Source organism: Enterobacter sp. DVT3837, assembly GCF_056238685.1.
On sequence record NZ_JBWDLA010000003.1, the window covers coordinates 167,208 to 271,180 of the forward strand.

Genomic DNA, 103,973 nt, shown 5'->3' on the forward strand with positions numbered 1-103,973 from the left:
TCCTATATTGAACCCAGCGACCACCGCAGGGAGAAGGGGCACATGACTTGTTTGTCCGTCCGGTCTCGGCATAAGGAGCGAGCCATGAGCAAAGAGACTCTGTCACTGGCAACCCGTTACGCGGGCAACTCCTCTGTGATTTCGGAAATGCAGACAGCGCTGGACGTAATGCCGCTGGTGACGGAAGCCGTTCAGAGCGTGTGCGAACGGGTTGAATGTGAGCCCACTGAATTTCTGGACGCGATGGCGCTTGTAAAACGTTTCCTGCTGGCAAAACAAGATGAACTCCGTGCGGAAAGCGTTTCAATCCGCAAGCAGCTGGGTGAGATGGGGGAATAATGATGATTAAGTCTACTATCAGCAACGATGCGCTTCGCACCCGTATTCAGGCGCTGCGTAAAACCAGTGCAAACACCCTTGTCAGCACGGCGAAATTCGACGCTGATGCGCTGGAGGACCTCCTGCGCCTGCGTACCGCAGTGAAGCTGAGACGAGTACACGTGGTCCAGAGTGGCACCTGCGACTGCGAGGAGCCCTGTGAATGCATGCCCGGGCTGTATGTAACCGTCGACTCCGGCGTGGGTCACGGCCAGGCGGTCTGGACTTACCGGGACGACGGAAAATCCGGTCTGGCGTACTGGTGCGAATTTATGGGACTCGCTCCATTCTGGGCCGAAGACCAGATGCATGCCGCCGAACTGCTTCGCGAGAAACTGGCCCCTGACCCGACGGTTTCAACAGCGACATGACACGGCTGCACTCTCCCCCTGGGAGCCGCACTACGCGGCTCTGTTTGACCGAGAACACTATGACCGATAACAATGAAAAGCACGTTAACGCGATCCATATGAAGGGCAACGATAACGCGAAAAAAGATGAGGCCGACAAAGCAACGGCACTGGTCCAGATGCGTATGACCCCGGAGAAAAAATCACGCTATGTCCGTGAGGCGAAGCGTAATGGCCTGACTATCTCGGCATGGATTCAGCGTCATATGGATCAGGTATGTGATGAGTCAGACGTAAACTATCTAAAGAAAAAGGCTGGCGAGCAATAGGCGACAGTCCACCAGCAGCAGCGAAAAGTTACTTTCCCGGTTGCCTGAAAAGGACCGCATACTGCAAACACAAGGTGTGAACATCACACCCCCGCCCCGGCGGCTCCGGGCAAAGGAGTATCCAATGAAACTTTCCCGCCAGACCACGAACGACACTGCTGTAATCGAAGGTACCCGCAGCCACTTCTGGGGTCGCTCGCTCTACTTCATCATTGAGAATGCGCCCAGGGCACACCTCGTCGCTATTGATGAATTGCTGGATGCAGCGGGTTGGGAAAGCGATCACTGTCCAAACTACGAAGATGACGATGCGTTTGGGCATGCCGGTTACAGCTGCGGGTACATGATTGAGATCGATGACGTGGCACGCTTCAGGGCTGACTATAAGCGCCTCAAAAAGCAGATTGCCGCCCATATCGCCGCCCAGCGTAAAGCCGCAGCCAAACAGACGGCATGAATTTTAATGCAAGCGTTGAGCCTGCATCTAAAAGGAACTGTGCAATGACCGAACAACTATCGGATGAAAAACTGCACCAGCTGGAAGGTGCTGCCGCAAATTACCGTACGACATACCAGGCGCACCTCGCTAATCCACTGGATGGCTCCGCAGTACAGGACTGGGATGAAGCGACCCGTCAACTAATGGCGGTCATCAATTACGATGAAGCCAATATTATCGCGCACCTACTGGCTCGCCGGGATGCAGATCTTGCCAGGCATGAAAGCGACATGACCCGGGCTATCGCAGCTTGGCAGACGGCATCCGTGAAGCTGTCCGAGCAGGCCAGCCAGCAACCAGAATTCCACCTCCGCCGTGTTGGTGGGGACGAGGAGCTCTATGCCCCTTGTGGAAAAGATTATCCACGGGGAAGAGCGTACTACGTTAAGCCGGTAGTGAGCCTGGTTACCGTAAATTGTCCGCCCTGCGACCAATGCTTTGATTCTGCCGACGCCGCAACGGCCTACCGGGATGAGCAGTGGAGACATGTGCTGAGTGAAGCTGGTGTGCTGGTTACGCCGGGGGAGACAGCCCCGGTTCAGCCCACTGAAGACAAGCCGCTTTCCAAATAGTGCGATTGAAAATGAAAACGAAGATGAAACAGCCCAAATCTGCACTTCAGAATGCGATGAAGGGCGAAGAGCCTGCGAGCGTACAAATTCAGATGCGTGCCACTGTAACAAGAAAAGAACGCTATAAGGCGCAGGCAATTCAGGAGGATCTGAATTTAACCGAATGGATGGCGAATCATCTGGACGCCGTCTGTGACGCCGCCGAAGGAAAGGCATCCGTCAGCATCTTTTCCCCGGTTGTACCGGAGAAGATCCCAGACAGCGTCTACCAGGTCATCTATCAGGAATGCGGCGGGTTCGTGGACTGCGATGCGAATGCCCAGACGATCTGGAATGCCTGCCGCCAGGCCATTCTGAAAAACGTGAAAGACTGAATACCCGGCGTCATTTTACCGGATGCAGCAAGGACAAACATGACCATAATTGAACGCCGTGCAGAGATGCGCCAGACGGCCATTAAAGCTCTGCTGGATGCTGAAGAAGCACTGACCGCACTGGCTATGTCCTATGAGCTACAGCCCAATGAGAAGACCAGTGCATGTCATCCACAAACCAGTACTCTCTCCACGACCAGCCAGGTTCGGAAATTGCGGCGGGTCCTCGAAAAATTGAGGCGTTGAGAATTAAACAGGACGCAGGAGGAGGTACCCAGTGCGAGCCGCAGCCGTTCTGGGGAGAATTTTAATCCGACGGTATTCCACTGAGACTGTTGAATGCCTTGGGTAATTGAGTGGCGGTCTGCCACCGAACGGAAGGAAAAAAGGGTTTCCCCGACCGGAGAAACCCTTTTCTAAAGGTGCTATTGGCTTGCTGGCCACATCTGAATCGAGGGGGGTTACCCCCCCTCTTTCAGCTACTTACCGGATTCGTAGTCCATCACAGCCGACACTTCCCGCGTACCGTCTTTCAGCCGCAGTTCGCAGAGCGAATTGCGCGTAAGCCAGGTGAATATCAACAGCGTAAGACATACTATCAATACGCACAAAACAACGGGTTGGTTCGGCAGTTTCATGGCTTCTTCTCCTTGCATTTTTGCAGGTAAGAGGCTAACCTTTAATGTGACTAGCATCAGGGGCCTCGGGTTAATTTGAAAAAATTACTCGGGGCTTTCTGCTTTTTACCACAGTCAAACAGTGATTCTGCTGGCTGGGGCAAAAGCCTCCAGCACCGAAGCCATTATACCACCCAGCCCCCTTCAAACGAACAGGTCGACCGCCTAAATATTTAATAAGTAAGTATTTCAGGTTTTGCTGCCTCGCAGGCCGTAACAGCGGACGGCTGACGTAATCGCTGACGAAACAGACGGATGCAAATCTCTACACTCAACGCCGCCAGCCCGTCCGGTCCCCCGCTTCTTTCCGGCTGTAATCAGTCAGTCTTCGAACCCGCGATCAGTGACAAACGGTGAGCACGAACACAACTGTGCATTAGGCTATCCGGGTAATGGGCGATTTTCTCCAGTTTCTCATCGAGGCGGGTATACGTCAGTCGCCTGATTTTCGTTAGTTCCTCGTGAAGCCAGCGTTTGATAAAGGGATTGCTGGAAAGCAGCACCAAATCGGAGTCCTCCACTTCATCAAAAAGCCAGACGGGTTTTGCCGGAGTAAGACGATAGAGCCAGGGACGCGAATAGTCCCCCGTCGCAATCAGGAACCAGACAACAATGCCAAGTGCGAGCTCCATGACCAGCATCAGGGTAAACTGAATATCCCGGACGTCAGGCTCTCCGGTAAAGCTCATCAGTCGGTCGCCAGTTGCCACACGCTGGATAATACATACCAGCATCAGCAGAGCAAGCAAAAGCCCCATGAGCAGCCCGCCATTCACCTCAAAAGTAGCTTTCTGGACGCGATCAGGCGGTACCTGTCTACGGTAGCGGCCGACCACTTCGCCGATCAGTTCCCTGATGGCCATGCGTTCTTCATCGACCGTTGTTGCGGTATATCCGGACGGGTCCGATTCAGTTTGGTTCATGTACCCTCTCCTCACTCTGAAAATTAATGGTCACAGACACGCTGATCATACCCGGTGAACGGGAGCTAGTTTGCGGGTTAAGGGCTCGAAAAAAACGGGATTAAAGAGGGAAATGACAGCAGGAAGGTGGGATGCAATGAGCTGTTTTGTTTCCCTACAGTTAAGTGGGGGGGGGAAACTGCCATCACCGGAATACGCTGAGAACGGAACGGGCCAAACCGATAAGATGGACGGGCGCTATTTTGATTCCAATATTCGGGATTTTTCTTCCCGCGTCGCCAAACGGGCACTTCCGGAACGGTCGCGGATGAGTAGCGGCTTATCTTTTTTCCAGCTACTTATCGCCGTTTCCCCGAACCGACGCGGCGCATTGCGGTTCCAGCTGGCGATAACGTGGTTATCGTAAACCTCCTGAATAACGACAGAATGAAGAGTTACTGTCTTAATGGTGGTATTGCCCATTTTGGTTCGGAAGAGTGACCAAACGGTCATCCCCGCCTCCAACTGACTGAGTTTCATCTTTGCTCCGGTGATATCGGGGAAGTCGACGTGGTGACGTATTTAATCATAATCACTCACAGCGGATAATGCCGCCAGGTAACAGGGTACTGTCAGCCCAGGCATGAGCAGTCCTTACGGCTATCGTGATTCGGCCAGTGTGCGGGTAATAGTCGCACGCTGACGCTGACGCTCAGCCTTACGCTGGCTGCGGCGGTAAAGCGGTTTCGCAGCAGCATAACGGCAATCCTCCGGGTAGTACCAGCAGCAGCCACAGGGCTCAGGCTGCGGTTTTCCGGCAAGTCCAAATGGTTTCATAATGTCACCTTTAAATGGAAATATTGTTCAGTTCCCGGCCTTCAGACACGGGTTCATTAATGAAGCGGCGTTGCATAAACAGGTACAGATAACCCTCTGTCGAGAACATACAAAGATTCTCAGTAATACAGGCATCGAGATATTCTGTGTCGCTCTGGAGTCGTTTAATGACGCTCATCTGGTTAGCCGCCGACTGAATCAGCGGATATCCATTAACAGCACGATGAATACCTGAGCGGAATAACGAACGAGCCTTTCCAATCTTTTCCCGGGCAGCGGTCATTTCCATCTCGATAACCGACTGTCGCGCAAGATTAATAGCATCGCCGGATAATTCCGCAAAGCTGACCAGAGACTTATTCATCTAAAACTCCTTTCAGAAATGTGAGCTCATTATATCAATACGGCCTCTGGCCCAAATAACCCGTGGTGAAATATTTTGACGAATATCTGAAAAGTGAAAATGGCAACCGGGAAAAGGACGGGTTTTATTTTAAGTGTGCCGATGACGTCTGACAGGGGAATTAAATTTGACGGTCTTTGATTTAAAAAAAGGTAGAAGGAGGTCACCTGGACACCTCCTTCTCCGGCGCTCAGTTTGAGAATACGTTAACGCTGTAGCGTCTACCGAGCACCTCGGCAGTGGTATCCACAATTTTCTGAATATCATCGGTAATCGCGGGTTTACTGAATGCGACAGTATGCAGTTCGCCAGCTTGTTCCGCCGTCGCGCCATCATGAAAGCGGCTGGCATCGTACAGCTGGACCCGGAGCGTCCGGGTGTGATCAACATGGGGCAATGTTCTTCTCCTGTTCAGCCAGTCGCCATAAGCGTTAATAATCACTTTCTTCCGGTTGCGGCTGAGTGACAAACTGGTACTTTACTCCATTAGGGACACCAACGGCTTTTGCTACGGATTCACACAGCAGCGACAGGTCATTCAGCGTCATCGGATATTCGATGTCGACTGAATATAGGGCCCCGGCATTCTCGGCGTCTTCGATGTTTTTAAACTGGGCGCTGAAAATGGCGACGGTAGAAATTTCAATGTTGTGCATGAGTCAGTCCTTATGAAAAAAAAGCCACCGAAAGGTGGCTGAGTAAAAGTTACTGCGCCTGGCTGGCCTTGTCCGCATTTTTGGTGTAACCAACTCGGGCAATGACGACGGCAATTGCAAGGAGAGCAGCGAGACCGCCGTAGAATACAGATCGGGAAACATCGGCGAACATATCGCTCAAGTTATCAACGCCGAGGAGAAATACACAGATAATGACGATAAAGCGAACTGGTTTGCTATAAAACAATTTCATCAGTAGCTATCCTTCTGGGGTGAAATGACAACAGCATTACACCACATCAGATACCGTTTTTTTTTCGCTAACGGGCCTATTTTGACCAGAAAAAAATAGCGCCTCAGGGTTGGCAATGGCGAGGTTCTTTTCGAGGTACCTGTGGTCATCCCGTCCTGATATCAGAGAGAAAAACGGTTCCAATTGAAAAATTTAGTCGCGTTCGATGGACCTCAGGAGATCACTCCCAGTGGCGCTCAGCTTGACCTGATAATAACTTCCCGGTAAAGGCCGCTGGGACGGATTAACCAGCTCAACCAACCCAAGCCGAAAGAGGACCGGGGTGCTACGGCATCGCACATCATCCGATGCCCCCCTATACATCCGGCATTCCCGGGCCCGACGAAATTCACCGCAGATCTCATACTTCGTTCCGCTTGCCAGACGATGCAACACATAGATTTGGGCCTGTGTAAGCGGGGAAATAGGTCGCTTTGTGTCAGCCATAATACTCCTTTTAAGGTGGGTCTGTTCGGCTGGCTGAAAGATCAGGGACAGACCATGTTAGACCGATACAGCCTGTGACTCGTTTATCCATTCACCAGCGTTATTTTTGTAGGGGATACTTTGAGACTAAAAGCCTTAAGTTTCTTTTCGATTGCGAGTTCAAACCACTCAAGCGGTACAGTAACTGTACTATCATCTCCTCCCATAATCTGATCAGACTCATAATTCCAATCTTCATCAAGCGACGGATTCATTCCACGGGCATAGATAGCTGTATCTCGGGAGACAGGACTTCCATCCAGAGAAGCATTGGTAATCAGACAGACGCCATGGCCTTTTACCAGAGTAATCTGAGGGGTCAGACGGGTCTGAACCATATGCTTTGGCGATGGCCAGAAAACTTCCCCTGCCAGGCAAGCTTCTTTTTCCGTCTTACCAGCTTCGTTAAGAGGCACCCCCCCCGGATAATTTGTTGGCTCAAAAAGCTGATCAACGGTTGCAAGGAATTGCTCCGCTGACTGGATTTCTTTAAGCAGTTTTTTTACCCCTGAAATCTCGAATGTTAATCTGCTCATCTGATTATTCTCCGCAATCCGGCGCTAGCATCAAATGCTTGGTTGCCAAGAGCAGCTCTTTGACGTCAGCAGGAGAAACCTCCCCATTGCCTTCGACAGCGTCCTGTAAACGCTGACGCGTCGCCTGAATCGTATCAGACGACAGAGATGCAAGTTTGCTCAATACCGCGTTAGCTTTTTCCACTGCGGGATACAGGGCTTCTGAGGTGGTATTGTCTACATCATTATCGAAGACCAGCTCAGACTCCATATTAATATTGTCTTCAAGCCAGCTAGAAAGAATATCAAGAAAAGACATGACTTTATTAATCTGCATTTTTTTGCCCTCGGTTGGTGTAAACCCAATATAACAAACCGACTCTCCCGGCTAATAACCCAAAGAGCAAAAAAATAGATAAATTAGATAGGACAGAATTTAGTTTAAAAAGGTGTAAAGACAGACCCGCTATAAATAAACTCAGCACTGAAGGAAAAAACCTTCCATATCGGAAGGCTTATGGTGCATCAGGTAAAAACTACTGCTGCTTCTGGAACGCGACGAACGTCGCGAAAACAGCTATCAACACTGCCATGAAGTAAACCAGGTATGAGCCGGATTGCCAGATATTTACGCCGAAAAAAGAAAGTAACTTTCCGTCCGGGATAATAGAAAAAGCCAGGTTCCATAATCCGGTCAGTACAACCTGAGCGATAATCATTTTTCCCAGCGCACCCAGTTCCTGAGTTGCATACATTGCAGCCATTACAAATGTCAGAACTACCACAAGGAGAGCAGACAAAGCCACAACCGAAATGCTCAGTCCGACGGACGTAAATATAATGGCTTCTTTAAAAGCCAGACCTGTAAACCCCCAGATCAGAATGACTAAAATGAAAAACAACAGGATAAATTTCATTAAAATTGCGTCCCTCTTTCAGTGGTAGAATCTGGCTACGATGTCAAAGGCCAGCCTACCACTCGCAGAATGTATAACATGAGGTTAAATACAAATCCGTTCACAGGCCCGTTTCAGTGTTTCTTTGGTATGACATTGTGTGGCCTGATTTAACTGTGTCCGGATATGCTGCTCATCATGGCCGTCAGCAATAAAGAGTTTGATTTTACTTTCAAGACGGCTCATTGCTTCGTACAATTTCGCTTCTTTATTGTTCTTCATGAAGCGAAGAACGTAATCCGCAATAATATGCACAGGCGGTGTTTTGATTTCACGGGAGCGATTGCTGGTCATGATTCTTTCCAATTTTTTGTATTGAAAATACCGTTATACGGTGCCACCACATTTAAGCCAACCTTTTCCGGTTGTATAAGAAATGCGACCGTCCTTAATTAGCGATTGCAAACGGCGGTCAAGAATCCGCAATGGTTGCGGATTGCTTTCCCTAGCAGCAATCCTGTGACACTCTGCTTTGATTTCTCCGGCAAATAATGTCGCGAACGGCTTAGGAACCGGGGTTAGAACTTCGATGAGTGCCTTGTCCAGCGCCAGATATTCATCCATGTTTATGTCCTTACACATAATAAACTAACTATGATTTAACTAATTATACCGAATCGGGGTACGAACCGAATAACCTACAGGTTGGAAAATCAACTTCCCCGGTATATCCATTGAGAGTCTGTCAGCCTGTGCAACGACATCAGGCTGATCGCCACTCACCCGCTAATAACAATGGCCTGCTCCGGTTGTGGCTGGCGATCCCCCCGCAGTGCCTCAGACTCCCTGAGACGGGCTGATGGCATCGTCATTGCCTTAAACCCCTCTTCCCGCGTACGCACCAGCATCCCCCACGAATAGGTTTCACAGACATCGTTCTCTAAATTGGGTTCGGTCGACAGCAGGGACTCCATCTTCGGTTCGATGTGTACCGGCGCAATGTTTTTATAGACAGGGTGAACACGATACTCTTCAGACGCCTGTGCCCGGTAGCTCCCTTGCGCCAGCAGCACGTCATGGGAAACCAGGTCATATTCCGTATCTTCGACAAAGGTCTTCAGGGTGTGCGTTATTTTGCCGTATCCTTCAATATTCCAGACGGAGACCATCGTAAACTCTTCTAACGCTCGGGGAATTTTGACCAGAAATCCATTCAATGCCTTGCGACCCTTCAGCATACCCACCAGGTATTGCTTGTTCGGATAAGGGCGCATCGCAACCAGGTCATTTCCTGTCAGGTGAAGCGACAGTTCCGTGACGCTCACGGAATCCAGCGTGCAGAGATTTCCCATCGGATGCAGGATTTTAGGTACCAGGTGTAAAAACATCGTCATTATCCTCGTTTATTATGGTTTCAATTATTTCGGTGTCGCTTGATACATTTCGAACCAGAAGACAATCGGCTTCTCCGTGACTTCAATTAATCCAAATCGCTCTGCGGTCCTGAAGTTGACGCTGTATGCCCTGGCGCGTTCTACCTGGCGGCTTATTTCTTTCCGCATTCCTTCAACACTCAATGCACCTTTAAAGAGATTGCAGGGGGCGCAAGCCGGAAAAAGATTTTCGATTGCATGCAGTTCAGGATGCATGACCTTACCGGTACTTCGAGCCTGGTGTGTCACTCGACTTCCAGCGGGGGCTCTGACCATTTCAAAATCCCGCCTCACCGGTTCAACATGATCGGCATGCCAGCCTTTTTCCGGCAGAGTACAGCCGCAATAGGCACACCGACCACCAAATTTCAAACGCAGTTCGGCTCGTTGCTCTTTGGATATTTTATTTTTGGGCTTTGAAAATCGCCCATCATCAGATTTAACCTTCGGGAGGAGTTCTGAAAAATTGGGTAATTCGATTACTGAGCCTTTGTTATTTAGAACTTTCACCGGACCTCCCAACCATATTAAGACGGTTTTTTATTAAATTTCCTGAATTAGTTTTCGGATTTTAATCAGGTGTGGTCGGCTTAATTTACATAGCTGTTCGGTCGCGGCATCCAGAGTGGGGAATACATGGGCCTCATTAATATCCACTGTCCAGTATTTCGCCTTCCCTTCCCCCAGATCAGATTCAAAATAATTTCGCTTTACTCCGACCTGCTTTGGTCTTCCATTTATCCTGATAATCTCGTGCCGCTCATCGAAGATAAAACCATCACCGACTAACGTCAGAAGAACAAAAGGACCTTCGGGTTTTTCCGTACCCAGCGAACTCACCTCATTATTCATGCGACTTCCCCAGCAATGCGCTCAAAATTGATTACCCACACCCACGGGTTGGCCTGCCAACTGTCTTCTCCATAGGTGTCTTTCCAAAGGCTGCGGAAGCCAAGAAAATGCTTATCGCCAATAACACAACATTCGGTTGGGGCTCCTTCAGCTTTCGCATCCTCTTCGCTGATGCTGTTTAACCGCTCTACTCGCAAATCGGTGATTTCCAGTACTATACGGCTGGCCCAGCGAGGCATATGGATAGAAGGTGTCCACGCACCTTCGAACTTCATATTTTCTGTACGGGGCTTCCAGTCGGCCTCATCAGGGATCGACCACAGCCCATAATCCCCCGAACGCTGTTCACAGCTCGCACGGTAAATGCGGGCTGCTTCAGATCTGTCCATCACAATGTTGTCATTCCAGTCCACCGCGCACGCATCTTCATTCCCGAGCAAGGAAAACGCTTCACGTACAGTAATACGGTCGCCAACTACACCGTACGGACAGGCGCGAAGCGCCGAATTTGGCTGAGTTCCTGTTGGAAGCCACCAGTCATGCGTATGCCCACGATGTCGCGGTGTTTGCGCAGGCCTTACCGACCATTCAGGTGAACTGTACTGAGGCTCTATAATCCGCCGCGTCTGTGTTTTCTGGTTTGCCAGAATTGCCCTGACTATTTCATCTTTAAAAAGCATTCCACGTGTCTTCACTGTGGTTTCTCCTTTCACACATGGTTCACACATTGAGAAGCCTATCCATCTTTATTCGCCCATCCCTGGAAACGACAGTCGTTACACGGTCGCGGGACTCTACATCCCTTCCTGAAAACGTGGTGTACACACCCCGAATTAATCTTCATCCGCTTCCACTACCGGCTCGGTCGTAATTTCATATTTCACGCAACCAGGTGCATCCAACGCTTTCGCGACAGACTCACACAGCAATGACAAATCATTCAGGGTCATCGGATATTCAACTTCCAGGCTGTAAAGTGCATTGGCGCTGGAGGCAGTGGCCTTGTCAGCGTGGCAGGCATTAAAAATGAAAACGGTATTTTTTTCTTGAATAGTCATAGTGCAATCCTCTGGATAATTAGCCCTGTTTTCAGGACGGTTTTCGATTAAAATTATCTATTCTTTTTTATTACTTACTGAAATCTGTTGAACAGGTTCTGACTGATCATTTTCTCCGACCGGTGTTTTGTCGACAAATGACCATTCTTGTTTGGGTTCTTTATATAAAGCACTAGCCTCAGTATTCATCCATGATTCAAAAGCAACATAAGTCATGCCTTCCTCACTAACGCGGGCCTTAAAAACCTCCCAAGCTTGCAGATCAAGCGGCTGGTACTCTTTCAGCGACTGGTCAAGCCATCCCTTCCAGATTTCCTTACGATGTTTAAAATGAGGTATAGCCAGGTATGCATAACTACCCGCAACACAAATTAAATACAGGAAGCCGCTCCATAGAGAGGAATTGAAAAAAATCTGACCAGGGAAAATACATGCCACTATGGCAATAATTAATAGCAGGTGTTCCTTACCAGTGGGCTTATTAAATTCCCAGTTGATTGAAATGCCCCTTATCTTCCTTAAGTTCCTTTTTTTATCCTCTTTATCGGTCATATATCAGTCCCTAATAGTTTTAAAATGGATGTTGTTAGTCTGATGAAAAAAGTTACTTTTCAAACCCGCACCGTAACGGACTTCACCCCTGCGAGCATTACACCACACACATTTCATCTATTTTTCCGTTAACGGGGCTATTTTCACGCTTTTTTAGGTCTGTCTGATTGTGCTAATTGCCTCACGCCAGCAGGCGGACCAGACGATTCAGCAGAGGCCTTAACAGTGCCGCAGTACTCTCCCGGCAATCATCCACATGCCGGAATCCCGTCTTTTTCGAAGACTGGGGACCGGACAGCATCCTCAGCGCCCAAATAACCTCCCGTAAGGTTTCGTCGTACTCCTGGGAAATACACCTGGCTAACGTCGTCAGAAAGCGTTTTCTGACAGCCCGGTAATACAACCGTTCCTCCGGTTGCATTGATTGAGGCTTAATCCGCAGGTTACAGAGAGTCAGTACAGCGTCGAGCAGACCGGCTTTCAGTTCGTCACCCGTCCGGGCCAGATGTTGCTGGCGTTCGTTCTCCAGTTGCGTCGTGATCCATGCCCCAAGAGGCGTTCGGTTGTGGGTGTGCAGCGCCACACAGGCCGCAACACAGCACCAGAAGCGCAGTTTCTGCCGCTGCCCCCGCAGTTTACGGGCAACGAGCAGGCGGTAATCGCAGTCGGTCAGGATCTTGAAACGGTGGCTGACGAGCAGGGACGGCAGCGGCGTCTGGTCGTTAATGCCAAGACGTGAAAAGGCCTGCCCGCGTTGAGCGAGGCGGTGGTACACCGCACCTTTCCCCCGGGAAATTCGGACGGCGCCGTATCTAAGCAGGTACTGTGCCGCCGCCACGGGGGTAAACTCACCGTCAGACACACGCTGGCGTAATCCGTCATATTCATGCCAGATAATCCAGGACGCAGTGTCTTCATCGACCGTCAGCTCATCCTCTTCTTCGAATGCAACGATGTTCAGGCTTTCCCCGCTGCTCAGCAGGCTGCGGGAAGCACGGTCATCCTCCCGACCGTCAAAATAGGCCATTTCGGCAGACGGATCAGACAGCCCGTCAAATGACGTCCCGATACGGCCTTCCGGCAACTTCATCCAGCGTGGTGCTGGCATCGGCGTGCGGGGTACGGGTTGCATAGCTGGCTCATCGTCGAGCAGATCCAGTGCCCCCCCTTCCCACACCTGGCGGTAAAGTTCGATGGCGCGAAATGGTCGCGGGTTAAAGCAATGCAGTGACCAGAGAAAGTCGATATGCAGCACGTTGGCTTCCTGCACCAGTCGAAACTGCGGCTCCGCCATGCGGCGGTTATGCGCCGTATCTTCGACCTCGCCAGAAAGTAACTTTTCCCGCACCGCTGCGGCCCGCTGGGCCTCCACGTAATCGAGGCTGCAACAGATATGGAACAGTCGTTCGGTCAGGGACGACGAGAAAACATTGGGCTGAAGACGCACATACCCGCCCTCAAACACTTTGCGGCCGATATAATCCCGAAGGCTCCAGTCGTACTGGATTTTGGTCAGGAAACGCTGAAGGCGGTTTAGACCAGCCTGGTAGCCGTACTTCTCAGGATCAGTGCGGAGTAAGGTTTCCATCGAGTGGTCAATGCCGACGGCGCAGCATAGCGAGCATCCATAGCGAGCGCCGCAGGCAGAAGACCGGGCCGTGTATTTCTCCGGCGTCCAGATACATTCCCCGGTCGCGTCTTTGTAAAGCGTGGCGAGGCTGAAGTTGTCCGGCAAAAAGCTTGGCAGCGGAAATCGCGCCAGCGAACCACAGGCCATCAGAAATGACCAGATATCCTGTGTCCGCCACTCTTTCACCGGGTACAGTTCGCCGCCGAGCTCCGTGAGCGAGACGCTGTCCGACTGCCCGCCCATTCTGAGGATGTTGCCTGCCCGACGGGCGCTCTCATCATCGCGGGAACCCAGCATCAGGCACACTTTGTTGCGGACGGAAGCTGGTGCATTTTTTAAATAACGGGCTTTGGCCTGGCGCAGTGGAGAGCGTTTGAGATCTGTAGAGCATTGACGCGTATTGGAATTTGTCCAGGTCGGAAGTCCGCGCCCGGTCAGAATGCGTCCGACCCAGCTCTGGGTCATGGACGGGTGGGCCACCAGGACGGTCACGGGCAGTTGCTGTTCGGCAATAAAGGCTCGGAGCTGGCTGAGAACCTGCGTGGACTGATGATGCATCTCAGGGTTTTCAATCAGGGTGTTGGAGATCTGAATGAAGTGGTGCTGGCTGACGTTCGACCCGTTCCGTACGGCACGGATCAGGGCCATGAGGAACAGGTGCAGTAGCGAGTGGGAGTCTTTCCCGCCGCTGTAGCCGACGCACATGGTCCAGCCTTCGGTAATCGCATGATAAATGGCACTGGTTGCCGTCGTCACGCGCGATGCGAGACTGACCGGCTCACCGGCATCGGTATAATTCAGATCCGCATCGGTCTTCAGTGTTTGCCAGACATCGCCCCATTTATCCTGCGTCAGAATGGCAGCGTTAGCCGCCTCAGAAAATTGAATTTCTGAGGGTAATTCAAGGAATGTTTCTTTTATTTCGATATACATATTATTTCCTGAATTTTGGCTTTCGCTGCATTATCGCGTTATTTATTAAACCCATCTAATATCTTCAGTGCAATATGTGAAGATAAAATTAGTTAAATTGGAATTATGCCAATTTAACTAAATAGCACTGAATAAATAGAATTACGCGGCAATAAATATATTATCTTTACCACGCTCTCACGAATACTGCTGGGTAATTAAAACCGTCGTATTTGATTCCAGCTCTGCCAACGGAATTCTGGGGGTATTGAGCATCATGTCATCACCGCAATGGCGGGGTACAGCCGTCAGTTGAAATGATTCTTTCATGACCCGGATGGAAGTTGTTTCCGTGCGAGAGGACGGCATGACGTCCCGGAGCATGGTTTCCTGCCCGTTACTGTCACTTTCAATAAATGCAGCCTTCGCCATGAGTTCCTCAATGTCCTCTTCCGATGTTTCGGACCAGAGGCAGTCATAGAAGAAAAACTCTGCAACGTACAAATCATTCTCTTTCACGTATGCCGCCAGTTCACGGATACGCTGAGCCAGCGATGTATCAATGGAAAAGAAGACGCTTTGCGGGACTTCACTCGCAAATTCATTGATGCAGCTAGCGGACGCAATCAAAAGTTTATTGAACATTTCAGCTCTCCATGCCACCGGCTGTCCCGGTGGCAATCTAGGGTTATCAGGCAGTCACGGGGCACAATACGTCCAGCGAAGGCAGCAATTTGCTCAGGCTGTCGTACACGACGGGCGTCAGTTCGGTGACGCTGTGAAGCGCCATGCTGGTGTTGTCTTCTTCGCTGAGAATGATGACTCCATCCTCATCAGGATCGTCAGAAGTACTCTCGTCCGAGGCCAGGCGGTGGCGTGCAACGTCATAAGGCGATTCAGACGCTTTGCAGCTCATCAGATAGCATTCTGTGTATGTGTTTTCGTGGTTATACTGGTTCACTTTCACCAACGCATACTGAACACCGGCATCATGGGCTTCGTTCATCAGGCGGGAAAAATTAAAGCCTTCCTCATAGTGGTGTGTATCTTTAGTCACCACGATTGTCGCACCGCCGAACTCGTTTTCGCGTGGTCGGTCGCAGACGAAAGCGGCATTGATTGTGACCATTTCAGGCAGGTTAAACACCGACAACACGGCAGTTGTTACCGCGATTGCGTGGTCGAGGTTAATGCTTTCATCATGGCTGATTGCCAGACCGCTACCGGTGATTTCCGCTTTGAGTTCCAGCTCGTAATTGTCTTCTGGTGACTCCGGCTGACCAAAAGTCGGCTCAAACGGATCGCACTCCGGGTGGTTCTGAATAATACCCAGGACCAGCAGTTCAGTGAGGGAACACTCTGAAGCAGGTTTAGACAGCAGGTGATCACCTTCCGACACATCCGTGTCCGTAACATACGCAATCGCGTCCAGAGCCATCTGAGCCTGTTCCTGTGAACAGAGAATTGTGAAGGATGCCTGAGTGTAATTATTTGCCATTGCATAACTCCTTATTTAATTAAGTGTGATTGCTGTCTGTGAATAGATAATATCAAAACAGATACCCGCACCTAATAACCCGAAATGAAATATTTTCGAAGTTTTTATAGAGAAGACAGGCGCCATACTTATTAATCCAGCCATTATTTAGAGGGCGGCATTAAGTAATTATGCGGAAAAAATAAAAAACCGCCACAAGGGCGGCATTTATTAAATGGGAAAGATTCAGTTATAAGGTATGTGTCAGGGCGGAAACAATGATCCGGTCTGGTAACAGTGATTGAAGGGACGCCGACGAAATGACAAGTGCCTTTTCAATGTGTGCCTCTCCGTCGGCGATATGTCGCCGGAATGCCGCTTCTGCTTCACCGGAGGAGTCGGCTTCAACCAGCATCACTTCTTCCTCATCATCAAACATCATGCGGCCTGAGATAATATACAGTCGGCTTAAGTCCGGGGGATTTACAGCGTTGCCCTGTTTGTTAATCATCATTTTTCTCCGTCTGCAATTTTTAAATTTGTCAGTTCTGCTACGGGTAAAATACACCATCAGCCCTGTAAACCCGGACAGGTATCAACGTAGCTCATCGGTTTGCCAATCGCGGCGCTTAGGCGAAGGATTTCGCCGATGGAGACGTACCGCAGCATTTCAGAACGCCCGTGTTTCTGGTATTCATCCACCGACATGGTGCGCCAGTCCTTGTGCGGTGTGTTTTTGCACAACTGCCAGTTGTCGACAGTGGTCGGGCGACGCAGGACATACACACCCAGCGAAGGCGTGAGGCCTAAGCCAAATGACTGCTGCACCACAATACGCACTTCAGAGCCGTCGGGGCGTTTCAGTGTCTGAGTAATTTTAGTGATGAGCTGTTCGGATTCCATACTATTAACCTCGACCGTCAGTTGGGTTGCTGTAGGGATATTTTAGCAAAGTCGGTTCACTGGCTAATAAGTACAAAGCGAATTTTTTAAAAATAGAGGAATAAAACAGGAAGAGAACAAATCTGGAAACAGCAAAATCACATTATCCGATTGCAATTCATTTCACATTTGACATATTCGGAATTAAGTACGCAACGAACCTGCATCGTCTGGTATAAAAGTATATTTCAAATATTCAGGTTATTATCTGAAGTAAAATACTCTCTGCCCCGGTTGCAATACCAGACGGAACACAAGACGTTATGAAGAGCCTGTCCCGGTTCAAAAGCTGCGGCTAATTTTTTCTGACCCACTTAACGAGAATGCCAGCCAGAGTCGCAGTCAGCATCAATGCCCATACTGAAGAAATAAAGTTAAGCAATGGAATACGCTCAGAATAATCACAGGTACTGGATGGGTCACTGGCAAATTTACAGATAAATTCGGGATCAAGCCCCCAGTAAACGAAAGAAAATAACACAACGAGCGATACACTGATTTTAAAGATTTTTTCGCTTGTCATCATTTATCATCTCAATCCAGGAGGTTATATAAACCTGAAACTATTTCAGCCGTGTGTCGAACTAGTAAGGAATTTTCTGGACGGTTTTCATCAGATCAAAAATCGCCGGATGAGCCGGATTTAAAAGGTAGTTAAACTCCACCGGAGATAATGCACTGGGAATACGCAGGGCAACAGAAGAGCCACTTTCAGCCCAGTTATCGCCATACAGGGCAAGTTCTGCGGGCGCATCTTCACTTGCCCAGCCCGGCGGCAGCAGGTTCAAGTCAAAGGCCTGGATCTGGTCATCCGGGACATCAATGCTCAGCAGCGTGTAAGCGTCCAGAAGCTGCGGGGCATTGATATGCACCAGCGTCTCCAGCATGGTCAGAGAGGCCGTCTCGGACAGATAGACAAGTGCTGTGCCGACACTGTTCCAGCGGCCTCCCGCTTCTTTCGCACCTAATCCCGACCATGCAGTCGTAATATAGCGGGTCTTGGTCATCCGATACAGGATCACGAATAGACTCCGTGTTCAATACGGGTGATCAGGCGCATCACTTCGAGTGCGCCGGTTTCCGAAGAGACAACATCTGCCGGAGTCTTCCAGCTCAAGCCACGGTTTGGCTCGTTCATCCATTTCTGTGCTGCCTCTTTGTCGCCTTCGAACAGCTCTACAGCCCGTTCAATGACGCGAATAATACGCACCAGACGTTCGCTCTGATCCGCAGTGAAACGGGCTTTTACGCTGCGATTGAAGGTGGTGTTCGGAATGCCGGACATTTTGCGCAGTTCCGACGGCGTGATGTTCGCCCATTCAGAAATGGAATGAGCGACTTTACCTTCCAGTCCGTGGCTAATTTTGTCCATCAGCGCAATGCCGTCATTATCCAGACCCACCACCTGCCATAAGCCGTGCGGGTTCATTTTGGATAAATCTGGAGAAAAAACTTTCATAGTCATAACCGACCCTCCCATTTGGTATGTCAATTATACCATATGGGTGACTACTGGCAATATTTTCACCTTTCTCATAACGTCAGTTCGTCACCCGGCTGACTCTGGCATGGGCATTGCCCTGAATGTTCCAGTACAGCCCAGCCGGAAGCTCTGCGGCCCAGGTTGCCCCCCGTTCCGACATTTGTTCGGGCGTTTCCAGCCATCCACGCGGAATAGTACCGGTGGTGTCACCGATAACCCGCGAGACGCAGGCGGCAACGCGGACGCCGCCGGGGACATCACAGCCGGATTCAACGATGTGCATCACTTCCATTAATGCGCCGTACGCTTCAACACGGTCGCCCTTTTGCAGTTCAATGGGGGAAACCTGTTCAGTCAAATTCTTCATGCTCACACTCCCTTCAGTGATTAAAATTGTCGCCGTCGTTTTTAAGGCATCCGGGAGAAGAATCCTGGTGGCCATTACGCCGGTATGTTGCTGAATCATTTTCTGTCAGCGCCGTCGCCGCAGGACATCCCCGCTGGCGTCACTTCCGGCTGCTGGCCAGGCTAAACCGCCCAGCTCATCCCCCTTCCCGCAGTTCATCACGGTAAAGGGCAACCAGGTCATCGAGTATCGGGCTGCTCTGGTATCCCGGCATTTCTGTAAACAGGCTGCGCGAGATCCCGAGCCATTCCATTATTTTGTCCGTTGCATACCAACGTCTGCCGAGCCGCTCAGCGGCAACCGGTACTTTGTGCAGACCGGCAAATGGCTCAACTACCAGATCACCAGGCCTGGTGAGGAACTCGATCAGGAATGCGGCGAGTCGAGTGGGTGACGTTGCACCGTGCAGCGGAAACCCCAGTTCGCGGGCGATGCGATGGCAGAGCCGCGTATCCGGGCAGGCATTGCCAAACATAAGCGTATTTTTGGGGATAGTCCCTTCTGTCTTATTGCCGAAGGCGCCATTTTTAAGCTGGTAAGCGCCATCCCCGTAAAATGTAGTGCGGTTTTCGCCGCCGGACGCCTGCAATTTCTGATGCTGCTCTGAATGAGGCTGGAGAACGCGCATGTTGTTCGAACGAACCTTTTGCGCGTCATTAGTAAACCACAGCACCGGCTCGTAAGACGAACAGAGCTGAACACGCTGTTTACACGCCCAGTGAGTCGGCGACGGGGGTTTCGCTCGGTTCACCCAGTTCAGTCTGTCCATCAGCTCAAGACCCAGCTTATCGCACAGCGCCAGTGTCAGTCTTTCCAGATACAGAGAGCGCGATGGCCTGCCTGGATTAAAGCTGTCCTGCGTCACATTGAGCGCCACGCTGCCCCCCGGCACGAGCTGCTTCACGATAGGCTCAAGAATCCGCAGCAGCCAGTCAATATACGCCTGCTCACCGCGTCCGCCGCCGTGCCCGTAATTTCGGGCATTACGCAGCAGGAACGGGGGCGACGTAAGGCAGAGATGGATTTGCTCATTGATGTTGCTGAAGAACGCGTACGCATTCCCGAAGACCGATGCCCCGAGCGAAGTTGAGAAGCCAACGACACACAGTTTGTCCCAGGACTCATGCAGCTTCTTGTCATTTTTGAAGGCATAGCGCCAGACGCCCCGCTTTTCCGGGACACGCTCGATCACCCCGGCCTGCCGCAGCGTCTGCTGATACCAGCGAACCTGATGCTTGACGCCGCTGGTTCGCATTTTGTCCGAGCCGAACGCCTTCATTTTCTGTAGTTCTGCATCCGACATCCCCGTTTCGCGTTGTACCTCGCGATACAGCTCTTCGTTCGTTAACGGGGTGTCTGACGCGGCATAGATCCGCGCAATCAAATCGCTGTTAAGGTTGCTCATCAGCCATCCTTGAAAAACGGACCAGGGCGGCTTCACACTGCTCTTTACCCCACGAGTCCTGCCAGTCGCACAGGTGGAGATATTTGCGTTCGAGTGCTTCCATTTCATCGAGATTTGAACTCGATAATCCCGCCCAGACGTCGTGCCAGCACACATCGTAAGTAACGCCTGCCGGTGGGCAGTATTCCAGAGCATCCGCATGGATGATTTCAACACGGGGATCGTGGGCAAAGGCCTCGGCAACCAGGTTAATCACATCCTGCGACTTCTCAATGACAGTCACGTTGTTAACTTCCGGCTTCTGAAGAATGGCGTGCAGCACCATCCCCAGCCCCAGTCCGTTGATCAGGACGTGCCCTGTCGCTCGCTTTATGAACTCCTGACAGAGTTGGATTTCGTATGGCAAATTGGTCATCACCACATTTCTGCCATTTGAAAGGCGGCGATAGTTACCGGGCTGTAAAACCGCGTCGATATCCTCCGTAGCGGCACGGAGGAAAAGGCTAACCGCCTTATCTTTGGAGATTTCGAAGCTGTCCAGTGTCCAGGCACCGGATGTTCCATCTTTAACAGGTAAATTAGAAAAGCAACTCTTCATCAGTCATCCTTAAAATGGATTCAGTTCAACGTAAGTGGGCGCAGGAAGACGGTGAAGCAGGTCACTTCCCTTTCTGCATCAGGGACTCCAGTGACGATTCCAGCGCCGCGAAACGAATCAGGGCAGCTTCACACTGCTCTTTACCCCACGAGTCCTGCCAGTCGCACAGGTGGAGATATTTGCGTTCGAGCGCTTCCATTTCATCAAGATTTGATCTCGAAAAATCTGGCCAGATATCATGCCAGCACACATTGAAGGTAACGCCTGCCGGTGGGCAGTATTCCAGAGCATCCGCAAGGATAATTTCAACGCGGGGATCGTGAGCAAATGCTTTGGAAACCAGGTTCATCACATCCTGAGACTTCTCAATGACGGTCACGTGGGTCACGTCAGGCTTCTGAAGAATGGCGTGCAGCACCATTCCCAGCCCCAGTCCGTTAATCAGGATGCGTCCAGTTGCTCGCTCAATGAAAGCTTCACAGGTACGGATCTCCATCGGCGTATTGGACATCACCACTTCGTTATCACAGGACAAACGCCGGTAGACGCCTGCCGGGATATATTCATCCTGATCCTTTGTATATTCGGCGCGAAGCTTCAGGGTCTGCGCTTTTTCTGGCGTAATCACAAAGGAGTCCAGCGTCCAGTTACCGGATTTCCCGTTTTTCACCGGCAGCTCAGCAAATTTACTTTTCATACTGATAACCTTAATTTCGAATCATTCTGTTGCCGGGAAATTACCACATAACCCTCGGGCTGGGCAGGCAAGATCGCGTTACAACGGACGGCGGCTGACGCAACCGTCCACGGGTTCACAGGTAACGAAGTAGGATCTCCGCATCCTCCGGTGGCAGCTGTTGGCAGCTCTTCACTTGATAGAAGAATTCCCCGCCAAGATCATACACTCCGCCGTCTTCAAAACTCAGTGCTTCGACCTCGTCGCGACACTCATTCAGTAATGCCGTCTGGCTGGCGTTTGCCTCAGTATCGCTGGCGACAAGCTTCACGCTGGAATGCTCATACTCGCCATTCCGGCATACAATTTTGACAATGAAGTTTTTTTCAGGCATCTGCGCCTCCCGGCTGGTTAGGGGTTTATTCAGCGTTGCCCCGGCGTCCGGGGCAAGACTCAATCAACCCTTGATGAAACTCTGGCCGAAAGAAGGATTGGCTTTAAACTGGTGCTCCTTTATGATTTTTTTCATCATCTGAGAGCATTTCTTGATCGATTTGGTGCTGGCATCCGTGACTTCAGCCATCTTGCGGATAAAGCGATTCACCTGATACTGCGCCTCAGCATCTTGGCTGAGGGCTTCACTGTGGATGCGGTCTTCATGCTGCGCAATCAACAGCACATAGCAGCGGAGACCTGTGGCGGTGCTCACGCGCTGGCTGATCGTGATTTCCGCCGAGCGGGTAGACTGGACGACAGAGAGAGAGACTCTCGATAATTCGCCGTCCCGGAAAATAGCCGGAGTAAGACCATTAATATCCTCGCGGGAATAATTCAGAGAGTCCAGAATGGAAAATAAATCACAGGTGGTAAAATCGAATTCCTGAATGCTCATATCGCCTCCGACGCTTCATTATTTGTTGGCATTGCCTGTAGATATATAATACCAGGTTGGGTTCAAAACCTAATAACCCGGAAGAGAATATTTTGAAGAAAATCTCAGGCATCCATGCCGTGAATTAAGCTGGCACTATTCTGAAATAATATCACCAAGGCTGGTGGTAAATTCTCTTTTGACGGATTCAGTAAACGGCACTCGCTCAATATATTTATAATTCGTGGCATAGGTGTTGGTGTCTAAAGTCCGGGAGATCTCATCATCAATCGGGTCTTCAAACATATCAATGCGCACATCGATATGCTGCGTGCCTTCTGCGGTAGGATGTGACAGGCTGCACGACACTTCGATATAGCGATCTTTCTGCTCCGCGACAAACGTCCAGAAACCTGCATTAAAGTCGGTTGATGCACCGTGACGTTTAAATACAACATCAGATACGGAATAACCGACAGCATTAAGAAGGGAAATGAAATTAAGCTGACTGGAAATGATATCTAATTTATTCATGATGTCTCCTGTTGGTATGTGGCAATTATACCAGGACGCGCTCGACGGCTAATAACCTGCGGCAAAATTTTTCCGAATAGTTGATGATGTGATTGATAGCTTTAAAAATTAGGAGGATTGTTTATAAGAAGGAATATAACCAGAGGATTTGAAATTTAATACACCATGCCGACTGACCACGTCTAATTTTTCAAAAGTTACTTTTCCCGGCTGCCCTGATCCCACGTCGCTAAGACCCGGTATACTCAGGCATTCTGCCCGGAAGGCAATTGGCTTCGGTGATCGGGTATTAAAATAGGGCCAGTCTGTTTTTCTGCGAGTTTCGCGCTCTGTTGATGGCGTGAAATCACCTTTTCCGGATGCCCTCCCTGGCTGTCCGGTGCGCTGGCGCTACGCCCAGCGGTATGGGGTAAAATAGGTCTCGTTAACTTCAAGAAATTCGGTCAGGGAATTCATCGCTCTCGTGTCGTATGCAGTCACAATAAAACGGTAACCGTCCACCGTTTCGATGTAACTGATCCCCCGTGGCGTGCTGCTGGCATTCACCACTTCCGCCGTCATCATAAACTGGCCTTGCGGGAATTCCTGTGACAGGTAGATAAATCCGGTGGTTGCTGATGACGGGGTGGCATTCATCAGCACACCGTTAAATTGCTGGCCGTGTCGCGCCGGGATCAATGTGCTGTCCGCCGTCGCCTGATTCAGCAGCTGCCGGATCAGGGTTTCCTCTTTATATGAGCTGTAAGCGCGGACATCGTCTTCAGCCCCGGAGCGTGAGCAAACACCTACATGTGCAAGCCGCCGGTATTCGTTACGCATGTAGGCATGACAGGATGCACCCGCTCGCCCCTGAAGGGTGACACCAAAATCTTCACACAGCATCAGAACCTGGCGCAGATTGTTGTCATATACCGTCGCAGTAAGGGCCAGGTTATAACTGACGAATGTCAGCTCAAAAACCCGTGTATGCATGTCACTAACGTGTGCCTCCATCCGGATCAGCGGCTTTTCAGTCAGCGGATATGGAGTGCCGTTCACGCAGTACGGGGTAACGCCGCTAAAACACTCGCCGATCACGCTAGCAATGACTACGTCGGCGTCAATGACAGCCGGTGCCGGGACATAGATCTGAAACTGTCCTTCCGTGCCAGATTGGGTAAGGACGGGGAACAAACGCGGGGAATTAAGCTGCTCAAGGTCAGCATTGATCAGTTCTGTCCAGCTGGGTTTCCCGGTGGGTGCATCGAGGCGCAGGCCCAGGTTATCGCAGAAGTCGACGATCTGCCGGGAGTGTTCCACCATCACTGCCCCGGAGAGAGTCAGACCGTGCGTCGTCATCTTCAGCTCACTCGTCCGTGTCTGGGTATTCTGGGACCAGGGCTGTAAAGAAAGTGTCGTCCGGCTTAGTGAAGGTATAATTGTTTCATTCAGTGGGTCGATCAGTTGGCAATGCGCATTCAGCCGGGGGACAAGGGCATCAAATATGAAGCTTGCCTGTTGTTTAGTGCTGGCCTGAATATAAAACATCGCATCCGTGCCTGCATCCCTGGATAAAATACCGAAAAGTTTCATTTTTTACCTTAATGGATTAGCGATTTATAATCATGCGCCGACAGGTGAACGTTATGTACGCCATCATTCCACACAAAGAATAACCGATATTTTGAATTAACTCGAATGGAAGAGTACCGGTTTGCGGTCATCCTTAAGCGTTCGTAACGCAAACTACTTGATAACAATTCGCGTTCGTTTTTTACATTATTTAACGTTTTCAGTCTGCATGAAATCGCATTTAACAGATCAGCAGGAATACCTGCTGTGGACTTTCCATTACGGAAAAAGCTTTCCAGCCGTCTGTCTTTAAATGAATGGATCATATCTTCCTCCGTAATGGAATGAGTAAAATTAAATAAGAATTATAAAAGCCTGAAGCTGATTTATTAAATCCCGAGAATTCTGGCTGCGACCGTTAGTTGTTTATCACTTAATGGATATTTCCGTGATAACGTCGATTTCAGACTGTTCAGAAAGCTGTTCTCCCCGTCTTGCTGTGTGATGGCGTCAACCAGTTCCTGATTGCTCTTACACCACAGATTGAACGCGGAAGTCTTTGATTGTACAGCACGCTGACGCACTACTGCCTGAGCTGCTGAAATCTTGCGTGCCGCTTCCGGGTATGTGCGATATAACGCGGAAAGGGTGTAACATGTACGGGTTGTGACCAGGCTATAGCCCGTACCATTACATGCCATGCAGCGGCTCCTATAAAAGTGTTTACGCTCACCACGGCCTTTGCATTTATTGCAAGTGACCCGATAAATATATTCCCCGGTGCCTTTTACTGAATCAATACACTGAATCTTAGCGTTGTCGATTTCAATTCCGCTCTGGTCAAAGTATTTATCCATTTTTGATTCCTCAGGTTTGGTCTGAAGTAATCATGACAGATTGGTCTCGCTGGCTAATAACCTGAATGAAAGATTTTTAAAAATAATTTTGCAGCACTGCTAAAGGCAGTTTATATATGCAGGATTCAATTTTACTGAGAAATATTTTCGGAATTATCTGTTTACAAATACCAAAAAAAAACCAATGAGGTCTTAATTACATCCTTAATGGGCATGGTTATTTTACATCCTTATGAGTAGCAATGCTTATGTGTTAATTTAAAAACACCATATGCGTCTAAGGAACTTCCTATCCGCCTTCATGAAGCTTTTTTCCGGTTACCAGTAAGGGCCATATGACTGGCAAATATTCCGCTCGCGGTATACCGAAGTTCCGAGAGGATGGCGAAACGGCAGAATGCTACAGTAAAGGAGAAATGTTAGCTATAAAACGGTGGCACAGGGTCGGGATACTCGCGGGCTGAAATGGCAGATTCAGTTTGTCTTCCGGCTGTAGCGTCCCTTCCCCACTCACAAGACCCATCTTAACCGAAGGTGTCGCAGCCTTTCTCCCAGACGCTCGACGATTCCTGGGTTTAAGGTCACGAAACAATGGTCATGCACACCGGCTTTCAACTGGCACAAATGTGATTACGAAACACTCGTTAATGCCCTCCCGGTAAGCCTTTAGAAAAGTTACTTTTCTGAGATTAAAATGGACTATTTTAATTATAGTTTGGATATGAATTTTTAAAAAAATAAATGCCTTCAACTTATTTGGAAAATAAGCCGGAATGTTAGAGTGTTCTCATTCAAAAAAGAGGAGAACCAACCATGCCAAAATGTCTATTACCTGCCGAGCTTGCGGAAATTGTCTGTGGATTACTGGTGCAACCCACATTAATGAATGAATTAAAAACACCGGAGTCGCATAAAGCATTTATGCAGGATATCGCTGAGCTGGTGGCGAAACATTGCGGAGGAGAGATTGACGGTGTGATCATGCCGGTGGATCGCGATGAATCAAGCCAGGCCGATTATCTGACCTCTCCGGATGTAACCCCTTATCTCGTCGTATCTCCCGGCGCGGACATGCACTCCCTCACCGATAATGTCTGGCGTCACCATGCCCGAGATGGCTGGCTTGACCATATCAAAGGCAGCGACGAAGAAAGCCCTGATGAATTGCCGACGCATAAAGAGTGCTCAGTTCGCCGCTACGCCCTCCAGCGGATGCTCCTTCAGACACAAACCAACCATGCTAATCTTCCCTCGCAGGTGGTACGAATGCGTGATTACTGCAACCTCGACGACGAACAGCCCGGGTCTTCAGCAGAGTTTATCGTTACTATGGCGCTCGGCGGTCATGCCCAGCTGGCAGTACAGGATGTGGAATCACGCCTGGTAATGGCCCTGACGTTGTTAATTGAAAATGGTGTTCCCTCGGTCCATGTAAACGCGGGTGACACTGATCCTTCAGTTCTGCACGTCCAGGCTGCTCACGGCGGCATGGTCCTTTCAACTGACTCCCTGAATCATGAATTCGGTATTTCGCCGCCTGACAGGTATACCAACGGTCGCCCTGGCTTATTAGTTAAAGCAGCCTCCTGATTCATTAATTACAAATTTGTCCTTTTTTAATTCCATTGTTCGCTCTTTGTTTAAAGGGCGAATATATTTTTAAAAAACTTCACGCCGGGTTATTAGCCAGCAAACCGAAACTGTTAGAATTAACACATCAGATGAAAGGATGACTATCATGGCTAAATTAATTTCAACTCGTGAACTGGCAACAATTATTACTGCATTACTGGTAAAACCGGAATTATTGGGCGAGCTGGATTCTCCAGAAAAACATCGCGCACTGATGGAGGATCTGGGGCGTGTTGTGGCAGAGCATTGCGGCGGCAATGTCACGGAAATCGCATTGCCGGAAACCGATGGTACGGCAGTTGATGAAGCTTTGCTGGATGGCCAGCCTGTCCGCTATCTGGAAACAAAAGAAAGCTCCCCATATCTCATCGTACACCCTGACGACTCACTACCGTCTCTGACGCATAACGTTTGGATGCACGCTGATCCTGATGGCTGGGAAGAACATTTCGATGGCGAGGACAATCCCCTGATGGAGGAGTTGAGCCAGCAGTTCCGCCAGCAGGTGTATGCGCTTCTGACGCCGGAATCGCAGGCAACGCCTTCAGAGATTATCCGGACGTTACAGGACTGGCAACTGGGTGAAACCCAGCTGCCAGAAGAAGACTGTCAGTCCTATCAGGTGAAGGTGTTGTTAGAAGAGAAAAACATTCAGTGTGAAGTGGTGAATGAATCCGGCACGACTTGTTTCGGCCTCATTTTTGAGATCGATCGGGGTGTACCGACGCTGCACATCGACACGGGCAGTGATTCACTGCTGCATATTCACGCGGCACATGACGGCCTTGTTCTGACACCAGATGCGCCGAACCACGGATTTGAAGATGCTCCAGTAGACCGCTTTTCTTATAACAGCCCGTCCCTGTTGGTGCCAGGGGTGTAACCTGGCAAACAACACAGCGGTATTTTGGCCCCGAGTGAAATAATTCAGGACAGGAGTCAGGCAGATGGGCGATGTTGCCACACTACCACCGAAAATTAACGATGGCGTACTTCGACGCTGGAATGCTCAGCGCGGGCAACGAAATGGCCGAGGCGGAAGGTATAAGCGCCTTCCGTCACAAAGCAACCTAAGTAACTGGGTTGTAAGACGTCTGATTGAAGAAATCATAATGGAGGACCGACGAAGAGCAGCATCAGGTTGAGCAGTATGTTGATCAAGTTACCACTACTGGCGCAGGAGAAGTGGAAGGTATGACCCGCGTCCCGGTAGTTCCCACGATGGAACAGCTAATTGCAGGCCGGAAGCAGATAACTTCGGCCACTGGAAAAATGTCTCGATTAATGAGCCAGCGTCTTGCAGATGTTTACCGTGCAATGGTCGCAACTGCAAAGGGGGAGTGAGATGCGTGAATTACTTGGAAAGACAGGGGCAGAACATCAAGCCTCCGTAATGTATCAAACGTTTGGACACCTCGATGCGAAGCCAGGCGAAAAGCATAAAGGTCACTTCGTTTTTATCAACGGTCAGCACGGCGATCTGTGTGTTGTGCATAGTGAATTTTCATCCTTTGACGAAGGTCCTGGCTATTTCAGTGACCGTGCCGATTTCATCTGGGAATTGGTTAAAGACGGAGGACCCTGCTCTAAGGTCGGCATCTACCGGTTTGACGGCGAATACTCGCTTCCTAAACGCCGGAACGGGAAAAGGTTTTCGGGAAGCGTGACGTGCCTTCAATCATTCTAATTTCGTAGTGCATGAGCACCGACAGGTTATCAGTAAAACGGGGAGCGCCACAGTTCGCGTGCAACCTTCCCTATCCATCAACTCGAATGAGTACATAATAATGACGAACGCTGACGCATCTAACGTTAAGACCAGTCCAGAATTACCAACTCTCGAACGTGTCTATGCTCTGCTCAAGGACAACTATAAACCCGCAAGATTTGCTGATCGGGATGGGGAAATCTGGGGGCATGAGTATTCATGGAATCTGGCAAAATCAAGCCTGCAAGACCTGGAGAAGTACGGGAAATCGTATGTATCGAAGCATTCCGACCGGATGGGCGATGGATTCAGTTTTGGTCCTGACCTGGTCATTATTCGCTGACATGCGCACGGAAGTGAGTAAGATGGCTGGCTGCACCGGAGGACAAGAGTGATGAAGGGTAAAAATATCGTGGCTCGTGTCGTGCGGGAAGCGACCTATAAGTGGGAAACCCGCCACAAGTTAACGCCAGAACAATGCTCTGAAATTAATCAACTGATGCGTCGGCTTTCAGAACACCTTGCCTGCCCCGTTTGCAAAGCAATGTCCTTAAAGCAACTCAGGCACGCAGAATACATTTTGAAATGCGGAACGTGCGGTGAAGAGTTTCTTATCAATAAACGTAAAGAATCGGCTCACGCGAGTTAAGCGCGGTGAATGAGCACAACAGTAAGGTGACAACCATGAAAGAACTGATTTCGGTAGCTCAGGCGGCTCTGGACTATATCGATGCCTTACCCAGCGACATGGTGGCATCACTCCATACGATGCCTGGCTTTGATCGCGATTGGGCAACAGAAGTCATTGCCGATGCTATCGTCGAAAGTAACGAGTCCCGGGAACAGATACAGCAGCAGTCGCAGGCAATTCAGTTGCCCGAGACCTGTTTCTTTGATGGCCCGGGCAACACAACAGAAACGTATTTCCTGGCAGACGATGTCAGAGAGTTACTCCGGTCAGCGGGCGTCCAATTTAGCGAGTGATACGGGTAAAGTTCCCAGGCAGTCCGGTCTCACATCGGTATTACGCCAGACGCTGTCAACATTAATTCGATTCAGGGCATGACAATGGAAAACACAGTAATACCGACGGTAACAGAAAACGAGATGGAAGAGGTGATCACCCGTCACACGGCATACGGGCAGGTATCGGTAAGCCGCACGACAACGACGGGGCAGCGCTTGTATGCCTCCGACCTCATTCATAAAGAGGTGATTACGCTGACCTTCAGTGAATCAGAGCAGGTTGAGCGCGATGGAGTGATCCGTCATCGGCTGGCGGAAGGCAGACGCCGTTCCCCACTTCTGAAAGTCAGTCTGTCTCCGGCTCAGTGGGCCTCAATGATCACATCGTTCGGAATGAGTGACGGCGTGCCGTGTACCATTAACAGTTTGATTCGCGGCGACTATGAGCGCCAGCCGGAGATTGGCTATATTGAGTCGACACGCGAACGTTATGAGCGTCAGATCCGGGAAGCCTCTGAGCGCGAGATGGCGAAAGTGAATGAAAAGCTGAAAGCACTGGCTTTGCTGGTGGCAAAAGGCAAGGCAGGAAAGCGCGAGCTTGAAGAAGTATATCAGTCTCTGTCCGGCGCAATCGCCAACCTGCCGGTTAATCTGGCCTTCAGCACCCAGTTGATGCAGGAATCCATGGACAAAATCGTCTCACACGGCAAGGCCGAACTCGAAGCCTCCGCCATGGGCGTGGCCGCTCGTCTCGGTATGAAAGAAATTAGCCGCTTGGCCTCGTTGGAAGACAAGAAGTAACCGGTACGATCACCCATAAGCATACCTGCTGCACACATAAGCGGCACAAAGCTCAGTGGCCAATTCATAGCGTGTTGACATAAACCGTACACACAAATGTGCTTCGTCGTGGCGGGTGCCTGATATGCGGTTCCCGACGCGGCCCCCTTCTCTCTTTAGCGGTCCACAGGACTCCAGGTAATGCCGGTGGGCTGTATCCAGGACGTTTTCCAGTAGCCGACAGTGGTCGGCGTCATACCCCTTAAGAAGGTGTTCCAGTTCTGCCATGGCGAGTGCGGGTGGTAACCAGGTGACGCCAAGACGCAAAAATTGGAGCTGCATTTGAATTTGATGGCGATCGGGCGTGAGACCCTGCACCCGGGGAGCGCGATAGCAAATTCTCTCCAGTGGAGCGAAATGCGTGATAAACGTTTTCTCAGCAATCTCTGACATTCGACTAAATCAGCCTGTTCCGTTTCTTTCTGGCTACGTTAAGACACCATGAAAAGGCCCCGTATGACGGGGCCGGTTCTGTGGTGTTTATTGGATTTGCGGCAGCTCGATCATGAAGCTGGATTCGCCAACTTTGCCGCTGGTGGCCGGGAAGATCGGGATCAGGATGCCATCCCCTTGACCGAAGTCTATTGTGATGTCTTTCGAATCTCCGGGAATGACAGTCGCCCCATTCATACTGACCGCAAAGGCCGCATCTTTACGGACCGTCAGCGTGCCGGTCTGCACTCCTGTGATCAGCGAACCATCTTTCTTCCGGATGCTGTTGGTCCGCAGATACGCCAGTGGCTGGTTATCTGATGTCTTCAGCCCCACGCCCACAGCCAGCGTCTTGATGGTATTAAATTCAATCAGGTTGTTCGGTACGTAGCGGAACCGGCTGCTCTTTGTGGTGCTGTTTCCGGCTTCATCCATTGCTATGGCAGTCAGCACGTAGGAATCTGCATCATCTGTTGCGGGGAAGATACGCGGGTATCAATGCTGAAGGAGTAGCTGGTTGTGGCCACGACATTCGACTTATTGTCGAGGGTTTCGGATTTAAGGGCAAAAGTCCCCTCGCCCAGTACCGGCAGTGCCATGGATTTGCCGTAGTACTCACTACCATCAGCGGCAGTGATCCTGTCGGCCACTGTCACCAGGCCGGTGACACTCTGGAACATCTGCACATTATCTGATGATCGTGTCACGGTAACGCGCTCGTAGCGGTCGAGACCAGATATCAAGTTCAGCGTAATTGCGCTACCTGGGTTGAGATACGCTCTGGAGGGTTCAGCATTCACTTTCGTACCACGTGTGTCGGTGTACGAATAGTTGTACAGCTGAGCCTGGCCGCAAAGTGGGAACAGCAGTGCCGCATAGACGGCGGCGATCAACGGACCTCTGTAAAATTTCATTTATGTTCTCCTGGTTGGCCAGGAAATTTTACCCGAAACGTTTTCATCACCCGGGTGATAAGAGGTGTAATTATTCAGTAAAACAACGCCCGTTTGTGCGCCTTTTGCCAGGCCAGCGAAAGTGACAATATCCGCTGATTAACGGCCCAGAAATACTCTGCTTAACGAAAAAGTGCCGGAGGTGAATCGTTTAAAATAACGACAAAACAATAGGGGAATACTGAATGAAATATCAGACTATAACTTTGGCTATGGTTTTGCTCGGCGTCTCAGTTCCGGTAACAGCTCAGATTTATGAATCCAGCTTTACAGATACCAATGGCATTGAAGTACACGCGCCTTCAACCCGGATGCTACTCAATCCGGCTTCTACCGTAACGCTGACGCTTATTTCTGGATTGGATCGCTTTGTAAACGTTAAAGTGACCCGGGAAACCGGGGCGCAGTTGTACAATACCACCACTACCCGTACCGGTGTGGCTGATCGGCTAAAAGCAGCCGACGGCAGTGAATTTTACGGGAAGAAAGTAACTTTACCCGCTCTCGGGGAAGGAAAACTGATCGTCCAGGTCAACATTTTGGATCTGAATCAGTCAGTGGTAGCTACGTATAACTACAACTGGACAATAGACACCACACCTCCGGCTGCAAATGCCCTTACAGCAACCACATCACTGGGCACTGGAACTGGAGCGGTATTTAAATTAGGTCTTGAAGCTGTGGCGCAATACAGCTTTTTATCAACGGGCATCGCTGATGCGGTTGGAATAGATAAAGGCATATTTGAAATCTATCGCGCTAATGGAACCCTTTTCAGCTCAACGCCAATGAAATACAACGTCGGTGACAAGACGATGTACCTGCCCTACACCTTCGCAAGTGTGAAGCAACCGGGCATCCCTGATAGCAACCTTGACGAAGAATTTCAGGCAAAAGCCAAAATTTACGACACCGCCGGGAATATCCGCACGTTACCGACCCAAAAATTTCGGTTTGATAATACAATTGGTGAGATATCCCTTTTCGCTGTTCATGATCCAAATGATGCAACCAGCGTCGTTCCCGGCGTGAAAAACTACCCGGCCTATAAAGCCGGTATGGTGGTTAACGAAAACCCTATCAGGCTGGTGTATAAAATCCCGAGATCTAACTACCGGGCATATGCAGAGGGTGGACTGGAATTTATTAACCTTTATTCGGCTGCAAAAGAAATCGCTTCTGATGCCACCTACAGCTATGTCGAAATGACGCTGCCATTTGGTGCCTTCAATGGGGATATGGCTCGTATGGCCAACTTTGGACAGTGGGCAGGATACTTCCCGACCTACACGATGACGCTCAACCCGAACGCAAACAAGACGCCTGCTTTTACTGGCACCTGGGAGGATTTTCAGGATAGCAATGGCACCTGGTATAAGTCGAAGGACTTCGAGACAGTTCTGTCTTCCAGATTGCCGATTAAAATCGTCCGGGCAAGATTTAATGTAGAAGCCAGACCGTTTGAGCAGGAAGTTGGGGGACGCCTAACCTGCCGCATTCCGGTTGGCCAGACAAGTTGCGAAGCTCCTGAGAATTTTGATATGGCGGTAGGGACTCAGGGTTATAACCGTACACTTTATTATGTACGCAGTGTCGCGAACCCTATTCTTCGTTCCGAGCAGTGGGTTATGACACGCTGGAACAATCAAATCGTCCCAGAAATTGGTGAGATCACCTACAGCCCGACATCTAAGATACTGACTGTTGAAGCTCATCTCAACAGAGATAATGATTGGTTCGACGGATTCAGACTCCTCGGATTCTATCTTACTGATAAGAACTCCAAACAGCGCATGACGCCTGTGGGAGTCGAAAAGTCCAGAAACGCGGGTAACTACACGATTGAGTATGACCTTTCCCGGCAGTCTGAAGGGCAATACAACGTTGAAGTGAATATTCAGGATCGTTTCGGTAACCAGACAAACAAAACCTATGGCGTGATAGCTCTCGATGCCACACCCCCAACGGTTGCTATTACCTTCGAAGGGAAGCCGGTAAAGGATGACACCGTCGTCTATGGTCTGGAAAATCTGCGCATTGCACTGAGCGATAACCTGACCACACCTCGCATTACTCGTCTCCAGCTAACTGGCGGACCGACATCAGACAATGTTGAACTCAGTTGGTCACCTGCTGGTAAAGACATATACTCGCCGGAATATCCGCGCATATTCCCGAATTTCGAGCCCTCTGAAAACTATGCTCTCAGTGTGACAGTGTCGGACAGCCAGTCCAACACAAAAACTTACACACAGAAGTTCAGTTATCTCCCGAACAACTTGGTACAGCTGCATAACCTTCGAACCCTTGCAGTAAAGTCGGCGCTCAAAACCTCTGATAACGTGCCACTTGCCTATCTGTCTACAAACATGCTCCGCAAGACTAACGGTGAAATAGCCAAAGGCTTACAGAACGCGACCCTCTCAGTACGTAAGGATGCCAACTTCGGGATAGTGTTTAATGGAGCGGAGGCAGCTCCTGGGGAGTCTGTAAATGTTAATATCGACATGGGTATGGGTGATAATCTTCTCATGCCGGTTTATCCATCAGAGAACGGCAAGACCGGAGCCGCTGAGTTTATGATCCAAATTGATGAGCTGAAGTAACCATAAAAAGCCGTCAGTCACTCTGGCGGCTTTTTTTCGTGACGCCATTTCCTGCATTTTCTCCGCTCTCTCTCCTCATAACTCTGTAGCCGCTTGCGTCAAAAAAGTAACTTTTTCTACAAGGGAAGAAGTGTGCTAGTGCGGTTCTTAGAACGGATCGGAATTTACTCACATTTCGATCGTAATGCTTCATGACGTCTCTGTGCATAGTTATCAACAGGATAGAATAATAATAAAGATCAATATAGGATCAATAGCAGATCAAAAAGGAATAACGATCCTCGCAGGCCAGTAATATCGGGGCTCTCAGCGGATCGCCATCCACTGTACAGGGGGCGAAATACACTATGTCGGGTAATCCATCCACTATACAGGGTGCATAATCCACTATACCGGGTGGATTCGATACACTATACCGGGTAGGATGTAGATCTTATGCACAAAACGGATCTTTCTATATGTCTAGTAATAACAACAAGTTATCTCTTGTCATTGAAGAGTCCCTAAAAGATTCCGGGGAAGTTATCCAACTGCTTCCCACGCTAAGACAGACCATTCAGCCGAAAGTTTTACTCCGTCTGGGTGTGTTTGTGCCAACACTGAAATCCACGGATAAGGGTGGCCGGAAGAGTCACCGTATCGATGCCACTGAACCCCTTTCGAGATTATCCATTGTGGAGGGTGAAGGCTACAGCCAGATACAAATTTATGGTCCCCGCCTCGACATGGACTCTGACTTCAAATCATGGTGTGGGATCGTTTATGCATTGTCTAACCGTCCGCTCGACTCGGAAGGTCAGCTGGAGCTGAATTTCCCGGAGTTTGCTAAGTTCTGCGGTTTTGACACCAAGCGCATTGATAAACAACTGAAAGAGCGTTTTGATGCTTCATTGACGCGTATTGCCCGAACCAGTATCTCGTTCATTAAGAAAATACCCGGTACAGACGATCAGATAACGATAAACATGCACCTCGTGGAATCCACGTACTACGACAGTTCCACCGGGAAAATCGTCATCAAGCCAAATTCGAAGCTCAATACTCTGTATCGCGTCGACGGTAAAACCCGACTCTACCTGAAGACGTTGCAGAAACTGGCCCGTAAGGAGTCCGCACAGGCCCTGTATCTGTATCTGGCTGAGTTACCGAGCACCTTTTACCGTATCGGATTTGACCGGCTGCGTGAACGCCTGCAACTGTCCTCACATCTTGGCAACCAGAATGCCACAGTTAAAAAGGCGCTGGGCCAGCTTAAAGAGATCGGTTTTCTGGAATACTCCATAGACAAAGAAAACGGCGATTATGTACTGAATATTCTGAAAAGAAACATGAAGCCATGATAGATGCCGGATAATGCAGCTGCCTGCCGCGTGGGTGGCTGCATTACCCGGAATAGTGGATATTCTTCTCCTTTCCGCTCTGTTTTTACCCGGTACAGTGGATCTCCACTACACCGGGTAATGTCAGCCCTAAAACTCCGATGCAGCCCTTTCTCTTCAGCCTTACCCTGACGATTCTGTGTGTTTTTCAACCAAAATGTGAACTATACCCGGTACAGTGGAGCCACGAAAATGTGATCCATACCCGGTATAGTGGATAAGGCCCCTTGCGAACCAGGCACCGGAAATGTGGCGGCACTGGTTGGCAAGTTTTACCCGGTATAGTGGAGCCCGTTACTGCCTCCGCCCCGGATGGCGTGATGTCACGGGAAGGAAGATATACCCGATAAAGTGGTTCGTGAAGGGTGAACGGCCCTGATAGCACGATGAGGCTGAAGTGGAAACTGTACCCGGTATAGTGGAGCCACTAAGATTGCGTACCCGGTGGCTGAGAGGGGAATCTTTTCCCGCCACAGTGGAGTAGCTGATATCGTCGAAAATGTCTTAACCACAATACGGCCATTCTGTTGCTGCACTAAAGAAATGCATCATCGAGTCTCAGGTGTTTTAAGTTGGTAAACCCCCTTCCACCAGGTGTCGAAAGAGACGCTATCATCGCAGCGCATAAACATGCCGTTATGCCTTGCGACAACGCTGAGAGAACCTTTATTTTTACCGCAGGTCTTCTCAAAAGACTCTGTAGCTTTAATAAAAGTTTCACCATCCGTGATGGTCGGGGAATCCAGTTCCTTCGCCAGCCATGACGGATAGCTGTCAGCATTAACCCATACAAGGCGTTCCACAACTGAAAAGAGTACGCCGACAAGGCCAACCGCCCAGAGCGTAATAACCAGTAAACGTAAAATTCGCAGGACTATGAATTTTGAATGCTGTAAAGGCGAGACAAGAAATGGCAACGATATCATGACTGTGAGCATGACTGATGACGCCAGCAACGTGTATAACAATGCCCATGATTTCACATAGGCCGAAAACGCGATCATCAAGCCAATAAGAACAAAGAGCGGTGCAGCGCTTTTCAGACTACCCATGTTTATTTTCATTATTTTGATGCTCCATTTTGTACGAGTTTAGAGATACTACGTTTAAAATCATCTACGGCCTCAAAAAAGGTTCGTGGATGACGTTATTGGTTTTTTATATTGTACCATTGGTGAGCGTTTACCTTTTTACCCTTTAATTAAGGCACCAGGATTCGCCCCTGAAAAAACGAATTCCATGAGGTTAATGTATGTCACACAATATTTTTATAGCTGAGTTTGATGATGGACTTCGGATGTACGGTATCAATGACGGTACAGCCTGCCATATGCATGCTTTTTTGTTTCAGACCCAGGCGCAAGTAGAACACTGGCTGGGAAGCGGTGATCGTGATACCCGCAAGTTACCTGTAATGCCAGAAAACGCCTCATTGACGGAGGAAAACGTCACTATCGGCCCTGACGAAACATGGGCTTTTCGCTCCCGAGCTTCACGCACCGCACAATGGATCACCGGCCCCCTTGAACATGACAGTGAGTCATGGGAAGACCAGTCTGTATATGGCCACAGCACGTGAACTTCACGCCTCCAGTCCTGCTGACCGACATAGGCAGGACAGGGGTTTACAGTACCCGGTACAGTGTATCGCCTTGCTGAACCCGTGTTTGCTGCTGCTGGCCCAGCGGACGGATGCTGGGAAAGTCAAAGATGATCAGTTTTAGATCCGCGTTCGCGGGGATAATTATTCCTACTGGAATGTTAGCTACAGCGTTAGAATCCATTTTGTTGCCTCACCTTACAAGGGCGATTAACCGTCTTAATGGCAGCATTCGCCCGATCAGGCCGCAGGGGTAACAACTTGTGGTCTTTTTCGTACACAAGGAGTGTTTATGCCTTACATCCCCGAAACACTGGAAGGAACGTTTTTCCGCAAGACTATTGAAACATCACCGGAAGGTGAAAGCCTGTACTGGTTTCGCCGTGCAGATGGCATAGAATTCGCCGTCATTGAGTCGGCTCGCTACCCAGGCAATGATGCCGTGGTAATTTGCGGGGACGGGCGCCCAACAGGCAACACGATTTCAGAATCGCTTTTTGTCATTACTGATGACATGCGGGCGCTTCCCCGTGGCGTGTATGAACAGGAGGCGCATGATGCCTAACCAGATCCCGAACAACCCTACACTTCCGAAGAATTTCGACATTACGCCTAACGAGAAGCGCAGCAAGGCCCAGCTCGATGCCTGGTGGGATCATCCTTACTGCGTCACCCATAACGAGAAATTTCACGTGTACTGTCTGAACGGCGGGGCGTGGGATAGGCCGACATGGCTGGCTCAGGCTGACACGTATGATGAGGCCTGTGAACTGGCAGAACGGAAACAAGCTGAGTGGGTGGCACGCCGGGAACAGCCTATTTACTATATGACCTTTGAGCCGCCTTTTCAGATGGTGCGACAGCCGCAACGCCCTGATCATGATGCTGTAGTAGTTGTGTCGTTCGAAACGAAGGAAGAACTGGACGCCTGGAGCGCAGCGCAGCAATAAAAAATGTCCGCAGTCAAGCGATTGTTGAAATCAGCCTGATGGCCGGAAGTCTATATGGGGTGCGGGTTTGGCTCTACTTCGGGCCGCCTTGCGGGGCTGTGGCGTTGTGGGCTGGGAGCCACATAGGAGCTTCGCGGTAGAAAGCCCGAGCGTGCTGCATCGGGGGCGGTTGCCTGCAGGCGGTAGCCGCGTTTGGTCTTCATAGCCCAATCGGTCGCCGTCCTCCAGAATGAAGAACGCGCAGCCTTGGGCTGCGCGTTTGAGGGATGGCCGCCAGCGGAAACCGGCATCATCAGCTTGGCTTCGGCGGCGCGGCCTTGCCCGCGCCTCCCTTCCTGAATCCCCGATCTCCGACCATGAAGGCTTCTAGCATGTGCGGAATTAGCACCGTGGCATCGACCGCCTCGCCGTAGGTCTGCGCGTGCAGCGTAGCGTAGCGGTCGAGGTCGGCTTTCAGGCTGGCCGGGCAAGCAAAAGTCAGCTTCGTGGATTCCGTTTTCGGCAGCGGCCCGAGCCGTAGCTTGCGCGTCGTCATCGCGAAGTCCCCCTGTTGAAGAAAAGTGGCTGGTACGGCCGCAGCACCAGATCGCGGTTGACGATGATGCGAACCGGCAAGCCGGGGCGCTCCGTCAAGGTGGGCTGGATGTTGAGGTTGCGCCGGGTCATCTCCTGACCGACCTGATTGATGCTGTCCTGGGCGCTATCGCGGCCGGCGATGATGACGCGATCACCGTCCTGCCGGTTCTCCGGCGCAGCCAGTTCGGCACCGATGCCCAGTAGCGTCGTCAGTGCCGCACCGGCAAAGACGCGATCCCAATGCCAATCCACATCATCTTCCAAGCCGGCGTAGCCGGCCGGATCGGTGCCGGCCAAGTTGTCGAGCTTGAGCGAAGACGTGTCGGGCAGGATGATCCGGTTCCACACCACTTGCACGCGGCTCTGCCCGTAGCTGACCTGGCTGTTGTATTTGCCCAGGATGCGTGACCCCTGCGGGATCAGCAGGAACTTGCCGGTAGCCGTGTCATAGACCGGCTCCGTCACTGTGGCGATCACATCGCCCGGCAAGTCCGACTTGATGCCCGTCACCAGCGCCCCGGCGACCACCGTTCCGGCCATGACCTGATACGGCGACGCCGGCAGCGTCAGGTTGCCGGAATCACGGGCTTCCGTGGTTCCGGCTTTCTGGAATGCCTCTTTCTGGTCTTGCCGGTTCTGCACGGCGGTCGGGTCGGCGGGCTGGGCCGCCGTCGACGCAGGCCCGGCCGCCAGCGGGTCGAAGGCCGCATTGGCGGTGAAGCCCGGCGCAGCGGCTACCTGTGTCTGCGCCACCGGCGCGGCCTTCTGCGAACCAGAGCGGAAGAACACCGCCGATGCCGCTGCTGCTTCGGCTTCCTTGCGCAACGCGTCGTTGGGGTCGTTGCCGGGGGCCGCGTAGGCGGCCGTCACCGGCTGCTGCGACTTCACAATGGCCGGGCCAAGATCGCCTGGCAGCGGCGGCCCCAACTCCGGCACGGATGCCGCCAAGGGGGGCGGCAGCTTCGAGTAGTCCGCCGGCAGCGCGTCCAACCCTTCGGACTTCGAGACGCGATCGACGTTGTAAAGCTCGGTCTGCTCGCCTGCACCGCGCCGCTGCGGTTGCAGCGACCACATCAGCGCGCCGAGCACAGCGACCGAGAGACCGCCGACGAGGATGGCCAGCGTGCGCCGGTTCAGGCGCGTGACCGGGCGCGGTTGGGCGCGCAGCGCAACTGCCTCGGGTGCCACCTTGCCCGCATGCGGCGTGGCGAGGTCGGGAGTGTCGTCCTGGCTCATGGTCAGTTCCTCCGCGCCAAGCCATCCGTGCGTTCGATACGCACCACGTCACCCTTGTCGCCGCCCAGGCGCAGTTCGGCCGCGCCGAACAGCCGATCCACGATGTAGTAAGGCGAGCGAAAACGGTAATTCACCAGTTGTCCGTCGCCCTGCGCGCCGATGACGAACAGCGGTGGCAGCTCGCCTTGGGCGATTCCCGGCGGGAACTGGATATAGACCTTCTCGCCATCGTCGAAGGCGCGCAGCGGCTTCCACGGCGGATTGCTGCCTGAGACGGAATATCGGAAGCGGATCTTCTCCAGCGACAGTCCGGTATCGACCGGTGCGGCGGCGCTAGCCGCCTGCGACTGGCGCTGCAAGGCCAACATCCGGTCTTTTGGGTAGTCCCAGGACACCGACGCCATCCATGCCTTTTCCGTCGAGGTCAGTTCCAGCAGGTATGTTCTGCGACTGGTGGTGATGACCAAATTCGTCTTGAGGCCTGAGCGGATGGGCTTGACCAGCACATTGATGCGCATCGCGTCGCCGCTGCCGCTGGACGTGTCACCGACGATCCAGCGCACGGTATCGCCGGCTGCGACCGTCACTAGTTCCTCGCCCGGCTGCAAGGAAACCACGGTCACGCGTCCCGGCGCGGCATAGACTTGGTAGAGCGCACCATCGGTGAAGGGCCACACCTGAATCGCATTGACGTAGCCCTCGCGCGTGGGCGCGATGCGCGCCTCGGCATTGGCACGGGAAACGCGCACCTTCTCATCGGCCGGCTCCGGCTTAGCCGGGGCCGCGTCCAACTCGTGCAGCGGCTTCAACTGCGCTGGCAGCGCCAGCGGCTCGGGCATGGCGACGACTTCCACTGGAGCAGGCGGCTCCGGCAGCGGCTGTGCCTGCACCGGCTCATCGAGCGAAATGGACGGAGGCGGCTTGCCCTGCGAAGCGCAGCCCGACAGGGCCACCACGGTCAGCGCGAAAGCGTATAAGCGGAAAGACAGGTTCATGGCTTGGCTCCTTCAGAAGAATCCAGTTCGCGGCTCCACGACAGGCCGTTGACGTAGATACCCAGCGGGTTCTTGCGCAGGCGCTGTTCGGTGCGCGGGGTTTGCAGGACGGTGGAAAGCACCGCGTTCCATCGCTCGGTCCCGGCGGGGGCACCGTTGATGAACCGTTGCTCCGTCCAACGGACGTTGAACGAGGCATCGCTGGCGCGTACCACGCTGGTGATCTGCACCGTCACCGACTCGCGGCCAACACGGGCGAAAGGATCGTTCTTGCTGGCGTAGTCGTTGAGCACCGCCGCGCCTTTGTCGGTGGTGTAGTCGTAGGCGTCCAGCCAGTTTTGCCGCACCACGATGGGATCGATAGACAGCGAGCGCACCAGCGTCACGAAGCGCGCCAGGTGGTGCGCGATCTGCGCATCGGCGGGCCGGTACGGCGTGGCGGCTTCGCCGACGGCGCGCACCTGCCCCGACTGATCGACCTCGATGACGTAAGGGGTGACGATGGACTGCGCCGAGCGCCACACCAGGCCACCGGCCATCAGCAGCGCAAGCGTGAGGCAGCCGAAGGCCATAAAACGCCAGTTCTTGGCCTGGACGCGGGCCGAGCCGATGCGCTCGTCCCACACCTGCGCGGCGGATTGGTACGGGGTGGCAGGCTGCGGCGTGTCGGCATAGCGCACCTGCGGGCGTTTGAATCGCATAGGGTTCTCCTTGGTGGTCAGGTATCGGGTCACGCATCGGGGCGCAGGCTTGGGCCTTGCCCTGAGCCGCCGCCGTCGCCACTGCGCAGCGTGTGGGCTGCGGTGGTTGCGGCATGGGTGATCTGCTGGCGGCGGTGCATCCGCTTTGCCCAGGCGGGTTGCTCTTGCTTCGGCGCGCTGGCTGCGCCTTCGCCTGCGGCGGCCTGGCCGGAACCGGCAGCGCCGACATCCGCACCGTTCCATCCTGCCCGGAAGGAGTCGGCCACCTTCTGACCGGCAGCGGAAGCGCCCGATGCAGCTCGGCGGCCTGCCGCTTGCGCGCCGGTCTTGGCGACATTGCCGAGGCCCGCAGCCGCGCCTTTAGCCCCGCCGCCCGCAGCGGCGGAACCGGCCTGGAATGCGGACTTGGCGCTGCTGGCCGCCGACGTGGCGGCGCGTGCGCCGCTCCCGGCCAGCTTTGCGGCGGCCGGGGCCATGCGTGCGCCCGCCATGACGGCACCGCCCACGCCGGTCGCGGCGGCACCGATGGCAACACCCGTGCCTACCGCGCCGACGGCAGCGCCCGCCATCGCACCCGCGCCGAGCTGCGGCGCACCGGACACAAGGCCCGTGGCGATGCCGGGGCCGAAGATGCCCAGCGCCAGCAAGGCAAGCGAAGCCAGCATCACGACAAGCGCATGGTCGATGGAAGGCTCGTCGGGATGAACCTGGAACTCCGCGAACAGGCCCGAGCCGATGCCGACGATTACCGCCAGCACCAAGACCTTGATGCCTGACGAAACCACATTGCCGAGCACCTTTTCCGCGAGGAACGAGGTTTTGTTCCAGAGCGCAAACGGGATCAAGACGAAGCCGGCAAGCGTGGTCAGCTTGAACTCGATCAACGTGATGAAAAGCTGAACCGCGAGCACGAAGAAACAGAGGATCACCACCAGCCAAGCGATGAACAGCACCACGATGGGGTCGAGGTTCACGAACACTTCGGGGAAGCCGGCCATGTCACCGATCTGGTCGAGGATCGGCGCAGCGGCGTCGATGCCGGTCTTGGCAAGCCGACCCGGCTGCAAGAAGTTCTCCATCGTTATGGCCGAGCCAGTGGCGGTGATGCCTAGCCCGGCGAACGAGCGGAACACGATGCTCGACAGCCAATTGAAGTTACCGATGATGTAGGCGAAGGCACCGACGTAAAGCACCTTGCGCAGCAGCTTGGCGATCACGTCCTCGCCCTGGCCGGTCGCATGGCTCATGGCCCAATACAGACCGGCAATGGTCATGTCGATGACAATGAGAGTGGCCGTCAGGAACGCGACTTCGCCTTGCAGCAGACCGAAACCGGAGTCGATGTAGCGCGAGAAGGTATCGAGGAATCTGTCGATGATCGTTACGTCGTTCATGGCGTGTCCTCCGCAGCGGCGAGCGACGCATCACCTTCCGGCGCGTCGTCGGTTGGCGTGTCGAAACTCGCCGGAATCGGCGGCAGTTCTGCCAGCGTCCGGTATTCGTCCGGCCCAGTCTGGCCGGTGAAGAAGCGCCGCCGGAAGGCTTCGGCAGCGGCGCGACAGGTGTCTTCGCCTGCGGTTTGCCGGTCGGCTGCGCATTGGGCGCGCAGCGCCTTGAGCCGCACGGGATCGGCGGCCAAGGTGGCGGTCAGGTCTTCAGCCGGCTGCTGGCCGCATGCGGTCAGCAGCACGGCCAGCAGGACAGGAACGCATCGCATGGCCGCCTCCCGTCAGTTGTTGTAGAAGTTGACGGACTGCGGTGTGTACGGCGTGCCGGTGCCCAGGAAGCGCCGCCGCACTTCGCGGGCGCGCTCGGTGGCCGCTGCCTGCCGCGCCAGCTCCAGCGAGGCCGCCCTGTCTTGTGTGATCTGGAGCTGCTGGGCCTGGATGGACTGCTTGGCCTGCAAGGCGAGAAGCTGGTTCGTTGCCTGCATCGCTTGCAGCGCACCCGTGGCCGATTGGCTTTGGCTCACGAGGTCGGCCAGCGCGCTTTCGTCTTGCGTCAGGTTCTGCGACACCTGCGCCTGCATCCGCATCGCGGTGTGCAGGCCGTCGAGCGTGTTCTTCCAGCGTTCGCGTGCGTCCTGTGCCATGCGGTCGCCGCTGATGGTGGCGGCGTACTGCTCCGGGTACAGGCGCGAGAACGTGGCATCCATGCTCTGCACGTCGTAGGCCAGCCCTTGCGCCTCGGCAATCAGGCGTTCAGTCGTGGCGAGCGTCGAGCGCAGCCGGTTGACGATGTTGAAGTCGAGATTCGCCAGGTTGCGCGCCTGGTTCATCAACATCTGCGCTTCGTTCTGGAGCTGGTTGATCTGGTTGTTGATCTGCTCCAGCGTGCGGATGGCAGTCAGCGTGTTCTGCACCAAGTTGACGGGATCAACGAAAGTGAGCGCCGCCGCTGGCTGAGCGAGCATCAGCGAGCCGGCCAGCGCGGCGGCGAGCGAAACGGAAAGTACACGGGTCTTCATGGCGAAATCTCCAGGGGTTGAGTAGCGAGGAAAGAAGCCGCCGACGGCGAGGACGGCAGCAGGTCGGCGGCCCAATCGAGGCCGCGATGGCGTAGCCACGCACCGGCGAAGCCGGGAGCGCCGGCCTGCGTCAGCACTCGGTCAATGTCGCGTTGGTCTTGCGGTGTGGATGCGCCCGAGAAGGCGAGCGCGGCTGGCCCCAGGTCGAGGTCGAACAGACGATTGCCCAGGCGCGATTGGTAGTAGTAGTCGCGCTTGGGCTGCGCGGTGGCGACGATTTCGATTTGCCGACTGTTGAGGCCAAAGCCCTCGTAGACCGTGCGAATCTGCGGCTCGGTCGCCTGCGGGTTGGGCAAGAAAATCCGGCTCGCGCAGCTTTCGATGATCGCGGGCGCGATGGTCGAATCCTTGATGTCGGCAAGCGACTGCGTGGCGAAGATCACCGACACGTTTTTCTTGCGCAGAGTTTTCAACCATTGCCGGATGCGTGCCGCGAAGGACGGTTCATCAAGGAATAGCCAGGCTTCATCGAGAATCAGCAGCGTGGGAGCACCGTCGAAACGTGCATCGAAGCGGGCGAACAAGTAGCGCAGCACCGCTTGCACGGCGGCGGGGCTGTGCATTAGCTCTTCCATCTCAAAGCCCTGCACGTCGCCGCTGCCGAGCCGGTCGCGGTCGGCATCCAGTAGCTTGCCGTGCGCGCCGCCCAGCACATACGGCGACAATGCCTGCCGCAGCGCGTTCGATTGCAGCAGCACCGAAAGCCCGGTCATCGTGCGCTGCTCCACCGGCGCACCAGCGAGGCTGCCGAGCGCCGACCAAATGGCGGCTTTCTCGTCGGGGCCGACGGTCACGCCTTCATGCAGCAGGCGGCCTTCGATCCACTCGGCGGCCCAGGTGCGATAGCCTTCGCTGTCGATACGGGCCAAGGGCTGAAAGGCAATGGCGCCGTCCGCGCCGAGGTCGTAGTGTTCGCCGCCCAGGCCCAGCACCGTCGCCCGCATGGATCGCCCCATGTCGAAGGCGAAGATGCGCGAGCCGCCATAGCGGCGGAACTGCAAGGCGAGCATCGCCAGCAGGACAGATTTTCCCATGCCCGTCGGCCCCGCGACCAGCGTATGCCCCACGTCGCCGATGTGCGTCACCAGCCGGAACGGCGTCGCGCCATCCGTGCGCGTGACGATCAGCGGCGGGCCGTCGAGATGGGCGTTTTTCTCCGGCCCAGCCCACACGGCGGACACCGGCATCATGTGCGCCAGATTCAGCGTCGAGACGATGGGCTGGCGCACGTTGGCATAGGCATTGCCTGGTATGGACGACAGCCACGCATCGACTGCATTTAAGGTTTCGGGGATGGTGACGAAGCCACGTCCTTGGATGACACGTTCCACCATGCGCAGCTTTTCGTCGGCTACGGCAGGGTCGTCATCGAACACCGTCACCGTGGCGGTGAGGTAGCCGAAGGCGACTTGATCGCTGCCAAGCTCTTGCAAGGCGGCATCCGCGTCGGCCGCCTTGTTGCTGGCATCCGTGTCCACCAGCGGCGATTCCTGCTGGAAGATGGTTTCGCGCAGTAGCGCAATGACATTCTTCCGTTTCGCAAACCACTGGCGACGCAGGCGGCCCAGCTCCTTTTCCGCCTCGGCTTTATCGAGGCAGAGAAACCGGGTACTCCAGCGATAGGCAAAGCCCAGGCGATTGAGGTCGTCCAGCAGGCCCGGCCAGGTCGAGGTCGGAAAGCCCCGCACCGACACCACGCGCAGATGCTGGTCACCCAGCATGGGCGCAAGGCCGCCGACTAGGGCGGAATCGGCCAGCAGTGCGTCGAGGTGGAAAGGCACCTCGGGCACGGCCAGCCGGTAGCGCCGCGTGGACACCGTGGCGTGAAGATAAGTCAGCGTCGCGGCATCGTCCAACCAGACGATTTCTGGCATCACGCCATCGAGCAGGTCGAAAACCCGATCCGTTTCTGCCAGGAAGGCGTCAAGCCGACCGCGCCAGTCCACACCATCGCCCGGCGCGTGCTCGTAGAGCAGCTTGGCTGCACGAGCGCGGGATTCCTCCGGCGGCAGATAGGCTAGCGTCAGGTGATAGCTGCTTTCGTAGTGGTTCCCCGATTCCTCAAAGGCAGCGCGGCGTTCTTCGTCCACCAGCCAGGACAGCGGTTCGGGAAAGTCGGAATGCGGATAGTCCGCGGCCGACTGGCGCTCGGCTTCCACGAACAGCGCCCAGCCCGAACCCAGCCGGCGCAACGCGTTGTTTAGCCGTGCCGTCGTGGCGATCAATTCGCCCTGCGTGGCGCTGTCCAGATCAGGCCCGCGAAAGCGCGCCGTGCGCTGAAACGAGCCATCCTTGTTCAGCACCACGCCCGGCGCGATCAGCCCAGCCCAGGGAAGCCAGTCGGCCAGCAAGGCGGGCCGCTGGCGGTATTCGGCAAGGTTAAGCATGGCGGCGTCTCCTACACGTCCAGCAGCGGCTTGTGCTTGATGTGCCGGGCGAAGACCTGCATGAACTGCGGATCGACCCTCGCGCCCCACACGGCCAGCGAGTGACCGACGATCCAGAGCACTACGCCAGGAATCCAGAGTTGCAGGCCCAGCCCGACGGCAGCGGCTAGCGTGCCGTTGGCAATCGCCACCGTGCGCGGTGCGCCGCCCATCAAGAGCGGCTCGGTCAGCGAGCGATGTAGCGGCACCTCGAAGCCGGCCGCGAAGCTATCCGGGCCACTCATACGACAGCCCCGCCGGAGAAGCTGAAGAACGACAGGAAGAACGAGGACGCGGCGAACGCGATGCTCAAACCGAACACGATCTGGATCAGCTTGCGAAAGCCGCCCGACGTGTCGCCGAAGGCGAGCGCGAGGCCCGTGGCGATGATGATGATGACCGCGACGATGCGTGCCACCGGCCCCTGAATCGACTCCAGAATGGATTGCAGCGGGCCTTCCCATGGCATCGAGGAGCCGGATGCCTTCGCCGTGCCCGCCGTCATCAGCATGACTGCGGCCAGCAGCAGGCCGTGGTGCGCGGGGCCGGCCAGCCGCCGCAGGCGTGCGATGGTTGAAACCGGATTTACGGAATTACGGAAAGCGTGAACGTGCATCTGCGTCATGGCAGTTCTCCAGGTAGGTCAAGGGACGAGGAAGGCGCAGCGGCATCGGCTGCGAGAGGAACCGGCATCAGCTCGGGAAACGGTGTTTCCAGCGCGTCCGCCAGGCGATAGCCGGTGCCGTCGAAACCGACGACACGGGCGATGCTTTCGACGCGGCGCTTGCGGCCACGCCCGGCGATGTGGATCACGACGTTGACCGCCTCGGCGATCAGCGCACGCGGTGGGTTCACCGCCACTTCAAGAATCAACTGTTCGAGGCGCAGCAGCGCGCCCAGCGCGGAACCGGCGTGGATGGTGGCGATGCCGCCGGGGTGGCCGGTGCCCCACACCTTAACCAAGTCCAGGGCTTCGCCGCCGCGTACCTCGCCGACGATCACGCGGTCGGGGCGCAGGCGCATCGTGGCCCGCACCAGCTCGGTCATAGACACGACGCCAGCGCGGGTGCGCAGCGGCACATGGTCGCGGGCTGCGCATTGCAGCTCGATGGTGTCTTCGAGCACAAGCACGCGGTCGCCCGTGGCGGCGATCTCCGCAAGCAAGGCATTGGCGAGTGTGGTTTTGCCGCTGCTCGTCGCCCCGGCGATCAGGATGTTCTGGCGCTCACGCACGGCGCGGCGCAGGAACTCGGCCTGGCCTGTGGTCAAGATGCCGTCGGCCACATAGCGATCCAGCCCGATGATGCTCACGGCGCGCTTGCGCAGCGCGAAGGCTGGGCCGGGCGCTGCGGGCGGCAAGATGCCCTCGAACCGCTCGCCGGTTTCGGGCAGCTCGGCGGTCAGCAGCGGCCGCCCGCGATGCACCTCTGCGCCGACGTGCGCAGCCACCAGCCGGATGATGCGTTCGCCATCGTCTTGGGACAGCTCCACGCCCAGCGGCATGCGGCCCGATGACAACCGATCCACCCATAGGGTGCGGTCGGGGTTGAGCATGATTTCCACCACGTCGGGGTCGGCCAGCGCAGCGGCGATGACTGGCCCCATTGCCGTGCGCAGCATCTGGATACGGCGATCCAGAGAGGTTGCGGCGGATGAGAGTTCGGGCGGGGTTTGCGGAATGGCGCTCATGAGGCACGCTCCTGCGCTTCAGCCAGTGCCTCCGCGTCATCCATTCGCGCCGGGTCTGGGTGCAGTTCTTCCACAACGTCGCGCACCAGGCTGCGGCCACGCAGCAGGTGGCGGCCGAGCCGCTCCACGAATTGCTCGAAACGCGCTTTGCCTTGGGCGCGAGCTGCGTCCTGATGGGCTTCGGGAATCGGGGTGCTGACGGTCAGGAAGTAGCGGATGAACAGCGCCAGTGTTTCGATCTGGATGTTCTGGTCGCGCTCCATGCGCTCGGCCTGCCGCGACAGGCGATCGAGCCGCTTGGCGATGGCCGCCTCGCGCTGGTCGCCAGCATCGGGCGATAGCCACGACGCGAGCGCCGCCGCGACAATGGACGACTTGGACACGCCTTTCTTGGCGGCCAGTTCTTCGAGACGCTTGGCGTGCTCGGGCTGAATGAACAGATTGAGGCGGTATTGGCTCATAAGTCGATTCCGTCGTTGGGGTCGAGGGAAGCCAGCCGGGCCGTGCGCTGCATGGCCGGGTCGAGCTGGCCGGGAAGCGGCAGCGGCAGGTCGTCGTCGTCATCGAGCAGAGTCAGGTCATGGCCGGCGAGCAGCGGTTCGGGGCTGTATTCGCTGACTTCGGATAGCTCCGGCTGTCGGCGTGGGCCGCCGTCATCGGCGGTGCCTGTGCCATCGCCGGACAGGCCCGCAGCCCGGACCGTTGACACGGCTGGGATCGATAGGCCGCTCCAGTCGTCGGGCCGGGCCGGTGGCGCGTCCGCGTATTGCCCGGCCGCGAGCACAGGCGGCGGTAAAACGCGGTTCTTGAAATTCGCGTCGGCGTAGTAGCGCAGCTTCTTGGCCTTGATCGGTGCCACGCTGGACACCATCACCACAGCTTCCTCAGTCGGAAGCTGCATCACTTCACCGGGCGTCAGTAGCGGGCGGGCCGTCTCCTGCCGCGACACCATGAGGTGCCCCAGCCACGGTGCCAATCTGTGCCCGGCATAGTTGCGCTGCGCGCGCAGTTCGGTAGCGGTGCCAAGCGTTTCGGAGATCCGTTTCGCAGTGCGTTCATCGTTGGTGGCGAACGTCACGCGGACATGGCAGTTATCCAGAATCGAATGGTTCTGGCCGTAGGCTTTGTCGATCTGGTTGAGCGATTGGGCGATAAGAAAACTGCGGATTCCGTAGCCCGCCATGAAGGCAAGCGCCGTCTCGAAGAAGTCCAGGCGGCCCAGCGCCGGGAACTCATCGAGCATCAGCAGCAGCTTGTGGCGGCGTTCGATGCCGTCGCTGCCGTCGAGCGATTCGGTGAGCCGTCGGCCGATCTGGTTGAGGATCAGGCGAATGAGCGGTTTCGTCCGCGAAATATCCGAAGGTGGCACTACCAGATAAAGCGACACCGGATGCTCGGACGCGATCAGGTCGGCGATACGCCAGTCGCAGCGCGAGGTGACTTCGGCCACCGTGGGGTCGCGGTAGAGGCCCAGGAACGACATGGCGGTGCTCAACACGCCGGAACGCTCGTTGTCCGACTTGTTGAGCACTTCGCGCGCCGCCGAAGCGACGACTGGATGCGGGCCACCACCTTCCACGTTCACGAGGTGCTGTGTGGTCATCATCCGGTGCAAGGTCAGCTCGAAGGGGCTGGCCGGATCGGAGAGGAAATTGGCGACGCCGCGCAGCGTCTTGTCCTCGCCCGCGTAGAGCACATGCAGGATGGCCCCGACCAGCAGCGCGTGCGAAGTCTTCTCCCAATGGTTGCGCTTCTCAAGCGCGCCTTCTGGATCGACCAGAATGTCGGCTATGTTCTGTACGTCACGCACTTCATGTGCGCCGCGCCGAACTTCTAGCAGCGGGTTGTAGGCCGCCGACTTCGCATCGGTCGGATTGAACAGCAGGCAGTGTGAGTAGCGTGAGCGCCAACCTGCGGTGATCTGCCAATTCTCGCCCTTGATGTCGTGGACTACGGCGGATGCAGGCCAAGAAAGCAGCGTCGGCACCACAAGGCCGACGCCTTTGCCTGAGCGCGTGGGCGCGAAAGTGAGGATGTGTTCCGGGCCTTCATGCCGAAGGTACTTGCCATCGTGCTGACCGAGGAACACGCCGATCGGCTGCGTAAGGCCGGCTTTGCGAATGTCCTCCGTACTTGCCCAGCGTGCCGAGCCATAGGTCGTGACTAGGCGTGATTGACGAGAGCGCCAGATCGACATGCAGACTGCGACCACCACCGCCAGCAAGCCACTGCCACCCGCTATGGCACCGCCCGTGTCGAAAACGCGTGGCGCGTAGGCATCGAAGAAGAACCACCACTCAAACAGCTTCCACGGGAGGTAGATCGGTGTGCCGAGGAAATCAAACCAGGGGGAGCCAAGGCGTACCTGATAGCCAAGGGCTGCTGCCGTCCATTGTGTGGCGCCCCACACACCCGCGATCACGATGCCGAATACCACGGCTATCTGACCGAACAGCACATTCGTACCTTGCATAGCCCCGCCTCCAATCTCTCCTACGCTGATTCCCTTGGGAAACGCGGCTTAGAAATGTGCCGCAGGCGTCAGGATCGGTGCTGGCTTAGTGCCGGTCAAAGACCGTTTGGGGCAGAAAGGTCGATAAGAAAGAATGAATTCGCGCTGTGTCTAGCCAGGGAGTGACTCCGTAAGCGCCGGCGAATATCAGCGTGCCGAACAGAAGATTCAGGCAGACTAGCGAATTGCTGAATTGCTGAATTGCTGAATTGCTGAATTGCTGAATTTCAGAATTTGGGGGATTCTTTGGGCGGTGTGTATGGCGTTTTTCCGTCACCGTAGAACCGCTTACGTGTTGCCTCCGCTACCCGGTTGCAAAGCAGTTCGCCCAAAGTAGGCCGATCCGTCTTGCATTGCTGGCGCAACTTCTTGAGCTGTTCCGGGTCTGCCACCAGCTCTTCTACTGTCGGGGTTTTCTTTTCTGCACTAGTGGCTTTGTGCGGTTTATCAGATTGACCGCATGCGACTAGCATTGCAGCGACGAGCGTGATGGCGAGTCTCATGGCATCAATTCCTCCGGAAGATCGGGATTTCGGCTTTTTGTTGACCTGAGAAACTCTGGCAATTCGATGGCCTGTACTCGCTGAATGAAGCGCGCAAGCTCGTCAAACGGATCGCCTTCAAGTCTGAGTAGATAGGTCGTCAAAGGTGGTACGCGTGTCGAAAGCGGCCTCGCCACGACTCCTGGCTCTCGGGAGGCTGCAATGTGTGCAGCCCCTGTAAGTCCGAGTGCAAAACCGGCAGATACCAACGCCATCATCAGGTCGAAAGTGGTAACCCGCTCGGCAACTAGAGGCTGCATTTCAGCCCGGCTAAGTACTCGCTCAATGTGCTTGGCGTGGCCCTCGCACACTTGAGGATCAGATAGCACTAGCGGGTAGCGCAGCAGTTCATCCAATGGAATTCGCTTAAGAGCCAGCAACGGATGCCGAGCTGGCAGCGCCACCATAAGCGTGTCAGTCCACGCGGGAAGTGCGACGATTCCATCACCTACGTCGTCGGACTGTGCAAAGCCGACGTCATACAGGTCGTCGTGCAATCCTTTGATTTGTTGGGATAGTGGCACCTCAAAAAAGCGAATCTCAACCTCGGGCTCCTCCTCGCGACACAACGCCAATAGGGCTGGTAAGCACAGTAGTGTTGCGCCGTCTGACAAGGCGACGCGGAGTTGTCCATGAAAGCCATTTTTTGCTGCCTTCACGCAGTCCCGCGCCTGTTGCAAGGATGCGAACACCCGAGGTGCGTGCTCCATGAGCATCAACCCAGCTCGTGTCAAACGCGTGCTTCTCGTGTTCCGAATAAAGAGCTGTGCTCCTAACTCCTCTTCGAGTTCTTTGATCGTGCGAGACAGTGGGGACTGCTCAATATGCAGTTTCGCAGCGGCGCGAGCGAAGTGAAGTTCCTCGGCGAGCGCCATAAAACAACGTAGATGTCGAATTTCCATGCGTCCCCTACTAATCGTCGATCTATTCAGTATTTAAAACTCGCTGCCATGCTGCGTTCTTCCAACTCAAGGACTCAGGGTGAAGATTGCAGATTCACATGCTCTGGCGAACCAGAAAGCGCTTTAGCGAGAACACCCCATTGCACGGCTGCGTCGGCGCGAGCACGGACCAGAGCCGCTCGCTGGGACAAGGTGCCACGCTCCGCTTCTGCAACAACGGTCGCATCCACCTGTCCCGCCTCAAAGAGGCGTCGACTGCGGTCAAGGAGTCGATCAGCGACGACAAGACCATCGACCTGATGCTGCAGAGAAGTCCGCTGGGTCTGCCAGCCCAGATAAGCGTTCTCCACATCCTGAAGCGCAAGCAAAACCGTGCGTTCCAGGTCAGCCTGTGCGCCGCGACTGCGTGCTGAGCCCTCGTCGATTCCCGCTTGTATTGCTCCACCGTCAAAGATCGGAAGCGTCACACCCAAGCCCAGAGAGAAAATGTTCCCTGCCACACGTGTTCCGTTGTTCTCGAAGCGTTGGCGCCCACCACTCAAATCGAGCACAAGTTTGGGGAACCGCTCGCCTTCTGCTGCGTTCCATCGCGCCGTCGCCGCTGCAAGACGCGCCTGCGCGGCTCTGACGTCGGGGCGCTGCTGCAGCAATTCGCCTGGCACGCTTCTGGGAGTCCAATCGGGCATGGTGAGAGAGGCAAGCGCAGGACCGCTGCCAAGCGCCCCCGGAATCCGGCCAACGAGCACATCCAAGGCATGCGTTGCTTCGCCGCGTACGCGTCGCAACTGCTCTTGCTCCACCCGGAGGGCGATGACCTCGGAACGCGTGCGTTCAATGTCAAAGCCCGTAGCTTGACCTGCCTTGAACTTCTGCTCTGTCAGACGCTCAAGGCGCTCGGCGACTTGAAGTCGCTCTTTTGCCAGATCTTCCAGCTCTGCCGCCTGCCGCTGCTGCAGTGCAGCGGACACTGTCTCAAAGGCGATCTGCCAACGTGTCGCGAACCAGTTCTGTTCGACAGCAACTGCGTCCATCCGTGCGCCATCAGCGGCATGCGAGAGGCGGCCCGCTAGATCAACTTCCCATGAAGCCGACAGCGGAAGCCTGGCATCGCTGCTGATGGTCGGTGCCAAAGAAAAGTCGCGCGCGCGCGTTGCTTGGGGCGTGAGCGCCAAGCTAGGGAACATTGAAGCGCGTGTACGTCGGGTGATCGCCACAGCTTCATCAATCCGCGCTCTTGCAATAGCGAGATCGGTGTTGTGCTCCAGCGCGTTGCGCACCAGCGCGTCAATCAGCGGATCACCGTACGCCGTCCACCACTCGGCCGGGAGTGCTTGTGCTGGCACCTGCTGCACAGCCAGACCCGCTTCGTTCATGAATTTGGCCGGAACCTCAACGCGTGATGTCTCCACCCTGTGAGGCGAGTGGCTGCACGCGGCGAGAAGCGTGATCGATAGGAATGCAACAGCAGTAAGGCCGCGGCGGGCGTAGGGATCGGACATGTTGAGCCACTAGGTTGTGAATTGAGGAGGCCGTCTTGACGGGCATAGTTCATGGCGTGTACTATACCGTTCAGACGGTTCAAAAATCAAGCATCTTTGGAGTTTCACCATGGCAACTCGTATGAAATCAAGCCCAGAGGAGTCGCATTCGGCGGACAACGGCGCTGAAGCCCCCTCCATCTCTAAGAAAGCGCAACAAACACGGGAGCGCATCCTTCAAGCTGCGCGTGACGTAGTCATGGAGGGAGGTGCCGGGCACCTAACGCTTGACGCGGTCGTTGCACGGGCAGGAATGAGCAAAGGTGCGTTCCTGTACCACTTCAAGACCAAGCGCGATCTGCTCCTCACGATGATTGATGACCAGGTCTCGGCGTTTGATGGCGGGCAGGAAGAGCGAGAGCTGCCATTCGTCGGCGATCCAGACCCTTGGCTATCCAGCCAGGTCTCGGCTATGCCTGACGGCGGGATGCAAAAGATGAGCGCTGCATTGCTGGCGGCCGTGGCTGAAGACCCCACGCTGCTTGAGCCTGTGCGCGGCTGGTACCGCAGGCAGTACGAGAACGCGAGCAAATCTCCACGCGGCACCGATATCGCCGGAATCGTTCTATTTGCCTTGGACGGAGTCTTCCTCGCCGAAATGATGGGTTTTCCGACGTTTGCTGCCGAAGACCTTTCTCGACTCATGCACACCCTCCAGGCGCTCGCCCGCGGCGAACTGGAACTCACCCCTATTGATAAACGCTGATGAAAGGCCTTCCCGTGTCTTGCACTCCCTTTAAATCCCAGTCCTGGCAAATGCAGAAAGTCGGCCTCGCGTTTGTTCTGCTCGCATCGCTTGCCGGCTGTGATAGTCAGAAGGAGCCTGCTTCCGATCCACCGCGAGCGGTCAAGCTGCTCACGGTGGGGGATGTAGGTTCTGTGGCCAATCGCATTGAATTGAGTGGTCTAGCTCGCTCCAGTGAGCGGAGTACCTTGGGGTTCGAGACTGGCGGGCGTATCAGCAAGCTTCATGTGGACGTGGGAGATCGCTTCTCTCGCGGACAGCTTCTGGCTGAGTTGGATGTTCAGCCCGAGCAACTCCGCCTAGAACAGGCTCGGGCGACACTCGCTGCTGCGGAAGCCGCATTGGCAGACAGAATCGTGCAGACAACGCAGCAAAGGGGGCTGCTTGAGGGCAACGTAATCTCCCCGGCTGCATTCGAGAGTGTGAAAGCACAGTTGGTTGCAGCTGAAGGCCAGGTGCGCAATGCAAAGGCCGCATTCGGCCTTGCCGAGCGTGCGCGAAGGGGGGCCGCCATTCATGCGCCATTCGACGGCGTCGTCGCGGAGAAACTCGCTCTGCCGTTCACAGATATTGCAGCCGGAGCGCCGGTGCTTCAAGTGGATGGACTACGCAGCGGCGTAGAAGTCCTTGCGACTGCATCGACGACCCAGGCGGCAAATATCAAAATTGGGCAGGTCGCCGAACTGCGCCTGAGCGAGTCAGCAAGTCCCGTTCGTGCTTCGGTACAACGCATCGGCTTGCGTGCTGAAAATGGCTCACTTTTACCTGTCGTGCTCGTTCCTCAAGATGCTACTCTTGCGCGCAGTCTTCGACCCGGGTCTGCCGTTCAAGTATTGCTGAAGGCACCGGAAGCGAAGGATGCCTCACCAGATCGTCTGATGCTTCCCTATTCGGCACTGGTGCTCAGTGAGAAAGCAGGACAAGCCGCAGTGTTTGTATATGACGTGACCGGAAAGAAGGTGCACCGCCGGGAAGTGCAATTCCAGAGCGAGCCAGGCGGCGACAACGTTCGCGTTGTGGGCGGCCTGAAGCGCGGCGAGATGGTAGTCGCGGCTGGCGCGAGTTGGCTGACGAACGAGCAACAAGTCACCCCACTCAAGGCCACGACCCAATTGGCCGGACGCTGACCCGCTACAGGAAGACTTCGCTATGAAGATCACAGAAATGGCGCTGCGCGCCAGCAGACTCACCTACCTTGCCGCGGTCATCATTCTTGTTGCCGGCATTGCCACGTTTCTCAATTTCCCTTCGCAGGAAGAGCCATCGGTCACGATTCGAGATGCGGTTGTTGCCGTTCTGAACCCTGGCATGCCAGCCGAACGTGTTGAGCAGTTGATCGCGCGTCCGATCGAGGAGCGTTTGCGGGAGCTGGCCGAGGTCAAGCGTGTAACCACAACCGTTCGCGCGGGCGGGGCCGTCATACAGGTCACGATCTGGGAGCGGTACACCGACCTAGCCCCCATATGGCAGCGCGTTCGCGCGAAGGTTGCCGATGCTCAGCCTCTGCTTCCACAGGGTACGTTGGGGCCATTTGTCAACGACGACTTCGGCCGTGTTGCCGTGGCCTCCATTGCGGTGACCGCGCCGGGCTACTCCATGGGCGAAATGCGTGTGTCGTTGAAAGAGATGCGCGATCGCCTATACGCGCTTCCCGGCGTTGATCGCATCAGCTTCTACGGCTTGCAGGAAGAGCGCGTCTATCTCGAATTTGATCGACCAAAACTAGCCCAGCTTGGATTGACCCCACAAGGGGTGATCGATCAACTCGTTAAACAAAACGTCGTGCTTTCAGGCGGGCAAATCGCCATCGGTGGCATCAACGCTTCGCTGGCTGTTAGTGGAGAGGTTCGCGACGCCGCCTCGCTGCGCGCGTTGCCGATCATGATGGCGCAAGCTCAGGGTGCGCGCGGTGCTTCGCCTGCTCCTTCAATCTCACTGGGAGAGCTTGCGCGCGTGCAGGTACAACCTGCAGATCCTCCCGAGTCTGCTGCAGTCTATAAGGGCCAGCCTGCCGTAGTGATGGCAGTGTCCATGACCTCGGGCCAGAACGTGGAGCAATTCGGCGTAGCCCTCAAATCCCGTGTGGCCGAGCTTGAGAAACTTCTGCCCGCAGGTTTCGAGCTCTCCTATGTGACATTCCAGGCAGACGTCGTCAAACGTGAAATGGGCAAGATGAACCAGGTGATGATCGAAACGATTGTCATCGTGCTCGGCGTCGTCGTCCTTTTCCTGGGATGGCGCACAGGATTCATCGTCGGGATGATCGTGCCGCTTACCATTCTGGGGGCACTGATCGTGATGCGCGCGCTGAACATCGAGCTGCAAAGTGTTTCGATGGCAGCCATCATCATCGCTTTGGGGCTCTTGGTAGACAACGGCATCGTGATTGCCGAAGACATTGAACGGCGCTTGGCAGCCGGTGAAGACCGCAAACAGGCTTGTCTCGAAGCGGGTCGTACCCTCGCACTGCCGCTGCTGACGTCCTCATTGGTTATCGTCATCGCCTTCTCCCCGTTCTTCTTCGGCCAGAGTGCGACGAGTGAGTATCTGCGCTCTCTCGTCATTGTCCTCGCGCTCACGTTACTCGGATCTTGGCTGTTGTGTCTGACCGTCACTCCACTGCTGTGCTACCACTTCACCAAAGTGCATCATCAACCGGCGAATGACGCGCAAACCTACAACACACGCTTCTATCGCGGCTATCGCAAGTTGCTTGAGTGGGTGCTTGACCACAAGGCGATCTACGTTGGTGTGATGACGGGTGCATTGGCCGTAGCTCTGTACGGATTCACGACACTGCCATACGACTTCTTGCCGAAGTCCGACCGAGTTCAATTCCAAATACCGGTGCAGCTCGCCCCTGGAACGGATTCACGGCTCACTCTTGCCAAAGTGAAGGAAGTGAGCGGCTGGCTCGGTGATCAAGAAATCAACCCCGAAATCACGGATCACATTGGCTACGTCGCTGACGGTGGGCCGCGCTTCATCCTTGGGCTCAATCCCCCATTGCCAGCATCGAACATCGCGTACTTTGTCGTGACGGTCAAGGCAGGCACCAACATTGACGTCGTGATTGCCCGAACTCGGGCTTACTTCGCGCAGCATCATGGAGATGTACGCGCAGAGCCTCAGCGGTTCTCGCTAGGCACTACCGAAGCCGGCACAGCCGTCTACCGGGTCAGTGGGCCGGATCATGAGGTGCTGATGAATGCGGCGGCGAAAATTGAGTCCGCGCTACGGGAGCTGCCAGGTACGGCCAACATCAAGAACAACTGGGATACCCGTGTCGGCCGTCTCGATGTTCGGGTCGATCAAGATCGTGCGCGACGTGCTGGCGTCACCACCGACGACATAGCTGCCTGGCTTGGCACCCGCTACATCGGCCAGTCGATCTCTGTGATCCGAGATGGCGATACCAGCGTGCCAATCGTGATGCGCGGGACGTCCAATGATCGGCGCAGCACTGCGGACGTTGGTTCGACGACCATCTATCCAGCGTCGGGTGGCCAGCCGGTTTCCCTGGCGCAAGTGGCCGATGTCACGCTCGCTAGCGAGCCGTCTGTGATCCAGCGCCGCAATCTCATTCGTACAGTCACAGTTCAGGGGCAGAACACCGCATACACCGCGCAAGAGATCGTGGATCACCTCGCACCTCGGATCGCCGCAATTGAACTACCTGCAGGCTATGCCATAGAGCTTGGTGGAGAAATTGAGGAATCGGCTGAATCGAATGCATCGCTCACGCACTACATGCCGTTCGCTCTTCTGGCGATGTTGCTGCTATTCATCTGGCAGTTCAACTCCTTCCGCAAGCTGATCGTGATTCTCGCAACGATTCCCTTCACGTTGATTGGGGTCGTGATTGCACTGAAGGCAACAGGCACTCCTTTCAGCTTCATGGCGACATTCGGGGTGCTTGCGCTGTTCGGAATCATCGTCAACAACGCCGTTCTTCTGCTCGAACAAATTGAACACGGCCTCTCGGAAGGTCTCGCCCGACATGAAGCCCTGGTGGGAGCTGCGATGCAGCGGCTGCGTCCAATCGTGATGACCAAGGTGACCTGTATCGCGGGTCTCGTGCCCCTGATGTTGTTTGCGGGGCCGCTGTGGAAGGGCATGGCCATCGGCATGATCGGTGGTCTCGCACTTGGCACGCTCGTGACGCTTGGCCTGATTCCGTTGCTCTACGAGGTGCTGTTCGGAATGAAGTGGCCGGGCAGCAAACGGAGTCACGAGGCGGTACAACAACCAGTGCAACCGGTCTGATCCCTCAGCGTAACTGTCCACACGCTTCCCCCGATCTCTCTCGTGGCCGGAGAGATCGGGGAGACAGATTCTCGCCATCAGAGAGTTTAAGAAGAAATCAGAAGCAGAGCGAATTGACCGCCTACTGCCTATTCTTTGATGCTTTGATGCTTTGATAATCAATTTTCACTGAATAGATTTGGAGAAATATATGAACCCGTTGTCATGGAATCCATGGTTGGTTCTACTGATTGCCGGCCTGTTCGAAATCGGTTGGCCACTAGGCCTCAAGATGGGTGCGGCCAATGCAGCGATGCGCTACGTGGGGCCGGCGATTGCAGTTGCCTGTATGGCAGCCAGCGGCTTTTTCCTATGGTTATCTCTTAAACAGATCCCCATAGGAACAGCTTATGCGGTCTGGACCGGCATCGGTTCGCTGGGCGCGTTTTTCGTGGGCGTGTATGTGTTCGGCGATACCGCCTCCTTGATACGTTGGGTTGGAATTGCGCTGGTTGTTGCTGGCATCGTCTGTCTGAAAATGGGATAAATGAAAATATATATGAAACGCCCTATTTCATTAATCCATTTTGTGCTGCTGGCAGGCCTCACGGCAACCTTATCTGGCTGTGCTTCAAACGGAATGACTCGATCAGGGTTTCTTGGTGATTACGATGTATTGGGAAAAACGAAGTACGAAAATGTTCTGCTCTTCAAGGCGCCAGGCTTTGAACCCAGTCGTTACCGGGAAATATTAGTCGAGGATGCTCAGGTAGTGACGGCAACTGGACGCATAGGTGGGCTTGAAGCTGAGCAAGTGCGAGAGCTTCTCGATCACGTCAACAGTGAACTGCGACATCTCCAAACTAAGTCCGAAGCTCCCGCATCGTCAGGCCGCATACGTGTGCGTGTGGCAATTACGACCATTGAGACGCCCAATAGAGCAGTCAACACCCTAACGACGTTGCTTGTTGGACCAGTGACAACTGGGGGAGCTAGTTTGGAGTTTGAGGCAGTAGATGAACAAACAGATCGTCGGGTGGCTGCTGCTAGCTGCTTCGAGCACGGCAACGCTCTCGCGGATTTCAAAGGCTCCTACACACTGCTCGGGCATGCAAAGTCTGCAATCACCACCTGCCTTGAACGGATCAATAGCGCTTGGAGAAGTGCTGGCTCGTGAATAGCTGCTATTCCATAACTTCGCGCGGATCGCGAGGAGCCTCATCAAGGGGATTCGTAGGGTGCCGTTCTTGTAACGTCTGCAGCATTCTGGAGTGGCTCTGCTTCGTCGCAAAATTGCCGGCGTTTCTCGTTCTTGTCTATTCGAAACGCTGCGTGGTGCTGCTTGCAGAGGTAAAGCGCCTGGAGGTGTGTAAATTCACACGATGGAGTTTGGCCGGTGTGCTGGCAACGGTAGTTCTGACAGGGTGTTCCACTTACCGTCCTTGGATCAACCCGACACTTTCCGACGCCGCCTTAATGTCTCTCGCCGAGAACGACCAACGCATCAGGCCGTCGGAGGTCAACCAACCGGTGGTTGTAGCGGTGACACTGTCAGGCGGGGGCGCTCGGGCGGCGGCCTTCGGCCTGGGCGTGCTGCGCGAACTCAAGGCCACACGCTTCGCGCTAGAGGGCCAGGAGACCACTCTGTTGGATCAGGTGTTCCTGGTCAGCGGAGTGTCGGGGGGCAGCATCCTTGCCGCGCACTTCGCGGCCTTCGGCGATGCCACGCTGACTCGTTTCGAGCCGGATTTTCTGCTTGTGCCTTTTGAGGGGCGACTCATACGTGAAGCTCTGTGGCCTGAGCGTCTTTATAGACTAACTTCACCTTGGTTTGGGCGCAGCCAGATCCTGGCTCAACGCTTGGACGAACTTTTTGAAGGCCGCACCTTTGGTGACGTGCGCCGACGACCGGGCGCGCCCGAACTGATGATCACGGCAACCGACCTCACGACCGGTGCCCCTTTCGATTTCACCACCGAGCAATTCCGGCTAATCTGTTCCGACCTCGATGCAACGCCGCTGTCTTTCGCGGTGGCGGCCTCGTCGGCAGTACCGCTGGTGCTGTCGCCCGTAACGGTGCGAAACAACGCCAATACCTGTCCGCCGCCTCTCCGATCTTTGCCTGTCAGAGGGCAAAATTACAGATCACGCATCCTGCAAAGCGGCATAGACAGCTACCTCAATGCGCACGATCGGCCCTATATCCACCTCGTGGACGGTGGTGTCTCCGACAACCTCGGCGTACGTCTGATGCTAGACCGGCTAGTAGCTTCGGGCTCAATGAGCGCCAATTTCTCGGAGGTCAAGCCCGGAAGCTTGCGCCGACTCGTGTTGGTGACGGTGAACTCCGAACGAGGACTGAGCGAGAGAGTGGACAGTAGCGACCGAGTTCCCAGCACGACGCAAGTACTTGAGTCGCTGATCTTCGGTGCCGGCGCTCGCGAGACCCAGGTGACGCTGGCCATGCTTAACGACGACCTGCAACACTGGCGTTCCGAGATTGTCCGCACCCGTGGCCAAGCGGACAGCCCCTTTGCGGCCGACGCAGAAATCTACGTAGTAAGCGTAAGTCTGAACGACGTGCCGGACGACAAGATCCGGCATTCGCTGCTGCGCGTGCCCACAGCCTTCACGATCGAGGCTACGGATGTCTTGGACCTGCAAACTGCGGGAGGCGAAGCACTGAGGCAATCCAAGGAGTTTATGGCATTGATTGAATCTCTAAGAAGAATCACAGCAGCCAAGCAGACTGCGCCTGGTACTCAGCTTCCCTTGATATCTAACTGATACCGATACTGGGCTTTCGTCCAAGTTCCCAAGAGGCACTTCCGCCGATAACCTTTGCGGCAAGCTGTTGTCCCAGTCGCGGCTCAATTACCGGCCGCCACGGCACAAGGCTGAACCCCATGCCGTCATCGAGCATCGCGTAGCGCCCGCTGGCGAGCATAATGGAACGCCGGTAGATACCGGCTACGCGCTGCCCGTCGGCCACCGGGCGATGCTCTAGGCCGGTTTCCGCCGCAATGTCTTTCGCGGCCTGCACTAGTTCCCGATTGCGTAGCGTGCCCAGCAGGTTGCGCGCGAGGATGACGCGCTGCCCGCGGCGCTGTGCCAGCCCCTGTTCTTCGAGGAAATCGGCTCGCTGCTGTATGGCCTGCTTGGTATCACCGCCAAAGCCCAAGTTGCCCAGCCCACGGCCACCGCCGATCAGTTGCTGGTCAAGCCAAGTCGCGCCGATGACGCGGGCCTGCCGTTCAATAGGAAGGTGTGATTTCAGCTCTACGGCTACATCGCCCAGCCGTTGCGCGTCGTATTGGCGGCCACGCTCGGCCAGGTCGTCCGGTACCTTCCATAGCCCTTCGGCCACGCGCTCCACGATGCAAGCCCGGCGCAGGGCTTCCAGCCGCCGGACATGAGCGGCGACGACTTCCTGCGGGTCGCGTCCGGGCGTAGCCCGGCCCTGCTCGATTACCAGGTGATGATCGGTGCGGTACAGGCCATCGCTCGCCAGCGAGGCGATGTTCTTGTCGGCCGTGCGCACCTCAGTCGAACCCTTCACCTCTACCACAGCGCCCGTGGGATAGTTCGCCAGTTCGTCGCGGGCGTTCAGTGCAACGTAGTGGGCCTTACCGTCCGTGCCGTCGATGATCAGATAGCCTCGGTCGTGCAACTCATCGGCAAGCCCCTTCGCGGCCACGCGGCCGATGAGGCTGCGACCATCGTCGCCCGGCTCGAACACCGCCAGCTCACGCGGCTGGCCGCTCATGGCCCGCTGCATCGTTCGGATGATGTCGCCACGCTCACCCAGGGCACGCAAGGTCTTCTCGGCATCGGCATGAATGGCCCAGGTGCCGGGCTGCACCTCGTCGGCTAGGCCCAGGCGCTGCAAGCGTTGCAGGCGGCCGATCAGCAGCAGGCGCTGGCGTTGCAACCTCGGCTCGTTGAGCCGTTCGACATGCACCCGGCCATCCTCGCCGGTCTCGCGCTGCAAGGTGCGATCCAGGCTCGTCCACCGCTCCTGTTCCACCTCGCGCCTCAAGGTCTGCTGAATCTCCAGTTCGGTGCGCGGCCCCAGCCACTCGGTCGCCAGCTCGGCGGCGCGATGGCGGAAGCCGTGGGCGATGTAGTCACCCGCGATGATGAGGTCTTTGCCGGTGTCGTCGCGCCCGCGCACGATCAGGTGGGTGTGCGGGTTGTCGGTGTTCCAGTGATCCACCGCCACCCAATCCAGCCGCGTGCCCAGGTCGGCTTCCATGCGGCTCACCAGATGCCGGGTGTAGGTGCGCAGGTCGTCCAGCTCGGCCCCGTCCTCGGGCGAGACGATGAAGCGGAAATGGTGCCGGTCGTCGGCGCAGCGTTCCTTGAAGGCGTCCAGATCGGCTTCGTCGGCCTGTGGCCCGTAGCCCCGGCCCGGTTCGCCATCGCGACCCGCGCCGTCGCGCTCGATGTAGCGCAGGTGCTTGGCGAGCGATTGCGGGCTGGCCCGCTGGTGATTGACCAGCAAGGTCTTGATGGTCACGCGCCGCGACATGGGCATTAGCTTCGCCCCGGCGAAGCGCGCCGCCGTGTGGCCACGTCCGAGCCGAGAGCCGGGCCGCTGGCCGGTGCCAGCCGCGCCAGGACGGCGTACTGCCGACTTGCCGCTGCTGGCTTTGCCGGCCTGCTTGAGCACCTTGGAAACGAAGCTCTGCCCCTGGCCCTTGCCCCGGTTCTTCGGGGCGCTGGGGCGCACGCGAAAGTCGTCGTCGCGGCTGTCGGTCATGGCTGCGCTCCCCGCAAGCTTGGGCGTGTCCTGTCGTGCGAAGCACGCGGACATGCCAGCATTGGCGCGACCCTCGCGCCAAACGCGGCACGGTGGCGAAGCCGCTCCGTGCCGCGTTCCCCCCATGTGCTGACTGGCTTTCGACGCGGCCAGGTGCCGCGTCCTTTTGTCTTGCCTTCCGCCTTTGCCCTTCGCTGTCGCTCCAGGCAACGGCGGCCCGGCGGCGCTGCTGCGTGAACAGACAGCGCGCCGGCGAAAGCGCCAATGGCCGCAGGCCGGGCGCGTTCGAGGCAAGACGCCTGAACGTTGGACGGCTGCGCCGGATGCTGCGCGACGTGCGGTGCGAATGCACCGGCACGACAGGCGCAGCGACACTGAAGCAGCCAGCAGAACGACATGCCCGATGGCACGTCAGAGCGCAGCGAATCGGCGGCCATCATGGGCGTATCTCCGGCCACACCGGATGCGCAACGCCGATCACGGCGGATGCGCTGACCGGGCCGAAATAGCGGCTGTCGAACGATGCTGGATTCGTCACGCTCAACAGGAGCAGTTCGCCCGGTTCAAGGCGGCGGCAAAGCTGCAAGGACGGCAGCGCCCGGCCCAGCCGGTCGGCGGGCAGTACGGCGGCCGAAGGCACGCCGTCGATGCGTACCTGACCGGCGACGATGCAGACGTGTTGCGGCGCGACCGCGCCCACACGTTTGAGCAGCGGAACGCGCGTCGGCAGGTAGCCGCGCTGCGCAGCGAGCGCGGCAGCCGTGGCCGGAAGCGGCACCAGCACGATGCTGTCCACGGACAACGGACGTGGCAGCGAGGCGGTGCGCGGGTCGAACGGGTCAATGCGATACCAGCCGACCGCCACGCTGTCGGACGGGTTGTAGGTCAGACGCGGCAGCGGCGACACGAAAGCCGCCCAGGCCAGCGCAGCGAAGCCGATGGCGGCCAGTGTCGCCAGCACGATGCGAGCGCGCAGGCGTGAGCGAGGACGCGGCGCCACGTCGGGCGCGTTGGGTGTGGTGGTCGGGGCGGTCATGGCAGCACCTTCCCGGCCAGCCAGGCGGTATGCCGCTCGGTGGTGTATTCGGGCAGCGCAAGGCGAGCCGCAAGACGGTTGCCCAGCGTGCGCCAGTACGCCGGCGACACGTCGATGGCAGCGATGCCCAGCGCCTCGATGCCGTCGATGCGCTCCAGCACGGCGCGCACGTTGGCATCGCCTTCGGTGTGTAGGAGCAAGCGCGCGCCCGGCTGAACACCGGGGATGCGCTGCGCCGCGTCCAGCGGTGTGCAAGCCTGCATCACCATGAGTTGCCAGCGGATCGTGCCGTAGTCGTTGGCCTGCCAGCGGATGCGGCAGAGCATCGCGCCCGGCAGGAACACCGCGCAGCGCCGCCAGCGGTCGAGCTGAAGCGTGCGCGCCGGTTCGCCGAAGCGCAGGTAGAGCTTGAAGCGATGTTCGAGGTAGGCCAGCGAAACGCGCGTCAGCGGCACATTGCCGGCCTGTCCGGCGAGTGCCGAAAGCGCAGGCAGCGGCGCAGCCGGTGCCGCGTTCGCGGCAGGCCAAGCGAATGCGTTCATGGTGTGTTCTCCGGCGGAAACTCCCGCTCCAGCAGGCCGCGCAGCAGGTCGGCCACGGTCACGCCTTGCGTGAAGGCCGACACCTTGATGCGCGCCCGCATGGCGGGCGTGATGTCGAGCGTGAGGCGGGCCGTGTAGAGGTCGCCTTTGCCCAGCGCGTCGGCATCGCCCTGACGAATCCACGCCTCGGCGTGCGGATTCGCGGGCGGACGTGCGCCGATGCCGACGCGCTTGCCCGTGCGTTTGCTGTTGGGTGGCTGCTGCGCTGTCATGTCGGCCACCGCAGCAGTTCGTCCACCAGGGCGGTGATTTCGCGGGCGGCGGCACTGTCGGGCGCTGTCTCGCGTGCGAGCCGGCCAGCGGCCACGCTGTCGGCGAAGACGATGCGCTGATGCACCTCCGAGCGCAGCGCGGGCAGCGGCTGTTCGGCGAGCGATTGCCGCGCCTCGCGCCCGATGATGGTGGTGCTGACGCGCCGGTTGATGACGAAGGCCGCGCGGAGCAGCGGCCGGAACACCTGCGCCTCGCGGATCAGCGAAACCATTTCCGAGCTGGCCCAGAGGTCGTAGGGGCTGGGCTGCACCGGGATCAGCACGCGCTCGGCCGCCAGCAGCGCGGAGCGCGCCAAGGCGGCGATGCGCGGCGGCCCGTCGATGATGACGTGATCGGCCCGCCTGGCGAGTTCTGGCGCTTCCTGATGCAGCGTTTCGCGTGCGAGGCCCACGGCGCTGAACAGCCGTGGCAAGCCTTGCTGGCTTCTGCGCTGCGTCCAGTCCAGGGATGAACCCTGCGGGTCGGCATCGAGCAGGACGACATGCTGGCCGCGCATCGCCAGTTCGCCCGCGATGTGCGTGGCGAGCGTGGTCTTGCCGACACCGCCTTTCTGGTTGAGCAGAGCGAGGATCATGGCGCGGCCCTCCCTGCTGGAAAGCCGGGCTTTACCTGCCGTGCAAAACGCTGTTCGCCGTGCCGTTTCTCGGTTGTCCACCGAAACGGCGCGCTTCTACTAAAAGTTATGTATTTCTTGTTAGGGAAGTTAGAGGGGCCGCAAACCCGCGCCGTTATTGGCTTTCCGGCGTTTTCGTACTCCTGATAGCACGATAGGCGTACTCCCGATAGCACGATACCCGGTACTCCTGATAGCACGAGGCCGTCCACACCTTTTCCACGAGTTATCCCCGTGCCGTGTGCAGCACGGGCCGGAAGGTCAGCAGTTCTTGTCCGTCGTCCGGCATTCGCTCGATGCCCAGGACGTAGCCGGGCAGCGACTGCCGCGCCACCAGGACGCGCAGGTCGTAAGCGAAGTCGGAGAAGCGCGCAGCGCTGCCCGACTTGCGGTGCAGGTGCCGGAAGTCGAATTGCCAGCCGCCCGGCTGCTTGCCGCCGTGCTTGCGCACCAGGCGGTACAGCCAGCGCTCGATCCCGCCCTTCAAGCGGAAATAGGCTGGGTCGATGGTCAGCACCAAGGCGGCATCGAGCACGCCCGCATAGAACCAGTCCGGCAGGATCAGTTCGATGCCCAGCGGCACGCCGCTGGCATCGGCCAGTTCCTTCCACTCGTTGATCCACGAGAAGCGATGCAATCGCCTTCCCGTGGTTTCGCGGATGGACGTGGCCACCGTGGTCGATTGCAGCCGGTCGAGCGCGGCTTTCAGGCGCAGGTAGTCGTTGAGAGACGTGCCGCGCCCGATGAAGCGCAGGATCTCGTAGGGAGTGGCGCGTATCCAGCGCGACGGGCGCAAGCCCGCGTCGCGCGCCTCCACGATCTGCGAGGCGGCCCAAATCAGCAGGTCGGCATCCCATATCGTTGCGATGCCGTGCTCCTGCGTACCCTCCACGCGGATGGTGATGCCGCCGGCGCGGAAGTCGATCGGCGCGGTACGCCGCGACTTCGCCAGCGAGAAGAACGGAAAGGCCATCAAGTCCTGGCTGTCGCGGGGTGCCATGTCGCCCGGCAGCGCGCGGAACAGGTCGAGCTGTTCGCGCTGCAAGGCTTGCCCTGGCGGGCTGGACATGGCGACGGCCACCCACGCGCCAGCGATCAGCGGCCATCACGGTAATCGCCCGCGTGGCGTTCGGCATATTCCGGGTCGGAAGTCGCCTCGTAGCTGCGCTGGTCGGCCCAGGCATCGAGGTCGGACACCGCGTACATGACGCGGCGGCCGAACTTGCGGAACTTCGGGCCGCCGCCGATCACGCGCTGTTTCTCCAGCGTGCGTGGCGACAGGCGCAGGTACTCGGCGGCTTCGTCGTTGGTCAGGTAGCGTTGGGGCTGCGCAGGCGCAGCGACAGCAGCGGCGGCAGGCCGCAAGGGAGCGGGTCGCATGGGATGTACCTCCATCAAGCCCGGCCACACCACGCGGCCGGTTAGAGGCACTTTCAAGAAAGCGAGGCTGCTTGCTAAGGGACGATCTACGGGGGACGCGAAACGTCCCCCCCTACTGCAACGGCGGCGGAAGCTGTGCCAGGCGGCGATAGCCGCCACGCATCAGCGCATCGCCACGACGTACCAGCCGCCGCACGCGGGCACGTAAGGCGCTGTCCTTGTGCCAGTCGGCGGCGACGGCATCGGCGCCGAACAGCCCTTCGGCCACTTCGCGCAATGACGCGCCCGCCAGGGTCGCGTCGAGCGTCTGCAAGGTGTGCAGTTCCAGCACCGCGGCCGTCGTGGGCCTGGAACGGGCCGCCGCCGCAGGCGTGGCAACCGTGGCCACGGCCAATGCGTCCAGCTCGGACGCGAGCGTGCGATAGCGCGCGCAGGGCGTGGCGCAGGCGCGGGTGGCGTAGAGGTAGGCCATGCCGTCTTCCAGGCCCGGCGCGAGCGCGAGCCGCAGGCAGCAGCCGGGCCAATGCGACACCAGCACCAGGCGCTTGCCGTCGTGGATCAGTTGCTTGCGGCCAGGGACGCGCCAGAACTCGAAGGCATGGGCTTCGGGTGGCGGGTCATCGTCCGGGTAAACCTGCACGACGGCATCGTGATCGGGAAACCAGGCCGGATGCGCGTCGCGCGCATCCAGGGCTGGGTCTTCCAGCAGGCGCAGGCCCCACGCCTGCGCCGTGTCCGGCCGGCGGCGGCGGCGCAGCCAGTCGCGGCGGTAGTCGGGATTTCGGCGCAGGTATTCCCACGCCAGCGCAGGGCCGTCAAGGTGCAGAACGTAGAGATAGGCCGCTGTCGGATACCAGTGTTCGGCGCTGCGATCAGTCATGGCGAAACCTCCCTCTGTTTGGGATGCGTCGCCACGATTTCCGCGATGCGGGAACTATCGAAATGCCATCAGGTCGTCATCAAAATTGGTTAGGCTGTAACTGTCGGTGTCAAGACCATTTGGCTCTGCGTGTTGCGGAAATCGTCTGAATGCGACGGCTACGCCTTCAGGAAAATGACGCGCAGCACCGAACACCGTGCCGCAGCCCGCGCCCAAGATCAGGACTGTTTTCAACAGGATCGCACCACTTCGGTGCAAGAATGCGGATTCAGACCTGCACGGTCTTGATCAAGATTGAAATAGTCACGATGCGCCCCGGCTGGCTAGGCCGCGCTGGTTTTCATCAGTCCGTGATCGCGCCGTTCTCCTGCGCCAGCCGGACGTACTCCGATAACGGGCGCACCGCCTGGAAATACCGATCCCGCCGCACCGGCAGCTTGCGCGGCCCGACGATGCCCGCCAGGTCGGACAGCTTGACCATCCCGAGCTCAGGCATACCGATACCGAGGTCGATCAGGCCGTAGGCCGTGTCGCCATCCGCCGGGTCGAGCGACACCAGCAGCCAGGTCACATGCGCGTCCGGGGTGAACAAGCGCACCACGGGCAGCGGGTCGAGCCGCTGACCAGCGGCGAGCGCCGCGCCGTGGGCCAGCAGCCGGGCGCGTTCATCAGCGGTGACAAGCGGCAGGGTCATGGGCAGCTTCTCCACGAAACCGACGATGCGCGAATGCGCTTTGGTGCCGAAGCGCAGAACTGCCGAAACGCATCCGTGCATTCGTGTGGAAGCACCGATGTGCAAGCCATCGCATCCGTAGAAGAACAGAAGCGCCGAAGCGGAATTGTCGGAAGCCGGAAAGACACGGATGCGATTCCCCGGTTCTGTCGGAATCCGCATCTGCGGATTTCCGTAAAAGCACGAAAGCGGGCCTTTCAGCCATGAATGAACACTATAGATTGTAGCCCTATAGGGCGCAATGGGCTGTCATCTTGGTTTTTATGGGGAAACCAAGTTAGTGACAGCGAAACACTCATTGGCAACGGCAATACGGACAGTCAGGAAGGCGCGAGGCTTGAGCCAGGAAGCGTTCTCCGACGTGTCCAGCCGCACCTATATGAGTACGCTGGAGCGCGACTTGAAAAGTCCGACCCTGCACAAGCTGACCGAGCTGTGCGAGGTCATGGAAGTGCATCCGCTGACGCTGTTGACGCTGGCCTACGCCGGCGACGACACGCACAAGGCCGACGAACTGCTGGCGCGGGTGCGCCAGGAGTTCGAGGCCGTGCTGAAAGAGCGCGACGCGCCCTAGCGCGTCTGAATGCCCGCAAGCGGAGCGCGCAGCGCCGCCAGGCGCGAAGGCGTGAGGGATTGAAGCCGAATGGACATGACGCCATTGGCGGCATGGGGCGCAGCCCGAAAGCCCGGCGGCGCAATGCGCCGACACGCCATGCTGTTCCTACTGCCACGGGCTTCGAGCCATTCGACCATCACCAATGCAATGCTGGCCTTGGACATGCGGGACATGGGGCAACTGCCGAAACCCTGTGCGTGCGATGCTGCGATCAGCAGCACCGCGCCCCGCCGCAATGGGCGGGGCGCGGTGGGCGGCCGTCAGGCCGCCTTGGGCTTGCTGCGCGACCAGATGAGGTCGTGCGTGTCATTCTCGCCTTCGATCAGGCGGGCATAGACCGTCGCCGGGAATGAAGGATCGTCGATGGCCACCGACAGGTAATCCCGCCCGGCCTCGCTGGTTTTCTTCCACGCCGCGCCGAAGTCGTGGCCGGCCGCTTGCAGGCGGAAGTCCGGGGCGCTTTCGTTCTCGCCCTTGTCGTTGGGAACCAGCTTGACCTTGAAGTTGAGGGTCAGGGTGCGGAGCTGGCCGGTGAAGCCGTCTTTCTCTGCGGTGAAGGTGCCGATGTTAGCCATGATGATTTCTCCTTTCGGGTTGAACAAGGTCGCGCCAGTGCGTCCTTGTTGTGATCCGTCCGGCGGGGGATGGGCTGGCCGCACCGCGCAGCGGTCGCAACACCGTGGAGAACCTGGAAGCGAAAAGAATTTGTCCCGCGAGGAATGCGCGCAGCGCAGGGGGAATTGTTTTCGCTGGAAGGTTGCGGCCATGAAGCCCAGCCACCGCCAGGATTCACAACAACACAAGGACGTACTGGCCGCCCGCTCCCGAATGGAGGCATGGCCGACTCGGCATCCCCGCGCGACGGCTTCACCGGCCTGCGCCCTGACACGGGCAAGGACAATGCCCAGCGACAAGGTGAAAGCGTTCCTACCGCTGCTTGCGGCCCTTTGCGTGAGGCGTGGCGTGGAAGCTCCATTGCAAGGCCGGGCGGCGTGTCGGTGAACCGTCCTTCGTGACGTACAGGCGACGAACCGCCAGCGTCGAGGACGGCACGCTTTCGTGCAACCTGCGGCAGCAAGCCGGGGCGTAGCCCCACACGCCCGTCCATTGCGGTGGGGCGCGTTCGGAATGTCGTCGGCGCTGTGCGCCGACGCACTTATGGGCTTCGAGGGTTTCCCGCGCACAAGGTCACTTGTGCGCCGCCCCTTCGCCGTCCGCCCGAAGGCGGCGAAGGGGCGTTCTGGCTTTGGGCTTGGAAACCGGGCGCGGCCACCGCCGCGCCCGGATTTTTGACCATCGGCACCAGGGCGGAACGGCCTGGGGCCGATGCTGATGGAACAGCGAAGCGCCCCGGCCGAAACCGGGGCGCTCGGTGGTGGTGAAGGTCAGGCGGCGAGTGCGTGGGCCTGCTGCTCGTCGTCGTTGTCGATGGCTTCCGGCTCGTCGTTCGTCACCGCCTGCGGCGCATCCTGCGCCGTGGTGTCGTCGGTGCCTTCGGCCTTGAAGATGGCAGGCATCCAGCCGGTGCCATCGGCCAGCCGCTCGGCTTCGCTGGCAATGTCGGCCTTCTTCAACTTCGCCAGCCGGGTGACGTGCGCCGGGGCGTACTGCTCCACGGCTTCCAGAATCGCGGCCTTCGGCACATGCCGGAAATAACCCTCATTGGTGGGCTTCCACCATGCGGCCATGTCCAAGCCGACAGCCTGCGCCAGTTCCGCGCCCGGTTGCTGCGGCGTGGCGCGGGGTGTCACCACGTCCACCGTGACGGCCACGGATATCGCCAGCAGCCGCACCAGTTCATCTTGCGACTTCGCTAGCAGCACGGCGAACAGTTCGGCGCTGTCCTCCGGCAAGCCTTCGCCTGCTACCTGCTGCAACTCGCGCAGCGCCACGGCGGCGGGCGAATCCGGTATATCCGGGGCGATGCCTTCCAGCCGGTCTTGCGCTTTCAGGCTCACGCCCAGCGGCAAGTCGTGGCCGTAGTGGCTGCCCTGCAAGACGGTCTGCACCATGCCATGCACCAGCGCGGCCAGCGCCACTTGCGGATGCCGGGCGACTTCGATTTGCAGCGCGGCGGTGCGGTGGGCGCTCAACCGCTGCGCCAGCTTGTCGGACATGGCGGCGGTCTTGGGCTGCTCGTCGTCCTCGCCTTCGTCGTCGTTCCCGGCTTCGCTTTCGCTGCCGAAACCTTGGCGCAGGCGTTCCAGTGTGCGCAGCGCCTTGGCCTCGGCCTCGCGCATCAACCCGCGATGAATCACTGCCTGCCCGTTGCGGTCGATGGTGACGATGGCACCGGCTGCGGCCTTCACGGTCGTGCCGTAGTCCTGCAAGCCATCTTCCAGCGCCTGCAACTGCTCGCCCACGGCTTCGCCTTCTTCCTGCAAGGCATCGGCCTTTTCCTCGTCCTCGGTATCAAGCGCGTCATCCACGGCGGCGGCCAGTTCGTGCATCTTGGTTTGCAGCTTCTCGATGCGCTGCGCTTCGCGCTTGTTCGGTTCGCGGCGCTCCCTCGGCGCACGCTGGAAGGCGTGCAGGTCGGCATGGGTCACGGCGGGGGTGGCATCCACCCACGCCCAGCCTTCGTCCTTCACCTCGGCGGCGATACCTGCCAGCTTGTCTTGCGCCAGCCGTTCCAGCAGCGCGGCATCGGTCAGATACACGCCCGCGTCACCTTCCGCGAACAGGTCACGGCGCACACCACCGCCTGCGGCTCCGTAGGTATCCAGCCCCACGAAACGCACCAGCGGATGCCGGTATGCGTCAATCTCGCGCTCGGTGAGGCGGTCGCGCAATTGGGAAGGGTTGCGCTGCCACGTCGGCGCGTCGTAGAACGCGGTTTCCTGCGCGGCGTGGTCGTCGGTGATGGCAAGGGCCATCAACTGATCGAGCGTCACGGCTTCGGCGCGGTAGTCGGCCAGCAGCCGGGGCGAGACGTTCGCCAGCTTCAAGCGGCGCTGCACCACCAGCGGCGTGACGCTGAAATCGGCGGCTATGTCCTCGATGGGTCGGCCTTCGGCCACCAGCGCGGCGAATGCCTCGAACTGGTCGGCGGGGTGCATGGCTTCGCGCTGCACGTTCTCGGTGAGGCTGGCCGTGCGGGCGGTGCCATCGGCCACCAACAGGCAAGGCACTTCCCATTCCTTGCTGATGCGGCGCTTCTTCGCCAGCAGCTTCAACGCGGCCAGCCTGCGGCCACCGGCCACGACTTCGTAATGCTCGCCATCGGCGGCGGCAATGACGATGAGGTTTTGCAGCAGGCCGACACGCTGAATGCTCGCGGCGAGTTCGGGAATGGACATGCGCGGGGTCTTGCGCACGTTGCGGCCAGCAGGACGCGACACCAGCCGCGACAGCGGAACCAAAATCAGGTTCTTGGTCGGGTCGGCGGCTTCCAGCGGGATAGCGGCGGCGGTGTTGAGGGCGCGGGCTTCGGTTTGGGTAATGGCGTTCATGGTGATAACTCCTATCGGTTCAGGGATGCAGCAGCGAAGAAAGCGGCAAGGGCTGCTGCCTGCCCCTGCCGCGTGGGGAATCAGGCCTTCAACTGGCGCAGGCCATCGGCCAACATCCAGAGGGCGCGATTGAGGCGCACATCGGAATCAATGCCCTGCACGGGGCGGGTCTGCTGGCGGCGTCCGTTGGCGCTGCGGCCATGCAATCCGCCTTTGGTCAGGTTTTCTTGGGTGCGGTTGAACACGCTCCACAAGTCCGGGCGGCGGTCGTCGAACCGGCGCGGCATCAGGATTTGGCTTTCCGTGATGGGCGCGGGCTTGTTATCGGTGGGGTCGTACTTGAGGGCCAGCGCGGAACGGGCGAACACTTCGGCTTCGCCTTCGTCCAGCGTGATAGCGCGCATCAGGTCGCGGGATTCCTTCACGCGTTCGAAGCCGCTCAACACCTCGAAAGCGCCTTCGATGACAGAACCGGCCACGTCGCCCTTGTGCGGCACGCGCACATCGGCCACGGTATCGCCGCACACAAGGCCATTGCTGCAAACGAACCGGAACATTCCGGCCAGCATCTGATAGCTGCTGGTGCCGTCGTGCGAGTTCAGCAGCACGATTTCATTGGCTTCCGCGCCGTTGATCTGACTGGCATGGCGCAGGCGAATCATGTGTTTGGTGTAGTCGCGGCGGTCGTCGTGCCGCACGCGGGTTTGCGCTGCCATGAAGGGTTCAAACCCTTCCTTGCGCAGTTCCGCCAGCACGGCGGCGGTGGGAATGTAGGCGTACCGTTCGGAGCGGCTATCGTGCGGGGCCTCCGCGAAGATGGACGGGGCTACGCGGCGGATTTGGTCGTCGGACAGCGGGTAGTCACTGCGCAGCGTCGGGGAATGGGAAGCGAATCGAGATGCGAGTTGCATGGTTTTCTCCAATGAGTTGCTGTGGTTTCAAAGCTGACCGGATTCCAAGATTCGGAGCCCGTTGTGGCTTCGGTTGGTTCGGCGCAGAGACCTGGGCCGGTCCTGTTTGCCGCCGTCTTTCCTGAGTTCATCGCCCGCGAAAAACCGGGCCAGCGAGGGACTGGCCGTCAAGGGAGAAGCGCAGGGTTGGTGCGGCCCGCAGCGCAGCGAGGACTCGGCCCTGCGCGCCTTGACGGCCAGGCACCGCGGGCTACGGTCGCGGGAAAAAGCGATGAACTTGGGGAAAGACGAACAGCGGCCAATGGGCCAGGGGGTGCGCTGAAACCAACGCCGCGCGGCGAGCGCCCCTGCGTGCCAGCGGCACGCCTAGCTGGATGGCTGTTGGTCGATCAGGTGCAACCTGTTCGGTGCATGCGAGGGGCGCCAAGCAAGGCGCGGCGGGGATGGGCTGTCCAGCCGATCCCCTGGAGGGCAAGCGCCGCGCGCAGGCCAGGAGCGAAGAGACGGCCGGAGGCATCAGGGATCAAAGCCGCATGGCCGCGACTCGGCACGAGGCGCGGGGCAACGCCCGCGAGCCCGACGGCGGCACGCCGGGATGCTCTACTGTTCACAACAAAATGTAAGTGACGCAATAGTACTTATGAGCCACAATGTAGCTACATCTATTGTGAGCGCAACAATGGCAAGTAACGACGTCGTTCGTGCCCGGATTGACGGGCAGATTAAAGAAGCCGCAACTGTTGTTCTGGCTGAAATGGGGTTATCAATTTCGGATGCGATTCGGATGCTGCTGACCCGAATCGCGGCAGATAAGGCACTCCCCTTTGACATCAATCGTGTGTCGTCCGATTCTGATCGGAAGGCACCATAAGGTTGCGCTGAGGCAAGGCCCGCAAATCGTTTCTCTGAACAGTAGGGATCAAGAATAGTTCATGGCATCTATCAGACCTTCAGCATTCAATCAACGTGAGCGTTTGGACGGCGGCCCCTTCCTTGTCATTGAAGCAGCCGAACCGGAAGAGGAAGGCATTAACGTTTTCTTCACTGATATTCCCGCAGCGGAGCGCAAGCCGGATTCGCCAATAGCGAGACTGCTCAATGTGTGTCCAGACAGATTGACCATTTGGCCTCTTAATATTCGAGAAGATCGCGACGATTACCTGCAACCTAAATACGGCACCCTTGAACGCATCGTCGTCGCTCGGCCTGTTATCGAGCCCTACATACTGCCAGAGACTACTGACGATGTCGTTGGGCTTCTTGAGCAGTTGCCGGATGGGTTTGCCAAAGATTTTCGATTCGGTTTGGGGCTTCTGTGGGAATATCGGCAAATTTGCGAAACAGCCGCCAGCTTAGAAAACGTAAGCATACTCATTGTCCACAAAGGAAATGACGCGAAAATTGATTCGCCATTCTTTATTCTCGGAATAAGAAGATTTCATGAATTAAGAAAAGAATTAAATCGCATAGCCTCTCGCCACCAGAGAGACGCGCGCAAGGACAAGCAATTTCATGTCTACCAGACCTTATTACATGCTGCCGATTCAGCACAATTTCCCGCTCTAAAGAAGAGCGTAAGACCTGATGCACTAACGGAAATGACCGATGGTGGGCGGCAGCATGTGACGCTTTCCAAGCGTGATCGGCGCGCCGCTGTTCGCATGGTTCAAGACAATATAGAAGCACTGGCGGAATCTGAGCCGCGCTCGCTGCTGGCATTAAAGAATGATATTGAGCTCATCACACTGAATCAACTGATTGAGCGATACCAGGAAATGCTTGGAAAAGGACTGACGGAAAGCAAGTGGCAAAGCTTCTTTCTGGAAAATCCTTTCATACTTAGTCTTGCATTTGCCGTTCCAGCCATGCTGGTTCAGGGGCAAGCTTATGCAGGTGGCAAGCGACTTAACGGGTCCGGCGGAAAATTTTCAGATTTTCTATACGCATCCGCTTCCACGGGCAATCTTGGCCTCATTGAGATAAAAAAGCCGCAAACCGAACTGCTAGGAAAATCTCCCTATCGTGGAGATGATGTTTTTGGCCCATCGACAGAATTGGGTGGAGCGATTGCTCAAATTCTAGATCAGCGTTTCAAATTGCAGAGTGAACTACCCGTCATAAAAAATAACATGAACCGATACGACCTCCACAGCTATGCGGTTCGCTGCATAGTTGTCGCTGGCATGACGCCACAAGAGCATCAGCAAAGAAAGTCATTCGAGCTCGTTCGAAATGCGTTCGCAGAGATCGTGATCGTGACTTTCGATGAACTACTTGCAAGGCTAACCGAGATTAAAAATGCGCTCCAACCGATTCCTACCTTAGACACGGTGCCGTTCTAAAACCAACTGACAGTTGGCCATTCCGTAGTTGGGATCAATGGCTGCAGTGTTCAACCAATCCATCGGCCGATCGGCATGTGGATTTCAACAACAAGATTGAATCAAATGCATATATCCAAGCTCAGCCTGGTCAACTACCGGAACTTTCCCAACACGAAGCTGCTGTTCCAGAAGGGTATCAACACTGTCATCGGCGAAAATGGATCTGGCAAAACCAATCTCTTTCGCGCAATCAGATTGCTGCTTGATGACAACATGATTCGCTCTGCCTACCGGCTGGAGCATACCGACTTTCATCGCGGCCTAGGGCGCTGGCAGGGACATTGGATCATCATCAGTCTTGAGTTTGAGGAAATCTCTGCGGATGAATCAGTGCAGGCGCTCTTCCGACATGGGACGGGCGTAATTGAGGAAGAGGCGAACGGCAAGGCCACTTACAACCTGATCTTTCGTCCGAAGAAGGAAATCAGGCTGCGACTTTCTCAATTGAACGATGGTGATCAGGCAGGCCTCGACGCTATCCTGAACCCGGTCACCATCGACGACTATGAAACGATTTTCACAGGTCGGAGTGAAGCCGACTTCAACGACGAGGCCTTCTATAAGGATGTGGTCGGCGACTTCGCGAATGTTCGATTCAATGAAGAGGTTGAATTTCGTGTTATCGGCGCGAAGATTCCGAACGTGCTGTCCGTCTCCAAAGAAATTTCGTTCACTTTCGTCCAGGCGCTACGGGACGTCGTCTCCGAATTTCACAACAACCGGACAAATCCGCTCTTTTCGCTTCTGAAGGGCAAGAGCGGCGATATCGACCCCGTGGCGTTCCAGGCTATCACCGACGGGGTAAAGGCATTGAATGACTCCATCGAAGCGTTGCCAGACGTGCAGGTCGTCCGGACGGATATCAGAGACACCATCAAGGATGCGGCGGGTGAGGCGTATTCGCCGTCTTCTCTTTCTATCAAGTCGGATCTGCCAGACGAAGCTGACAAGTTGTTCCAGTCGCTCAAGCTGTTCGTTGGCGAATCGGGGGAGAGCCACGAAGGACCGATCCACGAGCTGAGCCTTGGTGGAGCAAACCTGATATTCCTCACGTTGAAACTGCTTGAATTCAAGTATCAAAAGGCTAAACAGTCGATCGCCAACTTTCTGCTTATCGAAGAGCCGGAAGCTCACATTCACACACATATCCAGAAAACACTGTTCGACAAGCTCAAATACGACGACACACAGATCATTTATTCGACCCATTCGACGCACATCTCTGAGGTCAGCAATGTTCAGAACGTGAACATCCTCGGCAGAGAAGGTGATCGTTGCGAGGCATACCAGCCTGCAATTGGCCTAAACCCAGAAGAGATCGGCAACATTCAACGCTACCTGGATGCTGTCCGTAGCAACTTGTTGTTTGCCAAGAGCGTCCTCTTAGTGGAGGGCGATGCAGAAGAAATTCTCGTTCCGATCCTGATCAAGAACGTGCTAGGCGTCAGCCTTGATGAACTCGGCATCAGTTTAATTAATATCCGCAGCACTGGATTTCAGAACGTCGCGGTTCTTTTCGATGATGCCCGAATCCGGAAGCGGTGCAGCATCGTCACCGACCTTGACAAGTCCATCATTGACACAACGCCGGCGGCGGGAGACTCCGAAGGGCTGCTCCGGCGCAAGGGCAAGTATCAGGCATCCCAGGAAAAAGGGGTCGCCAGGAAAGCGTTATTGGAAGACACCTTCAAAGATAACGGGTGGGTTTCTCCATTCTTTGCCCCCCATACCTTCGAGGTCGACTTCATTGCCGCCGGCAATGCGCGTAAGGTGGTCGGCATCCTTCCTGATGTCTACAAGGATGCACCAACCATCGCGACGGCCAAGGCGGAGCTCGAATCAGCGGACATCGCGTTGTTCGGTCAGCGCGCATTGACCATGGCGGACAACTACGGCAAGGGATGGTTTGCCATCTTGCTGGGAAAGAAGATCGATCCGCAGACCGCCATTCCGAAGTACATCTTGGACGCCATCGCTTTTGCGCATCCGGTGGTCACTAAGGAAGTCTGGTTTAACGTGCTGAGCTACCGCGTGAACTACATCGATGCAGAAGATATCTTCACTGCGTCTGCCGTATTCGACGACTTTAGGGCCAAGCTGCTGGCCTTCCGAAATGGAGACATCGACTTCGTCGGCATCCGAAACGAGATGCTTGCCACGTTCCCAGATGATCGCATCAACGATGTACTCGCGGTGTTCTGATCATGTTCATGTGGAACAAAGATGATCTGAATCCCGAGCAGGAAGCAGCCATTCTGAAGCCAGGGAGCGTCTTTCTCATCGCTTGCCCGGGCAGCGGGAAAACGCGCACGCTCACCTACAAAATCGCCTATGAGTTGTCCAGGCTGAAATCGAACAAGCAGTTTGTCGTTGCCATCACTTATACGCACCGTGCCGCCGACGAAATCCACGAGCGCATTGAGAGCCTTGGGGTGGATACATCCCGATTATGGATAGGAACGATACATTCGTTCTGTCTTGAATGGATATTGAAACCGTACGGCATCTATCACGAAGCGTTGGATCGAGGCTTCCGTGTGATCGATCAGCATGAGCGCGAGAAAATCCTGGAGGCATTGTGCAAGCCTTACCAGAAGCCAAAAATAACATTCTGGGATTGTGAGTTTTATTACACCGAAACTGGATATGTGCTCTCCTGCCCACAAGATTGGAAGCATTCGGGTCTTCACGTCATATTGGGCAAGTATTTTGAGATTCTGCACGAAAGTCGGCAGCTAGACTTTGAGCTCATTCTTTACTATGCGTACCAACTGATCGCACGTCATCCTGCGATCAGCACTCTTCTGGCACAGTTGTTCTCTTTCGTGCTGATCGACGAGTATCAGGACACCAAACGAATTCAGTATTCGATCATCACCGCCATTCTGAAAGCTGGTCAAGGTGCGACCAAGGCCTTTATTGTCGGAGATCCTAACCAGGCGATTTATCAATCGCTTGGCGGATATCCGATTGCCTTCGAGGATTTCAAGGCGATGGCCAATATCGATTTGGACGAACTCGAACTGTCGCGGAACTACCGTTCTTCTGAGCGCATCATTGAGTACTTCGGAAACTACAACGTTCACAACACACGCATCGAAGCCGCATCCGAGGACAAGGCGTACCCAAGCCTTATTTCATTCGACGACACAGTGAGCAAAAATGATCTGGACGCTGAGCTCATCCGGCTCATCCGTTTCAACATTGAGACTATGGGCATCTCACCTCACGAGGTGTGCATTCTCGCGCCACAGTGGACGCATCTTGCAAGCATGACACGTCGTTTGGTCGCCAGCATGCCGGAGTACTCATTCGATGGCCCCGGTATGGTTCCCTTTGCACGGGACACAGAGAATTTCTGGTACAGGCTTTCTAAGATTGCACTTACTCAGGCATCGCCGGGAATGTATGTGCGCAGACTGCGGTGGGCCGGGGAGATTCTGAATGACCTAGAGGCGGCCGGGGCTAGCGTGTCGAAGCTCACGCGGAGGTCCTTGTTGAGGGAGTGCAATGCAATTAAGATCGATGAAACAGATGGTCTTACCTACTTGAGCGCATTTTTCGAGCGTCTGTTTGCAAACTTAGCAATCGACTTTCGCCTTTTCACGCTGCTTCAAGAGCATCACGTTGCCTTCTTCGATAGTTCGCAAGCCCGGGTAAATCGATTGAAGAGTGAAGGTAGCGAATTTATAGGCGATATTGAGACATTCAGGAAGGTATTTCAGCATAGGACTGGAATCACCATCTCGACGATACACGGCGTCAAGGGAGCCGAGTTCGATGCAGTGATCGCTTATGCATTATTAGAAGATATGGTGCCGCATTTCAATGATCCGAACGGTCAAGAAAGCGCGATGAAATTGCTGTATGTCATTGGTTCGCGGGCAAGGAAGAACCTGCACCTTGTTTCGGAACGAGGTCGAGTTCGCCAGTATTCTGGCGAAGAGTATCAAGTAACTCGCAAGCTTGCCTCATGCAGTTTTGGATACGATCAAATTCCATAGAAATCACGAGTAGCGCAACCGCGCTCTCTATGGGATGCCCTACAGCTTTGTTTAGCGTTTGGCTGAATCATCTGCGCGCGGCTCGCTCTGCATGCCCTGCTGTCGCCAGCTCAACATGCAAGCGGAGCGCGCAGGCCCGGATCACAGTGTCGGGCCGTGGAGGGCTGGCGAATGCCAGTCCCGTCAGGGATGAGCGAATAGCGAACGTGGAGCAGCGCGATCCACAAAGTGGAGACGCTCAAGGTTCCGTCGCTTACTATTTGGACTACGGCGAGTTGAGTAAAAAATATGAAAAATATCTTTGAAGAAATCAATGAATTTTCTTCGGAAAAAATCGCGTTATTCAGCTTTGGGAAATTTTGCTACGTCTTTCTTAATAAAGACCCGATCTTTGTCAAGAAATTGCTTCCCCTCATCCAAACCTCTCTGGCAAATGAGAGCTTTCAGGCAGACGTAATGCGTGCTTATACGGAGGGCTGCATGAATGAAAAGGCGGCCATTCTGAAAGAATTTGAAGCCAAACGCGACCATCCAAACGCAGCCAAGTTTTATGGGCCACAGCTTGATCTAGTGGACAAGCGATTGGCTATAAAGACAATCCAGCATTTAATGGACTACTTAAATAATTATCTCAACGAGTATCCGGGATCGCTAGAAATTCTCAACAATTCCTACAAGCATATCCATGACGAAGATGGTGTTTCGTACATAAAAGAAAATTACGCAAATTATCGCATTGGCTGCATTTTTTATTCCAAGCACCAATCAATCATGGGGAGGGCTGAGATGCTGGAGCTAAAATATTCCAAGGTAGTTGAACGTGAGTACGAGAAAATTGGAATTGACATAAGAAAGGAAGATGCTCAGTTCTCTAAATATAGTCTTGTCAGCCTGAACGAGAATATTCAGATATTCAACGACAAGGATAGTCAGACAATACGCGATGAACGCATAGGGCGACACTTCTGGATAAAAGTTCCGAGGAAGCTGCTTACCTCTATCGAGGAACTCATTGAAAAAGGAATGCTGTCCGAAATAGCATTCAGGATTGATTACGTCTCCGATTATGTCCCTGCAATGGAGGAGATGGAGTTTGGCGCTCCGTTGCGATTGAAAATATCTTCCCTTCCTAGATTGTCAAAGTTCTACTCCACCGATAAATATGAGAACAATCTATGGATTCACCATGACGCAGAGAAGCTAAGTTTGACTTTTGAAGAATTGATGGAGGACTTTGAGGTGGCAGGCGACGACGTCGTAACGCAAGTCATCCATCTTGAATACAGTTCAAAAGGCGATGATTTTTTTATAACTCACTTGGATCACGAATTTATCGTATATACGTTGGATAGCTATCAAGAAAGATTGAGCAATGCCAACATCAAGGGGCATAGAAAAATAAAGACATTCAAAATAGATAACTCAATGATCCCGTTTGATATAAATATTAGCGGGGATCTTTTTCTGTTTCAGGTTCTCGATTCGTATTTAAAAAATGATGACTTGATTCGTGAATATTTTGAAAAAATTAACTGACTTTATAGTTTGAGATATTTAATTAAAACAGCGATCGGCATAGAACATGGCGCTGCTGCCCGCGATAATCATGTGATTGGGCGCTCGCGCCCACTAGCCCCAGCGCATCCTTGAGCCGCAGGCCAGTTCCTTATCGGCCTATGGCGATTCCACACTAGCATGGAGCCTCGATAGAGCAAGAGATCCGTTGCCACATGCTCGTGCTGTGGTTTGGGTGTACGTTTGGACAGATGCTGCTGTCAGGACTTCTCGCCAGGCTGCCGCTGCTCGATCTGCAACCGCGCCCGTTCGGTCGCCTGCTGCAACCGCTCCCCCAGCACCGCACGCGGCGGCAGGGTCGTCAGGTATTCGGCTACGTGGATGCCCGACTTGTCCAGCTCCAGCAACTCGATCTGCTCTGACTTCTTGCCGGTACAAAGAATGATGCCCAGCGGCGAGGCTTCCTCCGGTTCGCGTTCGTGCTTGTCGAGCCAACGCAAATAAAGCTCCATCTGCCCCTTGTATGCTGCCTTGAACTCGCCGATCTTCAACTCCACCGCCACCAGCCGCCGCAGCTTGCGGTTATAGAACAGCAGGTCCAGGTGGAAATCCTCGTCGTCGATCTGGATGCGTTTCTGCCGGGCTAGGAAAGAGAAGCCCGCGCCCAACTCCAGCAAAAAAGACTCCATTTCGCGGATGATCGCGGCTTCCAGGTCGCCTTCCTGCCAGGTATCGCGCAGGCCCAGGAAGTCGAGGATGTACGGGTCGCGCATGACCAGCGCCGGCGACATGCGCTGCGCATCGCGCATCGCCGCCAGCTCTTGCGTGATCGTCTCGTCCGGCTTCTTGGACAGCGCCGTGCGCTCGTATAGCATCGAGTCGATGCGCTCGCGTAGCGTCCGCACGCTCCAGCGTTCGGCGCTGGCCATTTGCACGTAGTAGTCCCGCTGGAGCGGGTCTTTTAGCGGCAGCAGCGCCACGAAATGCGACCAGCTCAATTGTCGTGACAGCGTCACGACAATTGGCTCGTCCGAGAAGGTGGCGGCGAACTGCACCATCCGGCGCAGGTTCTTGTCCGCGAAGCTACGTCCGTAGTCGCGGACAAGCTGCGCCGCCAGGGTCGGCAGGATTTCGTCGCCGTACCCGGCCCGCTGCCCGGCAAGCACTTCCGTATGGATGCGCTGGCCAATGCGCCAGAACAGCAATGTCAGCTCGGCATTGACCGCCGAGGCGACGCGCTGGCGCGACGCTTCGATCAGTGCCCGGATGTCGCCCAGCAGCGCGGGCGGCGCTGCTGGCGCTGAGACGGATGCCTTGCGCCGGGTCATGCGGCCACCTCCTTGGCTCCCTGCATCCCGGTGATCGTCTTACGCCGATTCGCCACCAGTTCGGCCGCCTCTCGCACCGGCTTATCCTCGGTGTGGACGTAGCGCATGAACATGACGACGGTCTTGTGCGCCGTTAGCGCCATGCCGACCTTGACCGGGATGCCCGAATTGGCAATGTCGGTCGCCGAACGGTGGCGGATGCCGTGCGTGCCCACGTGCGTAGCGCCAGCCGCCTTGAGCGCACGGCTCCAGCCACCGTAATACTCGCCCGTGGTTAGATGCTTGCCAGCGTGGCTAGGAGAAGGCAGCACATAGCGGCTACCCTCCTGCCGGGGTGCCGTCGAGAGTAGCCGATAGGCTTCCTCGCTCATGGGCTTAGACATGCCGCCTGTCTTGCTGTCAGGCCAGACGACGCGCCGGTTCTGCAAGTCAACCCAGTTCCATTCCAGCGCGATGATTTCCGAGCGGCGGCCGGCGAACTCGAACTGCAGGCGGATTCCCAAAGGGATGACGTAGTTCTCCAGCCCCTCCGACTCGATCTTGTCGAGCTGTCGGAACAGGTTGCCCATTTCTTCGTCGCTGATGAGGTGAGTCGATTTGCCGGCAGGGAACATCGGGACGTGACGGCAAGGGTTGGTACCGTCGGGCCGATAGCCCCATACCTCGGCCATGTTGAACATCTTGCGCAAGACGCTGAATACCTTGTTCGCCTCGGTCTGCTTGTACGAAAGCTTTTCCATCAGTCCGGCGATTTCAGGACGCTTCACGTCCTGAACTTTCTTGCGTCCCAGCAGCGGAATAATGTTGCGATTGATGACAGCCTGATAGCCGGCTTGGGTGCTGAGCTTGTTGCGCTTCTTGGAGTAGTCCTCCATGAACTTCGTGCATAGCTCCTTGACCGTAGGTGCCTGGCGCGCCTCCGCCTTCTCTGCGGCGGGATCTCCGCCTCGGCGGACTTGGGCCAGCCATTCCTGCGCCAGCGACCGCGCCTGTTCGACGGTCAGCTCCCCGTACAGTCCTAGCGAGGGCTTGCGGCGCTCGCCAGCGTTCGTCCGGTACTGGAGCATGAACACCTTGCGACCCGCCGGGGTAATCTTGCACAGGAAGCCGGGGACCAGCGTGTCCCGGAGTTCGACGGCCTCTGCCTGGGGTTGCGCCGCATCGACAGCGGACTTAGTGAGTTTGATCTTAGCCATGATGACTCCTTGGAAAGACCTGGATTCCAAGGGCCGGATAGGAGTCAGGCGGTCGGAAGTCAGGTCAGGTTTCGGAAAGCACCGGCATATGTTGAACTCGCTTAAGTCATTGATAAACCTGCTGTATCGGGCTGTAGCGTAGTCCAGCGAATTTCGGTGCTGGAGTCATGGTGAAATAAAAAAGCCTCCCGTTTAGGCGCCTCTTAAGGATGGGTTTTCGTGGCTAAAGATGAAAAGCAACACGCTTCCCGGTTAGGAGAGTTGCCCAAATCCACTATGCCGGGTGAATGATGTGTTGATCCATGCTGACGGGTAGGTGTATGGGCAGATCCGCAGAGAGCGGCAGGCCAGTTTCATTTGCGGTTTTAGTGATGGGACATCAGGTTATCCACAAAAACGGTGCATAAACCTGTGACCGGAATCTGGATAAGATGGGATAATCATCATCGCGGTGCCATTACCTTGAAAGGGTGACCCGGTACCGGGTCACCCTGCCTCGCTTTTACTTCAGTTCCTCGATATTCAGCATAAATTCTGACGTTCCGCTGACGCCGGAAATCGATGGGAAAATCGGGAAGCTGCGGCTGTCACCCAGACCCAGATCCAGCTGAACGTTTTTGCTCTCCCCTGGTGCTGCGGAAACCCCATTCACCGTAACGCCGAAGGCCGCATCCTTACGTACCGTCAGTATCGCGTCCTGTTTCCCTGTTGCGATAGAACCGTCCTTCTTGCGCAGCTGGCTGGCATACAGTACAGCCAGCGGCGTGTTGTCGGACGTTTTCAGGGCGGTACTGACGGAGATGGTCTTAAGGTTCTCCAGACGTACCAGGTTGTTCGGCAGGTAGTTAAATTCGACGGCGCTTTCTTTAACGTTGTTCATCTCGTCTTTGGCATACACGGTCAACGTGTAGGTTTCACCGTCATTAAGTGACGGGAAGATCTTCGGGTAATTCGGTGTATAGAGATCATTTCCGAGATTTACCCAGGACAACTCAACAGCATCAGATACCGGTCCACCTCGAAGCGTCATGCGAGTTAACGAGGGTTTGGTCAGCGTATCTGCGAGCTGAATTCGGACGTTTTCCAAGCCGAACACTGTCACGTTGCTGGTGATAGGTTTGTTTTCGTAGTTGATACTGATGGACGGCGGCGAGTTATCGACCGTCACGGTTTTGTAGGCTAAGCTTCCCGTGTTGCTGAAAGAATCCTGGGCGTTGAGCTGCACGTTATAGCTGCCCTCCGGGATCTGTTTCAGGTTGAAGTCGTAAGTATAATTCCCGGTTGCTGTGTTACGCCCCGTTTGTTTTCCTGTCACGTTGATATCCGCGTTATTGCGGGATTTGTCAGACAACCACACCCGGCTCAGTTTAACGGCATCGAAATACCATCCGTCTCCTGGCTCGTTGACGAATACCTGAAGAATGTTGGTCGCATCATTGTAGTTGTAGCCAGTAACTGTGGGCCCCTTTGTATGCCAGGCGATGTTTTCCCAGAGCGGCATGAAGAAGGTGGACTCGGTTGTCGAACGCACTTCATAGGCAGTATGTATATAGCCGGTGGTACCGTTTGTAATCGCCTGTGTCAGGTCGACAGTACACGACGTTGACCCGGCAGGGATCTTGCAGGTGGCACTGCCGGTAATTGCTTGTTCGTAGGGGCGTGCTTGCACAGTGAAACGGATCTTGGTTAGGTTCACCGGCATATCTGAAGCCAGAAAATTTTTCCAGTCGACGCTATTGAACCAAGTGCCGTCAGACTTCTGTCGCTCAATCGCAGGACTCCCCCACGCAGGACTTTTTACCGCCGCCGGGTCCCAGTTCAGCCAGGAGGCGTACTGAGTCAGACCGCCACCGGCCCATTGGTACCTGTTCACAGGGCGATAGTAGTTTCCATCCAGAGTACCCTGTGGGAGCTTCACTTCTACGTACACATAGGTCGTGTCTTCTGAAATAACCTTAGAGCCGCCATAATTGTTAAGAATGGTGATGCCGCCGTTACGGTATGGCTGCCAGTTAGTTCGGGGAATACGAATGACCATCCGGTACGGGTTTTCGAGTACAGAGAGCCCCCGCACAAACGGTACGTACCCTGAAGAGATCCCTGGAACCACACTCGTACTGACTCGTGAGTCATGGACCGCAAAGGGCGTATATTCCCCCATCTGGTCATCAAATAAAAAGCGCTGCGGCGGAATATTCAGCGTGTTTCCGGCCTTATCAGTGATGATAAAATTGAAGGTGAATTCTTCATTGAGATCGCTGGTGGGCATGCCAGGTTGAGTGACCGCTTCCTTTATCCAGGGGTAAAAGGCACGTTTTGCCGCCGTGTCGTAGCTGAGTGTATTATCGGAAACGACTGTTCCATTGCTGCGCTTGATGACCAACCGGATCTTGTCTATGCCATACGCATCATCAACGCCGTCAGCAAAGATGGAAAACTGGCCAGAACCTCCGCGACCGAGCTCCCAAAGTGGTCCACTCAGGACCATGTCATAGCCTGCGTTCTGGCTTGGGTATATGCTGGTGTACTTCGGCGCTGTAGTATCGATGGTGAAACGATACGTTGTGGAACTTACGACGGCTTGCTGGAGATCTAGCGTGTCATTGATTACCGTGAAAGACCCTTCACCAAGTGCAGGTAACCCCATGTCCTTTCCGTAATACTCTGTGCCGTCGGCAGCAACAATGCGGTCTGCAACACTTATCTTGGCCGTTAGTCCCGAATACATAACCTTTTTATCACTGTCCCTGGTTACAGTCACACGTTCGTACCGGTCTAGACCGGAAATTAAGTTTAGGGTCAGGGCGCCAGCCGGATTGAGATAGCTCTGCGTTGCAGGCTTAAGCGTCATTGCCAGCTGATTGGTGTCGGTATAGGAATAACTGAAAATCTGAGCCGCCGCCGGATAAGTTGAAGAGATGGCCGTGGCAATGATACAGCCTGTCAGTATTTTACGCATGTGATGCTCCCGGGATGTATTTGTCCCTATTTTACAAAATCATTTCTTCTGACCTTGCTGGTTATCAGAGGTATTTCATAGCTTTAAACTTTTGAAAATGTCCGTTATAACAACTTTGGCGAGGTAAAAATTGGCAACGGATTGACTATTGAGATGGATCTTCACCAGGACGAGAAAAAGTGACTTTTCGTACACGAACAAGTAAGCAAGAATTCATGTTTTGATGTAAATGCCACAGTGCGGGAACTGAAAGATATGGGTGGAGGTTTGGCTATATTTCAGCAAGGTGCCGACTTAACGACACCCCAAAATTATTCAGAACTGCGGGAATTCCACGGCAAACTCAGATGTACCAGAAACGCCACTCTTTCCTGGTGTGACAGAATAAATACGTTCTTCACCCTGCCCCATATCAAAAATGATTGCCTTTGTCTCTCCTGGCGCAACGGTTACGCCAGCTACACTTACCGGGAAGTCAGCATCTTTCCGCACGGACAGCGTACCGTTTAACTGCCCAGTAATGACAGAACCATCCTTTCGGCGAAGTACGCTTGTCCGGATAAAAGCCAGTGGCTGGTTATCCGTGGTCTTTAGTGCAGCCGCAGTAGCAAGGGTACGTAGCCTGTCCAGAGTGATCATGTTTGCTGGTTGATAGAGGAAATTGAGCTTTTTCGAGGACCGGTTTCCAGAGGCATCGACTGCGTGAGCTTCAATTGTATAAATGCCATCCTCTTTTGCTATTACGGGAAAGATACGCGGGTACTCTGGCGTATAAACTCCTGAGCCCTGACTGGAATAAGCTAATGTCACCTGTTCACTGTTTGGTCCACCGCTCAACACCAGTGATTCAAGCGAGGCGTCACCTGAAGGGTCAGCTACACTAATTCTGAGGTTTTCTAGTCCCTTAACCAGTTTGCCTTCAGGATCATCATTCAGATACCGGTAGGAAATTAGAGGGGCAGTGGAGTCAATGGTAAGCAAATCATTTATCACGTAGTTTGCCGTGTTGCCCACAAGATCTCTTGCATAGGCGGACAGAACGGTATATTTGCCGTCCGGCAGATCAGCATAGGAAATGACCGCGTTTTTTGTTTTAAAATCACTCTCTGTCCATGTCCTGGCGGGTAGGTCAATCACATTCCCCGTTTCGGTTTTAAGCACCACGCCAAATTCTCGAGTATCCCATGCTCCTATTTGCCATCCATTTATCCGGTCATCATCAGTAACCGTCATGGTTACATTTTTATCCATACGGTTAATTTTTACGGCGTTAATAACCGGTGGGTTGTTATCCCAAATCACTACGAATGCCCCAGCCAGATTATCATAAATAGCAGTACCGTCTTTACCTGAGACCAGATGGATGTATTGCATCCCCTTATCGGAAGTAAAGGTATAATCCACGTTCATGGTACAACCAGTGCTTCCTACCGGGATAAGGCAGTACCAGTTACGGTTCGAATTAGCTGCAACCCGTTGTACATAGTTACGAGGTTCGGTAGTCACGCGTATTTGGGTAAATTTGGCAGTTCTTACATTCCCAGTAGCACTGCTCCATTTACCGGTATCACTACGAAAAATTTCTTTGCTTGTGACCTTTGGTGCAAGTTCCATGGTTGGGGAAGGAGTGAAAGATAACTCAGAGTGATGGTACCGACGAACGCCTCCCGCAAGTGTCTGGAATTCGTGATAAATATCACCGGTACTGGGGAAAACAAAATTGAACGAATAAATATTATATGTGCTGTCAGAACTTTGATAATTGGCATCTGCCCACCCAAAGCTTGTTTTATTAGCAGCAGTAAAGTTACTTTTATTCCTGAGTACCCGCAATGATATTGGATTACTGTAAACAGTTATCCCAGCTGAGTAGTTTTCCCAGGTATTTGACCTGGTATTAAGCACCTGTAGAACAGAAGGAGGGTTGACCCGATCAATCACACTTTGTCTGCTTACTGATGCTTTATTTCCTGCCTTGTCATAAACATAAAGGCCCATACGGTATTCAGACTGAGAAGCTGGCGCCAGGGCTGGATCGCTCGCAGTAGTATTTTGGACGGTTACTGAATTATCGACCAGGTTAATTACAGCCCCTCTCTTTCGTTCAACGCCGTTCGAATCGACAAGAAAGTACTCAGCCCGGTCGAGACCAGAGCGACTGTCTGAAAGGCCTGAAAAGACGAGAGCCTGAACAGAGGCATACTGCATACCTGAAGGAACGCTGGTAAAGATGGCTTCGCTACCATATTGCCATCCATTTCGCGTATATCCAATTGTGCTAGTTTTAGGGGGAGTGCGGTCGATAGATATAACGTAGTCCCGGCGAGAAATTTCATTATTCTGGAGATCTGTGATCACTTCCCTCAGGGTGTAATTATCTTCACCAAACGCAGGGACACTTAACCTTTTTCCATAATAGTCATACCCGCTACTGGAGGTCATACGGTCATCAACCGTAACTTTGCTACTTTTCGTGCTCCACAAGCTTGCACCGTTGACATTAAGTAACGACAACTGGACGTACCGGTCTAAGCCGGAGATTACATCAGCCTCGAATGAGGTTGCTGGATTAATCCACTGCACAGATGGAACAACAATCTTTGGTTGATTCTGAGTGTCATTGAATCTTAACTCTGCAATCTCAGCTTGTGCCGTAAACGAAAAAGCTATGAGTGGTGCTAAAAGTATCGCCCTGCATTTCATGATTATCCTCCCCCAGTCAAGGTATCAATAATACCAAGTGAGCAAGGCTAACTTTTCTGGGAAGGGGATATAAAAAACAAGAAAAAAAATAGTGAAATGTTCGCCAATAAAAGCAGGAATGCGAAGTGCTTAACATGCACTATTAATCACAGTTTATCTCATCCTGAGTAATAACCACTGCTCGGGCTCCCCGCTATCTTGTAGGGAGCCCATAAAGGGAGCAATCTGTACCAACTCCTTTAACAGGTTAGTTTTCAAACCAGGGCGAATCGGCAGCGTTGGCGGATTCTTCACTTTGCGGTGACTCTCCCAGAAATTGTACTTCATGTACCGGTTTACTTTTCCCCAGGCTCTGCTGGAAATCATCCATCATAAATTCAACATCATTTTGGTCCTCTGGCAGGCCAGGTGAGATTTCAGACATGGTCTTTCCTTCAGTTAAAGGCATTCTACATACAGAACACGGACGGAGACGGCAGTGTTGTCAAACTCGTTATCGAAGGTGTCCATCCATTCAGCACGGTATCCCTCGCCCAGCAGGTTATCGATCCCCTGAAGGGATAGCGGCAGGACGGCCGCTAAACGCCCGCCGGAAACTAGATGAGACGCAGCGGCCAGTAGATGGAGTTTAGCCCGGTTGTCAGCAAAAGGTGGGTTCATCACCACGCAGTCGAATTTCTGATTCGGGTTCGCTGCTGACCATGCCAGAAAATCGGCCTCCGTTGTATCGTAACCTTTAGCTCGGGAGACCAGACAATTCAGTGTATCCAGTTCGATGCCGGTAACGTTGACGCTCTTAGGGAAACATTGCAGCAAATCCCCGTGCCCGATGCTTGGCTCTAGCAGCCGCTCCCCCTCCCCGGTCGCAATAATGGATGCGACGTATTCACTGAGTCGCAGCGATGAAGGGTAAAACTGGTGGGATACAATATCGGGCATGGCACCCATATGACCGATGAAGCGCATCACTTCGGTCGGGTCATAATCAAATGTCACATGGTAGCTAGTAATCCGGGCACCGAGGAAACGCAGAACCTCCGCGTTCACCTGCCGCGTTTTATCAGCGAACTCACCGGCATAACCGAGCGATGTCCAGCTGGACCATTCCTTTTCATTCCGAGTGAATTCCAGCTCTGCGAGCTGCATCCGTGAATGAAAATCGATGCAGCGTTTCAGTGCCGGGAACTCCTGCAACGTGGCTTTGTAATGGGCTAAGCGTTCAGTAGGCAGCGCCAGAGGGACAATGGCAGCAAGAATGTTGTTAAGCCGTTCTGCAATATCAGGATGTACATCAATGTGCATCGAACCATTCTTGTAAACCCGAAAACGAATACTGTTGCCATCCAGGCTGATCCAATTTCTGAACCCAGCATGACCAACCATATTCTCTACCATTTTTTTCGTGTCATAGACCGGTTTAACTGTTTCTCCCCGGAAATAAGAACAGATCACCCGCAGTTCCGACAGTGGCATGAGTCCTGATTCTTTGAATTCAACTTTAAGTTTTACCCACTTGTCTTTCACCCCTTCACAGACGCCGACGGTGATCATGCGGGTTGAGAAACCAAACGCTTTATTGGTTTTGTGGTGACGGCTTAATGATTGAAAAACGGCATAGACGCGCTCTTTAATGAACTGATGCCGGTCATTGAGCAATGTGACAACCGTGGCAACTACTGCGTCGAGTGTAAACTCAGGGATCTCCTGCGGAGGCCGGTGATATCGGTCAGCAGTAAATTGCTTGTCCCATTCGTTCTTTTTTTCGTCAGACATCACGGACAGCACATCGGTAAGGGCCATTACCCGCTTCCAGTACTCAGAACGAAGTGCGTTTTCTGCGTACAAGGCATCTGCTTCTGAAATGAGATGGTTATAGCCCGAGAGGTAGGAATAGAGCTTCTGATTTCCGTATTTCATAAACTGAGTGGACATGGACCTCAGTAAACTAAGCTCTTCGTTATAGGATTCGACCTGGCTGGCAATGATGCCAAGCTCTTCCCGCATTTCGGGCAGAAAGTTATCCTCGTTAACACTGAGGCCAGTTAGAGGCATACAAGCGACCAGAGAGTTCCCTGGGGCGCCCATTTGGGGGAAATCAGATTCAACAGCAGACATAGCACCAGTCCTTTATGTAGGAATTATCTATTACCAGGATAACAACCTCGATCAAAAAGCTAATAGGTTGGGCGACATAAAAATATTGAAAGTTGCGCTGCGGGAGGTAGGACAGACAGATGTCGTTTTAATGAAGAGAAAGCGTGCCGGAGACAGGACAAAAAAAGCCCCTACTTAGTAGGGGCAATGGGCGTGAGCCTGGGTGGCTCGTTCTTGAATATCGTACTTCTAATTATGTGCTACTCATATGTTGAAATGCATAATTCAGGCCTGTGCTGGTGGTGCTTCAGATTGTGGTTCTCCGCCAGTATTTGTGTTTTTCGCGGATTTGTAAGTCACTTTCTCCCCTTTCAATCGAGCTTGCCGATTTTCGACCCGGCGAAGCTGCTTGTTTTCTGCTTCAGTGATCTCACTTTGCAGGTTCTTGAGCATCTCCAGCATGCTTCGGTTCAACGTAAAGGAAATTTCTTCATCTTCGCTGGAGTCGGTCACTTCGGGAAGTTGGATATCACCGAGTTTCTGCAACAAACTCGTAGTGATGAGTTTGACCCCTTCTACGGCTTTTGTGGCGAGAACAGGTGGAACACGTGCCGGTTTAAAATCGGAAGGGACAACACGAATACTGCCACGTGGCGTCTTCTTAATCTTGATACCGCTTGAATCAGCTTTCTCAAGCTCGGCGATCATTTTTTCGATACGAGAGATGGCTTCCGTTTCACCGAACTCATCAATAAGGGATAGGACTGCAACATAGGAAATAGCATCGGCATGGATTAATTTTTTGATGTAGACAGAGCATCCGGTCAGACGAATGAGAGCAGCAATGGTTGTACTACTCTTGCCCTCACGTTCGGCAATACGATCAAGCGACCATCCGCCCAGCGCCTGAAGACGTCTGTAGGATTCACCCAGTGCCACTGGAGAAAGAGCCAGACCACGGTTCCCGTCAATTGTCGTCAGTTCGCAGCTGATCTCATCGGCTTTCATCTCGATGCAAAGAATGGTGAGGTCAGTATGTCCTTCTGCCTGAGCCATTAAAGCCGCTTTTAAACGGCAATGGCCCTGGCGAACGTACGGAATACCGTCTTTGATCAGAACGCGTATAGGGTCAACGTAATCACCCCGGATGAATGCACACTTGATGTTATTGAGATGATCTACGACTTCCGGCAGCTGGTAATATGCCTCCCCCATCCCCATCTCACGGGAGTTGAAGCCTGGCGAGATTTGAACCACTGAAGGGTTGATAGCCCAAGCTTTTTGTTCAGTGACTTCATTACAAAGGTCAGGGTTCGCGTCGCGGAACTGCTTCATGCCACTGACGAATCGGCCGGAACCTGTCACTGTTGAAAATGACACGAGGGGTGATTTAAAGACCCGTGAGTTAGTTTGCTGGGAATCAGTCATCAGATCACTCATAGATACTCCGTTGTATTCTTTTTTGCCATACCTTTCATCTGTGCGTGAATACTATCGGAAAAAAAAATCTCACTTTTTCGTTAAAAAGGTACTTTTGGGGTTTATTCCGAATTTCGCGAAGCAAAACGTTCTGATGCTCAGACCTAAAAGATTAAATAAACAATTAAAAACAAATGTTTATGCGAGCTAAGAAGGTAGTTAACTTTTTTGCCAAAAAGTGAAAAAAAATAAAAAAATGTGTCGGAATGAAAATTTCTTTCACAACACCCGCGATTTTCCCTGCTTAAACCTTGTTGGTTGTAATCCGGCTTTCGGTACCATAAGGGTGACATACCGATAATGCTTAAAGGAGAATACGCGTTGCGAAAACATACACCAATCATCAAATGGGCGGGGGGTAAAACCAAACTGATGCCATTCATCAGTCAGCATTTCCCACATGATCAGAGCCGCCGGTGGGTCGAACCATTTATCGGCGGGGGCGCTGTGTTCCTTAACATGTTTGCCACCGATGCACTCTTGGCAGACAGTAATCCGGATCTAATCAATCTGTACCGCAACATCCAGCGGAATAAATCGGCATTCATCAGAGAAGTGAATCTTCTGGCGGAAAGGGAATTTGATAAAGAGGATTACTTAAAGCTGAGGAACACGTTTAACAGCACCAGTTTGGATGATGCCCCGCTGCAACGAGCAGTCCTTTTCTACGCAATGAACCGACTCGGATATAACGGCCTGTGTCGTTACAATCTGAAACGTAAGTACTCAGTTCCGTGGGGGAATCGATCCAAGTTAACTCTGGACCCCCAGAAAGTCGATTATCTCTCATTCAGACTTTCTGGCGTTGAGCTGACAACCGCAGATTTTGGTCTGACGTTGGAGAGTGCTGGTGGTTGTGACCAAATTTATTGCGATCCGCCTTATGATAAAATCAGCAAAACCAGCTTTGTCAGTTATGACGGCATACCGTTCAATAAGAGCGCACATGTTAAACTGGCGGATATGCTGGTGGCAGCTCATCGTAAAGGGGCTTCAGTGGCCATATCCAACAGCTTGACTCCCTTTACGCTGGAGCTCTATGAAGAACGCGGTTTTGAAATTCATACTCTCAATGCTTACCGTTCTGTCGGCAGTCAATCAAAATCGCGAAAAAAGGAAAAAGAGATCCTGGCTGTCCTTCGTTAAGTGACAGTCAGTGGTTAGTCGATCGGGCTTATCCATTCCTCAAAGCTCAAAACTTCGGAATGGTCCCGACTGGCATAAGGAATAAACTGAAGCTCTTCGATGGACCGCTCCCCTCTCTTACCTTCACAAATAAACGATATAAGCCCCAGATCTGCAAGTTGGGTAAGAACATGCATGATTCGTACGTTCACCGTCTGCAACTGAAGAGCGTTAGCAATATCGGTAATTTTATGGGAATGGCGCCGAGACTTTCGCAAATATTCAAAAATGACAAGTTGGGTATTACGTCTCTTCAATAACTTCTCGGTCATAAATTCCTGAATTAACCCCCCAAGTAACACCAAGATCGGCCGCAGCACACCAGGGAACATCAAAGTATAAGACTGTGATGTTTTGATCAGTGTAAAGGACGTCAGAAAGCTAAAGTTCAGGCGCTTCTTTGAATACGGGATATATACGGCCAATGTAGTCGACAAGTGAGTAAGTAATTCTTCCAGATGATCCAATGTGATCATTGCTGTTTTATCGGTATTACGCAGACCGTGATAATCAATAAATGCCACTCTGGCACGACTCAGCCATTCATGTATGTTAATGGATACAGTGAACGGAGCATTTTCATCGACAACGTTGGCGGCATGATCAGCGAGCTGGTTGTGGATTAGCATAGACAGCTGGTAAAACGGAAACCGGCAGGATGGATGACACTGTAGTCCCGTTAGGGTAAGTTTTGTAGTACTCGAGCCATTTAGCGGAAAAGTAACTTTCCGGGATATAATTTTTGCTGACGCTCTTGCTGACTTGCAGATGAACCCAAGTCCAAGATCATTTTGCATACATCACTCCGTTTTAACAAAATCGCCTTAACCTGAATGTTAAGGAGAATAAAATTAAATATATAATTAATAAGATTATCATTTTTAATTTAAAAGATTAGTTAATAACGGGTGTTGAATTTAAAGAAATAGGCATATTTTTCAGAGTTTAAAACCGGGTAAAAACCCGATGCGTGAGCAACAAATTTGACGTGAGTGAGTCGGCACGACAGTGCAGAAAGCCTGTGGCTAATGAATAAACACCCTGTATTTGGGAGTTCTGTTCACTACGCACTAGGCTTTGTGGTTAATTTAAACACCGTCAGTAATGCGTAGGGCACAGAGTCAAAATAGTGGATCTTTCTCACCCTTCCGGAAAGATGATAGCTATGCCCCAATAAAACATGATCCTGCACATTACCTGTTAATGCGAATCCATCATTCTGCTTTTTGCCTGTAAAAGTAAAAAAGTAGCTGTGGGAGCCTTTTGAAAAAGCAGCTCGCACTTCTGTAAAAATGATATCAATACTCACTACATCACCAATGCTGAAAGAATGCTCAACAGGTACATCAGCGTTTTCTGGCAAATCTTTAGAAACGGGTTGGTAAGTTGAGTAGAAAGATTCTAACTGACGAACTGTTAAAAAGAGATTGTTGTTTAACTGCTGTGAAATGCTTACTGCAAACTTAGAATTATCGGCTTGTAACAATGCCAGGTGCCCGCTGTGCCTACGTTTCCAAGCGTCTAGATCGGGATTGCAGCGAAATTCCGGGATAGTTTCAAGAAATTCGATGCCCTCTTTCAGTACCAGTTTTTCCTCTGTGGCCGGTGACGTTTTGCTTCCATTACATGTCACGCAGACGGCGTTTGCGATTTCTCCTGTCCCTCCGCAGGCAAAGCATTCACGTGTGATCATGGCATAATAGTGCCCATCGTTACCGTGGAAAGGCTTTACGACCGCTGGCAATAAATAACCATCGTGAGTAAAAAAAATTGAATGTTTCATTTTTTAAGGTTCTCCAGACGTCCCTCCACGATAAGTAAAGCGTCAGTCACTTTCTGTACATACTGATCATGTCCTTCTTCAAAATGATCAAAGCGCTTACCAGCGTTGATCTCAACAATGTTACGGTCGAGCGAGGCTTTCGCAATAAGTAAATCGTTAAAAGTATTAATGACGGTAAAATGTACAATCTTGTCCATAAATTATCCTCAGCTATCTACTCATTTGTCAAAAGGTCACGAATTTCGTTCAGTTCTGTAACCTTAGATTTTGGAATGATGATTGCAGTATTTTCATCATTTAGAAGACTTAATACAAGTTGAAGTTTTGCTTCATCTAAAGTGATCTTTACACTTTCATTTGTTTTTGTGATTAAAGTGTTACTGACGTTCATAAATAAATTAGAATGCTGTCCGTCTAAAATTAATTCTGTCAGTTTATTATTGTCTGACATTGTTGACCCTACATTATCAATCAAACCAATAAATTCATTTTTTAACCGTTCAGTTTTTTTATGTGAAAGACGTTTAATACCTAACGAACTGCGAGTGATAGACTTTGTTTTAATGTCTTTAGGGTTAATATGTACAGGAGGTTTTTCCTGTTCTTCGAGTGGCTCACTGTTTGTTGCTGTTTCAACGGTTGTTGGTTTCGATAAATCAAGTACGCCAGAAGATGGCACTAAAAAAGAACAGGACTCCAAGTGTGCAAGGACTTTTGCATGATCATTGGAATACTTCAACATGATTTCAATCGCGAGTGTTTTTTTAATAAGGTTTAGGCTGATTAAACGTTGCAGTTCTAAAGGCATATCAAGGATTTTAAGCTGATTGCGAATCGCTGTGCCAGACCGCTGATAGCGCATAGCAAGGGATTCAACGGTAGAGCCAAGCTTCAGGGTCTCTGCGAGTGCGTAAGCTAGTGCAACGGGATTGAGACTGTTATTCCTGTTCCCATCAAGGTTCTCTAGGTATTCTTCGATTTTATCCTTGTAGTGCATAAGTACGACTGAAAAGAGCTGGATGTCAGCTCCTTCCGCGAGAGCAAGCAATAATGCTCTGTAACGACAATGCCCTTGCCGGACAACGTACTTGGAGTCCTTCTTTACTACCTTAATTAAATCAACACGTCGCCCCTCTTTATAGGCTTGCTTGAGAGAAATAATTGCCGATTTTACTGGCTCCTGTTCGTAACAAAGATCACCGATTACCGCGGTGATGCTGCCAACTTACTGATTTAGTGTATGATGGTGTTTTTGAGGTGCTCCAGTGGCTTCTGTTTCTATCAGCTGTCCCTCCTGTTCAGCTACTGACGGGGTGGTGCGTAACGGCAAAAGCACTGCCGGACATCAGCGCTATCTCTGCTCTCACTGCCGTAAAACATGGCAACTGCAGTTCACTTACACCGCTTCTCAACCCGGTACGCACCAGAAAATCATTGATATGGCCATGAATGGCGTTGGATGCCGGGCAACCGCCCGCATTATGGGCGTTGGCCTCAACACGATTTTCCGCCATTTAAAAAACTCAGGCCGCAGTCGGTAACCTCGCGCATACAGCCGGGCAGTGACGTCATCGTCTGCGCGGAAATGGACGAACAGTGGGGATACGTCGGGGCTAAATCGCGCCAGCGCTGGCTGTTTTACGCGTATGACAGGCTCCGGAAGACGGTTGTTGCGCACGTATTCGGTGAACGCACTATGGCGACGCTGGGGCGTCTTATGAGCCTGCTGTCACCCTTTGACGTGGTGATATGGATGACGGATGGCTGGCCGCTGTATGAATCCCGCCTGAAGGGAAAGCTGCACGTAATCAGCAAGCGATATACGCAGCGAATTGAGCGGCATAACCTGAATCTGAGGCAGCACCTGGCACGGCTGGGACGGAAGTCGCTGTCGTTCTCAAAATCGGTGGAGCTGCATGACAAAGTCATCGGGCATTATCTGAACATAAAACACTATCAATAAGTTGGAGTCATTACCAACCATGCTTTGTCAGTAAAATGGATAAATAATCAGAAAAACCTGGTACTGTGCACACTGAAACACCCGAAATCAGATATCAATCTTAAAATTTAAGTTAAAATCCACTCATCAACCTGTTTGTCTAAATATTTCCACATTTATGTTCTTGGAAAAAATGTGACATATGTCATATAATATGCCGCGCGTTTACAGATGAACATTAGTTGTCATTCCGGAACAGCAAGATCCTGACGTAACGTTTAAAGCACCATAAACCAGCCTGCACAGGGAGAGTTAACTCTTCCTGCCACTGGTTATATTTTTAATTATTTAATTTGTTCCTTCGCCAGTTTCTCCCCTTCCTTGCATTTTCCGGAACGCAATATCAGGAAGGGGTATCACACGGCATCAGAAACGAAAACGGATTTACATAACCCATAAAATAAAATGAGAACTATTCCCATGCAATACTAAAGTCATCTGCCAGACCGGGGGGCACCTGGTCACTCCGACATAATTATAAAACACGACATTCAAGATATCTATTATGGCAATTCTGTTACGAACAGAGAAACAAAGAAAAGAATGCCAGTGATATCTCCGTTATTCATTCAGGATAATGAACATGAGAATTAATTCTCCGGTCACTCAAAATGAGTATGTACTGGATAAAAATATCGTACTGATGTCCACAACAGACATCCACAGTCATATCGCTTATACAAACTCAGCATTTATTGAGGCCAGCGGTTACACGCAGGAGGAACTGTCCGGACAGCCACATAACATCATGCGACATCCGGATATGCCAGAGGAAGCATTTCGTGATATGTGGAACACGCTTAAGCAGGGAGAATGCTGGGCTGGTACGGTCAAAAACCGTCGTAAAGACGGTGATCATTACTGGGTCAGGGCAAACATGTCCCCTCTCTATAAAGGAAACCAGCTTTTCGGGTACATGTCCGTCCGCTATACGCCGCTGCCGGAAGAAGTGAAGCAAGCAGAACAGCTTTATATACATCTGAAAGAGAACCGTGGGCGTGGGAAAAAACTGCATAAAGGCGTTGTTGTCAGAACCGGGTTATTTTCCTTTTTATCCCTGTTTAAAAAGATATCTGTTCAGGCTCGTATGCGGATCGCTCTTGCTGGGGCACTGCTCATGAGCCTGGCCGGCAGCATGACAGACACTTCTCCGTGGGTGTTGCCCGGTGTGATGATAATCGCCTTCCTGCTCGCCGACTGGTTTTTACGCCAGCAGATCAGCAAGCCTGTGGGTATGGTGCTTAAACATCTTCAGGATATGGCATCAGGCAAAGAGCCCGGCTCCCCCAGACTCGACAGGGTTGATGAAATTGGCATGATGTTGCGTAACGTCAACCAGGTCGGGATCCGTCTTTATTCACTGGTAAACGATACTGATGTTCAAATCAGGGAAATGTCGGTGGCAGGCTCGCAACTGGCTGCCGGAACAGAGGAGCTGAATGCCCGGACGACAGAAACGCTGGCGAATCTTCAGCATACCGCTCAGGCCACTGAAGAACTGATGGCCGCAGTGCGTCAGAGTGCGGATACAGCTGCAGAAACAGTAAAACTTGCAGCCTCCGCAGATGACTCTGCCGGAAAAGGTGAAGCAGCAATGAATGAAACAAAGGTCATGATGAAATCAATTTCTCAGGCCAGCGAAAAAATCGTTAATATTATCAGTGTTATCGATAATATTGCTTTTCAGACCAACATTCTTGCACTGAATGCCGCAGTCGAGGCCGCACGGGCAGGCTCACATGGACGCGGTTTTGCCGTGGTGGCCAGCGAGGTCAGAAAACTGGCTCAGCATTCAGCTTCCGCAGCGGCAGAGATTAAGGGGCTCATTGGCGCGACGGTTGATACCGTGGCTTCCGGCGAAAAAACCGTAGAGATCGCCAGCGGTCATATTGAAAGCATCCGTGCCGAAGTCTCCAGGGTGTCGTCCATGATCAATGAGCTCTATCACACGACAGAAGAACAGACGGCAGCGTTGACACTCATTAACCGTTCTGTTGAAAAGGTGGAGCTGATGGCTCAGGATAACAGCACGATGGTCGCACAGTCGGCCAGCTCCACGCGGGATCTGATGACACGGAGCACCAGACTTCAGGATGCCGTATCAACTTACGGTCTGAAATAACCTGGAATAACGGCAAGCGTCAGAAATACTGGCGCTTTAAATCCCGGCCAGAAATCTCACTGTACGGATATGTTACATCTTCCACACGCCAGCGAATTCTGATAATTTATTCTGCCATTAAAAAAATAGAATACCTGCATATTCAAATTCAGCACAGTGTATCTGTGCGGTTATAATTATCGGCCCTGTTTATTTTTTGCTGCTTTTTTCTTTTTCCGGACAGGGGACAAATGAGTTGTACCATCATTCTCTTCCAGCAAGGAAAGAAGAAATACCTCCTGCTCACTGGATAAATTGAGTTTTTTTATTTTATCTGCAAGGGTTCTTTTATTTTTCTCAGGTAGACTGGATTTCAAAAGAACCACCATAGAAAAAGGCTGCCCCAGAAAATAGCACAGGACAAGAAAGTTATGATCCATGCAGCACGCTTAAGCCGGTAATTATCAGCTTCCATAATACCTTTCCATTAGGATTAATCCTAACATTTTATAAGCAGTCTCCGCCCCCGTTCAAGTAATGAAAACTGAACAACCTGGTTGATCTTGCCTAAAAAATTTGAAGAAACCTGCAATAAAAAGGGTTCCGGTCCCTGTAAGCCGAAGGGAATCTGGTAAAAATCCTCCGCTAAATAACCCTGTAATCTACTAACGGTGTAGCTGACAGGCTGTACACATGAGGCTGGCTAACCTCAGGCGAAGGCTCAACTCCCCAGCCACAACGGTTAAACAGTTTCACCACGCCTTCAACTCTGCCGGTCAACCGCGCTATCAGCGGTTTTATCTGGCAGCCGTTGTCGTCAAAAGCCATCTCAAGGTTAGCCCGGGAGAGATAGATACCATTCACCCCGGCATTCAGCGTGATTGCATACCGACCTGACCATTCCCGGTCACTCAGCAGACGGTAATTCCAGTGCATATCCCTCGCGGTTTCCAGGGCATATGTCAGCCGGAAAAGATCGTTCTGCTCAGACAACTCACCGGAACAGGACCGCCAGAGATAGTGGAGCTTGCTGGCCAGTTTCGCACTGACGCCCAACTGGCGGCCCTGTTTCAGCAGCCACTCAATATCAGGCGTGACGTCACGAGAAAAACGCCGTTGTTTCAGGGCTGTTGCCAGCCAGCGGGTAAGAAACAGATTTTCCTGCGCCACAGACTGTATTCCGCCATCCTGTCTGGCCAAAGCCAGTGCCATCAGGGCACACCATGCCAGATGACCCGCTCTTTCACTTAACATCAAACCTGGTTTTCCCACCTGTACCACCACAAAATTCCCCCTGTCGGTAAAGATTAACCCTGGTTAGCGTTCTGCTCCCCGGAAGCCACCAATAATCAACATTCACTATGAGACATGCCACTATTTTAATAAATACAGAGCCCGGCAATACGTTACAAAGCGAAATAACCCTTCGATCAGAAGGACTATTTCGCCATCATCGTATAACCTGAAAAATTTTACCAACACGGGTAATGACTCCAACTTATTGATAGTGTTTTATGTTCAGATAATGCCCGATGACTTTGTCATGCAGCTCCACCGATTTTGAGAACGACAGCGACTTCCGTCCCAGCCGTGCCAGGTGCTGCCTCAGATTCAGGTTATGCCGCTCAATTCGCTGCGTATATCGCTTGCTGATTACGTGCAGCTTTCCCTTCAGGCGGGATTCATACAGCGGCCAGCCATCCGTCATCCATATCACCACGTCAAAGGGTGACAGCAGGCTCATAAGACGCCCCAGCGTCGCCATAGTGCGTTCACCGAATACGTGCGCAACAACCGTCTTCCGGAGCCTGTCATACGCGTAAAACAGCCAGCGCTGGCGCGATTTAGCCCCGACGTATCCCCACTGTTCGTCCATTTCCGCGCAGACGATGACGTCACTGCCCGGCTGTATGCGCGAGGTTACCGACTGCGGCCTGAGTTTTTTAAATGGCGGAAAATCGTGTTGAGGCCAACGCCCATAATGCGGGCGGTTGCCCGGCATCCAACGCCATTCATGGCCATATCAATGATTTTCTGGTGCGTACCGGGTTGAGAAGCGGTGTAAGTGAACTGCAGTTGCCATGTTTTACGGCAGTGAGAGCAGAGATAGCGCTGATGTCCGGCAGTGCTTTTGCCGTTACGCACCACCCCGTCAGTAGCTGAACAGGAGGGACAGTTGATAGAAACAGAAGCCACTGGAGCACCTCAAAAACACCATCATACACTAAATCAGTAAGTTGGCAGCATCACCGATTACCGCTTCCCGTGGATTAAATCCAGGCTCGATAATAAGATCTTTTGGGCTGATTTCAATAATCTGATAGTCGCAATGATTCATATAAGCACCTTTTTTTATTACATGATACATTAATGCTCTCAGATTCAAACAACTCTGAAGGCATAAAAAACAAAATTTCTTTTAGTGGTTAGGTATCTTACTAATTCAAAAATAGGCTGTTTTAAAAATTAAATTAAAAAGAAAATCTGAATAGTTTGAATTTATCTTTCTTAATAACTTCATGCTAACTGATATTTTTCCCGGCTGCATTCTATACAGGGTTTGTATCCAATCCTAAATTTGTAGGGCCAGAGCTCTTTCTCAGAGGGAATTTATCCCCGTTTTCCACAAGATAGATCAATTCTTTAGATCAATAGAGATCAATAGAGAACAATAAAGATCACGACCATTGTAACGTGATGATTTTTAAAAGAAATAGCAATGATCCGGCATTCAGGTGCATGCGAAAAGCATTTGATCGAATAAGAAAAGCATTTACTTGAATTGAAAAGGCATTTAGTTTAATGCGTGAAAAGCATTTGGACGAATAATCTATTCACAGCTAAATGTAGAAAGGGAAAAACATGGTGGGTAAGTTTAA

At 54.2% G+C, this 103,973-nt stretch carries 118 protein-coding genes; 35 read left to right on the forward strand and 83 right to left on the reverse strand.

Features of this window, described 5'->3' with window-relative positions:
• Positions 1–84 precede the first annotated feature (84 nt).
• From AC0XWG_RS23940 to AC0XWG_RS23970, 7 genes are all read left to right on the forward strand, one after another.
• Positions 85–339, forward strand: a complete 255-nt coding sequence (locus AC0XWG_RS23940) for a hypothetical protein (protein WP_032610479.1) — start codon at positions 85–87, stop codon at positions 337–339.
• Positions 339–749, forward strand: coding sequence for a hypothetical protein (locus AC0XWG_RS23945; RefSeq protein WP_040115203.1), 411 nt, complete (start codon positions 339–341; stop codon positions 747–749). Before AC0XWG_RS23940 ends, AC0XWG_RS23945 begins: the two co-directional genes overlap by 1 nt.
• A 59-nt stretch (positions 750–808) precedes the next feature.
• Complete coding sequence (locus AC0XWG_RS23950) at positions 809–1,057, forward strand: hypothetical protein (protein WP_050596976.1); 249 nt, start codon at positions 809–811, stop codon at positions 1,055–1,057.
• 124 nt (positions 1,058–1,181) lie between these two features.
• Positions 1,182–1,514 (forward strand): DUF5417 domain-containing protein, encoded by a 333-nt coding sequence (locus AC0XWG_RS23955; RefSeq protein WP_032610481.1) that lies wholly within the window; start codon positions 1,182–1,184, stop codon positions 1,512–1,514.
• 44 nt (positions 1,515–1,558) lie between these two features.
• Positions 1,559–2,128 (forward strand): hypothetical protein, encoded by a 570-nt coding sequence (locus AC0XWG_RS23960; RefSeq protein ID WP_032610483.1) that lies wholly within the window; start codon positions 1,559–1,561, stop codon positions 2,126–2,128.
• 23 nt (positions 2,129–2,151) lie between these two features.
• A complete protein-coding gene (locus AC0XWG_RS23965) occupies positions 2,152–2,502 on the forward strand; it encodes a hypothetical protein (RefSeq protein ID WP_032610485.1) in 351 nt (116 codons plus the stop codon).
• 39 nt (positions 2,503–2,541) lie between these two features.
• The gene (locus tag AC0XWG_RS23970) at positions 2,542–2,748 is read left to right on the forward strand and encodes a hypothetical protein (RefSeq protein WP_044255297.1); all 207 of its coding nucleotides are present in this window, start codon (positions 2,542–2,544) and stop codon (positions 2,746–2,748) included.
• Positions 2,749–2,981: 233 nt separating this feature from the next.
• On the opposite strand, the gene AC0XWG_RS23975 is transcribed toward AC0XWG_RS23970, so the two are convergent.
• From AC0XWG_RS23975 to AC0XWG_RS24155, 37 genes are all read right to left on the reverse strand, one after another.
• Complete coding sequence (locus AC0XWG_RS23975) at positions 2,982–3,140, reverse strand: type I toxin-antitoxin system Hok/Gef family toxin (protein ID WP_001447600.1); 159 nt, start codon at positions 3,138–3,140, stop codon at positions 2,982–2,984.
• A gap of 356 nt (positions 3,141–3,496) precedes the next feature.
• Positions 3,497–4,102 (reverse strand): hypothetical protein, encoded by a 606-nt coding sequence (locus AC0XWG_RS23980; protein ID WP_015063019.1) that lies wholly within the window; start codon positions 4,100–4,102, stop codon positions 3,497–3,499.
• Positions 4,103–4,339: 237 nt separating this feature from the next.
• Positions 4,340–4,621 (reverse strand): hypothetical protein, encoded by a 282-nt coding sequence (locus AC0XWG_RS23985; protein ID WP_022652345.1) that lies wholly within the window; start codon positions 4,619–4,621, stop codon positions 4,340–4,342.
• Positions 4,622–4,741: 120 nt separating this feature from the next.
• Positions 4,742–4,918 (reverse strand): hypothetical protein, encoded by a 177-nt coding sequence (locus tag AC0XWG_RS23990; RefSeq protein WP_162859439.1) that lies wholly within the window; start codon positions 4,916–4,918, stop codon positions 4,742–4,744.
• 10 nt (positions 4,919–4,928) lie between these two features.
• Positions 4,929–5,282 (reverse strand): hypothetical protein, encoded by a 354-nt coding sequence (locus tag AC0XWG_RS23995; RefSeq protein WP_022652347.1) that lies wholly within the window; start codon positions 5,280–5,282, stop codon positions 4,929–4,931.
• A 229-nt stretch (positions 5,283–5,511) separates the two neighbouring features.
• Positions 5,512–5,718, reverse strand: coding sequence for a hypothetical protein (locus AC0XWG_RS24000; RefSeq protein ID WP_032610492.1), 207 nt, complete (start codon positions 5,716–5,718; stop codon positions 5,512–5,514).
• A gap of 34 nt (positions 5,719–5,752) precedes the next feature.
• A complete protein-coding gene (locus AC0XWG_RS24005; protein ID WP_022652349.1) occupies positions 5,753–5,977 on the reverse strand; it encodes a hypothetical protein in 225 nt (74 codons plus the stop codon).
• Between the two features lie 49 nt (positions 5,978–6,026).
• Positions 6,027–6,230 (reverse strand): hypothetical protein, encoded by a 204-nt coding sequence (locus AC0XWG_RS24010; protein WP_022652350.1) that lies wholly within the window; start codon positions 6,228–6,230, stop codon positions 6,027–6,029.
• Between the two features lie 569 nt (positions 6,231–6,799).
• Complete coding sequence (locus AC0XWG_RS24015; RefSeq protein ID WP_040113309.1) at positions 6,800–7,291, reverse strand: DUF3085 domain-containing protein; 492 nt, start codon at positions 7,289–7,291, stop codon at positions 6,800–6,802.
• 4 nt (positions 7,292–7,295) lie between these two features.
• The gene (locus AC0XWG_RS24020; RefSeq protein ID WP_022652352.1) at positions 7,296–7,607 is read right to left on the reverse strand and encodes a DUF957 domain-containing protein; all 312 of its coding nucleotides are present in this window, start codon (positions 7,605–7,607) and stop codon (positions 7,296–7,298) included.
• 199 nt (positions 7,608–7,806) lie between these two features.
• A complete protein-coding gene (locus AC0XWG_RS24025; protein WP_015063021.1) occupies positions 7,807–8,187 on the reverse strand; it encodes a hypothetical protein in 381 nt (126 codons plus the stop codon).
• An 84-nt stretch (positions 8,188–8,271) separates the two neighbouring features.
• Positions 8,272–8,520, reverse strand: a complete 249-nt coding sequence (locus AC0XWG_RS24030; protein WP_040115198.1) for a hypothetical protein — start codon at positions 8,518–8,520, stop codon at positions 8,272–8,274.
• A gap of 33 nt (positions 8,521–8,553) precedes the next feature.
• On the reverse strand, positions 8,554–8,790 hold the full coding sequence (locus AC0XWG_RS24035; protein WP_022652355.1) for a hypothetical protein: 237 nt from the start codon (positions 8,788–8,790) through the stop codon (positions 8,554–8,556).
• Between the two features lie 155 nt (positions 8,791–8,945).
• Positions 8,946–9,554 (reverse strand): DUF6012 family protein, encoded by a 609-nt coding sequence (locus AC0XWG_RS24040; RefSeq protein ID WP_022652356.1) that lies wholly within the window; start codon positions 9,552–9,554, stop codon positions 8,946–8,948.
• 30 nt (positions 9,555–9,584) lie between these two features.
• A complete protein-coding gene (locus tag AC0XWG_RS24045) occupies positions 9,585–10,109 on the reverse strand; it encodes an HNH endonuclease (protein ID WP_022652357.1) in 525 nt (174 codons plus the stop codon).
• A 33-nt stretch (positions 10,110–10,142) separates the two neighbouring features.
• A complete protein-coding gene (locus tag AC0XWG_RS24050) occupies positions 10,143–10,451 on the reverse strand; it encodes a hypothetical protein (RefSeq protein WP_022652358.1) in 309 nt (102 codons plus the stop codon).
• A complete protein-coding gene (locus tag AC0XWG_RS24055; RefSeq protein WP_475681136.1) occupies positions 10,448–11,164 on the reverse strand; it encodes an ASCH domain-containing protein in 717 nt (238 codons plus the stop codon). The genes AC0XWG_RS24050 and AC0XWG_RS24055 overlap by 4 nt, the downstream gene beginning before the upstream one ends.
• A 120-nt stretch (positions 11,165–11,284) precedes the next feature.
• Complete coding sequence (locus tag AC0XWG_RS24060; RefSeq protein WP_022652360.1) at positions 11,285–11,509, reverse strand: hypothetical protein; 225 nt, start codon at positions 11,507–11,509, stop codon at positions 11,285–11,287.
• 57 nt (positions 11,510–11,566) lie between these two features.
• On the reverse strand, positions 11,567–12,061 hold the full coding sequence (locus AC0XWG_RS24065) for a hypothetical protein (protein WP_044255287.1): 495 nt from the start codon (positions 12,059–12,061) through the stop codon (positions 11,567–11,569).
• Positions 12,062–12,242: 181 nt separating this feature from the next.
• A complete protein-coding gene (locus AC0XWG_RS24070; RefSeq protein WP_044713534.1) occupies positions 12,243–14,624 on the reverse strand; it encodes a phosphoadenosine phosphosulfate reductase domain-containing protein in 2,382 nt (793 codons plus the stop codon).
• A gap of 177 nt (positions 14,625–14,801) precedes the next feature.
• Positions 14,802–15,248 (reverse strand): hypothetical protein, encoded by a 447-nt coding sequence (locus AC0XWG_RS24075; RefSeq protein WP_015063027.1) that lies wholly within the window; start codon positions 15,246–15,248, stop codon positions 14,802–14,804.
• A 46-nt stretch (positions 15,249–15,294) separates the two neighbouring features.
• The gene (locus AC0XWG_RS24080; RefSeq protein ID WP_015063028.1) at positions 15,295–16,101 is read right to left on the reverse strand and encodes a hypothetical protein; all 807 of its coding nucleotides are present in this window, start codon (positions 16,099–16,101) and stop codon (positions 15,295–15,297) included.
• A gap of 229 nt (positions 16,102–16,330) precedes the next feature.
• Positions 16,331–16,594, reverse strand: coding sequence for a hypothetical protein (locus AC0XWG_RS24085; protein WP_040115189.1), 264 nt, complete (start codon positions 16,592–16,594; stop codon positions 16,331–16,333).
• A 56-nt stretch (positions 16,595–16,650) separates the two neighbouring features.
• Positions 16,651–16,983 carry a hypothetical protein gene (locus AC0XWG_RS24090; RefSeq protein ID WP_022652118.1) on the reverse strand — a complete coding sequence of 111 codons (333 nt, stop codon included), beginning with the start codon at positions 16,981–16,983 and terminating at the stop codon, positions 16,651–16,653.
• A 334-nt stretch (positions 16,984–17,317) separates the two neighbouring features.
• Positions 17,318–17,548, reverse strand: a complete 231-nt coding sequence (locus tag AC0XWG_RS24095) for a hypothetical protein (protein WP_040115188.1) — start codon at positions 17,546–17,548, stop codon at positions 17,318–17,320.
• A 58-nt stretch (positions 17,549–17,606) separates the two neighbouring features.
• Positions 17,607–18,044, reverse strand: a complete 438-nt coding sequence (locus tag AC0XWG_RS24100) for an RES family NAD+ phosphorylase (RefSeq protein WP_040115187.1) — start codon at positions 18,042–18,044, stop codon at positions 17,607–17,609.
• The gene (gene parS / locus AC0XWG_RS24105) at positions 18,041–18,481 is read right to left on the reverse strand and encodes a type II RES/Xre toxin-antitoxin system antitoxin (RefSeq protein WP_032610495.1); all 441 of its coding nucleotides are present in this window, start codon (positions 18,479–18,481) and stop codon (positions 18,041–18,043) included. The genes AC0XWG_RS24100 and parS overlap by 4 nt, the downstream gene beginning before the upstream one ends.
• An 82-nt stretch (positions 18,482–18,563) precedes the next feature.
• Positions 18,564–18,872 (reverse strand): hypothetical protein, encoded by a 309-nt coding sequence (locus AC0XWG_RS24110; protein WP_022652122.1) that lies wholly within the window; start codon positions 18,870–18,872, stop codon positions 18,564–18,566.
• Between the two features lie 175 nt (positions 18,873–19,047).
• Entirely contained in the window at positions 19,048–20,316 is a 1,269-nt protein-coding gene (locus AC0XWG_RS24115; protein ID WP_015063031.1) for a DNA methyltransferase, read from the reverse strand.
• Positions 20,303–20,914, reverse strand: coding sequence for a polyamine aminopropyltransferase (locus AC0XWG_RS24120; protein ID WP_022652124.1), 612 nt, complete (start codon positions 20,912–20,914; stop codon positions 20,303–20,305). Before AC0XWG_RS24120 ends, AC0XWG_RS24115 begins: the two co-directional genes overlap by 14 nt.
• A 61-nt stretch (positions 20,915–20,975) precedes the next feature.
• Positions 20,976–21,611, reverse strand: coding sequence for a polyamine aminopropyltransferase (locus tag AC0XWG_RS24125; RefSeq protein WP_015063032.1), 636 nt, complete (start codon positions 21,609–21,611; stop codon positions 20,976–20,978).
• Between the two features lie 115 nt (positions 21,612–21,726).
• Positions 21,727–21,984 carry a hypothetical protein gene (locus AC0XWG_RS24130; RefSeq protein WP_022652126.1) on the reverse strand — a complete coding sequence of 86 codons (258 nt, stop codon included), beginning with the start codon at positions 21,982–21,984 and terminating at the stop codon, positions 21,727–21,729.
• A gap of 63 nt (positions 21,985–22,047) precedes the next feature.
• The gene (locus AC0XWG_RS24135) at positions 22,048–22,482 is read right to left on the reverse strand and encodes a hypothetical protein (protein WP_015063073.1); all 435 of its coding nucleotides are present in this window, start codon (positions 22,480–22,482) and stop codon (positions 22,048–22,050) included.
• A gap of 135 nt (positions 22,483–22,617) precedes the next feature.
• Positions 22,618–22,995 carry a hypothetical protein gene (locus AC0XWG_RS24140; protein ID WP_015063074.1) on the reverse strand — a complete coding sequence of 126 codons (378 nt, stop codon included), beginning with the start codon at positions 22,993–22,995 and terminating at the stop codon, positions 22,618–22,620.
• Between the two features lie 390 nt (positions 22,996–23,385).
• Positions 23,386–24,567: a hypothetical protein gene (locus AC0XWG_RS24145; RefSeq protein WP_015063075.1), complete on the reverse strand. Its 1,182-nt coding sequence runs from the start codon at positions 24,565–24,567 to the stop codon at positions 23,386–23,388.
• Positions 24,568–24,575: 8 nt separating this feature from the next.
• Complete coding sequence (locus AC0XWG_RS24150) at positions 24,576–24,872, reverse strand: type II toxin-antitoxin system RelE/ParE family toxin (RefSeq protein WP_015063076.1); 297 nt, start codon at positions 24,870–24,872, stop codon at positions 24,576–24,578.
• 63 nt (positions 24,873–24,935) lie between these two features.
• The gene (locus AC0XWG_RS24155; protein WP_022652128.1) at positions 24,936–25,403 is read right to left on the reverse strand and encodes a DnaJ-like cysteine-rich domain-containing protein; all 468 of its coding nucleotides are present in this window, start codon (positions 25,401–25,403) and stop codon (positions 24,936–24,938) included.
• Between the two features lie 813 nt (positions 25,404–26,216).
• On the opposite strand from AC0XWG_RS24155, the gene AC0XWG_RS24160 reads away from it, so the two are divergent.
• The 7 genes from AC0XWG_RS24160 to AC0XWG_RS24190 all read left to right on the forward strand — a co-directional run bounded on the left by AC0XWG_RS24160 (position 26,217) and on the right by AC0XWG_RS24190 (position 30,510).
• The gene (locus AC0XWG_RS24160) at positions 26,217–26,993 is read left to right on the forward strand and encodes a hypothetical protein (protein WP_022652129.1); all 777 of its coding nucleotides are present in this window, start codon (positions 26,217–26,219) and stop codon (positions 26,991–26,993) included.
• A 148-nt stretch (positions 26,994–27,141) separates the two neighbouring features.
• Positions 27,142–27,918: a hypothetical protein gene (locus tag AC0XWG_RS24165; RefSeq protein WP_022652130.1), complete on the forward strand. Its 777-nt coding sequence runs from the start codon at positions 27,142–27,144 to the stop codon at positions 27,916–27,918.
• Positions 27,919–28,380: 462 nt separating this feature from the next.
• Positions 28,381–28,722, forward strand: coding sequence for a hypothetical protein (locus AC0XWG_RS24170; protein ID WP_032610383.1), 342 nt, complete (start codon positions 28,381–28,383; stop codon positions 28,720–28,722).
• Positions 28,723–28,822: 100 nt separating this feature from the next.
• The gene (locus AC0XWG_RS24175; RefSeq protein ID WP_022652132.1) at positions 28,823–29,086 is read left to right on the forward strand and encodes a hypothetical protein; all 264 of its coding nucleotides are present in this window, start codon (positions 28,823–28,825) and stop codon (positions 29,084–29,086) included.
• Positions 29,087–29,137: 51 nt separating this feature from the next.
• On the forward strand, positions 29,138–29,392 hold the full coding sequence (locus tag AC0XWG_RS24180; RefSeq protein WP_022652133.1) for a hypothetical protein: 255 nt from the start codon (positions 29,138–29,140) through the stop codon (positions 29,390–29,392).
• A gap of 35 nt (positions 29,393–29,427) precedes the next feature.
• Positions 29,428–29,727: a hypothetical protein gene (locus AC0XWG_RS24185; protein ID WP_032610385.1), complete on the forward strand. Its 300-nt coding sequence runs from the start codon at positions 29,428–29,430 to the stop codon at positions 29,725–29,727.
• A gap of 84 nt (positions 29,728–29,811) precedes the next feature.
• Positions 29,812–30,510, forward strand: coding sequence for a hypothetical protein (locus tag AC0XWG_RS24190; protein WP_022652135.1), 699 nt, complete (start codon positions 29,812–29,814; stop codon positions 30,508–30,510).
• A gap of 519 nt (positions 30,511–31,029) precedes the next feature.
• On the opposite strand, the gene AC0XWG_RS24195 is transcribed toward AC0XWG_RS24190, so the two are convergent.
• Positions 31,030–31,434, reverse strand: a complete 405-nt coding sequence (locus AC0XWG_RS24195) for an Ig-like domain-containing protein (protein WP_071701118.1) — start codon at positions 31,432–31,434, stop codon at positions 31,030–31,032.
• The gene (locus AC0XWG_RS24200) at positions 31,428–31,895 is read right to left on the reverse strand and encodes a DUF4165 domain-containing protein (RefSeq protein ID WP_015063083.1); all 468 of its coding nucleotides are present in this window, start codon (positions 31,893–31,895) and stop codon (positions 31,428–31,430) included. Before AC0XWG_RS24200 ends, AC0XWG_RS24195 begins: the two co-directional genes overlap by 7 nt.
• Before the next feature lie 224 nt (positions 31,896–32,119).
• Here AC0XWG_RS24200 and AC0XWG_RS24205 point away from each other — a divergent pair, with 224 nt between their 5' ends.
• Together AC0XWG_RS24205 and AC0XWG_RS24210 are read left to right on the forward strand one after the other, a co-directional pair.
• Positions 32,120–34,540: an Ig-like domain-containing protein gene (locus AC0XWG_RS24205; RefSeq protein ID WP_015063084.1), complete on the forward strand. Its 2,421-nt coding sequence runs from the start codon at positions 32,120–32,122 to the stop codon at positions 34,538–34,540.
• Between the two features lie 458 nt (positions 34,541–34,998).
• On the forward strand, positions 34,999–35,880 hold the full coding sequence (locus AC0XWG_RS24210; protein WP_040115182.1) for a RepB family plasmid replication initiator protein: 882 nt from the start codon (positions 34,999–35,001) through the stop codon (positions 35,878–35,880).
• 587 nt (positions 35,881–36,467) lie between these two features.
• On the opposite strand, the gene AC0XWG_RS24215 is transcribed toward AC0XWG_RS24210, so the two are convergent.
• Positions 36,468–36,983, reverse strand: coding sequence for a hypothetical protein (locus tag AC0XWG_RS24215; protein WP_015063086.1), 516 nt, complete (start codon positions 36,981–36,983; stop codon positions 36,468–36,470).
• A 188-nt stretch (positions 36,984–37,171) separates the two neighbouring features.
• On the opposite strand from AC0XWG_RS24215, the gene AC0XWG_RS24220 reads away from it, so the two are divergent.
• The 3 genes from AC0XWG_RS24220 (at position 37,172) to AC0XWG_RS24230 (ending at position 38,469) form a co-directional block, all read left to right on the forward strand.
• Positions 37,172–37,498: a hypothetical protein gene (locus tag AC0XWG_RS24220; protein ID WP_015063087.1), complete on the forward strand. Its 327-nt coding sequence runs from the start codon at positions 37,172–37,174 to the stop codon at positions 37,496–37,498.
• 313 nt (positions 37,499–37,811) lie between these two features.
• Positions 37,812–38,084, forward strand: coding sequence for a hypothetical protein (locus AC0XWG_RS24225; RefSeq protein ID WP_022652138.1), 273 nt, complete (start codon positions 37,812–37,814; stop codon positions 38,082–38,084).
• Entirely contained in the window at positions 38,074–38,469 is a 396-nt protein-coding gene (locus AC0XWG_RS24230; protein ID WP_223203170.1) for a DNA-binding protein, read from the forward strand. Before AC0XWG_RS24225 ends, AC0XWG_RS24230 begins: the two co-directional genes overlap by 11 nt.
• A gap of 292 nt (positions 38,470–38,761) precedes the next feature.
• Here AC0XWG_RS24230 and AC0XWG_RS24235 read toward each other — a convergent pair whose 3' ends face one another.
• The 16 genes from AC0XWG_RS24235 to AC0XWG_RS24310 form a co-directional block, all read right to left on the reverse strand.
• Positions 38,762–39,004, reverse strand: coding sequence for a DUF2274 domain-containing protein (locus tag AC0XWG_RS24235; RefSeq protein ID WP_004883121.1), 243 nt, complete (start codon positions 39,002–39,004; stop codon positions 38,762–38,764).
• A complete protein-coding gene (locus tag AC0XWG_RS24240) occupies positions 39,001–40,281 on the reverse strand; it encodes a TraB/TrbI/VirB10 family type IV secretion system protein (protein WP_004883119.1) in 1,281 nt (426 codons plus the stop codon). The genes AC0XWG_RS24235 and AC0XWG_RS24240 overlap by 4 nt, the downstream gene beginning before the upstream one ends.
• A gap of 2 nt (positions 40,282–40,283) precedes the next feature.
• Positions 40,284–41,276, reverse strand: a complete 993-nt coding sequence (trbG, locus tag AC0XWG_RS24245) for a P-type conjugative transfer protein TrbG (RefSeq protein ID WP_004883112.1) — start codon at positions 41,274–41,276, stop codon at positions 40,284–40,286.
• Complete coding sequence (gene trbF / locus AC0XWG_RS24250) at positions 41,273–41,977, reverse strand: conjugal transfer protein TrbF (protein WP_004883108.1); 705 nt, start codon at positions 41,975–41,977, stop codon at positions 41,273–41,275. The genes trbG and trbF overlap by 4 nt, the downstream gene beginning before the upstream one ends.
• Positions 41,978–42,006: 29 nt before the next feature.
• Positions 42,007–43,371 carry a P-type conjugative transfer protein TrbL gene (trbL, locus tag AC0XWG_RS24255; RefSeq protein ID WP_004883106.1) on the reverse strand — a complete coding sequence of 455 codons (1,365 nt, stop codon included), beginning with the start codon at positions 43,369–43,371 and terminating at the stop codon, positions 42,007–42,009.
• Complete coding sequence (locus AC0XWG_RS24260) at positions 43,368–43,694, reverse strand: hypothetical protein (RefSeq protein ID WP_004883103.1); 327 nt, start codon at positions 43,692–43,694, stop codon at positions 43,368–43,370. The genes trbL and AC0XWG_RS24260 overlap by 4 nt, the downstream gene beginning before the upstream one ends.
• A 12-nt stretch (positions 43,695–43,706) precedes the next feature.
• Positions 43,707–44,444: a P-type conjugative transfer protein TrbJ gene (gene trbJ / locus AC0XWG_RS24265; protein WP_004883101.1), complete on the reverse strand. Its 738-nt coding sequence runs from the start codon at positions 44,442–44,444 to the stop codon at positions 43,707–43,709.
• Positions 44,441–46,891, reverse strand: a complete 2,451-nt coding sequence (gene trbE, locus AC0XWG_RS24270) for a conjugal transfer protein TrbE (protein WP_004883099.1) — start codon at positions 46,889–46,891, stop codon at positions 44,441–44,443. The genes trbJ and trbE overlap by 4 nt, the downstream gene beginning before the upstream one ends.
• Before the next feature lie 11 nt (positions 46,892–46,902).
• The gene (locus AC0XWG_RS24275) at positions 46,903–47,175 is read right to left on the reverse strand and encodes a VirB3 family type IV secretion system protein (protein ID WP_004883097.1); all 273 of its coding nucleotides are present in this window, start codon (positions 47,173–47,175) and stop codon (positions 46,903–46,905) included.
• Complete coding sequence (locus tag AC0XWG_RS24280) at positions 47,172–47,546, reverse strand: TrbC/VirB2 family type IV secretion system protein (protein WP_425267603.1); 375 nt, start codon at positions 47,544–47,546, stop codon at positions 47,172–47,174. Before AC0XWG_RS24280 ends, AC0XWG_RS24275 begins: the two co-directional genes overlap by 4 nt.
• Positions 47,547–47,551: 5 nt before the next feature.
• Positions 47,552–48,619: a P-type conjugative transfer ATPase TrbB gene (gene trbB, locus AC0XWG_RS24285; protein ID WP_004883088.1), complete on the reverse strand. Its 1,068-nt coding sequence runs from the start codon at positions 48,617–48,619 to the stop codon at positions 47,552–47,554.
• The gene (locus AC0XWG_RS24290; protein WP_004883086.1) at positions 48,616–49,080 is read right to left on the reverse strand and encodes a ribbon-helix-helix protein, CopG family; all 465 of its coding nucleotides are present in this window, start codon (positions 49,078–49,080) and stop codon (positions 48,616–48,618) included. The genes trbB and AC0XWG_RS24290 overlap by 4 nt, the downstream gene beginning before the upstream one ends.
• Positions 49,077–51,092: a conjugal transfer protein TraG gene (locus tag AC0XWG_RS24295; RefSeq protein ID WP_004883083.1), complete on the reverse strand. Its 2,016-nt coding sequence runs from the start codon at positions 51,090–51,092 to the stop codon at positions 49,077–49,079. Before AC0XWG_RS24295 ends, AC0XWG_RS24290 begins: the two co-directional genes overlap by 4 nt.
• 266 nt (positions 51,093–51,358) lie before the next feature.
• The gene (locus AC0XWG_RS24300) at positions 51,359–51,634 is read right to left on the reverse strand and encodes an EexN family lipoprotein (protein WP_004883082.1); all 276 of its coding nucleotides are present in this window, start codon (positions 51,632–51,634) and stop codon (positions 51,359–51,361) included.
• On the reverse strand, positions 51,631–52,575 hold the full coding sequence (locus AC0XWG_RS24305) for a LysR family transcriptional regulator (RefSeq protein ID WP_004883081.1): 945 nt from the start codon (positions 52,573–52,575) through the stop codon (positions 51,631–51,633). Before AC0XWG_RS24305 ends, AC0XWG_RS24300 begins: the two co-directional genes overlap by 4 nt.
• Positions 52,576–52,649: 74 nt before the next feature.
• Positions 52,650–54,074, reverse strand: coding sequence for an efflux transporter outer membrane subunit (locus tag AC0XWG_RS24310; protein ID WP_028699135.1), 1,425 nt, complete (start codon positions 54,072–54,074; stop codon positions 52,650–52,652).
• Between the two features lie 109 nt (positions 54,075–54,183).
• On the opposite strand from AC0XWG_RS24310, the gene AC0XWG_RS24315 reads away from it, so the two are divergent.
• The 6 genes from AC0XWG_RS24315 to AC0XWG_RS24340 all read left to right on the forward strand — a co-directional run bounded on the left by AC0XWG_RS24315 (position 54,184) and on the right by AC0XWG_RS24340 (position 61,890).
• Complete coding sequence (locus AC0XWG_RS24315; protein WP_022652140.1) at positions 54,184–54,819, forward strand: TetR/AcrR family transcriptional regulator; 636 nt, start codon at positions 54,184–54,186, stop codon at positions 54,817–54,819.
• Positions 54,820–54,869: 50 nt separating this feature from the next.
• Positions 54,870–55,985 (forward strand): efflux RND transporter periplasmic adaptor subunit, encoded by a 1,116-nt coding sequence (locus AC0XWG_RS24320; protein ID WP_044256783.1) that lies wholly within the window; start codon positions 54,870–54,872, stop codon positions 55,983–55,985.
• A gap of 22 nt (positions 55,986–56,007) precedes the next feature.
• Positions 56,008–59,124 (forward strand): efflux RND transporter permease subunit, encoded by a 3,117-nt coding sequence (locus AC0XWG_RS24325; RefSeq protein WP_004883075.1) that lies wholly within the window; start codon positions 56,008–56,010, stop codon positions 59,122–59,124.
• Positions 59,125–59,314: 190 nt separating this feature from the next.
• On the forward strand, positions 59,315–59,650 hold the full coding sequence (locus AC0XWG_RS24330) for a DMT family transporter (protein ID WP_004883073.1): 336 nt from the start codon (positions 59,315–59,317) through the stop codon (positions 59,648–59,650).
• A 12-nt stretch (positions 59,651–59,662) separates the two neighbouring features.
• Positions 59,663–60,280 (forward strand): DUF3313 family protein, encoded by a 618-nt coding sequence (locus tag AC0XWG_RS24335; protein WP_004883071.1) that lies wholly within the window; start codon positions 59,663–59,665, stop codon positions 60,278–60,280.
• A gap of 221 nt (positions 60,281–60,501) precedes the next feature.
• The gene (locus tag AC0XWG_RS24340; protein ID WP_004883070.1) at positions 60,502–61,890 is read left to right on the forward strand and encodes a patatin-like phospholipase family protein; all 1,389 of its coding nucleotides are present in this window, start codon (positions 60,502–60,504) and stop codon (positions 61,888–61,890) included.
• Here the strand turns inward: AC0XWG_RS24340 and AC0XWG_RS24345 are convergent.
• The 10 genes from AC0XWG_RS24345 to AC0XWG_RS24390 form a co-directional block, all read right to left on the reverse strand.
• Positions 61,883–63,865 carry a relaxase/mobilization nuclease domain-containing protein gene (locus AC0XWG_RS24345; protein ID WP_004883068.1) on the reverse strand — a complete coding sequence of 661 codons (1,983 nt, stop codon included), beginning with the start codon at positions 63,863–63,865 and terminating at the stop codon, positions 61,883–61,885. The two genes, AC0XWG_RS24340 and AC0XWG_RS24345, sit on opposite strands and share 8 nt — an antisense overlap.
• On the reverse strand, positions 63,862–64,305 hold the full coding sequence (locus AC0XWG_RS24350; protein WP_022652141.1) for a hypothetical protein: 444 nt from the start codon (positions 64,303–64,305) through the stop codon (positions 63,862–63,864). Before AC0XWG_RS24350 ends, AC0XWG_RS24345 begins: the two co-directional genes overlap by 4 nt.
• Positions 64,302–64,901, reverse strand: coding sequence for a S26 family signal peptidase (locus AC0XWG_RS24355; protein WP_004883067.1), 600 nt, complete (start codon positions 64,899–64,901; stop codon positions 64,302–64,304). Before AC0XWG_RS24355 ends, AC0XWG_RS24350 begins: the two co-directional genes overlap by 4 nt.
• The gene (locus AC0XWG_RS24360; RefSeq protein ID WP_004883064.1) at positions 64,898–65,443 is read right to left on the reverse strand and encodes a DUF2840 domain-containing protein; all 546 of its coding nucleotides are present in this window, start codon (positions 65,441–65,443) and stop codon (positions 64,898–64,900) included. The genes AC0XWG_RS24355 and AC0XWG_RS24360 overlap by 4 nt, the downstream gene beginning before the upstream one ends.
• On the reverse strand, positions 65,440–65,715 hold the full coding sequence (locus tag AC0XWG_RS24365) for a hypothetical protein (protein WP_004883063.1): 276 nt from the start codon (positions 65,713–65,715) through the stop codon (positions 65,440–65,442). Before AC0XWG_RS24365 ends, AC0XWG_RS24360 begins: the two co-directional genes overlap by 4 nt.
• Complete coding sequence (gene parA, locus AC0XWG_RS24370) at positions 65,712–66,350, reverse strand: ParA family partition ATPase (protein WP_004883061.1); 639 nt, start codon at positions 66,348–66,350, stop codon at positions 65,712–65,714. The genes AC0XWG_RS24365 and parA overlap by 4 nt, the downstream gene beginning before the upstream one ends.
• Before the next feature lie 265 nt (positions 66,351–66,615).
• On the reverse strand, positions 66,616–67,434 hold the full coding sequence (locus AC0XWG_RS24375) for a replication initiator protein A (RefSeq protein ID WP_425267602.1): 819 nt from the start codon (positions 67,432–67,434) through the stop codon (positions 66,616–66,618).
• A 50-nt stretch (positions 67,435–67,484) separates the two neighbouring features.
• Complete coding sequence (locus AC0XWG_RS24380) at positions 67,485–67,769, reverse strand: helix-turn-helix transcriptional regulator (protein WP_004883058.1); 285 nt, start codon at positions 67,767–67,769, stop codon at positions 67,485–67,487.
• Between the two features lie 112 nt (positions 67,770–67,881).
• Complete coding sequence (locus AC0XWG_RS24385) at positions 67,882–68,649, reverse strand: DUF2285 domain-containing protein (RefSeq protein WP_004883055.1); 768 nt, start codon at positions 68,647–68,649, stop codon at positions 67,882–67,884.
• A gap of 343 nt (positions 68,650–68,992) precedes the next feature.
• On the reverse strand, positions 68,993–69,544 hold the full coding sequence (locus AC0XWG_RS24390) for a DUF2958 domain-containing protein (RefSeq protein ID WP_004883053.1): 552 nt from the start codon (positions 69,542–69,544) through the stop codon (positions 68,993–68,995).
• 79 nt (positions 69,545–69,623) lie between these two features.
• Between AC0XWG_RS24390 and AC0XWG_RS24395 the strand changes: the two genes are divergently transcribed.
• Entirely contained in the window at positions 69,624–69,956 is a 333-nt protein-coding gene (locus AC0XWG_RS24395; RefSeq protein ID WP_004883052.1) for a helix-turn-helix domain-containing protein, read from the forward strand.
• Between the two features lie 302 nt (positions 69,957–70,258).
• Here AC0XWG_RS24395 and AC0XWG_RS24400 read toward each other — a convergent pair whose 3' ends face one another.
• The gene (locus tag AC0XWG_RS24400) at positions 70,259–70,573 is read right to left on the reverse strand and encodes a DUF736 domain-containing protein (protein WP_004883051.1); all 315 of its coding nucleotides are present in this window, start codon (positions 70,571–70,573) and stop codon (positions 70,259–70,261) included.
• Between the two features lie 69 nt (positions 70,574–70,642).
• Here AC0XWG_RS24400 and AC0XWG_RS24405 point away from each other — a divergent pair, with 69 nt between their 5' ends.
• Positions 70,643–71,014, forward strand: a complete 372-nt coding sequence (locus AC0XWG_RS24405; RefSeq protein ID WP_174330000.1) for a hypothetical protein — start codon at positions 70,643–70,645, stop codon at positions 71,012–71,014.
• Between the two features lie 369 nt (positions 71,015–71,383).
• Here the strand turns inward: AC0XWG_RS24405 and AC0XWG_RS24410 are convergent, their stop codons facing one another.
• Together AC0XWG_RS24410 and AC0XWG_RS24415 are read right to left on the reverse strand one after the other, a co-directional pair.
• Positions 71,384–73,450, reverse strand: coding sequence for a ParB/RepB/Spo0J family partition protein (locus AC0XWG_RS24410; protein ID WP_004883050.1), 2,067 nt, complete (start codon positions 73,448–73,450; stop codon positions 71,384–71,386).
• A gap of 80 nt (positions 73,451–73,530) precedes the next feature.
• Positions 73,531–74,361, reverse strand: a complete 831-nt coding sequence (locus AC0XWG_RS24415; RefSeq protein WP_004883049.1) for a DUF932 domain-containing protein — start codon at positions 74,359–74,361, stop codon at positions 73,531–73,533.
• A gap of 679 nt (positions 74,362–75,040) precedes the next feature.
• On the opposite strand from AC0XWG_RS24415, the gene AC0XWG_RS24420 reads away from it, so the two are divergent.
• The 5 genes from AC0XWG_RS24420 (at position 75,041) to AC0XWG_RS24440 (ending at position 82,285) form a co-directional block, all read left to right on the forward strand.
• Positions 75,041–75,232 (forward strand): type II toxin-antitoxin system RelB/DinJ family antitoxin, encoded by a 192-nt coding sequence (locus AC0XWG_RS24420; RefSeq protein WP_004883046.1) that lies wholly within the window; start codon positions 75,041–75,043, stop codon positions 75,230–75,232.
• A 61-nt stretch (positions 75,233–75,293) separates the two neighbouring features.
• Positions 75,294–76,703, forward strand: coding sequence for a Shedu immune nuclease family protein (locus AC0XWG_RS24425; RefSeq protein WP_004883043.1), 1,410 nt, complete (start codon positions 75,294–75,296; stop codon positions 76,701–76,703).
• Positions 76,704–76,808: 105 nt separating this feature from the next.
• On the forward strand, positions 76,809–78,947 hold the full coding sequence (locus AC0XWG_RS24430; protein WP_004883041.1) for an AAA family ATPase: 2,139 nt from the start codon (positions 76,809–76,811) through the stop codon (positions 78,945–78,947).
• Between the two features lie 2 nt (positions 78,948–78,949).
• The gene (locus AC0XWG_RS24435) at positions 78,950–80,749 is read left to right on the forward strand and encodes a UvrD-helicase domain-containing protein (protein WP_004883039.1); all 1,800 of its coding nucleotides are present in this window, start codon (positions 78,950–78,952) and stop codon (positions 80,747–80,749) included.
• 288 nt (positions 80,750–81,037) lie between these two features.
• Positions 81,038–82,285: a hypothetical protein gene (locus tag AC0XWG_RS24440; protein ID WP_004883036.1), complete on the forward strand. Its 1,248-nt coding sequence runs from the start codon at positions 81,038–81,040 to the stop codon at positions 82,283–82,285.
• A gap of 239 nt (positions 82,286–82,524) precedes the next feature.
• On the opposite strand, the gene AC0XWG_RS24445 is transcribed toward AC0XWG_RS24440, so the two are convergent.
• The 7 genes from AC0XWG_RS24445 to AC0XWG_RS24475 all read right to left on the reverse strand — a co-directional run bounded on the left by AC0XWG_RS24445 (position 82,525) and on the right by AC0XWG_RS24475 (position 93,984).
• Positions 82,525–83,592 carry a PDDEXK nuclease domain-containing protein gene (locus AC0XWG_RS24445; protein ID WP_004883035.1) on the reverse strand — a complete coding sequence of 356 codons (1,068 nt, stop codon included), beginning with the start codon at positions 83,590–83,592 and terminating at the stop codon, positions 82,525–82,527.
• Positions 83,589–84,788, reverse strand: coding sequence for a tyrosine-type recombinase/integrase (locus AC0XWG_RS24450; RefSeq protein WP_004883034.1), 1,200 nt, complete (start codon positions 84,786–84,788; stop codon positions 83,589–83,591). Before AC0XWG_RS24450 ends, AC0XWG_RS24445 begins: the two co-directional genes overlap by 4 nt.
• A gap of 502 nt (positions 84,789–85,290) precedes the next feature.
• The gene (locus tag AC0XWG_RS24455; RefSeq protein WP_040115178.1) at positions 85,291–87,747 is read right to left on the reverse strand and encodes an Ig-like domain-containing protein; all 2,457 of its coding nucleotides are present in this window, start codon (positions 87,745–87,747) and stop codon (positions 85,291–85,293) included.
• 315 nt (positions 87,748–88,062) lie between these two features.
• Positions 88,063–90,450: an Ig-like domain-containing protein gene (locus AC0XWG_RS24460; protein ID WP_040115176.1), complete on the reverse strand. Its 2,388-nt coding sequence runs from the start codon at positions 90,448–90,450 to the stop codon at positions 88,063–88,065.
• Positions 90,451–90,697: 247 nt separating this feature from the next.
• Positions 90,698–90,874 carry a hypothetical protein gene (locus AC0XWG_RS24465; protein ID WP_044256769.1) on the reverse strand — a complete coding sequence of 59 codons (177 nt, stop codon included), beginning with the start codon at positions 90,872–90,874 and terminating at the stop codon, positions 90,698–90,700.
• Between the two features lie 14 nt (positions 90,875–90,888).
• The gene (locus tag AC0XWG_RS24470) at positions 90,889–92,565 is read right to left on the reverse strand and encodes a DUF4942 domain-containing protein (RefSeq protein ID WP_040115175.1); all 1,677 of its coding nucleotides are present in this window, start codon (positions 92,563–92,565) and stop codon (positions 90,889–90,891) included.
• Positions 92,566–92,829: 264 nt separating this feature from the next.
• Positions 92,830–93,984 (reverse strand): ParB/RepB/Spo0J family partition protein, encoded by a 1,155-nt coding sequence (locus tag AC0XWG_RS24475; protein WP_040115173.1) that lies wholly within the window; start codon positions 93,982–93,984, stop codon positions 92,830–92,832.
• Positions 93,985–94,323: 339 nt separating this feature from the next.
• Between AC0XWG_RS24475 and AC0XWG_RS24480 the strand changes: the two genes are divergently transcribed.
• Entirely contained in the window at positions 94,324–95,169 is an 846-nt protein-coding gene (locus tag AC0XWG_RS24480; protein WP_015063093.1) for a DNA adenine methylase, read from the forward strand.
• Between the two features lie 14 nt (positions 95,170–95,183).
• Here the strand turns inward: AC0XWG_RS24480 and AC0XWG_RS24485 are convergent, their stop codons facing one another.
• The 4 genes from AC0XWG_RS24485 to AC0XWG_RS24500 all read right to left on the reverse strand — a co-directional run bounded on the left by AC0XWG_RS24485 (position 95,184) and on the right by AC0XWG_RS24500 (position 97,988).
• On the reverse strand, positions 95,184–96,005 hold the full coding sequence (locus tag AC0XWG_RS24485) for a hypothetical protein (protein WP_015063094.1): 822 nt from the start codon (positions 96,003–96,005) through the stop codon (positions 95,184–95,186).
• Between the two features lie 266 nt (positions 96,006–96,271).
• Entirely contained in the window at positions 96,272–96,991 is a 720-nt protein-coding gene (locus AC0XWG_RS24490; protein WP_015063095.1) for a DnaJ-like cysteine-rich domain-containing protein, read from the reverse strand.
• Entirely contained in the window at positions 96,988–97,188 is a 201-nt protein-coding gene (locus AC0XWG_RS24495) for a hypothetical protein (RefSeq protein ID WP_022652148.1), read from the reverse strand. The genes AC0XWG_RS24490 and AC0XWG_RS24495 overlap by 4 nt, the downstream gene beginning before the upstream one ends.
• Before the next feature lie 17 nt (positions 97,189–97,205).
• On the reverse strand, positions 97,206–97,988 hold the full coding sequence (locus AC0XWG_RS24500) for a hypothetical protein (protein WP_475681137.1): 783 nt from the start codon (positions 97,986–97,988) through the stop codon (positions 97,206–97,208).
• A 268-nt stretch (positions 97,989–98,256) separates the two neighbouring features.
• Here AC0XWG_RS24500 and AC0XWG_RS24505 point away from each other — a divergent pair.
• Together AC0XWG_RS24505 and AC0XWG_RS24510 are read left to right on the forward strand one after the other, a co-directional pair.
• Positions 98,257–98,954, forward strand: a protein-coding gene (locus tag AC0XWG_RS24505) for an IS1-like element IS1B family transposase (protein WP_095033700.1) whose coding sequence is annotated in 2 segments (ribosomal slippage) — positions 98,257–98,506 and positions 98,506–98,954 — 699 coding nt in all. Because the reading frame shifts where the segments join, the coding sequence is not laid out codon by codon here.
• 622 nt (positions 98,955–99,576) lie between these two features.
• A complete protein-coding gene (locus AC0XWG_RS24510) occupies positions 99,577–101,115 on the forward strand; it encodes a methyl-accepting chemotaxis protein (protein ID WP_032427716.1) in 1,539 nt (512 codons plus the stop codon).
• A 176-nt stretch (positions 101,116–101,291) separates the two neighbouring features.
• Here AC0XWG_RS24510 and AC0XWG_RS24515 read toward each other — a convergent pair whose 3' ends face one another.
• From AC0XWG_RS24515 to AC0XWG_RS24525, 3 genes are all read right to left on the reverse strand, one after another.
• Positions 101,292–101,534 carry a hypothetical protein gene (locus AC0XWG_RS24515; protein ID WP_172700891.1) on the reverse strand — a complete coding sequence of 81 codons (243 nt, stop codon included), beginning with the start codon at positions 101,532–101,534 and terminating at the stop codon, positions 101,292–101,294.
• A 205-nt stretch (positions 101,535–101,739) separates the two neighbouring features.
• A complete protein-coding gene (locus AC0XWG_RS24520; RefSeq protein ID WP_435561506.1) occupies positions 101,740–102,348 on the reverse strand; it encodes a DUF2913 family protein in 609 nt (202 codons plus the stop codon).
• Between the two features lie 244 nt (positions 102,349–102,592).
• A protein-coding gene (locus AC0XWG_RS24525) for an IS1-like element IS1B family transposase (protein WP_227525589.1) occupies positions 102,593–103,290 on the reverse strand; the annotation gives its coding sequence in 2 pieces (ribosomal slippage) (positions 102,593–103,041 and positions 103,041–103,290; 699 coding nt in all).
• Positions 103,291–103,973: the final 683 nt, after the last annotated feature.

Excerpts from the sequence above, each read along its gene's own strand:
- AC0XWG_RS23940 (WP_032610479.1), top strand. The coding sequence starts at position 85 with ATGAGCAAAGAGACTCTGTCACTGGCAACCCGTTACGCGGGCAACTCC.
- AC0XWG_RS23945 (WP_040115203.1), top strand. The coding sequence starts at position 339 with ATGATGATTAAGTCTACTATCAGCAACGATGCGCTTCGCACCCGTATT.
- AC0XWG_RS23950 (WP_050596976.1), top strand. The coding sequence starts at position 809 with ATGACCGATAACAATGAAAAGCACGTTAACGCGATCCATATGAAGGGC.
- AC0XWG_RS23955 (WP_032610481.1), top strand. The coding sequence starts at position 1,182 with ATGAAACTTTCCCGCCAGACCACGAACGACACTGCTGTAATCGAAGGT.
- AC0XWG_RS23960 (WP_032610483.1), top strand. The coding sequence starts at position 1,559 with ATGACCGAACAACTATCGGATGAAAAACTGCACCAGCTGGAAGGTGCT.
- AC0XWG_RS23965 (WP_032610485.1), top strand. The coding sequence starts at position 2,152 with ATGAAACAGCCCAAATCTGCACTTCAGAATGCGATGAAGGGCGAAGAG.
- AC0XWG_RS23970 (WP_044255297.1), top strand. The coding sequence starts at position 2,542 with ATGACCATAATTGAACGCCGTGCAGAGATGCGCCAGACGGCCATTAAA.
- AC0XWG_RS23975 (WP_001447600.1), bottom strand. The coding sequence starts at position 3,140 with ATGAAACTGCCGAACCAACCCGTTGTTTTGTGCGTATTGATAGTATGT.
- AC0XWG_RS23980 (WP_015063019.1), bottom strand. The coding sequence starts at position 4,102 with ATGAACCAAACTGAATCGGACCCGTCCGGATATACCGCAACAACGGTC.
- AC0XWG_RS23985 (WP_022652345.1), bottom strand. The coding sequence starts at position 4,621 with ATGAAACTCAGTCAGTTGGAGGCGGGGATGACCGTTTGGTCACTCTTC.
- AC0XWG_RS23990 (WP_162859439.1), bottom strand. The coding sequence starts at position 4,918 with ATGAAACCATTTGGACTTGCCGGAAAACCGCAGCCTGAGCCCTGTGGC.
- AC0XWG_RS23995 (WP_022652347.1), bottom strand. The coding sequence starts at position 5,282 with ATGAATAAGTCTCTGGTCAGCTTTGCGGAATTATCCGGCGATGCTATT.
- AC0XWG_RS24005 (WP_022652349.1), bottom strand. The coding sequence starts at position 5,977 with ATGCACAACATTGAAATTTCTACCGTCGCCATTTTCAGCGCCCAGTTT.
- AC0XWG_RS24010 (WP_022652350.1), bottom strand. The coding sequence starts at position 6,230 with ATGAAATTGTTTTATAGCAAACCAGTTCGCTTTATCGTCATTATCTGT.
- AC0XWG_RS24015 (WP_040113309.1), bottom strand. The coding sequence starts at position 7,291 with ATGAGCAGATTAACATTCGAGATTTCAGGGGTAAAAAAACTGCTTAAA.
- AC0XWG_RS24020 (WP_022652352.1), bottom strand. The coding sequence starts at position 7,607 with ATGCAGATTAATAAAGTCATGTCTTTTCTTGATATTCTTTCTAGCTGG.
- AC0XWG_RS24025 (WP_015063021.1), bottom strand. The coding sequence starts at position 8,187 with ATGAAATTTATCCTGTTGTTTTTCATTTTAGTCATTCTGATCTGGGGG.
- AC0XWG_RS24030 (WP_040115198.1), bottom strand. The coding sequence starts at position 8,520 with ATGACCAGCAATCGCTCCCGTGAAATCAAAACACCGCCTGTGCATATT.
- AC0XWG_RS24035 (WP_022652355.1), bottom strand. The coding sequence starts at position 8,790 with ATGGATGAATATCTGGCGCTGGACAAGGCACTCATCGAAGTTCTAACC.
- AC0XWG_RS24040 (WP_022652356.1), bottom strand. The coding sequence starts at position 9,554 with ATGTTTTTACACCTGGTACCTAAAATCCTGCATCCGATGGGAAATCTC.
- AC0XWG_RS24050 (WP_022652358.1), bottom strand. The coding sequence starts at position 10,451 with ATGAATAATGAGGTGAGTTCGCTGGGTACGGAAAAACCCGAAGGTCCT.
- AC0XWG_RS24060 (WP_022652360.1), bottom strand. The coding sequence starts at position 11,509 with ATGACTATTCAAGAAAAAAATACCGTTTTCATTTTTAATGCCTGCCAC.
- AC0XWG_RS24065 (WP_044255287.1), bottom strand. The coding sequence starts at position 12,061 with ATGACCGATAAAGAGGATAAAAAAAGGAACTTAAGGAAGATAAGGGGC.
- AC0XWG_RS24070 (WP_044713534.1), bottom strand. The coding sequence starts at position 14,624 with ATGTATATCGAAATAAAAGAAACATTCCTTGAATTACCCTCAGAAATT.
- AC0XWG_RS24075 (WP_015063027.1), bottom strand. The coding sequence starts at position 15,248 with ATGTTCAATAAACTTTTGATTGCGTCCGCTAGCTGCATCAATGAATTT.
- AC0XWG_RS24080 (WP_015063028.1), bottom strand. The coding sequence starts at position 16,101 with ATGGCAAATAATTACACTCAGGCATCCTTCACAATTCTCTGTTCACAG.
- AC0XWG_RS24085 (WP_040115189.1), bottom strand. The coding sequence starts at position 16,594 with ATGATGATTAACAAACAGGGCAACGCTGTAAATCCCCCGGACTTAAGC.
- AC0XWG_RS24090 (WP_022652118.1), bottom strand. The coding sequence starts at position 16,983 with ATGGAATCCGAACAGCTCATCACTAAAATTACTCAGACACTGAAACGC.
- AC0XWG_RS24095 (WP_040115188.1), bottom strand. The coding sequence starts at position 17,548 with ATGATGACAAGCGAAAAAATCTTTAAAATCAGTGTATCGCTCGTTGTG.
- parS (WP_032610495.1), bottom strand. The coding sequence starts at position 18,481 with ATGAAAGTTTTTTCTCCAGATTTATCCAAAATGAACCCGCACGGCTTA.
- AC0XWG_RS24110 (WP_022652122.1), bottom strand. The coding sequence starts at position 18,872 with ATGAAGAATTTGACTGAACAGGTTTCCCCCATTGAACTGCAAAAGGGC.
- AC0XWG_RS24115 (WP_015063031.1), bottom strand. The coding sequence starts at position 20,316 with ATGAGCAACCTTAACAGCGATTTGATTGCGCGGATCTATGCCGCGTCA.
- AC0XWG_RS24120 (WP_022652124.1), bottom strand. The coding sequence starts at position 20,914 with ATGAAGAGTTGCTTTTCTAATTTACCTGTTAAAGATGGAACATCCGGT.
- AC0XWG_RS24125 (WP_015063032.1), bottom strand. The coding sequence starts at position 21,611 with ATGAAAAGTAAATTTGCTGAGCTGCCGGTGAAAAACGGGAAATCCGGT.
- AC0XWG_RS24130 (WP_022652126.1), bottom strand. The coding sequence starts at position 21,984 with ATGCCTGAAAAAAACTTCATTGTCAAAATTGTATGCCGGAATGGCGAG.
- AC0XWG_RS24135 (WP_015063073.1), bottom strand. The coding sequence starts at position 22,482 with ATGAGCATTCAGGAATTCGATTTTACCACCTGTGATTTATTTTCCATT.
- AC0XWG_RS24140 (WP_015063074.1), bottom strand. The coding sequence starts at position 22,995 with ATGAATAAATTAGATATCATTTCCAGTCAGCTTAATTTCATTTCCCTT.
- AC0XWG_RS24145 (WP_015063075.1), bottom strand. The coding sequence starts at position 24,567 with ATGAAACTTTTCGGTATTTTATCCAGGGATGCAGGCACGGATGCGATG.
- AC0XWG_RS24150 (WP_015063076.1), bottom strand. The coding sequence starts at position 24,872 with ATGATCCATTCATTTAAAGACAGACGGCTGGAAAGCTTTTTCCGTAAT.
- AC0XWG_RS24155 (WP_022652128.1), bottom strand. The coding sequence starts at position 25,403 with ATGGATAAATACTTTGACCAGAGCGGAATTGAAATCGACAACGCTAAG.
- AC0XWG_RS24160 (WP_022652129.1), top strand. The coding sequence starts at position 26,217 with ATGCCAAAATGTCTATTACCTGCCGAGCTTGCGGAAATTGTCTGTGGA.
- AC0XWG_RS24165 (WP_022652130.1), top strand. The coding sequence starts at position 27,142 with ATGGCTAAATTAATTTCAACTCGTGAACTGGCAACAATTATTACTGCA.
- AC0XWG_RS24170 (WP_032610383.1), top strand. The coding sequence starts at position 28,381 with ATGCGTGAATTACTTGGAAAGACAGGGGCAGAACATCAAGCCTCCGTA.
- AC0XWG_RS24175 (WP_022652132.1), top strand. The coding sequence starts at position 28,823 with ATGACGAACGCTGACGCATCTAACGTTAAGACCAGTCCAGAATTACCA.
- AC0XWG_RS24180 (WP_022652133.1), top strand. The coding sequence starts at position 29,138 with ATGAAGGGTAAAAATATCGTGGCTCGTGTCGTGCGGGAAGCGACCTAT.
- AC0XWG_RS24185 (WP_032610385.1), top strand. The coding sequence starts at position 29,428 with ATGAAAGAACTGATTTCGGTAGCTCAGGCGGCTCTGGACTATATCGAT.
- AC0XWG_RS24190 (WP_022652135.1), top strand. The coding sequence starts at position 29,812 with ATGGAAAACACAGTAATACCGACGGTAACAGAAAACGAGATGGAAGAG.
- AC0XWG_RS24200 (WP_015063083.1), bottom strand. The coding sequence starts at position 31,895 with ATGAAATTTTACAGAGGTCCGTTGATCGCCGCCGTCTATGCGGCACTG.
- AC0XWG_RS24205 (WP_015063084.1), top strand. The coding sequence starts at position 32,120 with ATGAAATATCAGACTATAACTTTGGCTATGGTTTTGCTCGGCGTCTCA.
- AC0XWG_RS24210 (WP_040115182.1), top strand. The coding sequence starts at position 34,999 with ATGTCTAGTAATAACAACAAGTTATCTCTTGTCATTGAAGAGTCCCTA.
- AC0XWG_RS24215 (WP_015063086.1), bottom strand. The coding sequence starts at position 36,983 with ATGAAAATAAACATGGGTAGTCTGAAAAGCGCTGCACCGCTCTTTGTT.
- AC0XWG_RS24220 (WP_015063087.1), top strand. The coding sequence starts at position 37,172 with ATGTCACACAATATTTTTATAGCTGAGTTTGATGATGGACTTCGGATG.
- AC0XWG_RS24225 (WP_022652138.1), top strand. The coding sequence starts at position 37,812 with ATGCCTTACATCCCCGAAACACTGGAAGGAACGTTTTTCCGCAAGACT.
- AC0XWG_RS24230 (WP_223203170.1), top strand. The coding sequence starts at position 38,074 with ATGATGCCTAACCAGATCCCGAACAACCCTACACTTCCGAAGAATTTC.
- AC0XWG_RS24235 (WP_004883121.1), bottom strand. The coding sequence starts at position 39,004 with ATGACGACGCGCAAGCTACGGCTCGGGCCGCTGCCGAAAACGGAATCC.
- AC0XWG_RS24240 (WP_004883119.1), bottom strand. The coding sequence starts at position 40,281 with ATGAGCCAGGACGACACTCCCGACCTCGCCACGCCGCATGCGGGCAAG.
- trbG (WP_004883112.1), bottom strand. The coding sequence starts at position 41,276 with ATGAACCTGTCTTTCCGCTTATACGCTTTCGCGCTGACCGTGGTGGCC.
- trbF (WP_004883108.1), bottom strand. The coding sequence starts at position 41,977 with ATGCGATTCAAACGCCCGCAGGTGCGCTATGCCGACACGCCGCAGCCT.
- trbL (WP_004883106.1), bottom strand. The coding sequence starts at position 43,371 with ATGAACGACGTAACGATCATCGACAGATTCCTCGATACCTTCTCGCGC.
- AC0XWG_RS24260 (WP_004883103.1), bottom strand. The coding sequence starts at position 43,694 with ATGCGATGCGTTCCTGTCCTGCTGGCCGTGCTGCTGACCGCATGCGGC.
- trbJ (WP_004883101.1), bottom strand. The coding sequence starts at position 44,444 with ATGAAGACCCGTGTACTTTCCGTTTCGCTCGCCGCCGCGCTGGCCGGC.
- trbE (WP_004883099.1), bottom strand. The coding sequence starts at position 46,891 with ATGCTTAACCTTGCCGAATACCGCCAGCGGCCCGCCTTGCTGGCCGAC.
- AC0XWG_RS24275 (WP_004883097.1), bottom strand. The coding sequence starts at position 47,175 with ATGAGTGGCCCGGATAGCTTCGCGGCCGGCTTCGAGGTGCCGCTACAT.
- AC0XWG_RS24280 (WP_425267603.1), bottom strand. The coding sequence starts at position 47,546 with ATGCACGTTCACGCTTTCCGTAATTCCGTAAATCCGGTTTCAACCATC.
- trbB (WP_004883088.1), bottom strand. The coding sequence starts at position 48,619 with ATGAGCGCCATTCCGCAAACCCCGCCCGAACTCTCATCCGCCGCAACC.
- AC0XWG_RS24290 (WP_004883086.1), bottom strand. The coding sequence starts at position 49,080 with ATGAGCCAATACCGCCTCAATCTGTTCATTCAGCCCGAGCACGCCAAG.
- AC0XWG_RS24295 (WP_004883083.1), bottom strand. The coding sequence starts at position 51,092 with ATGCAAGGTACGAATGTGCTGTTCGGTCAGATAGCCGTGGTATTCGGC.
- AC0XWG_RS24300 (WP_004883082.1), bottom strand. The coding sequence starts at position 51,634 with ATGAGACTCGCCATCACGCTCGTCGCTGCAATGCTAGTCGCATGCGGT.
- AC0XWG_RS24305 (WP_004883081.1), bottom strand. The coding sequence starts at position 52,575 with ATGGAAATTCGACATCTACGTTGTTTTATGGCGCTCGCCGAGGAACTT.
- AC0XWG_RS24310 (WP_028699135.1), bottom strand. The coding sequence starts at position 54,074 with ATGTCCGATCCCTACGCCCGCCGCGGCCTTACTGCTGTTGCATTCCTA.
- AC0XWG_RS24315 (WP_022652140.1), top strand. The coding sequence starts at position 54,184 with ATGGCAACTCGTATGAAATCAAGCCCAGAGGAGTCGCATTCGGCGGAC.
- AC0XWG_RS24320 (WP_044256783.1), top strand. The coding sequence starts at position 54,870 with ATGCAGAAAGTCGGCCTCGCGTTTGTTCTGCTCGCATCGCTTGCCGGC.
- AC0XWG_RS24325 (WP_004883075.1), top strand. The coding sequence starts at position 56,008 with ATGAAGATCACAGAAATGGCGCTGCGCGCCAGCAGACTCACCTACCTT.
- AC0XWG_RS24330 (WP_004883073.1), top strand. The coding sequence starts at position 59,315 with ATGAACCCGTTGTCATGGAATCCATGGTTGGTTCTACTGATTGCCGGC.
- AC0XWG_RS24335 (WP_004883071.1), top strand. The coding sequence starts at position 59,663 with ATGAAACGCCCTATTTCATTAATCCATTTTGTGCTGCTGGCAGGCCTC.
- AC0XWG_RS24345 (WP_004883068.1), bottom strand. The coding sequence starts at position 63,865 with ATGACCGACAGCCGCGACGACGACTTTCGCGTGCGCCCCAGCGCCCCG.
- AC0XWG_RS24350 (WP_022652141.1), bottom strand. The coding sequence starts at position 64,305 with ATGATGGCCGCCGATTCGCTGCGCTCTGACGTGCCATCGGGCATGTCG.
- AC0XWG_RS24355 (WP_004883067.1), bottom strand. The coding sequence starts at position 64,901 with ATGACCGCCCCGACCACCACACCCAACGCGCCCGACGTGGCGCCGCGT.
- AC0XWG_RS24360 (WP_004883064.1), bottom strand. The coding sequence starts at position 65,443 with ATGAACGCATTCGCTTGGCCTGCCGCGAACGCGGCACCGGCTGCGCCG.
- AC0XWG_RS24365 (WP_004883063.1), bottom strand. The coding sequence starts at position 65,715 with ATGACAGCGCAGCAGCCACCCAACAGCAAACGCACGGGCAAGCGCGTC.
- parA (WP_004883061.1), bottom strand. The coding sequence starts at position 66,350 with ATGATCCTCGCTCTGCTCAACCAGAAAGGCGGTGTCGGCAAGACCACG.
- AC0XWG_RS24380 (WP_004883058.1), bottom strand. The coding sequence starts at position 67,769 with ATGCGACCCGCTCCCTTGCGGCCTGCCGCCGCTGCTGTCGCTGCGCCT.
- AC0XWG_RS24385 (WP_004883055.1), bottom strand. The coding sequence starts at position 68,649 with ATGACTGATCGCAGCGCCGAACACTGGTATCCGACAGCGGCCTATCTC.
- AC0XWG_RS24390 (WP_004883053.1), bottom strand. The coding sequence starts at position 69,544 with ATGCGGATTCCGACAGAACCGGGGAATCGCATCCGTGTCTTTCCGGCT.
- AC0XWG_RS24395 (WP_004883052.1), top strand. The coding sequence starts at position 69,624 with ATGGGCTGTCATCTTGGTTTTTATGGGGAAACCAAGTTAGTGACAGCG.
- AC0XWG_RS24400 (WP_004883051.1), bottom strand. The coding sequence starts at position 70,573 with ATGGCTAACATCGGCACCTTCACCGCAGAGAAAGACGGCTTCACCGGC.
- AC0XWG_RS24405 (WP_174330000.1), top strand. The coding sequence starts at position 70,643 with ATGGGCTGGCCGCACCGCGCAGCGGTCGCAACACCGTGGAGAACCTGG.
- AC0XWG_RS24410 (WP_004883050.1), bottom strand. The coding sequence starts at position 73,450 with ATGAACGCCATTACCCAAACCGAAGCCCGCGCCCTCAACACCGCCGCC.
- AC0XWG_RS24415 (WP_004883049.1), bottom strand. The coding sequence starts at position 74,361 with ATGCAACTCGCATCTCGATTCGCTTCCCATTCCCCGACGCTGCGCAGT.
- AC0XWG_RS24420 (WP_004883046.1), top strand. The coding sequence starts at position 75,041 with ATGGCAAGTAACGACGTCGTTCGTGCCCGGATTGACGGGCAGATTAAA.
- AC0XWG_RS24425 (WP_004883043.1), top strand. The coding sequence starts at position 75,294 with ATGGCATCTATCAGACCTTCAGCATTCAATCAACGTGAGCGTTTGGAC.
- AC0XWG_RS24430 (WP_004883041.1), top strand. The coding sequence starts at position 76,809 with ATGCATATATCCAAGCTCAGCCTGGTCAACTACCGGAACTTTCCCAAC.
- AC0XWG_RS24435 (WP_004883039.1), top strand. The coding sequence starts at position 78,950 with ATGTTCATGTGGAACAAAGATGATCTGAATCCCGAGCAGGAAGCAGCC.
- AC0XWG_RS24440 (WP_004883036.1), top strand. The coding sequence starts at position 81,038 with ATGAAAAATATCTTTGAAGAAATCAATGAATTTTCTTCGGAAAAAATC.
- AC0XWG_RS24445 (WP_004883035.1), bottom strand. The coding sequence starts at position 83,592 with ATGACCCGGCGCAAGGCATCCGTCTCAGCGCCAGCAGCGCCGCCCGCG.
- AC0XWG_RS24450 (WP_004883034.1), bottom strand. The coding sequence starts at position 84,788 with ATGGCTAAGATCAAACTCACTAAGTCCGCTGTCGATGCGGCGCAACCC.
- AC0XWG_RS24455 (WP_040115178.1), bottom strand. The coding sequence starts at position 87,747 with ATGCGTAAAATACTGACAGGCTGTATCATTGCCACGGCCATCTCTTCA.
- AC0XWG_RS24460 (WP_040115176.1), bottom strand. The coding sequence starts at position 90,450 with ATGAAATGCAGGGCGATACTTTTAGCACCACTCATAGCTTTTTCGTTT.
- AC0XWG_RS24465 (WP_044256769.1), bottom strand. The coding sequence starts at position 90,874 with ATGTCTGAAATCTCACCTGGCCTGCCAGAGGACCAAAATGATGTTGAA.
- AC0XWG_RS24470 (WP_040115175.1), bottom strand. The coding sequence starts at position 92,565 with ATGTCTGCTGTTGAATCTGATTTCCCCCAAATGGGCGCCCCAGGGAAC.
- AC0XWG_RS24475 (WP_040115173.1), bottom strand. The coding sequence starts at position 93,984 with ATGAGTGATCTGATGACTGATTCCCAGCAAACTAACTCACGGGTCTTT.
- AC0XWG_RS24480 (WP_015063093.1), top strand. The coding sequence starts at position 94,324 with ATGCTTAAAGGAGAATACGCGTTGCGAAAACATACACCAATCATCAAA.
- AC0XWG_RS24485 (WP_015063094.1), bottom strand. The coding sequence starts at position 96,005 with ATGCAAAATGATCTTGGACTTGGGTTCATCTGCAAGTCAGCAAGAGCG.
- AC0XWG_RS24490 (WP_015063095.1), bottom strand. The coding sequence starts at position 96,991 with ATGAAACATTCAATTTTTTTTACTCACGATGGTTATTTATTGCCAGCG.
- AC0XWG_RS24495 (WP_022652148.1), bottom strand. The coding sequence starts at position 97,188 with ATGGACAAGATTGTACATTTTACCGTCATTAATACTTTTAACGATTTA.
- AC0XWG_RS24500 (WP_475681137.1), bottom strand. The coding sequence starts at position 97,988 with ATGCACTACAAGGATAAAATCGAAGAATACCTAGAGAACCTTGATGGG.
- AC0XWG_RS24510 (WP_032427716.1), top strand. The coding sequence starts at position 99,577 with ATGAGAATTAATTCTCCGGTCACTCAAAATGAGTATGTACTGGATAAA.
- AC0XWG_RS24515 (WP_172700891.1), bottom strand. The coding sequence starts at position 101,534 with ATGGATCATAACTTTCTTGTCCTGTGCTATTTTCTGGGGCAGCCTTTT.
- AC0XWG_RS24520 (WP_435561506.1), bottom strand. The coding sequence starts at position 102,348 with ATGTTAAGTGAAAGAGCGGGTCATCTGGCATGGTGTGCCCTGATGGCA.